The sequence below is a fragment of the Haemophilus sp. HN_Hi10 genome (genome assembly GCF_049821985.1).
GTDB classification, from domain to species: domain Bacteria; phylum Pseudomonadota; class Gammaproteobacteria; order Enterobacterales; family Pasteurellaceae; genus Haemophilus; species Haemophilus influenzae_D.
The window spans coordinates 286624-401966 of the sequence record NZ_CP187495.1; the positions used below are offsets into that span (position 1 = coordinate 286624).

General features: G+C 38.6%; 102 protein-coding genes, 8 tRNA genes, 3 rRNA genes and 6 pseudogenes (2 of these 119 only partly in view). 54 read left to right on the forward strand and 65 right to left on the reverse strand.

Going from position 1 to position 115343, the window contains the following annotated elements:
• The 3 genes from ACPT8Q_RS01405 to ACPT8Q_RS01415 form a co-directional block, all read right to left on the reverse strand.
• On the reverse strand, nt 1-1091 hold the 5' portion of the coding sequence (locus tag ACPT8Q_RS01405; RefSeq protein ID WP_061671422.1) for a NupC/NupG family nucleoside CNT transporter. It extends 163 nt beyond the left edge of the window; the window shows 1091 of its 1254 coding nt (coding positions 1-1091); its start codon is at nt 1089-1091; its stop codon lies off the left edge, out of view.
• Nucleotides 1092-1191: 100 nt separating this feature from the next.
• On the reverse strand, nt 1192-1980 hold the full coding sequence (locus ACPT8Q_RS01410) for a 4Fe-4S cluster-binding domain-containing protein (RefSeq protein WP_005651970.1): 789 nt from the start codon (nt 1978-1980) through the stop codon (nt 1192-1194).
• Between the two features lie 8 nt (nt 1981-1988).
• Complete coding sequence (locus ACPT8Q_RS01415) at nt 1989-3533, reverse strand: YjjI family glycine radical enzyme (protein ID WP_061671423.1); 1545 nt, start codon at nt 3531-3533, stop codon at nt 1989-1991.
• Nucleotides 3534-3748: 215 nt separating this feature from the next.
• On the opposite strand from ACPT8Q_RS01415, the gene ACPT8Q_RS01420 reads away from it, so the two are divergent.
• The gene (locus tag ACPT8Q_RS01420) at nt 3749-4405 is read left to right on the forward strand and encodes a YczE/YyaS/YitT family protein (protein WP_050948935.1); all 657 of its coding nucleotides are present in this window, start codon (nt 3749-3751) and stop codon (nt 4403-4405) included.
• On the opposite strand, the gene ACPT8Q_RS01425 is transcribed toward ACPT8Q_RS01420, so the two are convergent.
• The 4 genes from ACPT8Q_RS01425 to ACPT8Q_RS01440 all read right to left on the reverse strand — a co-directional run bounded on the left by ACPT8Q_RS01425 (nt 4361) and on the right by ACPT8Q_RS01440 (nt 8696).
• A complete protein-coding gene (locus tag ACPT8Q_RS01425; RefSeq protein WP_050948936.1) occupies nt 4361-5401 on the reverse strand; it encodes a glycosyltransferase family 9 protein in 1041 nt (346 codons plus the stop codon). The two genes, ACPT8Q_RS01420 and ACPT8Q_RS01425, sit on opposite strands and share 45 nt — an antisense overlap.
• A gap of 65 nt (nt 5402-5466) precedes the next feature.
• Nucleotides 5467-6546, reverse strand: a complete 1080-nt coding sequence (gene fbaA / locus ACPT8Q_RS01430; protein WP_038439435.1) for a class II fructose-bisphosphate aldolase — start codon at nt 6544-6546, stop codon at nt 5467-5469.
• 111 nt (nt 6547-6657) lie between these two features.
• Entirely contained in the window at nt 6658-7818 is a 1161-nt protein-coding gene (gene pgk / locus ACPT8Q_RS01435; RefSeq protein ID WP_021034605.1) for a phosphoglycerate kinase, read from the reverse strand.
• Nucleotides 7819-7913: 95 nt separating this feature from the next.
• Nucleotides 7914-8696 (reverse strand): ribonuclease T2 family protein, encoded by a 783-nt coding sequence (locus ACPT8Q_RS01440; RefSeq protein WP_042593298.1) that lies wholly within the window; start codon nt 8694-8696, stop codon nt 7914-7916.
• 77 nt (nt 8697-8773) lie between these two features.
• Between ACPT8Q_RS01440 and ACPT8Q_RS01445 the strand changes: the two genes are divergently transcribed.
• Entirely contained in the window at nt 8774-9034 is a 261-nt protein-coding gene (locus ACPT8Q_RS01445) for a YfhL family 4Fe-4S dicluster ferredoxin (RefSeq protein WP_005627640.1), read from the forward strand.
• Nucleotides 9035-9177: 143 nt separating this feature from the next.
• On the opposite strand, the gene ACPT8Q_RS01450 is transcribed toward ACPT8Q_RS01445, so the two are convergent.
• The 3 genes from ACPT8Q_RS01450 to tsaD form a co-directional block, all read right to left on the reverse strand.
• Nucleotides 9178-10398 carry an aromatic amino acid transport family protein gene (locus ACPT8Q_RS01450; protein WP_050948937.1) on the reverse strand — a complete coding sequence of 407 codons (1221 nt, stop codon included), beginning with the start codon at nt 10396-10398 and terminating at the stop codon, nt 9178-9180.
• A gap of 36 nt (nt 10399-10434) precedes the next feature.
• The gene (locus tag ACPT8Q_RS01455) at nt 10435-11016 is read right to left on the reverse strand and encodes a thymidine kinase (protein ID WP_041175263.1); all 582 of its coding nucleotides are present in this window, start codon (nt 11014-11016) and stop codon (nt 10435-10437) included.
• A gap of 141 nt (nt 11017-11157) precedes the next feature.
• A complete protein-coding gene (gene tsaD / locus ACPT8Q_RS01460; protein WP_050948938.1) occupies nt 11158-12186 on the reverse strand; it encodes a tRNA (adenosine(37)-N6)-threonylcarbamoyltransferase complex transferase subunit TsaD in 1029 nt (342 codons plus the stop codon).
• A 231-nt stretch (nt 12187-12417) separates the two neighbouring features.
• Between tsaD and rpsU the strand changes: the two genes are divergently transcribed.
• The 3 genes from rpsU (at nt 12418) to rpoD (ending at nt 16495) form a co-directional block, all read left to right on the forward strand.
• Complete coding sequence (gene rpsU / locus ACPT8Q_RS01465; RefSeq protein WP_005627632.1) at nt 12418-12633, forward strand: 30S ribosomal protein S21; 216 nt, start codon at nt 12418-12420, stop codon at nt 12631-12633.
• A 133-nt stretch (nt 12634-12766) separates the two neighbouring features.
• Nucleotides 12767-14548, forward strand: a complete 1782-nt coding sequence (gene dnaG, locus ACPT8Q_RS01470; RefSeq protein WP_050948939.1) for a DNA primase — start codon at nt 12767-12769, stop codon at nt 14546-14548.
• Between the two features lie 69 nt (nt 14549-14617).
• On the forward strand, nt 14618-16495 hold the full coding sequence (gene rpoD, locus ACPT8Q_RS01475) for an RNA polymerase sigma factor RpoD (RefSeq protein ID WP_061832731.1): 1878 nt from the start codon (nt 14618-14620) through the stop codon (nt 16493-16495).
• Between the two features lie 213 nt (nt 16496-16708).
• Here rpoD and aspA read toward each other — a convergent pair whose 3' ends face one another.
• The 9 genes from aspA to ureA all read right to left on the reverse strand — a co-directional run bounded on the left by aspA (nt 16709) and on the right by ureA (nt 24360).
• Nucleotides 16709-18127: an aspartate ammonia-lyase gene (aspA, locus tag ACPT8Q_RS01480; protein WP_425622291.1), complete on the reverse strand. Its 1419-nt coding sequence runs from the start codon at nt 18125-18127 to the stop codon at nt 16709-16711.
• Nucleotides 18128-18282: 155 nt separating this feature from the next.
• Entirely contained in the window at nt 18283-19098 is an 816-nt protein-coding gene (locus ACPT8Q_RS01485) for an urease accessory protein UreD (protein WP_050948942.1), read from the reverse strand.
• A 74-nt stretch (nt 19099-19172) separates the two neighbouring features.
• Complete coding sequence (ureG, locus tag ACPT8Q_RS01490) at nt 19173-19808, reverse strand: urease accessory protein UreG (protein ID WP_005657985.1); 636 nt, start codon at nt 19806-19808, stop codon at nt 19173-19175.
• Between the two features lie 223 nt (nt 19809-20031).
• Nucleotides 20032-20739 carry an urease accessory protein UreF gene (locus tag ACPT8Q_RS01495; protein WP_050948943.1) on the reverse strand — a complete coding sequence of 236 codons (708 nt, stop codon included), beginning with the start codon at nt 20737-20739 and terminating at the stop codon, nt 20032-20034.
• Nucleotides 20724-21281, reverse strand: coding sequence for an urease accessory protein UreE (gene ureE / locus ACPT8Q_RS01500; RefSeq protein ID WP_050948944.1), 558 nt, complete (start codon nt 21279-21281; stop codon nt 20724-20726). Before ureE ends, ACPT8Q_RS01495 begins: the two co-directional genes overlap by 16 nt.
• An 8-nt stretch (nt 21282-21289) precedes the next feature.
• Nucleotides 21290-21910: a glutathione S-transferase gene (locus ACPT8Q_RS01505; RefSeq protein WP_050948945.1), complete on the reverse strand. Its 621-nt coding sequence runs from the start codon at nt 21908-21910 to the stop codon at nt 21290-21292.
• Nucleotides 21911-21946: 36 nt separating this feature from the next.
• A complete protein-coding gene (ureC, locus tag ACPT8Q_RS01510) occupies nt 21947-23665 on the reverse strand; it encodes an urease subunit alpha (RefSeq protein WP_050948946.1) in 1719 nt (572 codons plus the stop codon).
• Nucleotides 23666-23676: 11 nt separating this feature from the next.
• Nucleotides 23677-23982 carry an urease subunit beta gene (gene ureB, locus ACPT8Q_RS01515; RefSeq protein ID WP_050948947.1) on the reverse strand — a complete coding sequence of 102 codons (306 nt, stop codon included), beginning with the start codon at nt 23980-23982 and terminating at the stop codon, nt 23677-23679.
• A 75-nt stretch (nt 23983-24057) separates the two neighbouring features.
• Nucleotides 24058-24360, reverse strand: coding sequence for an urease subunit gamma (gene ureA / locus ACPT8Q_RS01520; protein WP_021034590.1), 303 nt, complete (start codon nt 24358-24360; stop codon nt 24058-24060).
• A gap of 168 nt (nt 24361-24528) precedes the next feature.
• Here ureA and ACPT8Q_RS01525 point away from each other — a divergent pair, with 168 nt between their 5' ends.
• Nucleotides 24529-24819, forward strand: coding sequence for a co-chaperone GroES (locus tag ACPT8Q_RS01525; RefSeq protein ID WP_005629492.1), 291 nt, complete (start codon nt 24529-24531; stop codon nt 24817-24819).
• A gap of 19 nt (nt 24820-24838) precedes the next feature.
• On the forward strand, nt 24839-26485 hold the full coding sequence (gene groL / locus ACPT8Q_RS01530; protein ID WP_050948948.1) for a chaperonin GroEL: 1647 nt from the start codon (nt 24839-24841) through the stop codon (nt 26483-26485).
• A 254-nt stretch (nt 26486-26739) separates the two neighbouring features.
• On the opposite strand, the gene ACPT8Q_RS01535 is transcribed toward groL, so the two are convergent.
• Nucleotides 26740-28194 (reverse strand): aminoacyl-histidine dipeptidase, encoded by a 1455-nt coding sequence (locus ACPT8Q_RS01535; protein ID WP_425622292.1) that lies wholly within the window; start codon nt 28192-28194, stop codon nt 26740-26742.
• A 109-nt stretch (nt 28195-28303) separates the two neighbouring features.
• Here ACPT8Q_RS01535 and gpt point away from each other — a divergent pair, with 109 nt between their 5' ends.
• From gpt to ispF, 4 genes are all read left to right on the forward strand, one after another.
• Complete coding sequence (gpt, locus tag ACPT8Q_RS01540; protein ID WP_005632242.1) at nt 28304-28771, forward strand: xanthine phosphoribosyltransferase; 468 nt, start codon at nt 28304-28306, stop codon at nt 28769-28771.
• 122 nt (nt 28772-28893) lie between these two features.
• Nucleotides 28894-29172, forward strand: coding sequence for a cell division protein FtsB (gene ftsB / locus ACPT8Q_RS01545; protein ID WP_050948950.1), 279 nt, complete (start codon nt 28894-28896; stop codon nt 29170-29172).
• Nucleotides 29172-29849, forward strand: a complete 678-nt coding sequence (gene ispD, locus ACPT8Q_RS01550; RefSeq protein WP_050948951.1) for a 2-C-methyl-D-erythritol 4-phosphate cytidylyltransferase — start codon at nt 29172-29174, stop codon at nt 29847-29849. Before ftsB ends, ispD begins: the two co-directional genes overlap by 1 nt.
• Complete coding sequence (ispF, locus tag ACPT8Q_RS01555; protein ID WP_005658971.1) at nt 29846-30322, forward strand: 2-C-methyl-D-erythritol 2,4-cyclodiphosphate synthase; 477 nt, start codon at nt 29846-29848, stop codon at nt 30320-30322. The genes ispD and ispF overlap by 4 nt, the downstream gene beginning before the upstream one ends.
• A gap of 43 nt (nt 30323-30365) precedes the next feature.
• Here the strand turns inward: ispF and ACPT8Q_RS01560 are convergent, their stop codons facing one another.
• The 4 genes from ACPT8Q_RS01560 to ACPT8Q_RS01575 all read right to left on the reverse strand — a co-directional run bounded on the left by ACPT8Q_RS01560 (nt 30366) and on the right by ACPT8Q_RS01575 (nt 31986).
• Complete coding sequence (locus ACPT8Q_RS01560; protein ID WP_171970165.1) at nt 30366-30533, reverse strand: hypothetical protein; 168 nt, start codon at nt 30531-30533, stop codon at nt 30366-30368.
• A gap of 265 nt (nt 30534-30798) precedes the next feature.
• Nucleotides 30799-31233 (reverse strand): D-aminoacyl-tRNA deacylase, encoded by a 435-nt coding sequence (gene dtd, locus ACPT8Q_RS01565; protein ID WP_005658975.1) that lies wholly within the window; start codon nt 31231-31233, stop codon nt 30799-30801.
• Nucleotides 31230-31670: an FMN-binding protein MioC gene (gene mioC / locus ACPT8Q_RS01570; protein ID WP_050948953.1), complete on the reverse strand. Its 441-nt coding sequence runs from the start codon at nt 31668-31670 to the stop codon at nt 31230-31232. Before mioC ends, dtd begins: the two co-directional genes overlap by 4 nt.
• Before the next feature lie 97 nt (nt 31671-31767).
• Complete coding sequence (locus tag ACPT8Q_RS01575; protein ID WP_005650820.1) at nt 31768-31986, reverse strand: cell division protein ZapB; 219 nt, start codon at nt 31984-31986, stop codon at nt 31768-31770.
• 161 nt (nt 31987-32147) lie between these two features.
• Between ACPT8Q_RS01575 and glpX the strand changes: the two genes are divergently transcribed.
• Nucleotides 32148-33149, forward strand: a complete 1002-nt coding sequence (gene glpX, locus ACPT8Q_RS01580) for a class II fructose-bisphosphatase (RefSeq protein ID WP_050948954.1) — start codon at nt 32148-32150, stop codon at nt 33147-33149.
• Nucleotides 33150-33201: 52 nt separating this feature from the next.
• On the opposite strand, the gene cydC is transcribed toward glpX, so the two are convergent.
• Together cydC and ACPT8Q_RS01590 are read right to left on the reverse strand one after the other, a co-directional pair.
• Nucleotides 33202-34860 (reverse strand): thiol reductant ABC exporter subunit CydC, encoded by a 1659-nt coding sequence (gene cydC / locus ACPT8Q_RS01585; protein ID WP_425622293.1) that lies wholly within the window; start codon nt 34858-34860, stop codon nt 33202-33204.
• A complete protein-coding gene (locus ACPT8Q_RS01590) occupies nt 34853-36598 on the reverse strand; it encodes an ABC transporter ATP-binding protein/permease (protein WP_425622294.1) in 1746 nt (581 codons plus the stop codon). The genes cydC and ACPT8Q_RS01590 overlap by 8 nt, the downstream gene beginning before the upstream one ends.
• 368 nt (nt 36599-36966) lie before the next feature.
• Between ACPT8Q_RS01590 and ACPT8Q_RS01595 the strand changes: the two genes are divergently transcribed.
• The 6 genes from ACPT8Q_RS01595 (at nt 36967) to ACPT8Q_RS01620 (ending at nt 44545) form a co-directional block, all read left to right on the forward strand.
• Nucleotides 36967-39963, forward strand: a complete 2997-nt coding sequence (locus ACPT8Q_RS01595; protein WP_425627537.1) for a TonB-dependent hemoglobin/transferrin/lactoferrin family receptor — start codon at nt 36967-36969, stop codon at nt 39961-39963.
• A gap of 176 nt (nt 39964-40139) precedes the next feature.
• Entirely contained in the window at nt 40140-42056 is a 1917-nt protein-coding gene (locus tag ACPT8Q_RS01600) for an ABC transporter ATP-binding protein (RefSeq protein ID WP_050949050.1), read from the forward strand.
• Between the two features lie 9 nt (nt 42057-42065).
• Nucleotides 42066-42602 carry a DNA topoisomerase family protein gene (locus tag ACPT8Q_RS01605; protein WP_050949051.1) on the forward strand — a complete coding sequence of 179 codons (537 nt, stop codon included), beginning with the start codon at nt 42066-42068 and terminating at the stop codon, nt 42600-42602.
• Nucleotides 42603-42617: 15 nt separating this feature from the next.
• Nucleotides 42618-43169, forward strand: a complete 552-nt coding sequence (locus ACPT8Q_RS01610; protein ID WP_050949052.1) for a Sua5/YciO/YrdC/YwlC family protein — start codon at nt 42618-42620, stop codon at nt 43167-43169.
• Between the two features lie 3 nt (nt 43170-43172).
• Complete coding sequence (gene aroE, locus ACPT8Q_RS01615) at nt 43173-43991, forward strand: shikimate dehydrogenase (protein WP_050949053.1); 819 nt, start codon at nt 43173-43175, stop codon at nt 43989-43991.
• On the forward strand, nt 43988-44545 hold the full coding sequence (locus tag ACPT8Q_RS01620) for a DNA-3-methyladenine glycosylase I (RefSeq protein ID WP_050949054.1): 558 nt from the start codon (nt 43988-43990) through the stop codon (nt 44543-44545). The genes aroE and ACPT8Q_RS01620 overlap by 4 nt, the downstream gene beginning before the upstream one ends.
• Here ACPT8Q_RS01620 and ACPT8Q_RS01625 read toward each other — a convergent pair.
• Nucleotides 44542-45306 carry a glycosyltransferase family 2 protein gene (locus ACPT8Q_RS01625; protein ID WP_050949055.1) on the reverse strand — a complete coding sequence of 255 codons (765 nt, stop codon included), beginning with the start codon at nt 45304-45306 and terminating at the stop codon, nt 44542-44544. The two genes, ACPT8Q_RS01620 and ACPT8Q_RS01625, sit on opposite strands and share 4 nt — an antisense overlap.
• A gap of 62 nt (nt 45307-45368) precedes the next feature.
• On the opposite strand from ACPT8Q_RS01625, the gene waaA reads away from it, so the two are divergent.
• From waaA to rep, 4 genes are read left to right on the forward strand one after another with little or no spacing between them, the layout of a single operon-like run.
• Entirely contained in the window at nt 45369-46652 is a 1284-nt protein-coding gene (gene waaA, locus ACPT8Q_RS01630; protein WP_050949056.1) for a lipid IV(A) 3-deoxy-D-manno-octulosonic acid transferase, read from the forward strand.
• Nucleotides 46649-47119 carry a pantetheine-phosphate adenylyltransferase gene (gene coaD, locus ACPT8Q_RS01635; RefSeq protein WP_050949057.1) on the forward strand — a complete coding sequence of 157 codons (471 nt, stop codon included), beginning with the start codon at nt 46649-46651 and terminating at the stop codon, nt 47117-47119. Before waaA ends, coaD begins: the two co-directional genes overlap by 4 nt.
• Complete coding sequence (locus tag ACPT8Q_RS01640) at nt 47116-47328, forward strand: YceK/YidQ family lipoprotein (RefSeq protein WP_005629976.1); 213 nt, start codon at nt 47116-47118, stop codon at nt 47326-47328. Before coaD ends, ACPT8Q_RS01640 begins: the two co-directional genes overlap by 4 nt.
• A 5-nt stretch (nt 47329-47333) precedes the next feature.
• Nucleotides 47334-49349 carry a DNA helicase Rep gene (rep, locus tag ACPT8Q_RS01645; RefSeq protein WP_050949058.1) on the forward strand — a complete coding sequence of 672 codons (2016 nt, stop codon included), beginning with the start codon at nt 47334-47336 and terminating at the stop codon, nt 49347-49349.
• Nucleotides 49350-49448: 99 nt separating this feature from the next.
• Here rep and yafC read toward each other — a convergent pair whose 3' ends face one another.
• The gene (yafC, locus tag ACPT8Q_RS01650; protein WP_038439516.1) at nt 49449-50336 is read right to left on the reverse strand and encodes a DNA-binding transcriptional regulator YafC; all 888 of its coding nucleotides are present in this window, start codon (nt 50334-50336) and stop codon (nt 49449-49451) included.
• Nucleotides 50337-50446: 110 nt separating this feature from the next.
• Between yafC and ACPT8Q_RS01655 the strand changes: the two genes are divergently transcribed.
• A complete protein-coding gene (locus ACPT8Q_RS01655; protein ID WP_050949059.1) occupies nt 50447-51025 on the forward strand; it encodes an NAD(P)H-dependent oxidoreductase in 579 nt (192 codons plus the stop codon).
• Nucleotides 51026-51087: 62 nt separating this feature from the next.
• Here ACPT8Q_RS01655 and rimO read toward each other — a convergent pair whose 3' ends face one another.
• Nucleotides 51088-52425: a 30S ribosomal protein S12 methylthiotransferase RimO gene (gene rimO, locus ACPT8Q_RS01660; protein ID WP_050949060.1), complete on the reverse strand. Its 1338-nt coding sequence runs from the start codon at nt 52423-52425 to the stop codon at nt 51088-51090.
• A gap of 152 nt (nt 52426-52577) precedes the next feature.
• On the opposite strand from rimO, the gene ACPT8Q_RS01665 reads away from it, so the two are divergent.
• From ACPT8Q_RS01665 to ACPT8Q_RS01705, 9 genes are all read left to right on the forward strand, one after another.
• Complete coding sequence (locus tag ACPT8Q_RS01665) at nt 52578-53294, forward strand: MgtC/SapB family protein (RefSeq protein WP_005650876.1); 717 nt, start codon at nt 52578-52580, stop codon at nt 53292-53294.
• 165 nt (nt 53295-53459) lie between these two features.
• Complete coding sequence (gene asd / locus ACPT8Q_RS01670; protein ID WP_012055145.1) at nt 53460-54575, forward strand: aspartate-semialdehyde dehydrogenase; 1116 nt, start codon at nt 53460-53462, stop codon at nt 54573-54575.
• A gap of 53 nt (nt 54576-54628) precedes the next feature.
• Nucleotides 54629-55564 (forward strand): alpha/beta fold hydrolase, encoded by a 936-nt coding sequence (locus tag ACPT8Q_RS01675; protein WP_050949061.1) that lies wholly within the window; start codon nt 54629-54631, stop codon nt 55562-55564.
• Nucleotides 55565-55748: 184 nt separating this feature from the next.
• On the forward strand, nt 55749-56849 hold the full coding sequence (locus tag ACPT8Q_RS01680; RefSeq protein WP_050949062.1) for a NapC/NirT family cytochrome c: 1101 nt from the start codon (nt 55749-55751) through the stop codon (nt 56847-56849).
• A gap of 25 nt (nt 56850-56874) precedes the next feature.
• Nucleotides 56875-59352 carry a trimethylamine-N-oxide reductase TorA gene (torA, locus tag ACPT8Q_RS01685; RefSeq protein ID WP_050949063.1) on the forward strand — a complete coding sequence of 826 codons (2478 nt, stop codon included), beginning with the start codon at nt 56875-56877 and terminating at the stop codon, nt 59350-59352.
• Nucleotides 59353-59632: 280 nt separating this feature from the next.
• Nucleotides 59633-59727: transfer RNA gene (locus tag ACPT8Q_RS01690), tRNA-Ser, on the forward strand.
• Between the two features lie 20 nt (nt 59728-59747).
• Nucleotides 59748-59824, forward strand: a tRNA-Arg gene (locus ACPT8Q_RS01695).
• 57 nt (nt 59825-59881) lie between these two features.
• Nucleotides 59882-59958: transfer RNA gene (locus ACPT8Q_RS01700), tRNA-Arg, on the forward strand.
• 95 nt (nt 59959-60053) lie between these two features.
• On the forward strand, nt 60054-60365 hold the full coding sequence (locus ACPT8Q_RS01705) for a DUF5389 family protein (RefSeq protein WP_044345235.1): 312 nt from the start codon (nt 60054-60056) through the stop codon (nt 60363-60365).
• A gap of 34 nt (nt 60366-60399) precedes the next feature.
• On the opposite strand, the gene glmU is transcribed toward ACPT8Q_RS01705, so the two are convergent.
• From glmU to hflD, 5 genes are all read right to left on the reverse strand, one after another.
• The gene (gene glmU / locus ACPT8Q_RS01710; RefSeq protein WP_050949064.1) at nt 60400-61770 is read right to left on the reverse strand and encodes a bifunctional UDP-N-acetylglucosamine diphosphorylase/glucosamine-1-phosphate N-acetyltransferase GlmU; all 1371 of its coding nucleotides are present in this window, start codon (nt 61768-61770) and stop codon (nt 60400-60402) included.
• 157 nt (nt 61771-61927) lie between these two features.
• A complete protein-coding gene (rplL, locus tag ACPT8Q_RS01715; protein ID WP_005650892.1) occupies nt 61928-62299 on the reverse strand; it encodes a 50S ribosomal protein L7/L12 in 372 nt (123 codons plus the stop codon).
• Nucleotides 62300-62353: 54 nt separating this feature from the next.
• Nucleotides 62354-62845, reverse strand: coding sequence for a 50S ribosomal protein L10 (rplJ, locus tag ACPT8Q_RS01720; protein ID WP_005626605.1), 492 nt, complete (start codon nt 62843-62845; stop codon nt 62354-62356).
• Nucleotides 62846-63116: 271 nt separating this feature from the next.
• Nucleotides 63117-64487, reverse strand: a complete 1371-nt coding sequence (gene purB, locus ACPT8Q_RS01725; RefSeq protein WP_050949065.1) for an adenylosuccinate lyase — start codon at nt 64485-64487, stop codon at nt 63117-63119.
• Between the two features lie 22 nt (nt 64488-64509).
• Nucleotides 64510-65127, reverse strand: a complete 618-nt coding sequence (gene hflD, locus ACPT8Q_RS01730) for a high frequency lysogenization protein HflD (RefSeq protein ID WP_021034556.1) — start codon at nt 65125-65127, stop codon at nt 64510-64512.
• A gap of 128 nt (nt 65128-65255) precedes the next feature.
• Here hflD and trpS point away from each other — a divergent pair, with 128 nt between their 5' ends.
• The 4 genes and pseudogenes from trpS to ACPT8Q_RS01750 form a co-directional block, all read left to right on the forward strand.
• Nucleotides 65256-66260 carry a tryptophan--tRNA ligase gene (gene trpS, locus ACPT8Q_RS01735; protein ID WP_050949066.1) on the forward strand — a complete coding sequence of 335 codons (1005 nt, stop codon included), beginning with the start codon at nt 65256-65258 and terminating at the stop codon, nt 66258-66260.
• Nucleotides 66261-66282: 22 nt separating this feature from the next.
• On the forward strand, nt 66283-66573 hold the full coding sequence (locus ACPT8Q_RS01740) for a YfcZ/YiiS family protein (protein ID WP_050949067.1): 291 nt from the start codon (nt 66283-66285) through the stop codon (nt 66571-66573).
• 381 nt (nt 66574-66954) lie between these two features.
• Nucleotides 66955-70137: a TonB-dependent hemoglobin/transferrin/lactoferrin family receptor gene (locus tag ACPT8Q_RS01745; RefSeq protein WP_425627538.1), complete on the forward strand. Its 3183-nt coding sequence runs from the start codon at nt 66955-66957 to the stop codon at nt 70135-70137.
• 52 nt (nt 70138-70189) lie between these two features.
• Nucleotides 70190-70294 (forward strand): annotated as a pseudogene (locus ACPT8Q_RS01750) (DUF406 family protein); the annotation flags it as partial.
• 53 nt (nt 70295-70347) lie between these two features.
• Here ACPT8Q_RS01750 and dusA read toward each other — a convergent pair.
• From dusA to ACPT8Q_RS01785, 7 genes and pseudogenes are all read right to left on the reverse strand, one after another.
• Nucleotides 70348-71331, reverse strand: coding sequence for a tRNA dihydrouridine(20/20a) synthase DusA (gene dusA, locus ACPT8Q_RS01755; RefSeq protein ID WP_050949453.1), 984 nt, complete (start codon nt 71329-71331; stop codon nt 70348-70350).
• Between the two features lie 2 nt (nt 71332-71333).
• A pseudogene (locus tag ACPT8Q_RS01760) lies at nt 71334-71690 on the reverse strand (chloride channel protein); the annotation flags it as partial.
• Between the two features lie 188 nt (nt 71691-71878).
• Nucleotides 71879-73063, reverse strand: coding sequence for an elongation factor Tu (gene tuf, locus ACPT8Q_RS01765; protein WP_005667564.1), 1185 nt, complete (start codon nt 73061-73063; stop codon nt 71879-71881).
• Between the two features lie 104 nt (nt 73064-73167).
• Nucleotides 73168-73243: transfer RNA gene (locus ACPT8Q_RS01770), tRNA-Thr, on the reverse strand.
• A gap of 3 nt (nt 73244-73246) precedes the next feature.
• A tRNA-Gly gene (locus tag ACPT8Q_RS01775) sits at nt 73247-73321 on the reverse strand.
• 42 nt (nt 73322-73363) lie between these two features.
• Nucleotides 73364-73448: transfer RNA gene (locus ACPT8Q_RS01780), tRNA-Tyr, on the reverse strand.
• 29 nt (nt 73449-73477) lie between these two features.
• Nucleotides 73478-73553: transfer RNA gene (locus ACPT8Q_RS01785), tRNA-Thr, on the reverse strand.
• 214 nt (nt 73554-73767) lie between these two features.
• On the opposite strand from ACPT8Q_RS01785, the gene coaA reads away from it, so the two are divergent.
• Nucleotides 73768-74703, forward strand: a complete 936-nt coding sequence (coaA, locus tag ACPT8Q_RS01790; RefSeq protein WP_005667563.1) for a type I pantothenate kinase — start codon at nt 73768-73770, stop codon at nt 74701-74703.
• Nucleotides 74704-74796: 93 nt separating this feature from the next.
• On the opposite strand, the gene rseB is transcribed toward coaA, so the two are convergent.
• The 15 genes from rseB to tfoX all read right to left on the reverse strand — a co-directional run bounded on the left by rseB (nt 74797) and on the right by tfoX (nt 89421).
• Nucleotides 74797-75741, reverse strand: coding sequence for a sigma-E factor regulatory protein RseB (gene rseB / locus ACPT8Q_RS01795; protein WP_050949283.1), 945 nt, complete (start codon nt 75739-75741; stop codon nt 74797-74799).
• 79 nt (nt 75742-75820) lie between these two features.
• Complete coding sequence (locus tag ACPT8Q_RS01800) at nt 75821-76408, reverse strand: RseA family anti-sigma factor (protein WP_005651258.1); 588 nt, start codon at nt 76406-76408, stop codon at nt 75821-75823.
• Nucleotides 76409-76432: 24 nt separating this feature from the next.
• The gene (gene rpoE, locus ACPT8Q_RS01805) at nt 76433-77002 is read right to left on the reverse strand and encodes an RNA polymerase sigma factor RpoE (protein ID WP_005658683.1); all 570 of its coding nucleotides are present in this window, start codon (nt 77000-77002) and stop codon (nt 76433-76435) included.
• Nucleotides 77003-77109: 107 nt separating this feature from the next.
• Nucleotides 77110-77367 (reverse strand): succinate dehydrogenase assembly factor 2, encoded by a 258-nt coding sequence (locus tag ACPT8Q_RS01810; RefSeq protein ID WP_005658682.1) that lies wholly within the window; start codon nt 77365-77367, stop codon nt 77110-77112.
• A gap of 89 nt (nt 77368-77456) precedes the next feature.
• Nucleotides 77457-77843 (reverse strand): large-conductance mechanosensitive channel protein MscL, encoded by a 387-nt coding sequence (mscL, locus tag ACPT8Q_RS01815; protein ID WP_005658680.1) that lies wholly within the window; start codon nt 77841-77843, stop codon nt 77457-77459.
• A gap of 72 nt (nt 77844-77915) precedes the next feature.
• On the reverse strand, nt 77916-79292 hold the full coding sequence (gene trkA / locus ACPT8Q_RS01820) for a Trk system potassium transporter TrkA (RefSeq protein WP_042600616.1): 1377 nt from the start codon (nt 79290-79292) through the stop codon (nt 77916-77918).
• Between the two features lie 12 nt (nt 79293-79304).
• The gene (gene rsmB, locus ACPT8Q_RS01825; protein WP_050949282.1) at nt 79305-80657 is read right to left on the reverse strand and encodes a 16S rRNA (cytosine(967)-C(5))-methyltransferase RsmB; all 1353 of its coding nucleotides are present in this window, start codon (nt 80655-80657) and stop codon (nt 79305-79307) included.
• Nucleotides 80657-81613, reverse strand: coding sequence for a methionyl-tRNA formyltransferase (fmt, locus tag ACPT8Q_RS01830; protein ID WP_050949281.1), 957 nt, complete (start codon nt 81611-81613; stop codon nt 80657-80659). The genes rsmB and fmt overlap by 1 nt, the downstream gene beginning before the upstream one ends.
• Nucleotides 81614-81706: 93 nt before the next feature.
• Nucleotides 81707-82216: a peptide deformylase gene (gene def / locus ACPT8Q_RS01835; RefSeq protein WP_050949280.1), complete on the reverse strand. Its 510-nt coding sequence runs from the start codon at nt 82214-82216 to the stop codon at nt 81707-81709.
• A 189-nt stretch (nt 82217-82405) separates the two neighbouring features.
• Nucleotides 82406-82828, reverse strand: a complete 423-nt coding sequence (locus tag ACPT8Q_RS01840; protein WP_041175255.1) for a YbjN domain-containing protein — start codon at nt 82826-82828, stop codon at nt 82406-82408.
• A 464-nt stretch (nt 82829-83292) separates the two neighbouring features.
• Nucleotides 83293-83408: ribosomal RNA gene (gene rrf / locus ACPT8Q_RS01845) — 5S ribosomal RNA — on the reverse strand.
• A 152-nt stretch (nt 83409-83560) separates the two neighbouring features.
• A 23S ribosomal RNA gene (locus tag ACPT8Q_RS01850) occupies nt 83561-86458 on the reverse strand.
• A 269-nt stretch (nt 86459-86727) separates the two neighbouring features.
• Nucleotides 86728-86802, reverse strand: a tRNA-Glu gene (locus ACPT8Q_RS01855).
• Between the two features lie 131 nt (nt 86803-86933).
• Nucleotides 86934-88472, reverse strand: a 16S ribosomal RNA gene (locus ACPT8Q_RS01860).
• Together the 16S, 23S and 5S rRNA genes with 1 tRNA gene alongside form the textbook arrangement of a ribosomal RNA operon.
• A gap of 295 nt (nt 88473-88767) precedes the next feature.
• On the reverse strand, nt 88768-89421 hold the full coding sequence (gene tfoX / locus ACPT8Q_RS01865) for a DNA transformation protein TfoX (RefSeq protein WP_076773806.1): 654 nt from the start codon (nt 89419-89421) through the stop codon (nt 88768-88770).
• Nucleotides 89422-89792: 371 nt separating this feature from the next.
• On the opposite strand from tfoX, the gene recA reads away from it, so the two are divergent.
• Together recA and recX are read left to right on the forward strand one after the other, a co-directional pair.
• Nucleotides 89793-90857, forward strand: a complete 1065-nt coding sequence (recA, locus tag ACPT8Q_RS01870) for a recombinase RecA (protein ID WP_050848032.1) — start codon at nt 89793-89795, stop codon at nt 90855-90857.
• Nucleotides 90858-90935: 78 nt separating this feature from the next.
• Complete coding sequence (gene recX / locus ACPT8Q_RS01875; protein ID WP_050949418.1) at nt 90936-91394, forward strand: recombination regulator RecX; 459 nt, start codon at nt 90936-90938, stop codon at nt 91392-91394.
• On the opposite strand, the gene crcB is transcribed toward recX, so the two are convergent.
• Entirely contained in the window at nt 91391-91777 is a 387-nt protein-coding gene (gene crcB / locus ACPT8Q_RS01880) for a fluoride efflux transporter CrcB (protein ID WP_021034533.1), read from the reverse strand. The genes recX and crcB overlap by 4 nt on opposite strands.
• Entirely contained in the window at nt 91777-92595 is an 819-nt protein-coding gene (locus tag ACPT8Q_RS01885) for a Cof-type HAD-IIB family hydrolase (RefSeq protein ID WP_021034534.1), read from the reverse strand. Before ACPT8Q_RS01885 ends, crcB begins: the two co-directional genes overlap by 1 nt.
• Before the next feature lie 414 nt (nt 92596-93009).
• Between ACPT8Q_RS01885 and ACPT8Q_RS01890 the strand changes: the two genes are divergently transcribed.
• From ACPT8Q_RS01890 to ACPT8Q_RS01905, 4 genes and pseudogenes are all read left to right on the forward strand, one after another.
• Nucleotides 93010-94014 (forward strand): ornithine carbamoyltransferase, encoded by a 1005-nt coding sequence (locus tag ACPT8Q_RS01890; protein WP_050949419.1) that lies wholly within the window; start codon nt 93010-93012, stop codon nt 94012-94014.
• Nucleotides 94015-94023: 9 nt separating this feature from the next.
• Nucleotides 94024-94956 carry a carbamate kinase gene (arcC, locus tag ACPT8Q_RS01895; protein WP_050848028.1) on the forward strand — a complete coding sequence of 311 codons (933 nt, stop codon included), beginning with the start codon at nt 94024-94026 and terminating at the stop codon, nt 94954-94956.
• A gap of 105 nt (nt 94957-95061) precedes the next feature.
• The gene (locus ACPT8Q_RS01900) at nt 95062-96591 is read left to right on the forward strand and encodes a YfcC family protein (protein ID WP_050949420.1); all 1530 of its coding nucleotides are present in this window, start codon (nt 95062-95064) and stop codon (nt 96589-96591) included.
• A gap of 89 nt (nt 96592-96680) precedes the next feature.
• A pseudogene (locus tag ACPT8Q_RS01905) lies at nt 96681-97148 on the forward strand (Lrp/AsnC family transcriptional regulator).
• 36 nt (nt 97149-97184) lie between these two features.
• Here ACPT8Q_RS01905 and ACPT8Q_RS01910 read toward each other — a convergent pair.
• Nucleotides 97185-98420, reverse strand: a complete 1236-nt coding sequence (locus ACPT8Q_RS01910) for a Zn-dependent hydrolase (protein ID WP_005692794.1) — start codon at nt 98418-98420, stop codon at nt 97185-97187.
• A gap of 122 nt (nt 98421-98542) precedes the next feature.
• Here ACPT8Q_RS01910 and pepE point away from each other — a divergent pair, with 122 nt between their 5' ends.
• From pepE to ACPT8Q_RS01935, 5 genes and pseudogenes are all read left to right on the forward strand, one after another.
• Nucleotides 98543-99247 (forward strand): dipeptidase PepE, encoded by a 705-nt coding sequence (gene pepE / locus ACPT8Q_RS01915; RefSeq protein ID WP_012055130.1) that lies wholly within the window; start codon nt 98543-98545, stop codon nt 99245-99247.
• 17 nt (nt 99248-99264) lie between these two features.
• Complete coding sequence (gene dcuC, locus ACPT8Q_RS01920; protein WP_042603616.1) at nt 99265-100560, forward strand: C4-dicarboxylate transporter DcuC; 1296 nt, start codon at nt 99265-99267, stop codon at nt 100558-100560.
• Nucleotides 100561-100714: 154 nt separating this feature from the next.
• Nucleotides 100715-100771 (forward strand): annotated as a pseudogene (locus tag ACPT8Q_RS01925) (hypothetical protein); the annotation flags it as partial.
• A gap of 15 nt (nt 100772-100786) precedes the next feature.
• A pseudogene (locus ACPT8Q_RS01930) lies at nt 100787-100948 on the forward strand (IS3 family transposase); the annotation flags it as partial.
• Between the two features lie 85 nt (nt 100949-101033).
• Nucleotides 101034-101288 (forward strand): annotated as a pseudogene (locus ACPT8Q_RS01935) (transposase); the annotation flags it as partial.
• Nucleotides 101289-101391: 103 nt separating this feature from the next.
• Here ACPT8Q_RS01935 and potE read toward each other — a convergent pair.
• The 4 genes from potE to ACPT8Q_RS01955 all read right to left on the reverse strand — a co-directional run bounded on the left by potE (nt 101392) and on the right by ACPT8Q_RS01955 (nt 105733).
• Nucleotides 101392-102708 (reverse strand): putrescine-ornithine antiporter, encoded by a 1317-nt coding sequence (gene potE, locus ACPT8Q_RS01940; protein ID WP_050949423.1) that lies wholly within the window; start codon nt 102706-102708, stop codon nt 101392-101394.
• Nucleotides 102709-102814: 106 nt separating this feature from the next.
• Entirely contained in the window at nt 102815-104977 is a 2163-nt protein-coding gene (gene speF, locus ACPT8Q_RS01945) for an ornithine decarboxylase SpeF (protein ID WP_050949424.1), read from the reverse strand.
• Between the two features lie 252 nt (nt 104978-105229).
• Entirely contained in the window at nt 105230-105424 is a 195-nt protein-coding gene (gene speFL / locus ACPT8Q_RS01950; protein WP_197532058.1) for a leader peptide SpeFL, read from the reverse strand.
• Nucleotides 105425-105583: 159 nt separating this feature from the next.
• A complete protein-coding gene (locus ACPT8Q_RS01955) occupies nt 105584-105733 on the reverse strand; it encodes a peptide transporter (RefSeq protein ID WP_076773263.1) in 150 nt (49 codons plus the stop codon).
• 228 nt (nt 105734-105961) lie between these two features.
• On the opposite strand from ACPT8Q_RS01955, the gene cpdB reads away from it, so the two are divergent.
• A complete protein-coding gene (gene cpdB / locus ACPT8Q_RS01960; protein WP_425622297.1) occupies nt 105962-107935 on the forward strand; it encodes a 2',3'-cyclic-nucleotide 2'-phosphodiesterase in 1974 nt (657 codons plus the stop codon).
• Nucleotides 107936-108043: 108 nt separating this feature from the next.
• On the opposite strand, the gene ACPT8Q_RS01965 is transcribed toward cpdB, so the two are convergent.
• Entirely contained in the window at nt 108044-108436 is a 393-nt protein-coding gene (locus tag ACPT8Q_RS01965; RefSeq protein ID WP_005644187.1) for a MerR family transcriptional regulator, read from the reverse strand.
• A 24-nt stretch (nt 108437-108460) separates the two neighbouring features.
• The gene (locus tag ACPT8Q_RS01970; RefSeq protein WP_005657907.1) at nt 108461-109138 is read right to left on the reverse strand and encodes a cation diffusion facilitator family transporter; all 678 of its coding nucleotides are present in this window, start codon (nt 109136-109138) and stop codon (nt 108461-108463) included.
• A gap of 507 nt (nt 109139-109645) precedes the next feature.
• Between ACPT8Q_RS01970 and mnmG the strand changes: the two genes are divergently transcribed.
• The 5 genes from mnmG to tuf (ACPT8Q_RS01995) form a co-directional block, all read left to right on the forward strand.
• Complete coding sequence (mnmG, locus tag ACPT8Q_RS01975) at nt 109646-111535, forward strand: tRNA uridine-5-carboxymethylaminomethyl(34) synthesis enzyme MnmG (RefSeq protein WP_114890687.1); 1890 nt, start codon at nt 109646-109648, stop codon at nt 111533-111535.
• Between the two features lie 181 nt (nt 111536-111716).
• The gene (gene rpsL, locus ACPT8Q_RS01980; RefSeq protein WP_005543325.1) at nt 111717-112091 is read left to right on the forward strand and encodes a 30S ribosomal protein S12; all 375 of its coding nucleotides are present in this window, start codon (nt 111717-111719) and stop codon (nt 112089-112091) included.
• 157 nt (nt 112092-112248) lie between these two features.
• A complete protein-coding gene (gene rpsG, locus ACPT8Q_RS01985; RefSeq protein ID WP_005626581.1) occupies nt 112249-112719 on the forward strand; it encodes a 30S ribosomal protein S7 in 471 nt (156 codons plus the stop codon).
• An 83-nt stretch (nt 112720-112802) separates the two neighbouring features.
• Nucleotides 112803-114905, forward strand: a complete 2103-nt coding sequence (fusA, locus tag ACPT8Q_RS01990) for an elongation factor G (protein WP_061671449.1) — start codon at nt 112803-112805, stop codon at nt 114903-114905.
• 64 nt (nt 114906-114969) lie between these two features.
• Nucleotides 114970-115343: the 5' portion of an elongation factor Tu gene (tuf, locus tag ACPT8Q_RS01995; RefSeq protein ID WP_005667564.1), read on the forward strand. The gene runs 811 nt beyond the window's last position; the window shows 374 of its 1185 coding nt (coding positions 1-374); its start codon is at nt 114970-114972; the stop codon falls past the right edge of the window.

The window sequence follows — 115343 nt, forward strand, 5'->3', positions numbered from 1 at the left end:
CTGAAGTTAGCAAAACCACAAAGTGCGAAAGTAATAATAGCTTTGGTTTTTTCAGTTAATACAATTGCAGAATCTGGTTGTAAGTATTTTGCAAATTCAAGATAACCCACAAATTCATTAACCGCTAATTTCATCCCGATCATTTGTCCTGCAATACCTGCTTCAGCACCATCTGTTACACCGATTAAGTATGCTAATGGTTTGAAAATTAAACCAAAGATAGATTGTAACGTTAAGTCGCCATAGCCAAACCAGCCACCAACGCCACTTAAAATACCATTAATTAATGCAATTAAACCAACAAATGCGATTAACATTGCACCTACGTTTAATGCAAGTTGCATACCTGCACTCGCACCGCCCGCCATTGCTTCAAGTACGTTAGTTGGTTTTTCTGAATCATTGTCTTCTGGTTGTTTATCTGTGAATTGTTCAGTTTGTGGGAACATTAATTTCGCAAATAATAAACCTGCTGGCGCTGCCATAAATGATGCTGCGATTAAGTATGTCAATGGCACGCCCATTCCTGCGTAACCCGCCATTACTGAACCCGCGATAGAGGCTGTTCCACCTACCATAATGGCAAATAATTCAGATTGGGTCATATTTTTAATGTAAGGACGAACAACTAGTGGTGCTTCAGTTTGACCGACGAAAATATTCGCCGCCGCAGACATTGATTCTGCTTTTGACGTACCCAATGCTTTTTGCAATGCACCACCTAATACTTTAATCACGACTTGCATAATGCCGAGATAGTAAAGCACAGAAATTAAGCCAGAGAAGAACACGATAATCGGTAATACTTTCACTGCAAAAATAAAACCTGATGGTTTACTTGGATCTGCTAATCCGCCGAAAACGAAATTAATCCCGTCGTTACCATAGGCAATAACGTTAGATACCATATCCGCAGCGGCACCCAACGCCTGTTTACCTGCTGGCACATATAAAATAAGGGCGGCAAATCCTACTTGGATTGCTAACGCCCCCATTACGGTTCGAATACTAATCGCTTTACGATTATTGGACAGTAACACGGCAATAGCGATTAATACGACCATTCCCAAAATGCTGCTTAACACACTCATTTTTGATTCCCCTAGATTAGTTAAGTTAATAAAATTCGGCTTATTCTACTTGTTTTCTTATGAAAAGTCGGCGAATTTTCACCGCACTTTTTGTAAACGTCTATAAAATAGTCAAAACCTTGTTAATTCCACATTGACGTGCATAAGCAGCTAGGGCATTAGTTTCTTCCACACTTGGAATATATGCTGATAACCCTGATTCATCACGCGCACCTTTACTATGCACACGGATAATTTTTAATGCCACGTCTGGATAATTTCGTAGTAGTTGAGCAGCTTTGCTCACTAAATGTTCCGCATCAAAAAAATGCTTTAAAAAAACCAACCGCACTTCTTCCACTTTATTTAATGGCAATAAGGTAGCTAAATTTTGCAAATTCCGCTCCAGTTTGTCGTTTTTTATATGTAAACGTTCTGGCATCACTTGCTGTGGTACGATTCCTGCTTGATTTTTCCGATCGAAACAAAGTGTTTGCAAGCCAACCCCCTCTCCTTTCAGATCGAATAAAAATTTGTCAGTAACATCAATTAACGAACGAATGCGATCAAATTCAAAAAAGCCACTACTATCCAAATAACAAGTCAATCCTTTTGAACGTAAAGCCTTAAAGAGTGGCACAAGTTTTTTGTGATGAATAGTGGGTTCTCCACCAGAAACCGTTACACCTCGAATAAAGGGAGTAGCTTCCATCACTTGATCATATAAGTACTGTAAACTGACTAATTTTGCACTTTCCGTATAACGTGGAATGGTTTCTGGATTATGGCAATACAAGCAATTTAGTTTACAGCCTTGTAAAAAAATACTGGTACGATTGCCTTGCCCTTCTACATTTGAAAACGGAATAATCCGATGCAACGGCACAAAAATCTCAGAAAGTGCGGTCATTTTTTCAATTATTTTTCAGCAGTGACATCTTTTTCATCGCGTAATTGGCGATCAAACACGTTGGCACATTCATCCGTACCCGAGCCATACCAGGTTGTATCACGTAATGCAACTTCGCCTTTGCGATATTTTTCAACTTCGCTTTTTTTCACTAAATAACCTGTAACACGAATTAAATCTGTATTTTTCAAATAGGTGGTAATGTAGCGATAACCTAAGGAAAATGCACCATCAATAATATCTACCACCGCATCGCAGTGATCTACATAGGTTTGATCAAAGGCGAATAAATCCCCTGTACCAGATGGGAAATATTTATGGAACGGTGCAGACTGTTTCAAATGCGCAAGTAAAGTCGGTTCTTCGCCTACACGAATACGATGAGCCGGTGCGTTGCGTTTGTCTTCTTCGTGGTTGCTTGCGCCCACTTGTGCGTGTAATAAATAACGATTGCCAGTGCGTTCGGCATAAACTCCTTCGTGCGCATCAGTAATTTCTTTCAATTTATCCATAATCGCTGTGGCAATTTCATCGCCACGAACGCTCTTACCAAAGGTTTCATTTAAGCCTTCACATTGCAATAAGTGATTTGTGGCATCAGCCAAGCCTACAATTGCGAACATTCCCGTAAAATTAGTGCGTTTGATAAAGCCTTCTTTTTCGAGGAATGAACTGTTAAAGAAATTACTTTCTTCCACTACAAACTTATGGCGTTTATCCATCGTCGAAAGAGCACATTTTGCCACACGTGGTAATAATTCGTTTACCATTTCATCCGCACTTTTACAGGTGCGAGCAATTGTCCCTAGACGTAAACGCGTTAATGTATAAGCACCGCCACATTCAGGCAGTGCGTTATAGCAACTTGCTACGCCATATTCTTCGCCTAGATCGGAAATATAATAAGCATCGTTTGCAAAAGATGGTTTAGAAACCAACAAACAGGCTTTTGCTGCAAGTTCAGCAAACTCACGGCTCGTTTTAGATTTGTCATAACGAATAGTCATATTCGGTGTTGGTGCTTCAAGCTCAATCACCGCGCGTAAAATCAAGCGACCCGCTTTCGTATCATAAGGCCCAATATTGGCATGACAAAATGAATCAGGCACAGTTTTGTCGATATGATTTAAGAAACGTTTAATTTTGATGTAGTCTTTTTCTTCATCAGTAATGAAAGGTTCGAGCAATACATCAAGACGACCAACATAAACAGGATAAGTCGTAATGGATGGCACGTGGCAGTAAAGAATCAATAATCCATCAAGTGCTTCATCTAGATCTTTTGGTGGCGGCAACTCTAAAAATTCGCAGCCTTTTTGGATATATACATTGTAATCAGGCAGGATATAGCGAGGGCGATAAATCGCGTAACCTTCACATAAATCACAGATCATCTGATTCTGTAAAAAGCCCCATTCTTCATCGGTATAGCCAAGCAAATCGCGAGGATCAAATAAACGCTCAGCAATATTGCCTAATGTCATTAATTTTTGATGATAAGTCAGATTATTGGCTTTAACCGTATCGAGAATATCTTGAAGTGAAGCTAACATAACGTCCCCTTTAAAAATGGTTTTGTATTGTACGCAATGGTAACAAAATAGACAATTTTGAAAACGTGAGGAAGATCACAGTTTTAGAAAATAAACATTATGCAAACGGTTACTCAAAATAAATAATATGTTTTTGATATAAATGAACTGACAAAATTATTTCTGTTTTTGCGTCTTTCCTTTTATGATAAAACGGAATATAAAAGGTAATAAATATGAAGAAAAAAGCACGCGTTATCCCCCACACATCTTGGGCTGCCACATCATTATGGACAGTGCAATATAAAACCATTTCAATCTTACTTTTTGCTCTTTCTATTTTAGGTATTGGAGATGGGCTTATTGTATTATCAGGTTTAGGATCGACACCTTGGACTGTACTTTCACAAGGTATAGCAATACAGACAAATTTTGACATTGGCTGGTCATCTTTTTTAATTAGTTGTGCAGTAATGTTGGTATGGAAACCACTCAAATTACGCCTTGGGCTTGGGACATTATTAAATATTATCATTATTGCTCTATTTCTAGGGATCACAACAAAAATACTGATGCCGCCAACCGCACTTTTTTCACGAATGATCTTCTGTCTGATCGGTATATTACTCTATGGTTTTGGAACTGCCTTATATCTCACTTGTCACTTAGGCGCAGGCCCTCGAGACGGATTAATGGTTGGTATTTGCCAACGTTTTCATCTAAGAATCAACGTGGTACGCACAAGCCTTGAAATATCAGTTTGTTTACTTGGTTTTTTACTTGGTGGTGTCGTTGGCTTGGGTACTGTCCTTTTCGCCACCAGCATAGGTGGCGTTGTTCAATTCTTCTTAAATATTATTGCTCGTTTGCCACATATTCCGTATGAAAAGTGATATTTCAGCTAACGCATTGTCTATTGAAATTAACTCTAAATTCATTTGAGTCTCTTTTCCCGCAGGTGGGCAAAAAGCAAGATGCTTATCTATATCATTAATGGGTTTCCAGCGTCTCGGCTGAGAAGAACGGCTATTTGGATAAAACCCAATGGTCGGAATATTAAAAGCACTACTTAAATGCAATGGGCCTGTAGAACCTGCAATAAATAAATCAGCACAAGCCAAAGAATAGGCAAAATCCACTAAACCTTTATTCTTATCGTAAACAACTACGCGTAAATCATTGACAAGAGCTGCCAATTTATGGGCGTTTTCACTTTCGCCAGGCCCTGCTGTCAGCACAACATCGCAATCAAATTCAGCCAATAAGCCTTTAATTAAATCTGCATATTGCGCTAAAGAAAGATTCGTTGCTGAACCACCAGAACCACTATGCACAAAGATCCATTTTTTATTTGCGAAAAGCCCTAAACTCTCTTGCAAGAAAACACGTTGATTTTCCACCGCACTTTTCTCAAAAGTTAAATAAGGTGGTTTAGGTTCAACAATTGGCATATTATGCTTTTGCAAAAAAGCGCGGACTAAATCTTGATTGTATTCAGCTTCTGATTTTTCAGAACGAGAGCGGCGTTGTGTTAGACGATGATTATAAAGAATTTGAACCCATTTAGTCGCAGGTGCAAGGCGATATTTAATCCCACTTTTCCAAGCGAGTTTTCCATTATGGGTATTGGAAAAGAAACTAATCATTCCATCAAACTGCTGCACTTTGATTTCCTGCACAAGACGTTTGAAATCCGTTTTATCATTTTTTTTGCTATCAATAATAACATCATCAATAAATGGACAAACTTCCGCTAGAGGTGCAGTGTAACCCGGCACAAGTGCGGTTAATTTTAGCTCTGGATTTGAGGCTTTCAACATTGCAAAAGCAGGCCATGCTTGCATAAAATCGCCTAATTTATCGTTACGAATAACTAAGATCTTTTCCATAATTTCTCCGCTAAAATAAAAAACCGCACTCAAAGTGCGGTCGTATTTTATGTTATTTTTGTGGATTATAAAACATCAACACAATTTAAGTCTTCGAAAGATTGCTCTAAACGTTTAGACATAGATTCTTCCATTTTACGTAACCAAACACGTGGGTCGTAATATTTTTTGTTTGGTGCATCTGGACCTTCAGGGTTACCTAATTGACCTTGAAGATAAGCTTCATTTGCTTTGTAGAAGTTCAAAATACCATTCCAAGATGCCCATTGAGTATCAGTATCAATGTTCATTTTGATTGCACCGTAGCCAATTGCTTCGCGGATTTCTTCGCGGCTAGAACCAGAACCACCGTGGAAGACGAAGTTAATTGGTTTCGCAGGAAGATTACGTTCTTTCGCAACGAACTCTTGTGATGCACCTAAAATAGATGGTTTTAATTTCACGTTACCTGGTTTGTAAACACCGTGTACGTTACCGAATGCTGCAGCAACGGTAAAGTTAGGGCTTACTGGGTGTAATTGGTCATAAACATAAAGTACGTCAGAGGGTTGTGTATATAAACGTGATTCATCAACATCAGAATTATCTACGCCGTCTTCTTCGCCACCAGTAATGCCAATTTCGATTTCAAGGGTCATACCCATTTTATCCATACGAGCAAGATATTCACGGCAAATCGCCATATTTTCTTCCATTGGTTCTTCTGATAAATCAATCATATGTGAAGAGAAAAGTGGGCGACCCGTTTCAGCAAAATGTTTTTCGCCTGCATCTAATAAACCGTCGATCCAAGGTAATAATTTTTTCGCTGCGTGGTCAGTGTGAAGAATAACAGGCACACCGTATTCTTTCGCTAAAGTATGAACTTGTTTCGCACCAGCGATTGCACCAAGTACATCAGGACGAGTACCACTCGTTGGTTTGATACCTTTACCTGCATAGAAAGCTGCGCCACCATTTGAGAATTGAATAATCACTGGCGCTTTTACGCGAGCAGCAGTTTCTAACACAGCATTAACAGAGTCAGAACCCACACAGTTTACCGCAGGAATAGCAAAGTTATGCTCTTTTGCATAAGCAAAAACTTTTTGCACATCTTCGCCTGTTACAACACCAGGTTTCACGATATCTAATAATTTAGCCATACTTGTGTTTCCTTTTTTATGTTTAGCGAGACAAGCCCGCAATTTGAAGAATTTATATTGATGATGGCATTTTTGATGCCACCATCAATATGTTATAGAGGAAAAGTGCGGTTAGTTTTTCGCACGTTTTTCAAGAATTTCTACTGCAGGTAATACTTTGCCTTCTACAAATTCTAAGAACGCACCACCACCTGTTGAAATGTAAGAGATCTTGTCAGCAATACCGAATAAATCAATAGCTGCTAAGGTATCTCCGCCACCAGCGATAGAGAATGCATCGCTGTTTGCAATGGCGTGAGAAATAATTTCAGTCCCTTTACGGAAGTTAGGGAACTCAAACACGCCAACTGGGCCATTCCATAAAACAGTTTTTGCATTTTTGATAATTTCAGCCAATTGTTCTGCTGATTTATCGCCAATATCAAAAATAGATTCATCATCTTTCACTTCATTTACCGCTTTTTCTGTTGCTGCTGCCGTTTCAGAGAACTCTAAACCTACACGAACATCAACTGGCACAGGAATATCAGTGCTTTCTGCTAATTCTTTCGCAACTGGGATTAAATCAGCTTCATACAAAGATTTGCCTACATTGTGACCCGCTGCCGCGATGAAAGTATTCGCAATGCCACCGCCCACAATAATTTGGTCAGCGATTTTTGAAAGAGAATTTAATACTTCTAATTTAGTTGAAACTTTAGAACCACCAACAATAGCCACCATTGGACGAGCAGGTTCTTTTAATGCTTTACCTAATGCATCTAATTCAGCAGCTAATAATGGGCCTGCACAAGCGATTGGTGCAAATTCTGCAACGCCGTAAGTTGATGCCTGCGCACGGTGAGCCGTACCAAAGGCATCCATTACAAATACATCGCAAAGTGCAGCATATTTTTTACCTAATTCAGGATCGTTTTTCTTTTCGCCTTTGTTTACGCGTACGTTTTCTAAAACAACGATTTCGCCTTCTTTAACCTCTACGCCGTTTAAATAATCTTGTTCTAAACGCACATTGAAGCCTGCGTTTTTTAAGTAATCAACAACTGGCTGTAAAGAATCTTCTGGTTTGAATTCTCCTTCAGTTGGACGACCTAAGTGAGAAGTTACCATCACTTTTGCGCCTTTTTCTAAGGCTAATTTTAAAGTAGGAATGGTCGCACGAATACGCGCATCTGAGGTCACTTTGCCATCTTTTACTGGCACATTAAGATCTGCACGGATAAATACACGTTTACCCGCTAAATCTAAATCGGTCATTTTGATTACTGACATAATCTATCCTCTTGTTAAGTTAAAATTAAAATTGAAAACTTTTCGTATTATACCTACTTCGTGCTAGGTTGTAACGATTTAGATCAAAGAAATTCTTATTTGCTTTGGCAATTCATTACCTGCCATTTTTTATCATAACAAATAAATAATTCATTTCGACTTGCCCTCAAATACGCATTTTTTAATTGTGGATTATGTTGCTTCATCCAACGAAAAAGTTCATTTTGACTTAATTTTTGATTCGGTAATTTTAATGCGTTAAATAATTCCTGCTCCTTAGCAAAATATTGCTGGGCAGAATCAAAGGCGCAACTACCGTGTTTTTCCCATTCGCCTTGCAATAATTGCTCGCTCGGAGAAATTGCCAAATATTGTGCTAATAAACCTTTTGGCAAAGCAGGTAAATCGCCTTTGCAAAAACGAGGATGATCTGAAACAACGCGAGCATTTGCATTTTGGGGCCATAATCCATGTACAACCCAACCAAAAGTGCGGTTATTTCCACATTGATATTGGGAAGATGCAGGCAACTGATCGCCATATTTTTCACGCTGAATATCACAAAATCCGGGCGACCAAGATAATGCCAACATATAATAATCAACTGGTGCCTGCGCATTTTGCCCGATACGATCATTGTGCATAATCACATCATAGTTTGCAAAAACATCTGGCTTTTTCACCGCACTTTTTTCAATATCTGTCCGCTTTGTCTCAAATTGAGGCTCTAATTTAGGTTCAGGTGCTTTTGTTTGCTTAGCCTGTTCGATTACGGGAGAAGACGATTGATGTTTAGCTTTGGTTGGATCAGTAAAATATTGCCAAATTGCTAATACAACAAGGATAATAAGAGAAAGAATGGAAGTAAGTTTTTTCATAAATTTTGTTTAGTTTTTGTCAATCAAGTTTTTGTCAGCTATAATTCGCCGCTTTCAATTTTCTATTAAGGATCACAATGGCATTACTCATCACTAGCAAATGTACCAACTGCGATATGTGCTTACCAGAATGCCCGAACGAAGCCATTTCCATTGGCGATGAGATTTATGTAATCGATCCTGTACTTTGCACGGAATGTGTCGGTCATTACGACACGCCAACCTGCCAAAAAGTTTGCCCAATCACTAACTGCATTAAGCCCGATCCTGAACATCAAGAAACCGAAGAACAGCTTTGGGAACGCTTTGTGATGATTCATCATTCAGATAAATTGTAATTTTTAAAGCAACTGAAATATGACTTATCATCTTCGAAAAGAGTGCGGTTAATTTTGAGCTTATTTTTATTATCAAAAAAACTGAAATTTTTCACCGCACTTTTATCTATAAAAAGAACTACATTGAGTTACTTTTCTTCACATTACCCCGCTACGGCTGGTAAATATCCCCATTGAATTAAAAATGGAATGACCATAATCACCACGCCAATCAATAACGCAAACACCAAAGCAAAATTGCCGCCAGCAACACGATATGGCAATGTTGGATTTTCAATACGTGTACGCCACGCCAAACCAATTGGTAAAATTAAGCAATAGAACGCACACAATAAACCTGCGTAACTTAATGCTGTAATAAATCCTTCAGGATAAAACAATGCAAACACAAGTGGCGGTAAAAATGCGGCAATGGTTAATACAAAGCGATTATTTGGCAAATGATAACGCTTGAATAAATCCCCCAATCCCTCAAATACACCAAGCATTACGCCTAAGAAAGAAGTGATCAGTGCAAGTGATGAAAACGCACGCACAACCTCTCCCATAAAATGCGAACCTGTGATTTCACGTGTTGCATTTATCAAACCATTTAACGTTGGATCAGCTTGTAAAATACGCACAAACTCGCTTTGACTTAATACACCGTGGGTTGCTAACTGCCATACAAGGTAAGCAGCTAATGGAATCGCAGTACCAATCAAAATGGCACGACGAAATTTATCAACACTTCCACCTAAGTAGCTATTTACACTCGCCATAATGACGTGGAAACCGAAAGAAGTAAAAAATATTGGTGCCGCAGAAACTACAAAAGCATAATCCAAAGGCAATGCCATTAAATTATCTGTTGCTACTTTTGGAAGCATCATAAACAGCACAAAAGCAAAAGCGATTAACTTACTAATAAATAACACGCGAGTTAAGCCATCCACGCCTTTCGTTCCTACAACCACAAAAGAACCTAATACCACAGTAAAGATAACAATCGCAGTTTTAAGCGACATAGCTTCCATACCAAAAGCCGTTGGCAAGCCTGAAAGTAAAGATCCACCACCCGTAATATAAGCGGCTGAAAGTGCATAAAGTAAAACTAACAAACTCAACGTTGCTAAAATCCGTCCTGAAACCCCAAAATATTTTTCAGCGAGCGTGGCGACACCATCATCCAACTGATCCGCTGTTTGATACACTTCTACAAACAACAATCCACTGTAAACCAACAAAGCCCACAAGCCAACGAGCAATAACACGGTATAACCAAAGCCCATACCCGCTGATGTAAGCGGCATAGCAAGCATACCTGCACCAATGGTTGTGCCTGCAATAATCAGCGCACTCCCAAAAGTTTTGTTTTTTAGCATAAAATTGTCCTTATAATGTTGTGTTTAAAAACTAATTTAAATCTGTCCGCACTTTTCTTTATAGTGTAAACGGCAAACAGAAAGGTAAGAATCATTGCCCCCAATTTGAATTTGCGCGCCTTCTTTAATGACTTCGCCCTGATCATTTAAACGCAAAACAAAGTTAGCCTTGCGGCCACAATAACAAATTGTTTTTAATTCTTCGAGTTGATCCGCCCAAGCCAGTAAATATTTACTTCCTTCAAAAAGTTCCGCTTGGAAATCTGTTCGCAAGCCATAACAAAGCACAGGGATTTTGAATTTATCAACAACATCACTCAACTGGTAAACTTGTTGTTTGCTAAGAAATTGCGCTTCATCCACCAGCACGCAATGTACTTTTTCTTTTTTTATGTGTTCATTGATTTCATCAAACAAATTGGTTTCCGAGCGAAATAAAAAGGCATCTTGCGAAATACCAATACGCGATGTGACTTTCCCCACGCCAAAACGATCATCAATCGCAGCCGTATAAACTAATGTATTCATATCACGCTCACGATAATTATAGGAAGATTGTAGCAACGTCGTTGATTTTCCAGCGTTCATTGTGGAGTAATAAAAGTAGAGTTTTGCCATTTTTTTCCTTCATACCTAGGGTAGGTATACCCTAGGTTCATTTCAGTATTATCCCTTTGGGATAAAGTGATTGTTCTCCAAAAGATAAGTTTATTACTATAATTAGCTGTGGGTATACCTACCCACGATAAAACATAAACATTAAATCGCTTCTAATTCCGTCATTGCCCAACGAGGCTTAACATCAATAGCCAGATCGCTATGCTGACCTTGTTTTAAACGTAAAAAACCTGTGTAAGCAATCATCGCGCCATTATCTGTACAAAATTGAGGTTGAGGATAAAACACTTCACCACCTAAATTCTGCATTAAGTGCGCAAGCGTTTCACGAAGTTTTTTATTTGCACTCACTCCCCCCGCAATCACTAAACGTTTATAGCCGGTTTCTTTCAATGCACGTTTACATTTAATGGCAAGGGTATCCACCACTGCATCTTGGAAAGCATAAGCAATATCTGCTTTTATTTGTTCTGTCAGTTTGCCCTCGTTTTTAATCGCTTGATTAATCGTATTCGCAGCAAAGGTTTTTAAACCAGAAAAACTAAAATCAAGACCTGCTCGATCTGTCATTGGACGTGGAAATGTGAAACGATTTGGCGCACCTTTTTCTGCTAAACGAGAAAGTGCTGCGCCACCTGGATAATCTAGTCCAAGTAATTTTGCTGTTTTATCAAAGGCTTCGCCTGCAGCATCATCAATGGATTCGCCAATCACTTCATATTTTCCTACGCCATCTACACGTACCAATTGAGTATGACCACCCGATACCAATAAAGCAACAAAAGGAAAGTGCGGCGAATTTTTATCAAGCATTGGCGCAAGTAAATGCCCTTCCATATGATGAACACCAATCGCAGGGACATTCCACGCATAAGCTAAAGAACGTGCGATAGTTGCGCCTACAAGCAATGCGCCGACAAGCCCTGGGCCACTCGTATAAGCAATACCATCAATATCGCTCTCCGTTATCTTAGCTTCTTCTAACGCTGCTTTAATAAGAGGAGCTGTTTTACGAATATGATCGCGCGATGCTAATTCAGGAACCACACCACCATAATCTGCATGCAGGGCAATTTGAGTATAAAGTTGATTAGCAATTAACCCTTTTTCTTCATCATAAATTGCCACGCCCGTTTCATCGCAGGAGGTTTCAATGCCTAATATTTTCATTGATTTTCTTCATTTATTACCTAAAATGTTGCGCGATTTTACCCTGTTTAAGCGGTTTTAACCAGTTGAAACCACAAATATTAAGGTTAATTGGCATTCTTTCCTTTACTTTTTCCCTAAAAGTAGATTAGAATTGCGTCCTTTATTAAATTTGTCATTTGCACACAGGTGCTTTGGCAAAAATAAAATTTTAAATTGCAATTAAATTAAACTCATTGAGGTGATTGGCTTATGCCTGTAATTAAAGTACGTGAAAACGAATCATTTGACGTAGCTTTACGTCGTTTCAAACGCTCTTGCGAAAAAGCGGGAATCTTAGCTGAAGTACGCGCTCGCGAATTTTACGAAAAACCAACTACAATTCGTAAACGTGAAAATGCAACACTTGCAAAACGTCACGCAAAACGCAACGCTCGCGAAAACGCGCGCAATACCCGTTTATACTAATTTATAGTATTTTCTGACTCGAGTTAAGACAAACCGTGAATCCTTTGGACTCACGGTTTTGTTACTTTAAGTACAACAAAAATCTACGCCAAAAACGACCGCACTTTCACACCACGATCACGGAGGCTCGACAATGAAAGGTTCTATTCCACGCCCCTTTATTGATGATTTACTAACAAAATCCGATATTGTCGATGTGATTAATGCTCGCGTAAAACTAAAAAAAGCTGGTCGCGATTATCAAGCCTGCTGCCCTTTTCATCACGAAAAAACACCCTCCTTCACGGTTAGTCAAAAAAAACAGTTTTATCATTGCTTTGGTTGTGGCGCACATGGTAATGCGATTTCCTTTTTAATGGATTATGACAAACTTGAATTTGTAGAGGCTATTGAAGAACTTGCAGCAATGGCAGGACTTGAAGTACCTTACGAAAAACGCGCTAATCACAGCGGAAAACCTCAAGCTAATTATCAAACCAAACGAAATCTCTATGAATTAATGCAAGAGATCGCCACGTTTTATCAAAACCAATTACCATTAAATACGCAAGCGCAAGAATATTTACAACAACGTGGGCTTTCGGCTGAAATTATTGAGCGTTTTCAAATTGGGTTTGTGCCGAATGCAATGGATACTGTACTGCGTAAATTTGGCGTTAATCGTGAAGAACAACAAAAACTCATTGAGTTAGGTATGCTTTCTCGCAATGATCGTGGCAATATTTACGATAAATTCCGCAATCGCATAATGTTCCCGATTCGCGATAAACGTGGTCGTACAGTGGCTTTTGGTGGACGAGTATTAACGGATGAAAAACCGAAATATCTGAATTCGCCAGAAACCATTACTTATCATAAAGGTAACGAGCTTTATGGTTTGTATGAAGCCTTACAAGCCAACGATAAACCAAAACAATTACTGGTTGTTGAAGGTTATATGGATGTGGTGGCATTAGCACAATTTGGCGTGGATTATGCGGTCGCTTCTTTAGGTACGTCCACGACATCAGAACAAATTCAACTTATTTTTCGTTCGACCGAACAAGTTGTTTGTTGTTACGATGGCGACCGTGCAGGGCGTGATGCAGCGTGGCGAGCGTTAGAAAATGCGTTGCCTTATTTAGAAGATGGCAGACAACTCAAATTTATTTTCTTGCCAGAAGGAGAAGATCCTGATACTTACATTCGTCAATACGGCAAAGAAAAATTTGAAGAATACATCGAAAGTGCGCAATCTTTAAGCGAGTTTATGTTTGCACATTTAAGTCCTCAGGTTGATTTTTCCACTAAAGAAGGGCGCGGAAAATTAGTTGCGCTAGCTGCGCCGTTAATTCGCCAAATTCCTGGAGAAATGCTTCGCTTATCGCTACGCAATATGCTTGCTCAAAAACTTGGGATTTTTGATCAAACTCAGCTGGAAAATCTTATTCCAAAACAATTAGAACAAGCCAATACACAACAAAAAGTCGCTAATAATAAGATCAAGAAGACACCAATGCGAATGGTCATTTCATTGCTTCTGCAAAATCCTGAATTAGTAAAACGTATGTCTGAAAGTGGCGTGCAAGCATTACGTGCGGAAGCAGGGTTTGAAATTCTGGAAAAATTGACCGCACTTTGTCGCCAACGAGAGGGCATTACTACGGGGCAAATTTTGGAATACTTCCGCAATACGTCTTACAGTAACCCCCTTGAAATACTGGCAACTTGGGATCATTTATTAGACGGATCCGATATAATCAACGCATTTTCACAAAATTACCGTCGCTTAAATATTCAAGCTATTGAGCGCGATATTGAAATGCTTATTGCCAAAGAACGAACTGAGGGTCTCACTAATGAAGAAAAAACGGTACTTGTACATCTTTTAGCTGGTAAAGAACAGCAGAAAAAACAGTTAGTGAATCCGCTGTAACAATGGTAGAATCTCAAGTTCATAAAAAATCTTATCTTCTCAATCACATCAAGCAAAACGAGTATAAAAATGGAAAAAAATCAACAATCTACGGCTGAACAATATTCAGAACAAATTGAGCAATTGATGGAGCTAGGTCGTACACAAGGGTATTTAACTTTTGCTGAAATCAATGACTTATTGCCCGAAGATGCTATTGATCCTGAATATTACGACAAGTTGCTACAAACGTTGCAAAATGATGCAGGCATCCCTGTGTTAGATGAAGCACCAGAAAGCGATGATATGATGTTGACTGATACCATCCCTGATGAAGATGCAGTGGAAGAAGCAACTCAAATTCTTTCTAATGTAGAATCTGAAATCGGTCGAACAACGGATCCTGTCCGTATGTATATGCGTGAAATGGGAACAGTTGATCTTCTTACTCGTGAAGATGAAATCAGCATTGCAAAACGTATTGAAGAAGGGATTGATGAAGTTCAAACCTCTATCGCAGCCTATCCTGAAGCATTAAATGGATTACTAAAAAACTATGATGATGTAGAAAAAGGTAATTTCCGTTTGACCGATTTAATTACAGGTTTTGTTGATCCAAATGCCGAAATAGAAGAACACAACGGACTTGATGAAGACTTTTCTGATGAAGATGAAGATGATGAAGAAGGATCGAGTAATGCAGATGTGGAAGACAATGAATCAGAATCCACATCAGATTCAAGCGACTCTGATAACAGTATTGATCCTGAAGTTGCTCGCGAAAAATTTCAGCAATTAAGAGAACAGCACTCTCAAACCCTTGCTGTTATTGAAAAACACGGTCGCTCTGGAAAACGTGCCCAAGATCAAATTACACTACTTGGCGAAATTTTTAAACAATTCCGTTTAGTGCCAAAACAATTTGATTTACTCGTTCTATCAATGAAAGAAATGATGAAACGTGTACGTTATGAAGAACGTCAGCTACAAAAAATATTAGTGGATATAGCAGGAATGCCAAAGGATGATTTTGAAAAAATTATTACCACTAATGGCAGTAACAGAGAATGGGTAACAAAAGCATTAAAATCTAGCAAACCTTGGGCTAAACGTTTAATTAAATATGAAGATCGTATTTATGAAGCCTTAAACAATCTAGCGATAACAGAAGAAAATACTAAACTTACCATTACGCAAATGCGTGACATTTGTGATGCAGTCGCACGAGGCGAACAAAAAGCACGCCGAGCTAAAAAAGAAATGGTTGAAGCTAACTTACGTTTAGTAATTTCTATCGCAAAAAAATACACAAATCGAGGTTTACAATTCTTAGATTTAATTCAAGAAGGGAATATCGGTTTAATGAAAGCGGTAGATAAATTTGAATATCGACGTGGTTACAAATTCTCTACCTATGCAACTTGGTGGATTCGTCAAGCAATCACTCGCTCTATTGCGGATCAAGCACGTACAATCCGTATTCCTGTGCATATGATTGAAACGATCAATAAACTTAATCGTATTTCTCGCCAGTTATTACAAGAAATGGGACGTGAAGCAACACCAGAAGAATTGGCAGAACGTATGGGAATGCCAGAAGATAAAATCCGTAAAGTACTGAAAATTGCAAAAGAGCCAATTTCGATGGAAACACCTATTGGCGATGACGATGATTCGCATTTAGGGGATTTTATTGAAGATTCAACCTTAGAACTTCCTCTTGATTCTGCCACAGCACAAAGTTTAAAAGTTGCAACTCACGAAGTGCTTGAAGGTCTGACACCACGTGAAGCAAAAGTATTACGTATGCGTTTTGGTATCGATATGAATACCGACCATACGCTTGAAGAAGTGGGTAAACAATTCGATGTAACACGCGAACGCATTCGTCAAATTGAAGCAAAAGCATTACGTAAATTACGTCATCCTAGCCGTTCTGAAACACTGAGAAGTTTTTTAGATGAATAGAGAAAAACATAAAAAAGAAACATCAATCTAAACTTAAAAATCAGATACATTTATTTAAGGACTAAGTTCTATAATCCGCAGAATTTAGTCCTTTTATGTTTTACTTAAAACATTTTAACCATAAAAAATCTGCGCCCGAATTAGCTGGTTTATTTATTCAGCTTTAAGGCACAGATTAAAGTGCGGTAAATTTTTTTGATATTTTTACGTAAATTATTTATTTAATTTCGCTTTGTAAGTTGGGTTCATTAAGTTTTCTACAGAAAGAATGTCATCTAATTGTTCTTCTGTTAATAAACCTTTTTCTAACACAACTTCACGTACGCCTTTGCCTGTTTGAGCACAGATTTTACCCACTAAGTCGCCGTTGTGGTGACCAATAAATGGATTTAAGTAAGTCACGATACCGATTGAATTAAACACGTAGTTTTCACAAATTTCTTTGTTTACAGTGATGCCATCTACGCATTTATCGCGTAAGTTCACACAAGCATTGGTTAAGATATCGATAGATTCAAACATTGCTTGACCAATCACTGGTTCCATTACGTTTAATTGTAATTGACCAGCTTCAGATGCGAAAGTCACAGTGGTATCGTTACCAATTACTTTAAAGCATACTTGATTTACTACTTCTGGAACAACTGGGTTTACTTTTGCCGGCATGATAGAAGAGCCGGCTTGTAATTCAGGTAAGTTAATTTCTTTAATACCAGCACGTGGACCAGAAGAAAGTAAACGTAAGTCATTACATACTTTAGAAAGTTTCACAGCAGTACGTTTTAATGCACCGTGAACCATGACATAAGCACCACAGTCAGATGTTGCTTCAATTAAATTTGAAGCAGGCACGCAAGGCAAGCCTGTTACTTCAGCAAGATGTTTTACAACTAATTCCGTATAGCCTTGAGGCGTATTTAAACCAGTACCAATAGCAGTCGCACCAAGGTTTACTTCAAGTAATAAACCTGCAGTACGTTTTAAGTTACGCACTTCTTCTTCAAGTAATACAGCAAACGCTTTGAATTCTTGACCAACCGTCATTGGCACAGCATCTTGCAATTGAGTACGTCCCATTTTTAAGATATTCGCAAATTCTTTTGCTTTATTGTCAAAACCATCTTGTAAATATTGAATTTTATCAATCAATTTTAAGATGCTATTGTATACCGCAATACGAAAACCTGTAGGATACGCATCATTGGTTGATTGACTTGCATTAACGTGATCCATCGGATTAATCACGTTATATTCGCCTTTCTTATGACCAATTTTTTCAAGGGCAAGATTAGCAACCACTTCATTAGTATTCATATTGACAGACGTACCTGCACCACCTTGATATACATCTGATGGGAATTGATCTAAGCATTTTCCAGTGGTAAGGATTTCATCACAAGCTGCTACAATCGCTTTTGCAATATCACTTGGAATTGCACCTAATTCGCCATTGGCTAAAGCCGTTGCTTTTTTTACCATTACCATACCACGTACAAACTCAGGCACGTCAGAAATGGTTACGTTAGAAATATTGAAATTTTCTACCGCTCTTAATGTATGAATTCCCCAATATGCTTCTGTAGGCACATCACGTTCGCCGAGTAAATCTACTTCTTTTCTAAATTGAGTCATTTTAATTACCTTTTTGGGTTAGTTAATTTATCGTCATTATAGAAATTTCAAGAAGAAAAAACTTGATGAAGATCACATTTTCAAAAAATGCTCTCAAGACATATTTTCATTTTTCGGATTAGTTTTTTTAGGGAAAAATAAGCTATCCATCAATCTTATGTAGATTTCAAGAGCTTACCAATTTTCTCAAACAATTTCTGAATTTGCTCTGCACGGCACCCGAGTACCCGCACCATTAAGCCATATCCATTGAGTTGTGATATGCCTATCAACAAACCTTGTTCTTCCATAAACTGCTGTTGCAAGGCTTGCACTTGTTGCTTAATTTCAAGTGAACTTTTCCCTAAATGCAAATAAATTAGCGAACCTTGATGGGAGTAATTTTCCATCTGGCTCAAGGCGGTGAGGTTCATTTTCGATGGCAACCATTGAATACAATCGCTGACAAGCGGTCGTTTTTTGTCATCGTTTTGCAAAGCATAAATCTTCAAATGGGAGGAAAACTGACGAAAGGCAAAACGTTCATCATTCAACACCCGACCAATCGCCACGATTTCACCATAAATCAGCTCGCTTTGTTCTCCCATTTCAATCTGTGTTTGCTGCTTAAAAACGGAATCTTTATGTAACACCAACGGATGCGGCAAATAGAACAAACGGCTGTTTTCGGCAAGGGCAATACGAGTAATTTGCTCTGCACTGTCGCCCTCATTCATCGCCTGCACCCGAGTAAATGCCTGCGTATTTAAAGAAAGTGCGGTAGATTTTTCGAGCGTTATTTGAATATCAACTCGATCCCCAGCTAATAAACCTGGCGAAGAAGACATTTGCATTGCACTAAGTCCATTTTCCCATTTATCCGCATAGGCAGATAACGTCATTACTTTCAAAGGTGGCGTCGCAAAGTATTCGGCAAGCTGGGTTTTGCCACTTTGGGAAAGTTTGGTGGAAAGGGATAATTTGCTGTTCATAGATTTTGTAGGGGCTAATTACATTAGCCCCGATATTTCACCAATAATTGGGCAAATGTAATTTGCCCCTACGATTAACGAACCAAAGATGCGGGTTCTTCCACATTCTTCAACAACGCATATTTTTCGATCCAACCGATCACGCCGTCAAGATTTTCTTTTTTCATCAAATTAGTGAAAATAAACGGCTGACCGTTACGCATACGGCGGGCATCGCGTTCCATCACGCTTAAATCTGCCCCTACAAACGGAGCAAGATCAGTTTTATTAATGACTAACAAATCTGAACGAGTGATACCAGGCCCGCCTTTACGAGGGATTTTTTCCCCTTGTGCCACGTCGATCACAAAAATCGTCACGTCTGCCAAATCAGGGCTAAAAGTCGCCGAGAGGTTATCGCCGCCCGATTCAATAAATACAATTTCCACATCAGGGAAACGAGCCACCATTTCGTCCACTGCCTCCAAATTCATTGAGGCATCTTCACGAATTGCCGTATGTGGACAACCGCCCGTTTCCACGCCCATAATTCGCTCAGGCGAAAGCAAACTATTTTTCGTTAAAAATTCCGCATCTTCTTGGGTGTAGATGTCGTTAGTAATGACTGCCACACTATATTTTGACGCTATTTCACGAGTGAGTTTTTCAATTAACGCCGTTTTGCCCGCACCAACAGGACCTGCCACGCCGATTTTGATGTAATTACGCATTTTTCTTTCCTTTAATTAACCTAGCAACTGTGATTATTTACTACAAGCGGTAAGGTGGACATAAGCCCACGCATTTAACTCTGAGTTTTTATTTTCCTTCTAAAATGCTCTTTAGAAAAAAGGGAAAAATGCGGTCAAAATTAACCGCACTTTTCATTGTTAAATAAACACGTGGGCTTACGCCCACCCTACCCCTGAAAAATAAAAATACAGCAATCACAGGTTATGACATATATAATCTGGTATAAAGCACTTCGTGTTGCATTGCTCGTATATCATTCGCCAGCGTTGCCGCACCAAGCCATTCTTCGTCGGGTTCAAGGCTTAATTCCACCGCTTGCACGAGTGATCCTCGCAAGTCAAACAGAATATCTTGCCCATCCATTTGGCTGAGGGGAATTAGCTTCACGCCGTTAGTGATCGCACCAACTGCTGCATTGTAGTAGAACGCATAGAGCGTATCGGCTTTGGTTAAGCCCATGGCTTGAGCAACCATTGCAAACACTATCGGAAAATAGCCCTGTACTCGTTTTTCGACAATCGCTTGTTGGTAAGTCGTAAGCAGCGTATGTGTTTCGTAGCGAATAAAAATTTTCAGCAATCGTACGCCGAGTTTGAAATTCCCTTCGCGGCTTTCACGTGCCACTTTAGTGGCGGAAAGTTGCCAATCCAGTTCGCACAAGCGGTCAAAATTACCCTCGTTCATTGCATCAAACGCAAGAGAAAGATACGCCCCGTCGTTGTAAATCCAGTTTTGTAAAAGCTGAGTTTGTACATATTCTTCTAGGGTCGCTTTGCTTTCTACCACACGTTGCTGGACGAATGTTTCCAAGCCATTAGAGTGGTTAAATCCGCCAATCGGTAAGGTGGGATCGACCAAGTGAAGCAACGCACCTAAATCCGTTAAAGACCGGTTTAATGTTGATGCCAATTGCCGTCTCCGTGATGATGATAACCGTGATGATCGTGCGAATGACTATGTGAATACCCGTGACCTTGTGCAGAGTTCGCCCTCAACGCTTGGCTTAAACGGCGTTCTGCTTTTTTCGGTTCAAATCCTGCCGCTTGTAACCACTCAAACATTGGCTTATCGTAAGGTAATGTCACTTCATCGCCATCTAAAAACAGCGGCGAATGTTTATTACCAATTTCATAACAAGCTCGAGCCATTTCAGGCAAGGTTTTCGGCGACAGCACAATCACGTCACTCGGTAAAATTTCAATCGCAATCACTAATTCATCACTGATAAACACCACATCATCGTGTTTTAAACGTTGCCCCTCTTTGAGCAAACGAAACGCCACTTCACGCCCCGTATTTGTAGTTTTACGCAAAATATTCCGTTCGCTTTCATACCACTGCAATGACACGCGTTCAATGGTTTGATGTGCAATTTGTCCTTCAGTTTGGAGGCTAGTTAAATCGCCCAAAATGGTATCCATAATGGGCAAAATGGGGTTGAGGATTTTCATATTTCGTCTTATGCCTGTGGTTTTGTGCTAAACAAAACCTCATATTTTTCATTCATTTCAGCCGCCCAAGCGGTTAAATTTGGAAATTCTTTTACAAGATCTAATCCAATTTTTTCCGCTCTGAATAAGAACCAATCAATGACTGCGACTGTCGTTAGCGTACCAATGTTTAATTCAGTGCCAAACGGTTTTAAATCTTGCTCAAGTCTTACAAAACTTTGACGATTTCGCTCGGTTAGTTGTTGATGGCGAGCTGTCCACCATTCACTTTCAGGGCGAAGCATTTTTTCAGCCATCATCGGCACAGTATTTTCCATAATGCCATCGGCTAAATTATGCAACGCTAACGTTGCCCAGCGTGGCTTGCCACTTTCTGGAATGAGTTTAGGCTCCACATTGCCTTTTTGGTCAAGATATTCGCAAATGAGCAAACTGCCATAAAGCCAATTACCACAATTACGTTCTAACGCTGGCACTCTACCCAGAGGATTTGCCTGATTATGTGCAGAGCTTGCATCAAATGATGAACCAATTTTAATCAGTTCTGTTTTGTCTAAGAGTTGTTGATATTTCAACGTTACCAGCACTTTACGTACATACGGGCTGGTAGTGGAGTACCAAAGTTTCATTGTAAATTCTCCTTAAATTTTGACCGCTCTTTTTACTTAGAACATAAAATACCGTTGCCCCAATGGCACCGTATCCACAGGTTCACAGGTAATTAGTTCACCATCTACACGCACTTCATAGCGTTCTGGATCCACTGTAATTTCAGGTGTTGCATCATTATGAACAAGATCTTTTTTACTCACACTACGGCAGCCTTTCACCGCAATAGTTTCTTTGTGTAAACCGAATTTAGCACGAATATCTGCTTTTTCAGCGGCTTGTGAAACAAAGAAAACTGCAGTTTGTGCCGTTGCTAAGCCTTGTGCACCGTACATTGGACGGTAGAACACTGGTTGTGGTGTTGGAATAGAGGCATTTGGATCGCCCATTTTTGCGTAGCTAATAAAACCTTTTTTAATTACCACTTCTGGTTTTACGCCAAAGAACATCGGTTTCCATAACACGATATCTGCAATTTTGCCCACTTCTAATGAACCAATATGATCCGAGATGCCGTGTGCAATCGCTGGATTGATGGTATATTTCGCAATGTAGCGTTTAATACGGAAGTTATCGTTTCCTTCATTGCCTAATTCGCCACGTTGCATTTTCATTTTATCTGCGGTTTGCCATGTACGAATAACGACTTCGCCAATACGCCCCATCGCTTGAGAGTCTGAACTCATAATCGAGAAAACACCCATATCATGCAAAATATCTTCTGCTGCAATAGTTTCAGGACGGATACGGCTATCGGCAAAAGCTACATCTTCTGGCACGCGTTTATCTAAATGATGGCAAACCATCAACATATCCAAATGTTCATCGATAGTGTTTTTCGTAAACGGACGAGTTGGGTTAGTTGAAGCCGGTAATACGTTTGGATACATCGCTGCTTTAATGATATCTGGCGCATGACCGCCACCAGCTCCTTCCGTGTGGAAGGTATGAATAACACGTCCATCAATCGCTTTCATGGTATCTTCTAAGAAGCCACTTTCGTTCAGAGTGTCGGTGTGGATTGCCACTTGAATATCCATTTCATCTGCCACTTTTAATGCCGAATCAATTACTGCAGGCGTTGCGCCCCAGTCTTCGTGGATTTTTAAACCTAATGCGCCAGCTTCAATTTGTTCGCGTAGCGGATCTAAAGTTGAACAGTTGCCTTTACCAAAAAATCCTACGTTTACAGGCAATGCTTCTGCCGCTTGGAACATACGCTCCATATACCACGCACCTGGTGTGCAAGTGGTCGCGTGTGTGCCGTCAGCCGGGCCTGTTCCGCCACCAATTAACGTAGTAACGCCACTTTCAATCGCATGCTGTGCTTGTTGAGGGCAAATAAAGTGAATGTGTGTATCAATACCGCCAGCGGTTGCAATTAAATGTGCACCGTTATGTACTTCTGTGCTAGCACCGATAATCATATTTGGCGTGACATTATCCATCGTATCTGGGTTACCTGCTTGACCAATGCCCACAATGCGACCATCTCGAATCCCAATATCCGCTTTGATAATGCCTAATTTTGCATCAATGATCATCACGTTAGTGATCACAAAATCCAATACATTTGGATTATCGCGAGTTGCCGTACCACTTTGAGCCATGCCATCGCGTACACTTTTACCGCCACCAAATTTACACTCGTCGCCTTTGGTCAATAGATCTTGCTCAATAGTTGCCCATAAATTGGTATCGCCTAAACGGACTTTATCGCCAACGGTTGGGCCATAAGTTGCTACATATTGCGCTCTTGAAATTGTTAATGCCATCTTGCCCTACTTTATAATTTGCCATCAATTTGATTATGGAAACCGTAAATAATTTGGTTACCACCAAAAGCCACTAACTCAACGGTTTTGGCTTCTCCCGGTTCGAAACGCACCGCATTACCAGAAGGCACATTTAAACGCATACCGCGTGCCAAAGTACGGTCAAATTTAAGAGCATTATTAGTTTCAAAAAAATGGTAGTGAGAACCCACCTGAATGGGTCTATCACCCGAGTTGGTTACTTCAATTATCACTGTTTTTCTGCCGACATTAGCGAGAATATCGCCTTCGGCTAATTGGTATTCGCCTGGGATCATATCTTTGTTCCTTGTAGGGTAGGCTTTAGCCCACCATTGATATTTTTATTTGGTGGGCTAAAGCCCACCCTACGGTTATCTGATTGGATTATGCACGGTAACAAGTTTTGTGCCATCTGGGAAAGTTGCTTCAATTTGCACTTCGTGTACCATCTCAGCGACGCCTTCCATCACATCATCAACGGTTAAAAGTGTTGAACCATATTGCATGACTTCAGCCACACTCATTCCATCTCTTGCCGCCTCTTGTAAATGACTCGCAATATAGGCAACAGTTTCTGGATAATTTAATTTAACGCCACGTGCTTTGCGTTTTGCCGCCAATTCGCCCGCGAGGAAAAGCATCAGCTTTTCTTGTTCTCTGGAAGTTAAGTGCATATTGTCATTCCTTAATTTATTTATTATGCGAAGATCAGCGAATTTTACGTAAAAAAATCTAAAATAGGAAAAATATTTTGTCAGAATTTTTTGTAACTCCCCTTGAAAGAAAAAAAATCTTCCTTATATAAAGACCGCACTTACAAACTCTTAAGAAGGAAATTAATTATGAATATTCGTCCTTTACACGATCGTGTAATTATTAAACGTGAAGAAGTCGAAACCCGTTCAGCTGGCGGTATCGTATTAACTGGATCAGCTGCGACCAAATCAACCCGTGCGAAAGTATTAGCAGTGGGTAAAGGTCGTATTTTAGAAAATGGCACTGTTCAACCTTTAGATGTTAAAGTTGGCGATACCGTAATTTTCAACGACGGTTACGGCGTGAAAAGCGAAAAAATCGATGGCGAAGAAGTATTAATTATTTCTGAAAACGACATCTTAGCAATTGTAGAATAATTAGATAAGGAAAAAGAAAATGGCAGCAAAAGACGTAAAATTTGGTAATGACGCACGCGTAAAAATGCTTAAAGGCGTGAATGTATTAGCAGATGCAGTAAAAGTAACCCTTGGCCCTAAAGGTCGTAATGTAATTTTAGACAAATCATTTGGCGCACCAACTATCACTAAAGACGGTGTATCTGTTGCTCGTGAAATCGAATTAGAAGATAAATTCGAAAATATGGGCGCACAAATGGTAAAAGAAGTAGCATCTAAAGCAAATGATGCAGCAGGCGATGGTACAACCACTGCAACTGTACTTGCTCAAGCTATCGTAAATGAGGGATTGAAAGCAGTAGCGGCAGGCATGAACCCAATGGATTTAAAACGTGGTATTGATAAAGCAGTAAGTGCGGTTGTTTCTGAGCTTAAAAATTTATCTAAACCTTGTGAAACAGCAAAAGAAATTGAACAAGTAGGGACTATTTCTGCAAACTCTGACAGCATTGTGGGTCAATTAATTGCTCAAGCTATGGAAAAAGTGGGCAAAGAAGGCGTGATTACCGTTGAAGATGGTACGGGTCTTGAAGATGAATTAGATGTGGTTGAAGGGATGCAATTCGATCGTGGCTACCTTTCTCCATATTTCATCAACAAACCAGAAACAGCAACGGTTGAATTAGATAATCCATATCTTCTTCTTGTAGATAAAAAAATCTCTAACATTCGTGAATTACTTCCAGTGTTAGAAGGTGTTGCAAAAGCAGGTAAACCATTATTAATCATCGCTGAAGATGTGGAAGGCGAAGCACTTGCAACCTTAGTAGTGAACACGATGCGCGGTATCGTAAAAGTTGCAGCCGTGAAAGCACCAGGCTTTGGAGATCGTCGTAAAGCGATGTTACAAGATATTGCGATCTTAACTTCAGGTACTGTAATTTCTGAAGAAATCGGTATGGAGCTTGAAAAAGCGACACTTGAAGATCTTGGTCAAGCAAAACGTGTTGTAATCAATAAAGATAACACAACCATTATTGATGGTATCGGAGATGAATCTCAAATCAAAGGTCGTGTGGCTCAAATTCGCCAACAAATTGAAGAATCAACTTCTGACTACGATAAAGAAAAACTTCAAGAACGCGTTGCTAAATTAGCTGGCGGCGTGGCAGTAATCAAAGTAGGCGCAGCAACTGAAGTTGAAATGAAAGAGAAAAAAGACCGTGTAGATGACGCATTACATGCAACTCGTGCTGCGGTTGAAGAAGGTATCGTTGCCGGTGGTGGCGTTGCATTAGTTCGCGCAGCAGCGAAAGTTGCAGCAAGCCTAAAAGGTGACAACGAAGAACAAAATGTGGGTATCAAACTTGCATTACGTGCGATGGAAGCACCTCTACGTCAAATCGTCACTAACTCAGGCGAAGAAGCATCTGTTGTGGCAAGTGCGGTTAAAAATGGCGAAGGAAACTTTGGTTATAACGCAGGTACAGAACAATACGGCGATATGATCGAAATGGGTATTTTAGATCCAACTAAAGTCACTCGTTCTGCATTGCAATTCGCGGCATCCGTAGCAGGCTTAATGATTACCACTGAATGTATGGTAACTGATCTTCCAAAAGATGATAAAGCCGATTTAGGTGCTGCTGGAATGGGCGGTATGGGTGGAATGGGCGGAATGATGTAATTCGCTTATACGAGTAAAAAATCTATCCCAACAGAAAATTTGAGCTCTATGACTTAGGGCTCAAATCTACTAAAATAAGGGATACTAATTTTAGGCTTAGAAGATATCTGTAATAGTCATAAAAACAACTATATACAAAATGATACCCTTATAAAAATAAGGGTATCTTATGCAACACTAGTTAAATTTCGATCTTTTATGCAGCTACTACATAATCACCAGAAATTTTAACCGCACTTTTAATTAATATTAGATTACTTCGCAGGAATATCGGCAAGTACCCTTGTCAATAAATCCCAATAGGTTTGTACTGTTGCAATTTCCACTTTCTCATCTGGTGAGTGAGCATTTCGGATTGTTGGCCCGATAGAAATCATTTCAATGTTTGGATAATGTTCTTTTAAAAGACCACATTCTAATCCTGCGTGAATGACTTTCACTACAGGCTCCTCGCCTAGCACTTCAGCATAATGTTTGCGAGTAACGTCTAAGATAGTTGAGTCGTTTACAGGTTGCCAGCCCGGATAAGGTGCAGAAAACTCAACTTTTGCATTTGCTAAGATTGCAAGTGAGCTAAGCATTTCAGTTACGTAATATTTACCGCTTTCAATTAATGAACGAATTAAAATGGTGCTTTTTACCGCGTTACCTTCTGTTTTCAATACGCCAACGCTTAATGAACTCTCTACAACATTTTTAACTACATCACTATTGCGGATTACGCCGTTTGGCAATACGTTGAGTGCATTAATTACCGTTTGAGTACTTTGTGCTGTGAATACTGTTGCAGATTTTTCTACAAATTCTACAAAAAGTGTGAGATTAGGTTCGGCAATGGCTAATTCTTCTTTAAGCACAACCGCAAGATTTTCTACCGCACTTTCTATGGCTTTTACATCGCCATTAAAGGCTAATACAGCCGCTGCTTCTCGAGGAATTGCATTACGAATTGAGCCACCACGAATTTCAGAGAGAGTAAAGTGCGGTTGATTTTGAGAGAGTTTTGCTAATATTCGCGCTAACACTTTAATTGCATTTGCACGTCCTGTATGAATATCAACACCAGAATGGCCACCACGTAAACCTTTAAGTGTAATTTGTACACTATGCTCAAAGGTATTGGTTTCATATTGAACTGGAATTTCAAAGTTTGCGTTAATGCCACCCGCACAACCAATGTAAATTTCGCCAATTTCTTCGGTATCTGTATTGATTAAAATTTCAGATTGTAACCAGTTATGACGCAGGTCTTTCGCACCATCCATCCCCGTTTCTTCTGTCATTGTTAAAAGCACTTCAAGAGGTGGATGCGCTAAATCATTGCTTTCTAACACCGCTAGAGTAGAGGCTAAACCGATACCATTGTCAGATCCTAATGTTGTACCTCGCGCTTTTACCCATTCTCCATCAATATAAGGTTGAATAGGATCTTTAGTAAAATCATGCGGGTTACCTTCATTAGCCTGTGGCACCATATCTAAGTGCGCTTGTAAAACAACAGGTGTGTGATTTTCCATTCCTTTCGTCGCAGGTTTACGAATGAGAACATTGCCTACTTCATCGCGTTCCACAAAAAAATGCTTTTCTTTCGCCCAATTTACAATAAAGTTAGCTAACGCATCTTCATAATGAGAAGGATGAGGGATTGCACAAATTTGATCAAACCATTTCCATAACAATGAGGGTTGAAGTGTTGTAATTTCAGACATAATTGCTCCTTTTACTGAAAATATTTACGAAATAATAGCATAAAACGCCATTTCGGGTTATCCTTACGCAATTTTTTATTTCTCGATAAATTTAAACTAAGGTGCAATTATGAGCGAAAAATATGTGGTAACTTGGGATATGTTTCAAATGCATGCCCGCAAATTATCAGAACGTTTACTTCCAGCTTCCCAATGGAAAGGTATTATTGCGGTGAGTCGCGGTGGTTTGTTTCCAGCGGCTGTGTTGGCTAGAGAATTAGGTCTTCGCCATATTGAAACCGTTTGTATCGCAAGCTATCACGATCATAACAATCAGGGAGAACTACAAGTTCTGCATGCAGCCCAAGTGCCAAATGGCGGCGAAGGGTTTATCGTAGTAGATGATTTAGTTGATACGGGTAATACAGCGCGTGCGATTCGTCAAATGTACCCTAATGCAAAATTTGTCACTGTATTTGCAAAACCTGCAGGTGCAGAATTAGTAGATGACTATGTGATTGATATTCCACAAAATACTTGGATTGAGCAACCTTGGGATTTAGGTTTAACCTTTGTGCCACCTCTCTCTAGAAAATAATTTTTATACAAAAAAGTGCGGTTAAAATAAAAGAATTTTTAACCGCACTTTCTTTCATTTTATCGTTTTTCCTAATTTTTCACGGTAAACTGGTTAAAATTTTACTCACAACAAATATCCGTATGCGACTTCTTATTTTAATCCTCCTTTCAGTATTAGTATTGTTTCAATATGATTTTTGGTTTGGCAGTAACGGCTTTTTAGATTATCGTCAAAATGCTGAGAAAATTAAGGAAAATCAAGCAAAAAATGAAAAGCTATCTCAACGTAATCAGCGTATTAATGCAGAAATTCAAGGATTAACAAAAGGTTTTGAAGCGATCGAAGAACGCGCACGAATGCAACATGGCTTAGTGAAAGAAAATGAAGTGTTCTATCATATTGTAAAAGAGAGTAAATAATGGCTCGTTCAATTATTGCGGTCTTGCCTGCGGCTGGTGTTGGTTCACGGATGCAAGCGGATAAACCTAAACAATATTTAACGCTGCTTGGCAAAACACTGCTTGAACATACACTCGATGTGATGCTTTCTTATCCTGCCGTATCTAAAATTATTTTGGCTGTAAGCAAAGATGATCCTTATATTTCTACACTATCGCTCGATCCTAAAATTCAGCTAGTAGAAGGTGGCACAACGCGAGCTGAATCTGTCTTAAATGGTTTAAATGCAATTGCGGAAAAAAATGCGTGGGTGCTTGTTCACGATGCTGCTCGCCCTTGTTTACAACATGCTGATATTGATAAATTGTTAGCTATTGAAGATGAACAAGGTGCGATTTTGGCAATCCCAGCAACAGATACGATTAAACGGGCGGATAATCAGCAATGTATTGTGAAAACAGAAGATCGTAGCCAGCTTTGGCAAGCAATGACACCGCAGTTTTTCCCAGTAGATATATTAAGACATGCGCTTTCCACAGGAATTCAACAAGGTGCGAATATAACAGATGAAGCATCAGCAATGGAACTGGCTGGATTTCGACCGCACTTAGTGGCTGGACGTAGCGATAATTTAAAAGTGACTCGTCCAGAAGATTTAGCATTAGCAGAATTTTATTTAACAAGGAATAAATTATGATCAGAATTGGACACGGCTTTGATGTTCACGCTTTTGGCGAAGATCGTCCATTAATTATTGGTGGTGTAGAAGTGCCTTATCACACTGGCTTTATTGCGCACTCTGATGGCGATGTAGCACTACACGCATTAACTGATGCAATCTTGGGGGCAGCGGCTTTAGGCGATATTGGAAAACTTTTCCCAGATACCGATATGCAATATAAAAATGCGGATAGTCGAGGCTTACTGCGTGAAGCGTTTCGTCAAGTGCAAAAAAAGGGATATAAAATTGGTAATGTCGATGTCACTATCATTGCACAAGCACCTAAAATGCGCCCACATATTGATGCAATGCGTGCCAAAATAGCTGAAGATCTCCAATGCGATATTGAGCAAGTTAATGTAAAAGCAACGACTACCGAAAAATTAGGCTTTACAGGAAGACAAGAAGGCATTGCTTGTGAAGCCGTTGCTCTTTTAATCCGACAATAATTGCCTATCCTTAAAAGTGCGGTGAAATTTTAAAAGAATTTCATCACAGTTTTAACCAAAGGAAAGGCATACCATATTCTTGTACTGTCAGTTTGTAGTTGATAATACAAACAATAAATGAAAAGGTTTCGGTGCAAGAAAGGAAGTTTGCGCCGTTTGGCATTGCACTGTGCAATTTGCCTATTGGGTTTGGTGGGCTGTTGTCTGACATTCCCGATTATCCCAAATCAGTGAAATAATAAGCGATTGCTCGTTATTATTAAGTGGTCATTGGTGAAAGGAAACGCCCATTTATAGGTGAGGGAGCAATGGAGGGCTTCAGTCCGCCTTTTTGCTTACCAACCTTGTTGTTAGGTAATATGTGGTTCATTATTAATTGATGGAATTTATACGTTTTAACAAGAATATTCCATTCACTAAACCATTTAATAAACAAATGTAAAACAGCGAGCTTATTACCAAATTCGATTTTCTTGTTATACATTTAACCAAAACGTCACAGGCCCATCATTTGTTAAGCTCACTTGCATATCCGCTGCAAATTGCCCTGTTGAAACAGGTAATTTCTCACCGCACTTTTGGATAAAATATTCATATAATTCATTAGCCAATGCTGGGGACGCACCTTTTGAAAAACTCGGGCGTAGACCTTTTTGTGTATCCGCCGCTAATGTAAATTGCGAAACGATAAGTAATTCCCCCAGTGCTTGTTGAACATTTAAATTCATTTTGTCATTGTCATCACTGAAAATTCGATAATTAAGCACTTTTTCAGCAAGTTTATCCGCTTTTTCTTGGTTATCTTCTTTTTCTACACCAAGCAAAACCAGTAAACCTTTGCCAATTTTCCCTATTGTTTCGCCATTTACATCCACTTTTGCTTGAGACACACGCTGAATTAGGGCAATCATTTCAATCCCTCAATAAAACTCGGTAACCATTCTTCAGCATAACTTTCTTGATCATCCACGTTTAACACGTCAATTTTTAAAGTCTCACAAATTTTGACCGCACTTTTTGCTTGAAGTGTTTGCTCCACTTGTTCCGCAGCATAGCAGAAAGTATCATAATCAGAATTACCTAATCCAACGACCGCAAAGCGAACATCTGAAAAATCCTTTTGGCTATCAACTAATTCATCAAATAGAGGTTTTAAATTATCTGGCAATTCGCCTGCACCATGCGTTGAAGTGACAATCAGCCAAATTTTCTCGTTTTCAATGTCAGATAAATTTGGTCCGTGAAAAAGTGCGGTGGAAAAACCTTGAGTTTCTAAAACATCGTTTAAATGCTCGGCAACATATTCCGCCCCACCTAAAGTGCTGCCTGAAAGAATACAAATGTGCATTTTATTATCCTATATTTATTTTCTTCTCAAAGAGAAAAGAAAATTATTGAGATGATTAAAATAAAAAGGCTTAGAAAATCTAAGCCTTTTACTACGATTAAACGTTATCAAACTTACCAAGTAATGAACGAATATGCTCTTGCCAATTACGATGTTCGTTTTTCAGCTGTTCATTTTCAGTTTGTAAGTTTTCGATATTTCTTTGAGATTCTGCGTTTTTCTCTTTTAATTCTTCAACTTCTAATTGAAGTAATTGGATAGTTTCTACCGCTTGTTTAATTTTTTCTTCAAGCTGGTCTAAAATTTCTAAAGACATAATGATTTCCTTTTAAATATGGGTAAGTTTAGGGGTATTTTACCCAGTAAATTTACCTTTTTAAAGCATTGAATAAAAATTTATTATGCAAACGATTACTCAGTGATAGAATGATGCTATTTTTGCCATAATCTTGAAAAATAAGCAGAAGGAGAATAATAATGAATCGAGCATTAGCCATTGAATTTTCACGAGTGACGGAAGCAGCCGCTCTAGCAGCTTACACGTGGCTTGGTCGAGGAGATAAAAATGCGGCAGACGATGCAGCGGTAAAAGCGATGCGTTATATGCTGAATTTGATCCATATGGACGCTGAAATCGTTATAGGTGAAGGCGAAATTGATGAAGCCCCAATGCTTTATATTGGCGAAAAAGTCGGCTCTGGCTTAGGGGAATTAGTTTCTATCGCAGTAGATCCTATTGATGGCACACGTATGACCGCAATGGGGCAATCTAATGCCATTTCTGTCTTGGCTGCAGGTGGCAAAAATACCTTTTTAAAAGCACCTGATATGTATATGGAAAAATTAGTGGTGGGTTCAAATGTAAAAGGCATAATTGATTTAAATTTACCACTAGAACAAAATCTTCGCCGCATCGCATCTAAACTAGGAAAATCCCTTTCTGACCTTACCGTAATGGTATTAGCAAAACCACGTCACGATGCCGTAATTAAACAAATACATAATTTGGGTGCGAAAGTATTGGCAATTCCTGATGGCGATGTAGCAGGTTCTGTACTTTGCTGCTTACCTGATGCTGAAGTCGATCTTCTTTATGGAATTGGTGGTGCGCCAGAAGGTGTGGCTGCAGCTGCAGCCATTCGAGCATTAGGTGGCGATATGCAAGCTCGTTTAATCCCACGCAATGAAGTAAAAGGCGACACCGAAGAAAATAAAAAAATTGCAGCTAATGAAATTCAGCGTTGTACAGCACTGGGCGTAAAAGTGAATGAAGTGTTAAAACTGGAAGATCTCGTGCGTGATGACAATCTTGTATTTACAGCAACAGGCATTACCAATGGCGATTTGCTTAAAGGTATCTCCCGCAAAGGCAATTTAGCCAATACTGAAACCATTTTAATTCAAGGAAAATCTCGTACAATTCGTAAAATTCAATCCATTCATTATTTGGATGACCTTTATAAAATTTTGAATATTTAGTATTAGAAACAAAAAAATCGCACCTTAACAGTGCGATTTTTGTTGTCTTAGTTTAGGACATTCTGCCGTTTTCTATGCCAATCACCTGATCACAAATTGCCATAGTGGATTGGCGATGGCTGACGAGAATAATCAATTTTTCAGCTTTAACATTGAGTAATGATTTCAAAATCATTGCTTCGTTTAAGCTATCCAAATTGCTGGTTGGCTCATCAAGCAAGATAATCGGGGCATTATGCAAGAATGCTCGTGCAATACCGATACGTTGTTTTTCTCCGTCAGAGAGATTGCCACCCAATTCGGTCATTTTTGTTTGATAGCCTTGTGGCAAACTCAAAATAAAATCATGAATTGAGGCTTTCTTCGCTGCTTCCATAATTTCTTCTAAGGTTGCATCACGGCGAGCAAGGCGAATATTTTCCTCAATAGTTTCGTTGAAAATATAGGTTTGCTGAGTAATGTATGCCATATTGTCACGCAAGCTACGAGTGTTAATATTCGGTAAAGTTTCGCCGTTAATTTTAATGCTACCTGATTTAGGATCGTAAAAACGCATAAGCAGTTTTAACAAAGTACTTTTACCGCTGCCGCTTCTGCCGTGAATACCTAAAATTTCGCCTTTTTTCACAGATAAGCTGACATCCGATAAAATTTGTTCTTCGCCGTAAGCGAAGTTTAGGTTCTCTACATCAATGCGAGAAACATCTTTTAAATCTACCGCACTTTCTACGTCTTTTAACTCTGGTTCTTCTGCTAACAAACTTAATACTCGTTCGCCAGAAGCCAAAGTTTGTAATAAGTTGCTTGAAAGGTTACTTAAGGCGATAACTGGCCCATAGCTCGACATTAATAAAATAACGCCGATTAAAAAGGCAGCGAAATCAATTTTATCTAAGCTAAACAAAATTAAGCCAGTAAACAGCATAATGATGTTGAAAACAGATACTGCCACTTCAGTATAAACACGTACTTTTGCTTCTTGGTCTTTAATACGTTCAAAAGCTGTATCGATTTTTTGGCTGCGTTGTTGAATTTCATCTAAGCGTTGTTTTGCATAACCAAAAAGCTGAATTTCTTTCATACCACGCACGCTGTCGAGGAAGAAATCATTCATTTCGCCCACTAATTCACGATAACGTCTGCCATCTTCACGTGCCAATTTGGTCGTGATAATCGGTAAAATCACGCCCACAGTTAAATAAGCGGCCAATGCCACAAGCACAAACCAACCTGAAAGATGCGCAAAGACCAACAATAAAATCGCAGAAGTAAAAAACGCAATCATAATTGGTGCAATAGTGTGTGCATAAAATACTTCGAGCAATTCAATATCATTGGTTACTAATGACACTAATTGCCCTGCTTGTTTATCTTGCAACTTCACAAAAGCCAAACGACGCAAAGAAGAAAACACTTTGTCACGCAATAATGCAAGTAATTTAAAAGCAATATAATGCCCAGACATTTGCTCTAAATAACGCAATACGCCACGAGCCACCGCCAATACGATAAGTGCGGTCAAAATGCCAGAGAAACTTAAATGAGTGTCAAAGTTTAAGAGATTTACTAACCCCATTGCACCAAACACCATAATAAAGATGGCAGCAAGGAAACCGAGCGTCCCCATAGTAATGGTAAACGCCATAATGTGTGCAAGTGGAGTCACTAATTTCAACAAATGCCCCATTACAACAAAACCATTTTTACGCATTTGCCACCTCTCTAATTTGTTCTAAATCTTTTTGTTGTTGGAACATTTCAGCATACGCACCTTGTTTTGCCATTAAGCTTTCGTGTGTGCCTTGCTCAATCAATTTGCCTTGGTCAAGTACGTTAATACAGTCGGCATTTACCGCATTTGCCAAGCGGTGGGAAATCATCACAATGGTTTTTTGTTGTTTAAATTGTTGAATGAACTGCAAAATAATTTCTTCGCTTTCCACATCAATATTACTGGTCGCTTCATCAAAAATATAAAGCTCGGCATTGTGCAATAAAGCACGGGCTAAGGCTAAACGTTGAATCTGACCACCCGATAAATTTGTGCCACGGCTTAACAGCTGCATATCTAATCCACCATTTTCGCGTACAAATTGGGCGAGATTCACTTGTTCTAAACACGCATAAATTTGCTCGTCTGTAGCATCAATTTTCGCCATTGTCATATTTTCACGCAGCGAGCCTTTAAACACATAACTGCTATGGCTTACTAATGATACTTTTTGATAGAAAGAAGTACGGTCAATATTGAGGGCGTTTTGTCCATTAAACAAAATCTCACCTTGTTGCGCTTGATTAAAGCCCATCAACAACGAAACTAAGGTCGATTTACCGCAACCACTTTTACCCACAAATACCGTAAGCTGATTTGGTAAAATACTCAAATCTAAACCTGTAATTGCTGGTTTTTCTTCACTATAAGAAAAATGCAGATCTTTAATTTCCACTTGAACGTTATTTTTGGCTTCAAAATCCACCGCACTTTGTTGGGTTTCCACTGGCGTATCAAGTAATGTGAAAATCTTATCTGAAGCCGCTTTGCCATTCATCGCCACATGGAAGAATGAACCAAGCAAACGAAGGGGAATAAAGAACTCGGAGGAAAGTAGAATAAATAAAATCACGCCTAACACGCTGAGTTGTGCATTTTGGAATTGCAATAGTGCGGTTAAAATCCCGATAGCTGCGCCACCATAAGCGAGTAAATCCATCAGTGATACCGAGTTAAGCTGCATAGTAAGTACTTTCATGGTAATTTTGCGGAAATGCTCAGCCTCTTTATCCATCGCTTTCGCTTTATAAGTATCGTCTTGATAGATTTTTAGCGTAATTAAACCCTGCAAGTTATCTAAAAAGCTGCTGCCTAATCCCACATAAATCGACCAATATTTTGCCAAAAGTTTTTTCGCAATTTTATTTACCGCAATAATCGACATAGGGATAAGCGGAACACAAATCAACAAAATCACGGCAGTTTTAAAACTGAAAAAAATCAAGAAAACAAAAAGAGTAAGCGGTGCAAGCAAGCTATAAAAAAGCTGCGGCAAATAACGCCCAAAGTAAATTTCAAGCTGTTCCACACCTTCTGATGCCACTTGAATAATGCTTGAAGTGGATTGCTGGTTCACTTGGTTAAGCGGCATAGAAGCCAATTTACGATAGATAAGGCTACGCAATTCATGCTTCACTTTTGTGCTGGCAAAATAAGACGCCTGCACCGATTTTTTCCCTGCAAAAGCACGCAATGCCAATGCTGCAATCAAAACGATGCCCAAAATGACCGCACTTAACAGGCTCAATTCGTGAAAATAAGCCGCCTGTAAAATATAAGAAAACACGACGGCACTAATAATCCCGCCAACTAACGCCACCCAATTCCACAACACCGTGACGCCAATCCATTTTTTGCTATCAGCCACCGTGTTAATTAGGCGTTTATCTATCATCATAATGATTACTCCTAAAATAAAAAGAAGTACGCATAGAAAGAATTATGCGTACTTAACGTAGGGTGGGCTTCAGCCCACCAAAATATCTTACGATTGTTTGATGGTGGGCTGAAGCCCACCCTACAACTACTGAAGCCCACCAAAATATCTCACGATTGTTTGTTGGTGGGCTGAAGCCCACCCTACAATTACTAATATCAACAATCAACGGCTCGCATTATAGGAAACAAGCACCTTTAAATACAGAAAATAATGAGAATAATTTTTACTTCTTGATTTTGATCAAAAATACACTTTTAGTATTGTGAGAAAATACTTTCTCCTATAATATATTTGAGAATTATTATTATTTTTTTATGGGATTAAATATGACCAATTTTAGATTAAACGTGCTTGCCTATTCCGTTATGCTTGGGCTAACGGCAGGTGTTGCTTATGCAGCTCAACCAACCAACCAACCAACCAACCAACCAACCAACCAACCAACCAACCAACCAACCAACCAACCAACCAACCAACCAACCAACCAACCAACCAACCAACCAACCAACCAAAATAGTAATGTTTCTGAACAACTAGAGCAAATTAATGTATCTGGTTCTACCGAAAATACTGATACGAAAACCCCGCCAAAAATTGCTGAAACGGTAAAAACGGCTAAAACGCTGGAAAGAGAACAAGCAAACAATATTAAAGACATCGTTAAATATGAGACGGGCGTTACTGTTGTTGAAGCTGGGCGTTTTGGGCAAAGCGGTTTTGCCATTCGTGGTGTAGATGAAAACCGTGTAGCGATTAATATTGATGGATTACGTCAAGCTGAAACCCTATCTTCTCAAGGCTTTAAAGAGCTTTTTGAGGGTTATGGTAACTTCAATAATACGCGTAATGGTGCAGAAATTGAAACTTTAAAAGAAGTAAATATTACAAAAGGGGCAAATTCAATCAAAAGTGGTAGTGGTTCCTTAGGTGGATCTGTAATTTATAAAACAAAAGATGCGAGAGATTATCTCCTTAACAAGGATTACTATGTAAGCTACAAAAAGGGATACGCTACAGAAAATAATCAATCATTCAATACGCTGACTCTTGCAGGACGTTATAAAAAGTTTGATGCCTTAGTGGTTACAACAAGCAGAAATGGACACGAACTTGAAAACTATGATTACAAAAATGCAGATAGCCTTACTCAAGGTAAAAAAAGAGAAAAAGCAGACCCATACAAAATTGAGCAAGACAGTACATTATTAAAATTATCTTTCAATCCTACTGAAAATCATCGTTTTACCCTTGCAGCAGATTTATATGAACATCGTTCTCGTGGGCAAGATTTATCCTATACATTAAAATATCAACGTAGTGGTCATGAAGAACCTGAAGTTGATTCTAGACACACCAATGATAAAACAAAGAGACGTAATATTTCATTTAGTTATGAAAATTTCTCTCAAACTCCATTTTGGGATACATTAAAACTCACTTATTCTGATCAACGTATTAAAACTCGTGCACGCACAGATGAGTATTGTGATGCAGGTGTAAGATATTGTGAGGGAACTGCAAATCCTGCGGGACTAAAATTAACAAATGGGAAAATAACACGTCGAGATGGTTCAGAACTTAAATTTAAAGAAAAAAGTGCGGGAGCTAACGGAGCTGAAAAAACCTATGACTTCGATACATTTATTGATACTAATAATCAAGAAATAGTAGGTAAACTAACCCGAAAGAGATCCTCTGAGACTTGGTATGATTGTTCAATATTTGATTGTAAAAATAAAATCAAAGTTTTTAAAGGTAAAAGACCTTATGGCCATGAAGGAACATGGGAAGAAGTTGAACTTGAAAAAAAAGAAATAAATGGCAAAACATTCGCTACAATAAAGGATAAGGGTAGTTATTATAATCCAATACAGTCTATTTTTCCTTATTCACCGGGTTATTTAGACCGCCTCTGGCAAGAGCGAGATTTAGACACCAACACCCAGCAATTAAATTTAGATTTAACCAAAGACTTCAAAACTTGGCGTGTTGAACATAATCTACAATATGGTAGCTCATATAATACAACGATGAAGCGAATGGTTAATCGTGCTGGTAATGATGCCACTGATGTTCAGTGGTGGGCAACGCCTACACTTGGAGAGACTGCAACTTGTGCATATTCTTATAATGCTAACCTTTGCCCTCGAGTTGATCCTGAATTTTCTTACTTATTACCCATTAAAACAACAGGAAAATCAGTCTATCTCTTTGATAATGTTGTTATAACTGATTATTTATCTTTTGATTTGGGTTATCGTTATGACAATATCCATTATCAACCAAAATATAAACACGGCGTTACACCGAAATTACCTGATGATATTGTGAAAGGATTATTTATTCCATTACCAGAGAATTCAAGTAGTGATAAAGTAAAAGAAAACGTACAACAAAATATTGACTATATCGCTAAACAAAACAAAAAATATAAAGCACATTCTTACAGTTTTGCTTCAACGATTGATCCAACGAGTTTTCTTCGTTTACAACTAAAATATTCAAAAGGTTTTAGAGCACCAACTTCAGATGAAATGTATTTTACCTTTAAACATCCTGATTTCACTATTTTGCCAAATACTAATCTAAAACCAGAGATAGCAAAAACAAAAGAAATTGCTTTTACATTACATAATGATGATTGGGGTTTTATCTCCACAAGTCTATTTAAAACCAACTATAAAAACTTTATCGACCTAATATTTAAAGGAGAAAAAGATTTTGCAGTAGGCGGTAGTGGTGGAGGTCGCTCATTATCATTTTCTCTTTATCAAAATATTAATAGAGATAGTGCGGTAGTAAAAGGAATAGAAATTAATTCAAAAGTATTCCTTGGTAAAATGGCAAAATTTATGGATGGATTTAACCTAAGCTATAAATATACCTATCAAAAAGGAAGAATGGATGGCAATATTCCTATGAATGCAATTCAGCCTAAAACGATGGTGTATGGCTTAGGCTATGACCACCCAAGCCAAAAATTTGGATTTAATTTCTACACTACCCACGTAGCCACTAAAAATCCAGAAGATACTTATGATATTTATGCGAAAGATAAAAACCAAACCGACACTAGCATAAAATGGCGCAGTAAATCTTATACTATTCTAGATTTAATTGGATATGTGCAACCAATTAAAAACTTAACCATAAGAGCTGGCGTATATAATCTTACAAACCGTAAATACATCACTTGGGATTCTGCGCGTTCAATTCGTTCATTTGGAACAAGTAATGTTATAGATCAATCAACAGGATTAGGCATTAACCGTTTCTACGCCCCAGGTAGAAATTATAAAATGTCAGTTCAGTTTGAATTTTAAACCTGTCTAAAATCAAAAGTGCGGTAAATTTTTACCGCACTTTTTCATTATGCACAATACGGATAACACGTATTCCAATACAATCCCCTCAATTAATTCAAGCATAAATAAAAACAAATTTTGTATATTGTAAATAATATTGCAAAATAGCCTCAAATTAAGACCTATGTAGAAAAATGATTATATTTAGTAACTTATCCTTAAAACGAGGGCAAACGGAACTTCTCGAAAATGCGTCTGCTACGATTAATCCCAAGCAAAAAGTCGGTTTGGTGGGGAAGAATGGTTGTGGAAAATCTTCGCTTTTTGCCTTATTAAAAAAAGAATTAACGCCAGAGGGGGGCGAGGTAAATTACCCATCAAATTGGCGAGTATCTTGGGTAAATCAAGAAACACCTGCATTGGATATTTCTGCGATTGATTATGTGATTCAAGGGGATCGTGAATATTGCCGTTTGCAACAAGAGCTTGAACAAGCAAATGAACGCAATGACGGTAACGCCATTGCGCGTATTCATGGGCAATTAGAAATGTTGGATGCGTGGACAATTCAATCTCGTGCCGCTTCGTTATTGAATGGTTTAGGATTTAGTCAAGAAGAAACAACTCAGCCAGTGAAAGCCTTTTCGGGCGGTTGGCGGATGCGTTTGAATTTGGCACAAGCTCTGCTTTGTCCATCAGATTTATTGTTACTTGATGAACCGACCAACCATTTGGATTTGGATGCGGTTATTTGGTTGGAGCGTTGGCTAGTGCAATATCAAGGCACTTTGGTATTAATTTCTCACGACCGTGATTTTCTCGATCCGATTGTGACAAAAATCCTCCATATCGAAAATCAGAAGCTCAACGAATACACGGGCGATTATTCTTCCTTTGAAGTGCAACGAGCGACTAAACTGGCACAACAAACAGCGATGTATCGTCAGCAACAACAAAAGATTTCCCATTTACAAAAATATATTGATCGCTTTAAAGCCAAAGCCACCAAAGCCAAACAGGCACAAAGCCGTATGAAAGCATTGGAAAGAATGGAGCTGATTGCGCCTGCTTATGTGGATAACCCTTTTACCTTTGAATTTCGTCCACCACAATCCTTGCCAAATCCCTTAGTAATGATTGAGCAAGCGAGTGCAGGTTACGGCATTGGAGAAAGTGCGGTAGAAATTTTAAGTAAAATTAAACTGAATTTGGTGCCAGGTTCGCGGATTGGTTTGCTCGGTAAAAATGGTGCGGGAAAATCAACCTTAATTAAATTATTAGCGGGAGAACTGACCGCACTTTCAGGCACCGTGCAGTTGTCAAAAGGCGTGCAGCTTGGCTATTTTGCTCAGCATCAATTAGATACTTTACGCGCAGACGAATCCGCCCTGTGGCATATGCAAAAACTCGCACCAGAGCAAACGGAGCAACAAGTTAGGGATTATTTGGGCAGTTTTGCGTTCCACGGCGATAAAGTAAATCAAGCAGTGAAATCCTTTTCTGGTGGAGAAAAAGCCCGCTTGGTGTTGGCTTTGATTGTTTGGCAACGACCGAATTTGCTATTACTTGATGAACCGACTAACCATTTGGATTTGGATATGCGTCAGGCATTAACGGAAGCGCTGGTGGATTACGAAGGTTCTTTGGTGGTGGTGTCGCACGATCGTCATTTATTACGCAATACCGTGGAAGAATTTTATTTAGTTCACGATAAAAAAGTGGAAGAATTTAAAGGCGATTTAGAAGACTATCAAAAATGGCTGAATGAACAAAACAGTACGTCTGAAAATAAAGTTTCAGAAAAAGTGGGCGATAATGAAAATTCGGTTCAAAATCGTAAGGAACAAAAACGCCGTGAAGCAGAGTTACGCCAACAAACTGCACCATTACGTAAAAAAATCACGCAATTAGAAGAAAAAATGAATAAATTTTCTTCTGAGCTTGCGAACATAGAAAATCAACTGGCAGATGCCGAATTATATAATGCCGAAAATAAAGAAAAATTGACCGCACTTTTGGCTCAACAAGTGGATGTGAAGAAAGCATTGGATGATGTAGAAATGGAATGGATGACCGCACAGGAAGAATTGGAAGAAATGCTTCAAGCATAAGGATAGATTATGAATCAAAGCCTTTTTCATCATAGCAAACAACAGGAATATTGCCCTCAATGTGGCGCACCTTTGCAAATTAAACAAGGCAAAAAAGGGCTATTTTTAGGTTGCTCTGCTTATCCTGAATGTGATTATTTGCGTCCTTTGCAACGATCGGAGCATAAAGTATTAAAAACACTTGATGAAATTTGCCCGAAGTGCGGTAATTTATTGCAGTTGAAACAAGGCAGTTTTGGGATGTTTATTGGTTGTAGCCATTATCCTGAATGCGATTTTGTGGTGCGAGAAGAATCTGAGACTGAGGAAAAAATTGCTTGTCCTGAATGTAAAACGGGGCATTTGATTTCTCGTCGGGGTCGCCAAGGAAAAATTTTTTACGGCTGTGATAATTTCCCTAAATGTAAATTTTCTTTGCCTGCCAAACCTTACATCGTGCCTTGCCCAACCTGCCATTTCCCACTTTCTTTGTTAAAAAGTGAAGATGGGGAAAAACAAATTTTCCAGTGTGCAAATAAAACTTGCCGTCATATTTTTGAGCAATAAAAGTAAAAGAGTGAAATGAATAGAGAACAAATCGCCGAGGCACTTCGACAAAATCAAGTGGTCGCTTATCCCACTGAAGCTGTGTTTGGCTTGGGCTGTAATCCGCAAAGTGAAAGTGCGGTAAAAAAATTACTTGATTTAAAGCAACGCCCAGTGGAAAAAGGGCTGATTTTAGTGGCACCTAGCTTGGATTTTTTCCGTCCTTTTGTTGATTTTGAGCTGATTAACGATGAGCAGCTTTCTCGCCTGCAAGGTAAATATGAACGTCCAACGACTTGGATTGTGCCAGCTAAATCGACAACCTCGCATTTTCTCACAGGCAAATTTGATAGCATCGCAGTACGTTTGTGCGATCACTCGTCTGTGAAAGCCTTGTGTGAACTCGTGGGGTTTGCATTAACTTCAACGAGCGCAAATCTGACAGGAGAGCCACCTTGTCGCATCGCCGATGAAGTGCGGTTACAATTCGGTGCAGATTTTCCAGTATTAGATGAAACTGTGGGAGATGCACGCAATCCATCTGAAATTCGAGACTTACGTACAAATCAACTTTTTAGACAGGGATAATTTATGGATCTTTATGCCGTGTGGGGCAACCCGATTGTGCAAAGTAAATCGCCGTTGATTCAAAATAAGTTAGCAGCGCAAACCCATCAAACTATGGAATACATCGCAAAATTAGGCAATCTTGATTCTTTTGAACAACAGCTTTTGGCATTTTTTGAGGAGGGTGCGAAAGGTTGCAATATTACTTCGCCTTTTAAAGAACGTGCCTATCAACTGGCAGACGAATATAGCCAACGAGCCAAATTGGCGGAATCCTGTAATACGCTCAAAAAACTCGATGATGGAAAACTTTATGCGGATAACACTGATGGGATTGGCTTAGCGACGGATTTACAACGTTTAAATTGGCTTCATCCAAATCAACGCATATTAATTCTAGGAGCAGGCGGAGCGACAAAAGGCGTATTATTGCCACTTTTGCAAGCTCAACAAAATATTGTGCTTGCCAACCGCACTTTTTCCAAAGCCAAAGAATTAGCTGAAAGATTTCAGCCTTACGGCAATATTCAAGCAGCCTCAATGGATTCTATTCCACTACAAACTTATGATGTAGTGATTAATGCAACTTCCGCCGGATTAAGTGGTGGAATTGCCCCAGTTGATGCTGAAATTTTAAAATTGGGTTCAGCTTTTTACGATATGCAATATGCCAAAGGTGCAGATACACCATTTATCGCATTATGCAAAAGTTTGGGTTTAACCAATGTTAGTGATGGCTTTGGAATGCTGGTCGCACAAGCTGCACATTCTTTCCATTTATGGCGAGGCGTAATGCCAAATTTTGTCGCGGTTTATGAACAGCTTAAAAAGGCGATGTTATGATTACTCGATGCCCTTGGGTTGGCGAACAACCTATTTATATTGATTATCATGATAAGGAATGGGGAAAGCCTGAATTCGACAGCCAAAAGCTATTTGAAAAAATTTGTTTGGAAGGGCAGCAAGCAGGGCTTTCGTGGATTACGGTTTTGAAAAAACGTGAATCTTACCGTGTAGCCTTTCATCAATTTGATCCGAAAAAAATCGCAACAATGACCGCACTTGATATTGATGATTGTATGAAAAATGCAGGATTAATTCGCCATCGAGCCAAGTTAGAAGCCATTGTCAAAAATGCGAAAGCTTATTTAGAGATGGAAAAGTGCGGTGAAAATTTCAGTGATTTTATTTGGTCATTTGTCAATCATAAACCGATTGTTAATGATGTGCCTGATTTACGAACTGTACCAGCTAAAACAGAAGCATCTAAAGCACTTTCTAAAGCCTTAAAAAAACGTGGTTTCGTCTTTGTTGGCGAAACCACGTGTTATGCGTTTATGCAGTCTATGGGATTAGTGGACGATCATTTAAATGATTGTCCTTGCAAAACTCGCTAGTGTTTATGCTGATCTCGCTCCCATAAATCGGCGTATTTTACAAAGGTTGAATGCGCTGATAACACCGCTAATAAAAATCCTTGTTTACCATCTAAAAAACCTGCTTTTAACAAATACATTTTCACAAAACAACCGAGCGCGTGGGTAATTCCTTGCCAAAGTGTGGCTTTTTTTCCTTTAGCTTGGCGTTGGTCTGCCCATGCTTTTGCATAACCTGCGGATTTCACTAGATAATGATGGATGCTTTTATAAGTGAAATGCTCTAAATCCCCTGTTAATTTTTCTACTTTTGTGCCAGCTGGAAATTCCACTTTTTCATGTACAAGTGAGTCGTTATATTGCGCATAGTTTGTGCGATAGAGGCGAACCACATAATCGGGATACCAGCCTGAATGGCGAATTTCACGTCCAAATACTTCACTGACTCGTGGAATTTCATAAACGGTATTTTCTCGATTATTTTTGACCGCACTTAAAATAGCCTGTTGTAGCTTGGGGGTAACGCGTTCGTCTGCATCTAACCAAAGTACATAATCACTGGTTACATATTGTTGGGCTAATTGGCGTTGTCTTCCAAACCCTTGCCAGTCTCTATTTTCATAGAATTTCGCCCCATAACTGAGTGCAATTTCTTTGGTGTTATCTGTACTGCCAGAATCTAGAATAATAATTTCATCCACCCAATCTTTTACAGTGTCTAAGCAATTGGCGAGGTCTTGTGCTTCATTTTTTACAATCATTGCAACGCTAATTGTAGGCATATTTTCAATCCTTTTTTTGCTATACTAGCCGAAATTTTTTCAAGTATAACCGAATTTCATTTATGTGGCGTTTTTTTTATACCAGCTTGCTTTTAATTTGCCAGCCGTTGATATTGTGTTTTATTGGCTTGCTCAGTGTTAAATCTCCACGTTATCGTCAGCGTTTGGCTGAACGTTATGGTTTTTATGGCAATGCGTCTTGCCCACCACCACAAGGGATCTTTATCCACGCAGCCTCCGTAGGAGAAGTGATTGCTGCGACACCGCTAGTTCGCCAATTACAACAAGATTATCCGCATTTATCCATTACTTTTACAACTTTTACTCCCACAGGTTCAGAACGCGTAAAAGCCACTTTTGGAAACAGCGTTTTTCATTATTATCTCCCCTTTGATTTGCCTTTTTCGATCCATCGTTTTATTAATTTTGTACAACCTAAATTATGTATCGTGATGGAAACAGAACTTTGGCCTAATCTTATTCATCAATTATTTTTACGCAATATCCCATTTGTCATCGCTAATGCTCGTTTATCCGCACGTTCTGCACATCGTTACGGAAAAATAAAAGCGCGCTTACAAACAATGTGGTCGCAAATTAGTTTGATTGCAGCACAGGATCATATTAGCGGAAAACGCTATGCCACTTTGGGCTATCCAAAGGAAAAATTGAATATCACGGGCAATATTAAATATGATCTCTCGATCACTGATGAATTACGTGAAAAGATTGATGATTTACGATCTCTTTGGGTAAAAAATCGTCCAATTTGGATTGCAGCCAGTACGCATAACGGAGAAGATGAAATCATTTTAAAATCTCACCGCGCTTTGTTAGCAAAATACCCAAATTTATTGTTATTGCTCGTTCCTCGCCATCCAGAGCGTTTTAATATGGTGGCTGATTTACTCAAAAAGGAAAAATTCCAATTTATTCGCCGTTCTACAAATGAGTTACCAAATGAAAATACCCAAGTAATTTTGGGCGATAGTATGGGCGAACTTATGTTGATGTATGGCGTTTCTGATATTGCTTTTGTGGGGGGAAGCCTTGTGAAACATGGGGGGCATAATCCTTTAGAACCTCTTGCATTTAAAATGCCAGTGATTACTGGCAAGCATACTTTCAATTTCCCCGAGATATTTCGAATGCTGGTGGAAGTGCAAGGTGTGTTGGAAGTTAATTCAACCGCAGATTCCTTAGAACGCGCGGTAGAAGCCTTATTAAATTCAAAAGAGGCTAGCGAACGTTTAGGCAATGCAGGCTATGAAGTGCTGATGGAAAACCGAGGGGCATTACAGCGTTTGTTAGATTTATTAAAACCTTATTTGGAGCGTAATGTATGACGAGCGTGATTTATCCTGGCACTTTTGACCCGATTACAAACGGTCATTTAGATATAATTGAAAGAAGTGCGGTGATTTTTCCTCGTGTTTTAGTGGCGGTGGCAAATAGTCCAAGCAAAAAAACACTATTTTCTTTGGAGGAACGTGTAGAGCTTGTGCGTCAATCTGTTGCGCATTTATCCAATGTTGAGGTGTTTGGCTTTTCTGATTTGTTAGCCAATGTGATTAAACAGCACAATATTTCTGCCATTATTCGCGGCGTACGCACGACAACCGATTTTGAATATGAACTTCAATTGGCGGCACTGAATCGTTTACTCACAAAAGGCACAGATAGTCTGTTTTTCCCACCAGTAGAAAAATGGGCGTTTGTTTCTTCCACCATTGTACGTGAAATTTATTTACATGGCGGCGATGTCGCTGAGCTAGTTCCTGTGCCAGTATTCAATGCGTTAAAAGCACGATGATAAAAACCTTTATTTTTTTAACCGCACTTATCGTTTTGTCTGGTTGTGGTTCCGTGGTTAAACTTATCGATCCAACAGAAAAATATACCGCCTATGCAGGGGCGGCTTATGATCTTGAAATGGCTCAACAATGGGGATTGCCAATCTTAGATTTGCCCCTCTCATTTTTATTAGACACCGTATTACTGCCCTATGCGTGGGCTCAATAATTCTTATGAAACTTAATCCTCAACAACAACAAGCCGTTGAATATGTGACAGGCCCTTGTCTTGTGCTTGCTGGCGCAGGCTCTGGCAAAACTCGCGTAATCATTAATAAAATTGCCCATTTAATTGAAAAGTGCGGTTATTCTCCGAAACAAATTGCCGCAGTGACTTTTACCAACAAAGCCGCACGCGAGATGAAAGAGCGTGTAGCACATTCCATTGGCAAAGAACAATCCAAAGGCTTGCTTGTATCCACTTTTCATACGCTCGGTTTTGACATTATTAAGCGTGAATATAAAGCGTTGGGCTTTAAATCAAATATGACTTTGTTTGACGAGCACGATCAATTTGCGTTGTTAAAAGAGCTAACCGCTGATGTGTTAAAAGAAGATAAGGATTTATTACGCGAGTTAATTTCAGTGATTTCTAACTGGAAGAATGATTTGATTTCGCCAAAACAGGCATTTGCGTTGGCGCGTGGTGCAAAATATCAAACTTTTGCAAAATGTTATGAGCGTTACGCCACACAAATTCGAGCTTACAATGCTCTTGATTTTGATGATTTAATTATGTTGCCGACATTGTTGTTCAAGCAAAATGAAGAAGTGCGGTCAAAATGGCAGGCAAAAATTCGTTATTTGTTGGTGGATGAATATCAAGATACCAACACCAGCCAATATGAACTGATTAAACTTTTAGTGGGGGATCGTGCTTGTTTTACTGTGGTGGGCGATGATGACCAATCTATTTATTCGTGGCGTGGCGCACGACCAGAAAATATGGTGCGTTTACGCGATGATTTCCCTCGTTTGAACGTGATTAAGCTAGAGCAAAATTATCGTTCAACCCAACGTATTTTGCATTGTGCCAATATTTTGATTGATAACAATGACCACGTGTTTGATAAGAAACTCTTTTCAACCATTGGCGAAGGGGAAAAATTGCTTATTATCGAAGCAAAAAATGAAGAACACGAAGCAGAGCGGATTGTTGCCGAGTTGATCGCCCATCGTTTTAGCCGTAAAACTAAATATAAAGATTATGCGATTTTATATCGAGGCAATCATCAATCCCGATTACTCGAAAAAGTACTGATGCAAAACCGTATTCCTTACAAAATTTCGGGTGGTACTTCTTTTTTCTCCCGTGCAGAAATCAAAGATATGATGGCATATTTACGCTTGGTGGTGAATCAAGATGATGACGCCGCATTCCTGCGTATTGTGAATACACCGAAACGTGAAATTGGCACCGCCACGTTACAAAAACTTGGTGAGTTGGCTCAAGAAAAACACATCAGTTTGTTTGAGGCTATTTTTGAGTTTGCGCTTATTCAACGCATCACGCCAAAAGCCTATGATTCATTGCAAAAATTTGGCCGTTGGATTGTAGAACTTAATGATGAAATTCAACGTTCTGAACCAGAGCGAGCGGTACGTTCTATGTTATCCACGATTCATTATGAAGAATATTTGTACGAATACGCAACAAGCCCTAAAGCGGCAGAAATGCAAAGTAAGAATGTTGCCACGCTATTTGATTGGGTTGCGGATATGTTAAAAGGCGATGAAACCAATGAACCAATGAACCTTAATCAAGTAGTAACCCGCCTAACATTACGAGATATGTTGGAGCGAGGCGAAGACGATGATGAGAGCGATCAAGTTCAACTGATGACATTGCACGCCTCTAAGGGATTGGAATTCCCTTATGTTTATTTGATCGGTATGGAAGAGGGCATTTTGCCCCACCAAACTAGCATTGATGAAGACAACGTGGAAGAAGAACGCCGCTTGGCTTATGTTGGCATCACAAGAGCACAAAAAGAACTCACTTTTTCTTTGTGTCGAGAACGCCGTCAATATGGAGAATTAATTCGTCCAGAACCCAGCAGATTTTTAGCTGAATTACCCAATGACGATGTGTTATGGGAACGCGATAAACCAAAACTAACCACCGAGCAAAAACAAGAAAAAACACAAAATCAACTTGATAGATTGAGGGCGATTTTGAAAGGAGACTAGAAAATGGCTTTAAATGAAAAAATAATGGGGAGAAAGTGCGGCTAAGTTTTAAAGTATTTTTACAAATGGACTTTAAAATTTGATGCTTATGAATTTTAATTATCCCCTCAGCTTTTCTGCTAAAAAGTCTAAAAACACACGTAGGCGAAGATTGACAGCTTTATCACTGTAATAAACAGCGTTGAAAGGGAGTGTTTCATCGGTGATGTGATTAGAAAATAGGGGAATTAATTTTCCTTCAGCGATGTCATTGTCTACCAAAAAATCTGATAAGCAAGCGATACCACAACCTGAAAGGCACAATGACCGTAAGATTTCACCGCTGCTGGCGGTAAAGTGCGGTGAGATTTTATAGGGATTTCCTTGAGCATCTAGAACCGCCCATGTATTTAGAGAACTAGGTTCAGTGAAGCCTAAACATTGATGGTTGGCAAGATCTTCAGTTGATTGTGGTGTACCGTGTTTTGCCAAGTATTCTGGACTGGCAACTAATCGGAATTGGCTATCAAACAGATGACGAGCACGCAACCCAGAATCATTCAATTCTCCAGCTCGTAAAGCAATATCGACTTTGCGTTCAATCAGATTGATATAGCCTTCGGAAGAAACTAGCGAAAGTTGGATATGCGGATAACGTTCGTTGAATTTCGCTGCTAATGGCACTAGCAGATGTAACACCATCGGCATGGCGGAATCTACGCGTAGTACGCCTTGTGGTACTTCGTGCACAGCCAACATTTCAGCTTCTGCTGCAGCCATTTCTTGCAGAATTTTCTGCACTCGGCGAAAATATTGTGAACCTTCTTCTGTTAGTCTTAGCTGTCGCGTGGTGCGGTTGATTAGGTTAACGCCTAATTTTTCTTCTAACCTTTTCACCACACGGCTTACAGCAGAATTTGCCATCGCTAGCTGTTTGGCCGCACGGCTGAAACTACCATTTTCGACTACTTGTACAAATACGGTTAATTCTTCAGAAGTTGTTTTCATTTTATTATTCTGTTTAACGCAAAAGAGTTTTTTTATTTTTGCACTTTTTAAGTATAAAGTAAAACAGCATAATAAAGCTCTCTTTGGATTATTGCTTTAGGAGCAAAAAGATGAATATTTTATTATTAGACGGTGGTAAAGCGTTTGGACATTCTCACGGCGAGTTGAACCACACGCTTCATAAAAAAGCGAAAGAAGTTTTGACCGCACTTGGACACAATGTAAAAGAAACTGTGATCGATGCTGGCTATGATGTTGAAGCAGAAATCGAAAAATTCTTGTGGATGGATGCCGTGATTTGGCAAATGCCGAGCTGGTGGATGCACGAACCTTGGACAGTGAAAAAATACATAGACGAAGTATTAACCAGCGGACACGGCAAGTTATATCACAGTGATGGCAGACACAGCGTTAATCCAACCGAGGGCTATGGCACAGGCGGCTTGTTGCAAGGCAAAAAACATATGCTTTCACTTACTTGGAATGCACCGATTGAAGCCTTTACTCGCGAAGGCGATTTCTTTGAAGGCAAAGGTGTGGATGTGTTGTATATGCATTTCCACAAACTCAATGAGTTCATCGGCTTGACCCGTCTGCCGACATTCTTATGTAACGATGTGGTTAAAAATCCACAAGTAGAACAATATTTATCAGACTACCAAGCACATTTGGAAAAAGTGTTTGGCTAATAAAAAATCCATCTTCAATACGAAGATGGATTTTTTGTTTATTTCCTTGAGATTGTTGTTATTTAACAACTTCCCCACAAATCATATTCATCAGAATTTGTGATGGTTACTTTAATCACGTCGCCCACTTTGACATTGATTCCGCTTAAATTATCTACATAAACTAAACCATCCACTTCAGGGGCATCTGCTTTGGAGCGGCCAATAATGCCTTCTTCGTCAATTTCATCCACTAATACATCAAGAGTTTTACTGATTTTTTGTTTTAAACGGTTTGCAGAAATTTCCTGTTGTAATTGCATGAAACGATGGAAACGTTCTTCTTTCACATCTTCTGGCACTTGGTCAGCCATATCTGTTGCAGGTGCGCCTTCAACGGGGCTGAATTTGAAACAGCCTACGCGATCAAGCTGGGCTTCTTTTAAGAAATCGAGCAATAATTGGAAATCTTCTTCTGTTTCTCCTGGGAAACCTACAATGAAAGTGGAGCGTAATGTTAAATCAGGGCAAATTTCACGCCATTGTTTAATGCGTTCTAAAGTGCGGTCAATACTGCCCGGTCTTTTCATTGCTTTTAAGATTTTCGGGCTGGCGTGTTGTAATGGAATGTCTAAATACGGCAAGAGCGTGCCGTCTGCCATTAATGGAATTAAATCATCCACATGCGGATAGGGATACACATAATGTAAGCGAACCCAAATGCCAAGTTTGCCAAGCTGTTTACAAAGGGTCATTAAATCATTTTTAATTGGCATGCCATTCCAGAAAGCCGTTTTTACACCGCCCTCTTGGCGTTTTAAATCCATGGAATAAGCGGAAGTGTCTTGTGATACCACAAGTAATTCTTTTACGCCTGCTTCGGCTAAACGTTTTGCTTCGTCCAAAACTTGCGTAATAGAGCGGCTTTCCAAATCGCCACGCATAGATGGAATAATGCAGAACGTACAACGGTGATCACAGCCTTCAGAGATTTTCAAATAGGCATAATGTTTTGGTGTCAGTTTTACGCCTTGTTTTGGTACTAAGCTGGTGTAAGGGTTATGTGTCGGCTTTGACACGTATTTGTGAACTTGAGCCATCACTGTTTCATAACTATGTGGGCCGCTAACTTCCAAAACTTTAGGATGCACTTCACGAATTTGGTCTTCTTTTGCCCCCAAACAGCCAGTTACAATGACGCGCCCATTTTCTTCTAATGCTTCGCCAATCGCTTCGAGGGATTCCTGCACCGCGCTGTCAATAAATCCACAAGTATTCACAATCACTAAATCAACATTTTCATAGCTTGGCACAATGTTGTAACCATCGGTGCGTAGTTCCGTTAAGATTCGTTCAGAATCTACTAAGTTTTTGGGGCAACCAAGGCTTACAAAGCCAATGCTTGGAGTTGAATTTTGCATAAAAATAACCGTTTTTTCGCTCTATAAAATTTCAAGCACAAGATTTTACTCAATTTTCGCAAGAAAGGCGATAAATTAAAGGCTTGGAAGAGTAAAGATTTTAAGCTAAGTGATGTAGAATAGATGGTTATGTCGGAATCATTTTTATCATTATGGAAAATTCATCCTTACTTTTAACCGCACTTTTCGATCCTGATCACTTAATTATTTTTAGCAAAATGCTATTGGCGATGGTGCTTGGTAGTATTATTGGCTTAGAGCGTGAACTTAAACGTAAACCTGTGGGTGTAAAAACCTGCGCTATTATTGCCGTCACCACTTGTGTGCTAACCATTGTTTCGATTCAAGCCGCAGAGCATTATGCACAAGTTTCAGACAATATTCGTACGGATCCGATGCGTCTTGCGGCTCAAGTGATTAGTGGAATCGGTTTTTTAGGTGCTGGTGTGATTTTGCATAAGAAAAATGATGCGATTTCAGGTTTAACCACTGCGGCGATTATTTGGGCTTCTGCGGGGATCGGTATTGCTGCTGGAGCAGGTTTCGTATTCGATGCGGTCATTGCAACTGTGATGATTTTGGTGTCTATTCGATTAAGTCCGTTGGTACAACGTTGGGTACATCGTAAATCGCAACGTCGTCGGACAAAATTCAATATTCTTGTCAATGGTGCGGAAAGTATTGGAAAAGTCACTCAATTGTTAGTAAACAATCAGTATCGTATTGAACATATACAAGTGAAAGATCAAAGTAGTGGTGAAGTGCGGTTACAAATCTGTTGTTTTTCCATTGATTCCACAATGTTGAAAGATGCGTATGCGTTGTTGAAAGCGGAAGAAGGTGTAATGAGTGTGGAAGTAGATAACTAGAAAAAGAGTGATTAAATTAAATTTTCTTTTAAATTAACCACACTTTTTTATTTTTTATTTAATTTCTTTCACAACAGATCAATTTTCATTAAAAATACTTGATTTTGCTAACGCTATCTTGTAATTAGTAATTCTATTCAAACACAACAAACTAAGGAAACAACAATGAAAAATGTAGGCTTTATCGGTTGGCGCGGAATGGTCGGTTCCGTATTAATGGATCGTATGTCGCAGGAAAATGATTTTGAAAATCTTAATCCTGTATTTTTTACAACTTCACAAGCAGGTCAAAAAGCCCCTGTATTTGCAGGTAAAGAAGCGGGTAAGCTTAAAAATGCATTCGACATTGATGAACTTAAAAAATTAGACATTATCGTGACTTGCCAAGGTGGCGACTATACCAATGAAGTCTATCCAAAATTAAAAGCAACAGGTTGGGACGGTTATTGGGTTGATGCTGCTTCCGCATTACGTATGAAAGATGATGCAATTATTGTTCTTGATCCAGTAAACCAACACGTGATTTCTGAAGGCTTGAAAAAAGGCATTAAAACTTTTGTAGGCGGTAACTGTACGGTAAGCTTAATGTTGATGGCTATCGGTGGTTTGTTTGAGAAAGATTTAGTGGAATGGGTATCTGTCGCAACTTATCAAGCGGCTTCGGGTGCAGGCGCAAAAAATATGCGTGAATTACTTTCACAAATGGGTTTATTAGAACAAGCGGTTTCTAGTGAATTAAAAGACCCAGCTTCTTCTATTTTAGATATTGAACGTAAAGTGACTGCAGAAATGCGTTCTGATAACTTCCCAACGGATAATTTTGGTGCAGCATTAGGCGGTAGCTTAATTCCTTGGATTGACAAACTTCTTCCTGAAACAGGGCAAACTAAAGAAGAATGGAAAGGCTATGCAGAAACCAATAAAATCTTAGGTTTAAGCGACAATCCAATTCCTGTTGATGGTTTATGTGTGCGTATCGGTGCATTACGTTGCCACAGCCAAGCGTTCACCATCAAACTGAAAAAAGACTTACCATTAGAAGAAATCGAACAAATTTTAGCGGCTCACAACGAATGGGTTAAAGTGATTCCAAACGACAAAGAAACCACATTGCGTGAATTAACGCCAGCGAAAGTAACTGGTACATTAAGCGTGCCAGTGGGGCGTTTACGTAAATTGGCTATGGGACCTGAATATTTAGCAGCCTTTACTGTAGGCGACCAATTATTATGGGGTGCGGCAGAGCCAGTTCGCCGTATTTTAAAACAATTAGTGGCATAGTTTTACTTTCACTACAAAGGGCGTATTTACTACGCCCTTTTCATTAGAAAATTATGATCAGAGAACCTTATTTTCATCAATTTGCTCTTAAAGAATTACTGCCTTTTTTTAAGCAATTTCCGACGCAATATCTTTCTGGTAAACAAAATATAAAATTAGCTTATCGTCATTTGATTCAACCTGAAAGTGCGGTCAGAAAATTGATGATTTTAGTAAATGGTCGAGCAGAAAATATGCTGAAATGGACTGAATTGGCTTATGATTTTTATCATCAAGGCTATGATGTGCTGCTATTTGATCACCGTGGTCAAGGCTATTCACAGCGTATTATTCCTCAAAAAGGGCATTTAGACGAATTTCGTTTCTATGTCGATGATATGGCGAAAATCATCGAAAAAGTAACCGCACTTTTCAGCTATTCAACACAGCATTTGCTTGCTCATTCAATGGGCGCATTGATTTCCACCTATTATTTGGCAAATTGTGATCATCGCATTAATAAAGCGGTACTTTCTTCGCCTTTTTACGGTATTCCTTTAAAACATCCAATTAGAGATGAACTGATTATTGCCCTAATGAATATTTTAGGACAAGGCGAGCGTTATGTTTTTGGCAAAGGCGATTATCAACAAACCCACTTGGAATACAATGAATTAACTTTCTGTAAAACCAGAATGAAATGGATGAATCGTGTAAATCGTAAAAATCCAGCAATTAATCTTGGCGGGCCAACATTCCGTTGGGTGCATTTGTGTTTGAATGCAATTAAACGTTTGCCGAAAGTTATTCCTAAGATTGAAATTCCAATCCTAATTTTACAAGCGGAAAAAGAAAAAATCGTAGATAACAAAAATCTTGAAAAATTAACCGCACTTTTTCCTCATGCAGAATCCATGCTTGTATCTCAAGCAAAACATGAAATCCTTTTTGAAAAGGATAACGTGAGAAAAGCAGTGCTTGAACGCATGAATCAATTTCTTCATTCTTAAATTTTCCTAATTAGATTAAATATAAAACATTATATATTTATTTATGTAATGTTTTTTTATTTTTATCTCATGAGTGTTTAAGCTTTTATTGAGCAAGATCATAGTTTCTTTCTCACTATATCCCTACAATCCATAATACTTATTTATAGTTATACTTTTTATTGTTTGTATAGTTGGAGTGTCTATGTCAAAAATGAAGAAAATTGTCACCGCACTTTGCTTGGTGGGTGTCGGTGCTGTAGCATTGTGGGGAACGCAGTGGGTTATGCATAAAACCAGTACAACTGAGTTTTGTGTAAGTTGTCATTCAATGAGCTATCCAAAAGCAGAATGGGAAGGTTCGAGCCACTTTGCGAATACAAAAGGCGTGCGAGCACAATGTTCAGACTGCCATATTCCAAAAGAAGGTTGGCATTATGTCAAAGCGAAATTTATTGCTTTAAAAGACTTGTGGTATGAAGCACAAGGCAAGATTGAGAATAAAGAAAAATATGAAGCTCATCGTGAGGAAATGGCACAACGAGTGTGGGACGATATGAAAGCCAACGATTCAGAAACCTGTCGCAGCTGCCACAGTTTTGATGCAATGGAGCTTTCAAAACAAACTAAATTAGCAAAACAAACTCATACAGATGCCCAAAAAAATGGCCAAACCTGTATTGATTGCCATAAAGGTATTGTTCACTTCCTTCCTGAAGCACATGGCGATCAAAATGCGCAAAAATCCTCTGCTGTACAAGGTGATACTCTCTCTGATGGTTCAGCCATTTTTGCCACTGAAATGATGAAAGCGACTAATGATAAAGGAAATGAGGTTCGCTTAATGCCTTATGCAGAATTAATGCAATGGAAAGTAAATGGCGATCAAGTTCAAGGCACCTTGCATGGTTGGCAACAAGTAGGAGCTGAAGCGCTTGTTTATCAAGAGTTAGGCAAACGTATCACGCTTGCTTTACTGGATGAAGATGCACGTAATCATGTTCAAGTATTAAAAACAGTTCATGATGCAGTAACAGATTCTGACTGGAAAGAAATCAATGTTGCGGTGAATGTTAAAAAAGAAAAAATGACATCAGATTTAGCCGCACTTAATCAATACGGTAGTCAGTTAAATCAAACTCAATGTAGTAGTTGTCACGCAGCAATTAGTGCGGACCATTACACGGCTAACCAATGGATTGGTGTGGTGAATTCTATGAAAGACCGTACATCAATGAACAAAGATGAAGTACGTGCATTAACTATTTATCTGCAACGCAATGCCAAAGATATGGCAAAAAAATAATTACTGAGTATCTAACGAGGCTGAAATGAAAAAAAATAACGTAAACGAACAACGTCGTGATTTTCTGAAAAAAACATCTTTAGGCGTGGCTGGTAGTGCCCTTTCCGGTGGTATGGTGGGCATTGTATCAAAAAGTGCTGTAGCAAAAGAAGCTGAAATGAAAACGGTAGTGACTGCCGCTCATTGGGGATCTCTTGGGGTTGTTGTACAAGATGGTAAGGTCGTGAAATCTGGTCCTGCTATTGAGCCTGCAGTGCCGAACGAATTGCAAACAGTTGTTGCCGATCAATTGTATAACGAAGCCCGCGTGAAATATCCAATGGTGCGTAAAGGCTTTTTAGCTAACCCAGGAAAAAGCGATACTACAATGCGTGGTCGTGATGAATGGGTGCGTGTTTCTTGGGATGAAGCGTTAGATTTAGTACACAATCAGCTTAAACGCATTCGTGACGAACATGGACCAACAGGTATTTTTGCCGGTTCTTATGGTTGGTTTAGTTGTGGTTCATTACATGCTTCTCGTACGTTATTACAGCGCTATATGAACGCTACTGGTGGTTTTGTGGGTCATAAAGGGGACTACTCTACGGGTGCCGCACAAGTCATCATGCCGCATGTGCTTGGTACTATTGAAGTCTATGAACAACAAACCAGCTGGGAATCCATATTAGAAAGTAGTGATATTATTGTGCTTTGGTCTGCAAATCCACTCACAACCATGCGTATTGCTTGGATGTCTACTGACCAAAAAGGGATTGAATATTTCAAAAAATTCCAAGCGAGTGGAAAACGCATTATTTGTATCGACCCACAAAAAAGCGAAACTTGCCAAATGCTGAATGCAGAATGGATTCCGGTGAATACAGCAACGGATGTACCATTAATGCTTGGTATTGCGCATACTTTAGTTGAACAAGGTAAGCACGATAAAGATTTCTTGAAAAAATACACGTCGGGTTATGCTAAATTCGAGGAATATTTATTAGGTAAAACCGATGGCCAACCAAAAACAGCAGAATGGGCGGCAAAAATTTGTGGTGTACCAGCAGAAACGATTAAACAGCTTGCAGCAGATTTCTCTAGCAAACGTACTATGTTAATGGGGGGCTGGGGTATGCAACGCCAACGCCATGGTGAACAAACCCACTGGATGTTAGTAACGCTAGCGTCTGTGTTGGGACAAATTGGCTTGCCAGGTGGTGGTTTCGGTTTAAGTTATCACTATTCAAATGGTGGGGTGCCAACAGCGACAGGGGGTATTATCGGCTCCATTACCGCAAGTCCATCAGGCAAAGCGGGTGCAAAAACATGGTTGGATGATACCTCTAAATCTGCCTTCCCATTAGCTCGTATTGCTGATGTGTTGCTCCATCCAGGTAAAAAAATTCAGTATAACGGTACTGAAATTACTTATCCTGACATCAAAGCGGTATATTGGGCAGGTGGTAACCCGTTCGTTCACCATCAAGATACCAATACCTTAGTGAAAGCTTTCCAGAAACCTGATGTGGTGATTGTCAATGAGGTGAACTGGACGCCAACTGCACGCATGGCAGATATTGTATTGCCGGCAACTACCAGTTATGAACGTAATGACTTAACCATGGCAGGCGACTACTCCATGATGAGCGTTTACCCGATGAAACAAGTAGTTCCACCACAATTTGAAGCGAAAAATGACTACGATATTTTCGTTGAACTCGCAAAACGAGCAGGTGTGGAAGAACAATACACTGAAGGTAAAACGGAAATGGAATGGCTGGAAGAATTCTACAATGCAGCCTTTACTGCCGCACGTGCAAACCGTGTAGCAATGCCACGTTTTGATAAATTCTGGGCAGAAAATAAACCATTAAGTTTTGAAGTGGGCGAAGCCGCGAAGAAATGGGTGCGTTATGGTGAATTCCGTGAAGATCCATTGCTCAATCCGCTCGGCACGCCATCAGGCAAAATTGAGATTTTCTCTGATGTTATTGAGAAAATGCATTATAACGACTGTAAAGGTCACCCAAGCTGGATGGAGCCAGAAGAATTTGCGGGTAATGTGACAGAAGAATATCCGTTAGCTTTAGTGACGCCACATCCTTACTATCGTTTACATAGCCAATTGGCACATACTTCATTACGTCAAAAATATGCGGTAAATGATCGTGAGCCAGTGATGATTCACCCTGAAGATGCCACTGCTCGCGGTATTAAAGACGGTGATATTGTTCGCATTCATAGCAAACGCGGTCAAGTGCTTGCAGGTGCGGTTGTCACAGAAAACATCATCAAAGGTACTGTCGCTCTCCATGAAGGCGCGTGGTATGACCCAATGGACTTAGGTGAAAGTGAAAAACCATTGTGTAAAAATGGTTGTGCAAATGTCTTAACTAGAGATGAAGGTACATCTAAATTGGCACAGGGTAATTCTCCAAATACTTGTATCGTTCAGATTGAGAAATTTACAGGTGTAGCACTAGAAGTTACGGTATTTAAACAACCTAAACAGGTGGCGTAAAACTATTAAAAATATAACCGCACTTCAAAAAGTGCGGTTCTTTTTTAATAATAGAACGAAGAAGCATTAACAGCACTAAATTCTAAACATGAGGTGTTATTTGAGCAAGATGAATTAAGACGGGAAACAATGTCTAAGATTTTAGTATTTTTGAATGATAAGTAGATTTTTATTCAATAATATATTTAATGTGTAGATAAAATATTCAAACAGGTGTGTTTTTCAAAAAATGGTTTGACATATTTTCTAAAAAACGTATTATACCGCTCACACTGATTGTGGTGAGATGGCCGAGCAGGCTGAAGGCGCTCCCCTGCTAAGGGAGTATGGGGTTAAAAAGCTCCATCGAGGGTTCGAATCCCTCTCTCACCGCCATTGTTTGTTTTATTTATTCTGCACCCGTAGCTCAGCTGGATAGAGTACTCGGCTACGAACCGAGCGGTCAGAGGTTCGAATCCTCTCGGGTGCGCCATTTTTAAAACGGCTCTATCTTATTAAAGTGGTTATGAATAATTAAAGCATCATCTACGCACCCGTAGCTCAGCTGGATAGAGTACTCGGCTACGAACCGAGCGGTCAAAGGTTCGAATCCTTTCGGGTGCGCCATTTCTACATTATTACTTTCATTAAAATATTCTTTACTATTCAATATATTTGTTATATTTATTTCTTGCATCTATTTATTTTTAATCATTTAAAATATGAAAAAACAATCTTTACCAACTAAATTTAGTCCATTTGCTTGGGGGCTTGCTGCTTTTTGTTCGCCTATATTATTGTGTCCAATGGCACTGTTAATTTCTACGGCATTCAGTAAAAACCCTTATCTAACAAACTGGCAAATCAATTTATTTTCAATACTTTTTTGGGTTTATCCCTTTATTCTAGCCATTACAGCTCGAATACTATACCTTATTCATCAACATAAACCTAAACTAGCAAATAAATTATTAATATTAAGTGCGGTCATTTTTTATGTGGTTTTAATTACGATTTGTAAAATTGGTTTATAAAAAAATCCTACGATAAAACGTAGGATTTTTTATTTTATTTTTTCTTTATTGGTCGCTGCCAACCTTGAATATGTCGTTGAGCAACTCTTGTAATCACTAATTCATTTTCGCCTACATCACGTGTAATTGTTGTGCCTGCACCAATAGTTGCACCACTTGCGACTTTCACTGGCGCGACTAATTGTGTATCAGATCCCACAAATACATCATTACCGATGATCGTTTTAAATTTATTTGCACCATCGTAGTTACAGGTGATAACACCCGCACCAATATTACAATTTGAACCGATTTCTGAATCGCCAACATAAGTTAAATGATTTACTTTAGAGCCTTTACCAACGGTAGATTTTTTAATTTCTACAAAGTTACCGACATGCGTTTCAGCTGCGAGTTCTGCACCTGGGCGTAAACGAGAAAATGGACCAATTGCGGCTTTTTCTCCCACTACAGAATCCTCTAGCACAGAATAGGGTTTTATTTCTACATCATTGCCAATAACAACATTTTTCAATACGCAACCTGCGCCAATTTTTATGCGATCGCCGAGTTTAACACGACCTTCGATAATAACATTAACGTCGATTTCCACATCTTTTCCATGCTCTAATGTTCCACGTAGGTCAAAGCGAGCGGGATCGTAGATCATTACGCCTTCAAGTAATAATTTGGAGGCTTGTTTATTTTGAAAATAACGTTCAAGTGCGGCTAATTGTAAGCGATTATTTGCACCTTCAACTTCCATGACATCTGTTGCTTGTACGGCAATCACTTGGCAATTATCCTGGTTTGCGAGAGCAATAAGATCCGTTAAGTAATATTCGCCTTGAGCATTATTATTGCCTACACGAGCTAGCCATTTTTTGAAACTTGCACCATCGGATACCATCACGCCAGTATTTACTTCTTTAATATTTAGTTGATCTGCATTTGCATCTTTTTGTTCTACAATTGCTACAACATTCCCATTTTCACGGATAATTCGTCCATAGCCTGTTGGGTTATCTAAATTTACGGTAAGCAATGCAATGCCATTTTCTGGTTTCGCTTCAATTAATTTTTCTAATGTTTCTTTCGTTATTAACGGTGCATCGCCGTAAAGCACAACAATATTTTCGTTATCTTTAAAGAAAGGTGCCGCTTGTTGAACTGCATGTGCTGTGCCAAGTTGTTCTGTTTGTAATACCCAGTTTACTTGTTCATTTGCAAGATGGGTACGCATTAAGTCCCCACCGTGACCATAGATTAAATGAATATTTTCTGAGCCTAATTGATGGGTGGTATCAATCACGTGTTTTACCATTGGTTTACCAGCGATTGTATGTAGCACTTTAGGTAAATCAGAATACATGCGAGTTCCTTTTCCAGCTGCTAAAATTACCGCACTTAATGCTTTTTTTGTCATAGATTTTCTCTTTATTCATCAATAATGGGTAATATTCTATCGTAGAAAGATAGCGAATGGTAAGTTTTTAAGTAAAAGCTATAACAGACTTTTAGATAAGAAAAAAACCGACGGTTTCCCATCGGTTTTTTGAATTTTAAAGTGGTTAAAATAGAAATTATTTAACTTCTACTTCTGCACCCGCTTCTTCTAATTCTTTCTTAAGTGCTTCAGCTTCTTCTTTAGAAACGCCTTCTTTTAAGTTAGCTGGAGCAGATTCAACTAAATCTTTAGCTTCTTTTAAGCCTAAACCAGTTGCACCACGTACTGCTTTAATTACTGCTACTTTGTTAGCACCTGCAGATTTAAGTACAACGTCGAATTCAGTTTTTTCTTCTGCTGCCGCTGCACCGCCTGCTGCTGGAGCTGCTGCTACTGCTGCCGCTGCTGAAACACCGAATTTTTCTTCCATCGCTGCGATTAATTCAACGATTTCAGTTACAGTTTTTGAAGCAATCGCTTCAATGATTTGTTCGTTAGTTAATGACATAACAATCAATTCCTAAAATAAATAAAGTTAGATGAAGTAAGAAACGCTTAATGATTAAGCTGCTTCTTGTAATTTGTCGCGTAATGCCGCGAAGGTGCGAGCAAGTTTGCCTGCTGCAGCTTCTTTCATTGTGCCCATTAAACGTGCAATCGCTTCTTCGTAAGTTGGTAATGTTGCCAAGAATTCAACATCTTGGATTTTACCTTCAAAGGCTGCACCTTTAATTTCAAACTTATCGTTTGCTTTAGCAAACTCTTTGAACAAACGAGCAGCTGCGCCCGGGTGTTCGTTAGAGAACGCGATAAGTGTTGGACCTACAAACGTATCTTTTAAGCATTCGTAATCTGTGCCTTCAACTGCGCGACGTAATAAAGTATTACGAACTACACGCATTGTAACGCCAGCTTCACGTGCTGATTTACGTAATTCAGTCATTTTCTCAACAGTTACACCGCGAGAATCCGCGATTACTGCTGAAAGTGCACCTTTGGCTGCTTCATTTACTTCAGCAACAATTGCTTGTTTGTCTTGAAGATTTAATGCCATTGGCTTTTAGCTCCTGAATACACTCCGATTACTCGGAATTAATTTACCTAATCCTAAGACTAGGATGACTTCGGCGCCCAGAAGCAAGAAAAATTCTTATTCTGTTCACCATCTACGTAGGATAATTAAGATTACTCCCCTACGGTCTTGGATGGGGCTTGAATAGGTCAAGCACCAACCAGAAATTTGTTAGATTGACTAACACAGGCACAGGATTATAGAGAAAAGCTATGTTCTTGTAAAGAATATTGTTGGAAAAAGAGCCAAATTCCTATGATAGCTTCTCTACTAATTCCACTGCAGCCCCAATATAAGTAGCGGGTGTTAATTTTTGTAAACGTAATTTTTCTTCTTGTGGAATAGCCAACTTATCAATGAATTCACGCATAGCTTGTTCTGTCACTCGTTTACCTCGCGTTAATTCTTTTAATTTTTCGTAAGGTTTTTCTATTCCATAGCGGCGCATTACGGTTTGAATTGGTTCAGCTAAAACTTCCCAGTTTTGATTGAGTTCTTCTAATAAGTGCGGTTGATTTACTTCAAGTTTACTAATTCCTTTGCGCGTTGAAGCATAAGCAATCAAACAATAACCTAATCCTACGCCTAAATTACGTAATACGGTTGAATCCGTTAAGTCACGCTGCCAGCGAGAAATTGGTAATTTTTGACCTAAATGGGTCATTACTGCATTGGCTAACCCTAGATTGCCCTCTGAGTTTTCAAAATCAATTGGATTGACTTTATGTGGCATGGTTGAAGAACCAATTTCGCCTGCAATAGTTCGTTGTTTAAAGTGATTTAATGCAATGTATCCCCATAAATCACGATCAAAATCAATGATAATGGTATTAAAGCGTACTACTGCATCAAAAAATTCAGCAATGTAATCGTGCGGCTCAATTTGCGTGGTATAAGGATTCCATTGAATACCTAATGAAGTGACAAATTCTTCGCTGAATTTATGCCAATCAATATTAGGATATGCTGATAAATGTGCATTGTAGTTACCTACCGCACCATTGATTTTACCTAAGATTTCCGCGTTCTGAAGTTGTTTAAATTGACGTTTTAGGCGGTAAACGACATTCGCCATTTCTTTGCCCACTGTGCTTGGTGAAGCTGGCTGACCATGTGTGCGAGAAAGTAATGGGATCGTTTTATATTCTTCTGCAAGACGAGTGATTTCATCAATCAATTTTTTCCATTCTGGTAAAATCACTTCGTCACGAGCGGTACTTAACATTAATGCGTGAGAGAGGTTGTTAATATCTTCTGAGGTGCAAGCGAAGTGAATAAATTCGGAAACGTTCATTAGTTCCACTTCATTTTGAATTTTCTCTTTCAGAAAATATTCAACGGCCTTTACATCGTGATTAGTTGTGCGTTCAATTTCTTTAATATGCGCAGCATCTGTTTCATTAAAATTAGCCACAATTCCATCTAAAAAAGCATTTGCTTGCATAGAAAATGTCGGTACTTCAGTAATGTCTGCCGTTGAAGCTAATTTTTGTAACCAACGAACTTCCACAGCTACACGGAATTTCATTAACCCGAATTCGCTAAAAATAGCACGTAATGGCGTTACTTTATCTTGATAACGACCATCAAGAGGAGAAAGTGCGGTCAGTGTAGAGAGTTGCATAAATGTTTGCTCCAGAATTGTATTAATAAATAGAAGAATAAATCTGTTTTGCGGTGGCAAGTAATTTTCTGCGGAAAAATAAAATTTGCCATTTTGTTCCGCCCATTTGTTTCCATAGCACAGCAGAGCGAATGCCTGCAAGTAGCACTGCACGAATTTTATTTTGCACGAGTTCTTGTCGCAAATAATCAGGTGAGCCTAGTATGTGAATTTTTTTGCCCAATGGGCTAATAACGTCGCTGTAAATATTTGCCATAATAGATAGCATTGTTTCACTATCGCGAGCGTAATGAATTTCCTGTTCTTTTAGGCGAGAAATTCGATTGCCTAATGTTTGTTTGGCATCGGGATTTTTCGATAATTTCCCTTCTAATGCCAAAAGGCTTAGCCAATAGCGAGTTAAATTTTGATCACCTTGCGCGTTGAGCTGATGAATTAAGGTTTCTAGACCTAATTTTAAATGACGAACTTCCCCACCAAAAACATCTTCGATTTGTTGTGGTTGGGTAATGAAAAGGCTATTAAGTGCGGTTAAAAATGTATCTGAATCTGCTCGGCTTTCTGTTGCAAGTTGATGAACCAATTTTGCTGATTGGCACACGCCAGCAAGGGCAAGAACAATATCGTGGTAGTTTTTCATTAGAAAATAGTAGGAAAACGTTTCCGTTAAATATAGCATTTTTAACCTAGCTTTTGAACTCGAACATTAAAAAAGCCTAGAGTTTCTGATATGATGAGCGAACAGTTTTAAGGTATTAAGGATTGATTATGGCAAAACCAATTGTTTTTAGTGGCGTGCAGCCTTCTGGTGAATTAACTATCGGAAATTATTTGGGCGCGTTGCGCAACTGGGTGAAAATGCAAGAGGATTATGAATGTATTTTCTGCGTAGTTGATTTACATGCGATCACTGTGCGTCAAGATCCTGTTGCCCTTCGCAAAGCAACGCTTGATGTGCTTGCTCTTTATTTGGCGTGCGGAATTGATCCAAATAAAAGTACTATTTTTGTTCAATCTCACGTTCCAGAACACACGCAATTAAACTGGGTGTTAAACTGCTACACTTATTTTGGTGAAATGAGCCGAATGACGCAATTCAAAGATAAATCAGCGCGTTATGAAGAAAATATTAACGTGGGTTTGTTTGATTATCCTGTGTTAATGGCGGCGGATATTTTACTTTATCAAGCAAAAAGCGTGCCTGTTGGCGATGACCAAAAACAACACTTAGAAATTACGCGTGATATTGCAAATCGCTTTAATGCGCTCTATGGCAATATTTTTACCATTCCTGAAATTTTCATTGGAAAAGCAGGTGCGCGTATTATGTCATTGCAAGATCCTGAAAAGAAAATGTCAAAATCAGATGATAACCGCAACAATGTAGTGACACTTTTAGAAGATCCAAAATCTGTGGCGAAGAAAATTAAACGTGCCGTAACAGATTCAGATGAGCCGCCAGTTGTTCGTTATGATGTGCAAAATAAAGCGGGGGTATCCAATCTTTTAGATATTCTTTCTGCGGTTACGGATAAGCCAATTGCTGATCTTGAAAAAGAATTTGAAGGTAAAATGTACGGACATTTAAAAACTGCAGTAGCGGATGAAGTCTCAACTTTACTTGCTGGTTTACAAGAACGTTTCCATCAATATCGTGATGATGAAGCTTTATTAGATAATATCTTACGACAAGGTGCGGAAAAAGCGCGTGCAAAAGCCCAAGAAACCTTGGCGAAAGTGTATGAAGCAGTAGGTTTTGTTGCTGCAAAATAATCTGAATAAAAGGGATAATATTATGGCAATTCAAACTGAAAAACCGATTGAATGTGTAGGTTGTAACACATTTGATATGAAATCACTTTTCGATAATCGTGATTGTAGTCAGGTTATTGAATATATTTATGACGGTGAAGAACAAGCGCAAGAAGCGCTCGCATTTTTTACCCAGAAAGCGCGTGATGTAGAAAGTGAACCTTGTGAAATTCAATCTGAAATTACAAAAGTGGATGATGGCTATTTATTAAAGGCAGATTTCACTTTCTGTTGTCAAGCTGAATTGGTGATTTTTCAAATGCGTATTGCGTAAGAAAAACAGCTGAAAAATAAGCCGCACTTTTGCGGCTTATTTTGAACCTATCCCAAACGTAGGGTGGGCTTCAGCCCACCAAAATATCTTACGATTGTTTGTTGGTGGGCTAAAGCCCACCCTACAATTACTAAAGAAATCTACGCAGTCGATAAAAGAGTGATTAAAATTTGCATTTTGATGATTTTAAAATACGGCTTACAAACAAAAGTGCGGTCAAAATAATTTTCTTTTATGCTCATACAAAGCAATTAGGATTTTGTACTTATTATACTTTTTCATTTTGATATTGATTAGATAAATTGAATTATTTAATATATGACAATTATTATCATTAAAAATAAGGAAACCTATGACCAACTTTAAATTCAGCCTGCTTGCTTGCTCTATTGCATTTGCATTAAATGCAAGCACAGCCTATGCTGCCCAACCAACCAACCAACCAACCAACCAACCAACCAACCAACCAACCAACCAACCAACCAACCAACCAACCAACCAACCAACCAACCAACCAACCAACCAACCAACCAACCAACCAACCAACCAACCAACCAAAATAGTAATCTTTCTGAACAACTAGAACAAATAAATGTATCTGGTTCTACCGAAAATAGTGATTCGAAAACACCACCAAAAATTGCTGAAACAGTAAAATCAGCAAAAAAATTAGAAAAAGAACAGGCACAAGATGTTAAAGATCTCGTACGTTATGAAACAGGGATTACTGTCGTAGAGGCGGGACGTTTTGGGAATAGTGGCTTTGCCGTTCGAGGAGTAGATGAAAATCGTGTAGCCGTTCAAATAGATGGATTGCATCAAGCAGAAACAATTTCCTCACAAGGTTTTAAAGAGCTTTTTGAAGGCTATGGAAACTTCAATAACACGAGAAACACTGCAGAGATTGAAACCCTCAAACAAGTAACTATTCGTAAAGGCGCAGACTCGCTAAAATCAGGGAGTGGTGCATTAGGTGGTTCAGTAAGTTTTGATACAAAAGATGCAAGAGATTATTTACTTAACAAAAATTACTATGCTTCCTATAAAAGAGGCTATAACACAGCAGATAACCAAAATCTTCAAACACTCTCTCTTGCTGGGCGTTATAAATATTTTGATGCAATTGCAGTAATTACATCACGTAAAGGCCATGAATTAGAAAACTATGGTTATAAAAATTATAACGATAGAATACAAGGTAGAGAAAGAGAAAAAGCCGATCCTTATCGAAGAACGCAAGAAAGTAAACTGTTAAAATTTGCTTTTCAACCCACTGAAAATCACCGCTTGTCTGTAGTGGTAGATTTATATAAACAAACGTCTAAAGGTCATGACTTTTCTTATACTCTAAAACCAAACACGGAGTATATGACCTATGACGAGGTAGAATTACGCCATACCAATGATAAAGTGGATCGTAAAAATCTTGCGTTTACTTATGAAAACTTCACAACAACACCGCTTTGGGATACATTGAAAATCACCTATTCCCAACAAAAAATTACAACCCGAGCAAGAACAGACGATTACTGTGATGGGAATGACAAATGTGCCTTGGCTGGAAATCCGCTTGGAATGAAATATAACAATGAAAATAAACTTATTGGGAAAGATGGTAATCCTGTTAAATATAAAGATATTGATCAAAAGAATACAGCAAAAGAAAAAACAACGGAATTAACCCAAACAGGGAAATATCCTTGGAAAAGAGTTGATTGGGATAAAATTAGATCCAAACATCCAAATGCCACCATTCAGAAATATTGTGAAGAAGATAATGGCGATGCTTGTACTTATATAATAGAAACTCGTCAAAAAGAAAACACCTTTGAAATCAATGGCAAAAAATACGATCTATTATCTGAAGCACATAAAAACGTTATCTCTGATGAACAAAGATTGCCGACTAACGTCAATTATCTTTTTAGTTGTGATGGCTTAAATTGCGACTATGGAAAAATTCAAGGCTTTAACAAAGATGGAACTACTGAAGATATTCCTTTTGAGGTAATTTACAAAAACGGCAAAAAATATGCCAAAACAGCAGTTAAAGCTAATAATCAGCTATCTGGGCCATACCTATTTATGCCAAATAAAAAAGGTTATCAGACTAATCTTTGGTCGCAACGTGACTTAACAAGTGAAACTAAACAAATTAACCTTGACTTAACAAAACATCTTGAATTAGGTAAAACACAGCACGATTTGTCTTATGGTGGCTTGTGGTCTGAAATGGAAAAATCAATGACCAATATTTCTGGTGATTCCCCAATGAATGTAAAATGGTGGGCACAATATCCACATAGTTGTGAGACCTTTTTGCCACCTTCAACAACGGTTCTTAATGCGAAACCAACGTTAAATCCAGAACGGACGAGTACATTATGTAATAATGTCAATGTGTTCTCTTTCCTCATTCCAGTGAAAACGAAAACAGGTGCGTTATATTTTATTAATGATTTCCGTGTGAATAACTATGTAGCTTTTAATTTAGGTTATCGTTATGATCGAGTGAAATATGAACCAGAATATATTCCTGGAAAAACACCAAAAATCCCTGATGATATAGTCGCTAATCTTTATGTAAAAAAGCCTGAATTTAAAGAGGAAGAAACCCCCGAAGAATTAAAGAAAAAAGAAGCCAATGCTGCCGCAAATATTAAAGAATTTGCTCAACCCAAAAAATTCTCTGCAAGCTCTTACTCTGTGGGGACAACGCTTGATCCATTAAGTTGGTTACGCTTACAAGCAAAATATGGTAAAGCATTCCGTGCACCAACAAGTGATGAAATTTACTTCACTTTCTTGCATCCAGATTTTTCTATTCGACCAAATAGAGATCTTCAAGCAGAAACGGCAAAAACAAAAGAGCTAGCTTTAACCTTACATAACGAAATAGGTTACGTGACGACTTCTGTTTTTGACACACGCTATCGTAATTTTATTGATTTAGCCTATAAAGGTCTTTATAACGTTCAGAGACATTCAAAACTGACGCCATATCACACATATCAAAATGTAAATAGACCAAATGCTAAAGTAACTGGTTTGGAAATTGCGTCGCAAATCTCTTTAGGAAAGATGACTCAATTCCTTGATGGTTTGAGCCTAAGTTATAAGTTTACTTATCAAAAAGGTAAAATAGATGGCAATGTACCAATGAATGCTATTCAACCAAAAACCTCTGTTTATGGCGTGAGTTATGCTCATCCTGCTGATAAATTTGGCTTAGACCTGTACTTTACTCACGTCTCTGCCAAAAATGCAGAAGATACTTATAATATGTTCTATAAAGAAGAAAGAAAAAAAGACAGCACAATTAAATGGAGAAGTGAATCTTATACAACCATTGATTTGTTAGGATATATCAAACCAATTAAAAATCTTACTTTAAGAGCAGGGGTATATAATTTAACCAATAGAAAATATATTACTTGGGACTCTGCGAGATCAATTAGACCATTTGGTACAAGTAATATGATTAATCAAGATACGGGATTAGGTATCAATCGTTTCTACGCTCCAGGCAGAAACTATAGAATGTCAGTTCAGTTTGAGTTTTAGTTATCTCTAAAACCCAAAGTGATATTATTTATAGGGTCGGCTTATGCCCCCTATAACAACTGAAATTACAAAAGTGGATGATGGTTATTTATTAAAGGCAAATTTCACTTTTTGTTGTCAAGCTGAATTGGTGATTTTTCAAATGCGTATTGCGTAAGAAAAACAGCTGAAAAATAAGCCGCACTTTTGCGGCTTATTTTGTTTTTAGGATTAGCTTTCTACAAAGCTTAAGGCTGTTTCAACCACTTCAATTCCTGCGCCTTGTTTAAACGCATTTTCGCTTAAATAGCGTCGCCATTGACGAGCACCTTTGCAATTTTGGAATGCGCCTAATATATGACGGACGATATGATTCAGGTGTATGCCTTGGCTAAGTTGTTGTTCAATATAAGGAAGCATTGACCGTACCGCTTCATGAGCGGTAATAATTGGTGCGTTAGGATCAAATAAGGCTTGGTCAATTTGCCCAAGTAAACTTGGATTTTGATAGGCCTCTCGCCCAACCATCACGCCGTCCACATATTGCAAATGTTGCTTCATTTCTTCAATGGTTTTTATACCACCATTAATTGCAATAGTTAGATGTGGAAAATCACGTTTTAGTTGATACACCCGAGTATAATCTAATGGCGGAATTTCTCGATTTTCTTTGGGACTTAACCCCGAAAGCCAAGCTTTTCGTGCGTGGATAATAAACTCTTGGCAACCTTTTCCTTGAACTTTTTCAATAAAATCACATAAAAATTCATAGCTGTCTAATTCATCAATGCCAATACGCGTTTTCACAGTGACTGGAATTTTGACCGCACTTTGCATTTGTTCTACACAGTCTGCCACCAAATCTGCTTTCGCCATTAAGCAAGCACCAAACATTCCATTTTGTACGCGATCAGAAGGGCATCCTACATTAAGATTAATTTCGTGATAGCCTCGTTCCTCAGCAAGTTTTGCGCAATATTTGAGTTGTTCAGGATCGCTTCCTCCCAGCTGTAACGCAACGGGATTTTCTTGTAAATCAAAATCCAAGTGGTCATATTTTGCGTGGATAATCGCTGGTGCTGTGACCATTTCAGTGTAAAGTAATGCGTGCTTTGAAAATTGGCGATGAAAATAACGACAATGGCGTGTTGTCCAATCTAACATTGGTGCAACAGAAAAACGGCCGCGGTAAAAGTGCGGTAGATTTTGAGGCATTTTTATTTCTCTTGTTCGGTTTTGCTACGTAATTCTTCGGCTTGGCGAGCTTGCATTTGCTGGAGAAAACAGCCTGCAGCAAAGTGGTAAAATGGTTTTGGGCTAAATTGGTGCGAGATTATGGATGCAATAATGCTGGAAATCAAGAGCCAAATGAGAACGGGTTGTGCACCTGTCATTTCCATTACAATAACACTGGCTGTAACTGGCGATTGTGTGCAGCCAGCTAAAAATGCCACCATACATAAAATCACCAAAAAACGTTGATCAACCATACCACCACTTAGATCCCAAAGCATTGTGCCAATGCCTGCGCCTGTTGTCAGTGATGGGGTAAAGATACCACCGGCAATACCATTCCTAGGGGTAACATAAACCAAACTGCAACAGGATATTTAGATGACCAGTGAGCATTTAGTTCTAATCCAAAATCAGATAATTTAGTAAATATTTACATATATAAAATAAAAAAGTGCGGAGAATTTTCTCCGCACTTTTCTTTTGTTTCTTCTGTCTTTTATCTTTAAGACATTCAGGAATCCATCAATTATTTGATGATTTTCGCAACAACGCCCGCACCTACTGTACGGCCACCTTCACGGATTGCGAAACGTAAACCTTGGTCCATCGCAATTGGGTGGATTAAGCTTACTGTCATCTTGATGTTATCGCCTGGCATTACCATTTCCACGCCTTCTGGTAATTCAATAGTACCAGTTACGTCTGTTGTACGGAAATAGAATTGTGGACGGTAACCTTTGAAGAATGGAGTATGACGACCACCTTCATCTTTTGATAATACGTATACTTCTGATTCAAAATCAGTGTGTGGTGTGATTGAACCTGGTTTCGCTAATACTTGACCACGTTCGATTTCTTCACGTTTGGTACCACGTAATAATGCACCGATATTTTCACCTGCACGACCTTCGTCAAGTAATTTACGGAACATTTCAACACCTGTTACAGTAGTTTTCGCTGTATCTTTGATACCGACGATTTCTACTTCATCGCCTGTACGGATGATACCACGTTCTACACGACCAGTTACTACTGTACCACGACCTGAGATTGAGAACACATCTTCGATTGGAAGAAGGAACGGTTGGTCAATCGCACGCTCTGGCTCTGGGATGTAAGTATCTAAGTGGTTTGCTAACTCAAGGATTTTTTCTTCCCATTCTGCTACGCCGTTTAATGCTTGTAATGCTGAACCACGTACGATTGGCGTGTCGTCACCTGGGAAGTCATATTGAGAAAGAAGTTCACGTACTTCCATTTCTACTAATTCTAATAACTCTTCGTCATCTACCATATCGCATTTGTTTAAGAATACGATGATATATGGTACACCTACTTGGCGACCTAATAAGATGTGTTCACGAGTTTGCGGCATAGGACCATCTGTTGCTGCTACTACTAAAATAGCACCATCCATTTGCGCCGCACCGGTAATCATGTTTTTAACATAGTCGGCGTGTCCTGGACAGTCTACGTGTGCATAGTGGCGAGTTGGTGTATCGTATTCAACATGTGAAGTGTTGATGGTAATACCACGCGCTTTTTCTTCTGGCGCGTTATCGATTTGGTCAAATGCACGCGCTGCACCACCGTAATGTTTTGCTAATACGGTTGTGATTGCTGCTGTTAAAGTTGTTTTACCGTGGTCAACGTGGCCGATTGTACCCACGTTTACGTGCGGTTTTGTACGTTCAAATTTTTCTTTAGACATTGAAATAGTCCCTCTAAATAGACACGGTTATCGATGGGTAAATTAAACCACATTAACCAATAAATTTATTTGCTGATTGATATAAGGATGAGGAATTATAAGACTGGTGCTGATAGGCGGATTTGAACCGCCGACCTCACCCTTACCAAGGGTGCGCTCTACCAACTGAGCTATATCAGCGTCTGGAGCGGGCAGCGGGAATCGAACCCGCATCATTAGCTTGGAAGGCTAAGGTAATAGCCATTATACGATGCCCGCAAGTCCTAAATTCGTCTGTCCCATCAGGATCCATCTAAAAGATGGTGGAGGGAGAAGGATTCGAACCTTCGAAGGCTGAGCCAACAGATTTACAGTCTGCCCCCTTTGGCCGCTCGGGAACCCCTCCACACTAAATGAATACTTGATACGAAAGAATGGTGCCGACTATCGGAATCGAACTGATGACCTACTGATTACAAGTCAGTTGCTCTACCTACTGAGCTAAGTCGGCGTGTCGTAAGCAAGTGAGGCGTATTATATGGAAAAAACTTTAACTGACAAGTATTTTTTATAAAAAAGTTTATTTTTTTGATTATTCGTTTAAATCACAATCAAAAAAGTGATTTTTTAATCAAATTAGCGTACATTTAATGAAAAATGAATGCTAAATTTTTATTTATAGCGTATATTTTTCTCTGTTTATTTAGCCATCAAATAAAATTATTGTGGAATTTTCAACTCAGCAAACACCTTTTTTAAGCTTTAATCGTGAACAATGGGCGGAATTACGTAAATCCGTTCCATTAAAATTGACAGAACAGGATCTCAAACCACTCTTAGGCTTTAATGAAGACCTTTCATTAGATGAAGTAAGTACAATTTACCTACCATTAACTCGTCTTATTAACTATTACATTGATGAAAATTTACATCGCCAAACGGTACTACATCGTTTTTTAGGCAGAAATAATGCCAAAACACCTTACATAATTAGTATTGCTGGCAGTGTCGCTGTTGGGAAAAGCACTTCTGCACGTATTCTACAATCTCTACTTTCTCATTGGCCAACTGAAAGAAAAGTTGATCTCATCACAACAGATGGGTTTCTTTATCCATTAAACAAGCTTAAACAAGATAATCTTTTACAAAAGAAAGGTTTTCCCGTTTCTTATGACACACCTAAACTCATTCGCTTTTTAGCGGATGTAAAATCAGGTAAAAGCAATGTTACAGCACCAATTTACTCTCATTTAACATACGATATTATTCCCGATAAATTTGATGTGGTAGATAAACCTGACATTCTTATTTTAGAAGGCTTGAATGTACTTCAAACGGGTAATAATAAAACCGATCAAACATTCGTATCAGATTTTGTGGATTTCTCTATTTATGTTGATGCTGAAGAAAAATTATTGAAAGAATGGTATATCAAACGATTTCTGAAATTCCGCGAAAGTGCATTCAACGATCCTAATTCTTACTTTAAACATTACGCAAGCTTATCAAAAGAAGAGGCTATCGCGACGGCAAGTAAAATCTGGGATGAAATTAACGGATTAAATCTCAATCAAAACATTCTTCCAACCCGTGAGCGAGCAAATTTAATTCTAAAAAAAGGTCATAATCATCAAGTAGAATTAATAAAATTAAGAAAATAAAAATTCGCACGTAAAAACGAGCGAATCTTAGTCAATGCCTAACTCAAAATCAGTTATTGATAAAAATATCGTAAAAAATCACCGCACTTTTTATCAAAATTTGACTTCTTGCACAATGCGCTTTGCCGTCGAGATTGGTAATTGCCCAATAAAAGTAATTTCTTTTCCACCGATCACTTCACTATAAATCGTATAGGCCCCTTGTTTCCAAGTATTTTCTGGTAAGTCATTAGAGCCTACATTAGAAACAAACAACGTAAAAGTAAATAAACCATCGCTATATAATGCGCTATCTATGATTTCATTTTCTAATACTTCTTGTGTATACCGCCTCAAAGAAAAACCTCTTGGTAACCATCCCGCTGACCAAGTTATATTTGAAGTTTGTTTATTTTTACTTTCTTTCAATAAAGGTGGCATTGACACTTTATTAATATAATCGGTTAATCCTCTTAATCTGTCATCAATATAAAGTGTTACGACTCTGAATTGATCGAGTAGCTTGCCTTCACGATCAAGCATATCACTGCGCAATAACAAGCCATTTTCTTCATCGACAAACACCAAATATTGATACCGAAAATCATCTTTAGGCACAATTCTAATCGTATCAACGAAACGCCCAGCAACACGATCTTTACCTAATTTTACGAAATCATAATCAGAAGAAAGCTTATCAAAATTTGCACGCACAACTGCTGGCATCGCATCAACTATATTGCCACTATTAAGCGTAAATGCTTGTGCATTTGGCTGAAAATAACTGACTAAATTATCACGCTGAATAATTTCTTGCTGATGGCCATCTAAAGTAACTAATTGTGCGTAAGTTTTGTTATCTTGTTTGATATGTCGATAACGAAACGAATCCATATTTGCGGGAGTAGTTTGCACAAAGGCAATTTCATAATTGAGATTATCCAATGCTTGTGTCATTTTATCTAAAGACTGCTTCGCAGAAAGCTCTTCAGCAGAAGCAATGCTACTTAATAGCAAAGAAAGAGAAAGTGCGGTAAATTTTAATGGGATTTTTTTCATAGAAATCTAAAGGATAAAAATTCACCACACTAAATAACAATTAGGTGGTGAATCAATAATCTGAACAAAGGAAACCAATTTATCTTACTTGACTGCTACTTACATCTAAAGCATCAGAGTGCATTCGACGTTGCAATTCATAATTTTGCAACATTGCACCAATGCGACGACTTTTTTTCTCAAGCTGATCTGAAGTTAATGTATCTTTACTTGGCGCATTATAGCTAACCTCTTGAACCGCATTATTAAATGGCAAGGTTTGCAATACTGGAGTCTCAGGTAAATTAGACGCATCGTTTTTATTATTGAAAGATTGAACACCAAGTACTGCCACTAAACATACACCAGCAGCAACAGCAACTTGCGTCATTGGTGCAAAGAACGCTTTTAATTTTTGCATAAATACAGAATTATGTGCGTCTTCTGGTTCAGGTTGAGACACAGCAATGACATCAACTTTCTTCACGTCTTCTAACTCAATCAAATCTGCCATTTTAGCGGTAAAATCAGCCCCTAAAAAGACCGCACTTTCTTTACGCATTACTGAACGAACGGTATGAAATGAATGCCAAGACGCTTGTAATTCTTCGTCTCTTAATAAAGCATCTATCAAGTCAGTTTCGACTTGTTCTCCATCCATATAGGCTGAAAGCTGCTCTTTTTGCATAGTAAACTCCGATTGTTATTCGCTCTACATTAGAGGTTGAATTTTATTTTCGATCATTTCCCTTGCTCGGAAGATTCGGGAACGAACCGTACCAACAGGACAATCCATAATTTCTGCAATATCTTCGTAACTTAAACCTTCTAGTTCTCGTAACGTAATCGCAGTTTTTAAATCTTCTGGTAAGTTATGAATAGTATCAAAAACAATTCTTTCTAACTCACTAGACAACATCTCATTTTCGGGTGTATCCACATCCCTAAGGTGTGTTCCCACATCATAATTTTCAGCATCTTCTGCCAAAATATCTTCATTTGGTGGACGGCGACCTTGAGCCGTTAAATAATTTTTTGCCGTATTAACGGCAATTCGATAAAGCCATGTATAGAAAGCACTTTCGCCACGAAAAGATTCAATTGAGCGATAAGCCTTTATAAAGGATTCTTGCACCACATCAGGAATATCGTTACGCGATACATATCGGGTCAAAAGCCCTGCTACTTTATTTTGATAACGCGAAACCAACAAATTGAAGGCTTTTTTATCCCCTTGCTGTACTCTTTCTACCAAAGCCTGATCTGTTAGCTGTTCAGCCATATTTCTCCCATGCCAATATCTAACACGCCTTAATATCAAGACAGCAAGCTCTTGTTGCTTGTTCAGACAAAAGCGTGTTAAAAAAGTTCATTCGCTAATCAATAATTTTAATTTATGATGATTTTCTGCACTTTTTGAATATATTCAACCATCATTTGAAGCTCTACATCTTGTGATTTCGCAAGATTAAAAAACCACGAAAATAACTGCAAATCCGTACTTGCTAATAAACGAATAAAGATATCTTTTTTGTCATCCGTTAATTCATGAAAATGCGTCAAATAAAAAGGCATTATGATTTTATCTAACTCCAGCATTCCTCGACGACAATCCCATTCAATGCGAAGTTTATTATATTTTTCCATTTTATTTCCCTAAAATTGAGGGCTGATTATAGCTTAAAAAATAGTAATAAAAAAAGTCAGCATTTCTGCTAACTTTCATTCTTTAAATATTATTTATTCTTTAATAAATCACGGATTTCAGTAAGCAATGTTTCTGCCTTTGGTGCAGTTTTTTTCTCCTCTGGTTTTCTTACCTTATTGATTACTTTGATCATCATAAAGATTGCAAAAGCAATAATAATAAAATCAATCACATTTTGAATAAACAAACCATAATTTAACGTAACTGCAGGAACATCGCCTTGTGCTTGTGCTAATACAAATTTCATATCTTTGAAATCAATACCACCAGTTAAAATCCCCAACACGGGCGTAAAAATATCACTAACAAGTGAACTTACGATCTTGCCAAATGCGCTACCAATAATCACACCGACAGCCATATCTACGACATTGCCACGCATTGCAAATTCGCGAAATTCTTTAATAAAATTCATAATAATGTTCCCCTTCAAAAATTACATAAAAAGAGCGACTATTATAATAAATCACTCTGAAAAGTAAAAAAACTAAATAAAGAATGCGCTTGGTTGGAATAATTTCTCAATTTCTGGCACATTTTTCTTATCACTTAAATAAATCACTATATGATCGCCTTCTTCAATAATCACTTGACGACGAGCAATAATTACATCATTCCCTCGTAATAAAGCACCAATAATGATTCCCATCGGCAAACGCAACTCACCAATTTTTCGCCCTACTATATTTGAAGTATTGACATTACCGTGTGCAACAATTTCAATGGCTTCGGCAATGCCATGTCGTAATGTTGCCACATTTTTTACATCGCCTTTACGCACGTGACCTAACAAAGCAGAAATCGTTACTTGTTGTGGAGAAACCGCAATATCAATCGTGCCTCCCTGAATAAGATTAATATAAGCAATCCGTTGAATCAGTACCATTGCTTTTTTCGCACCTAAACGCTTGGCTAACAAAGCTGACATAATATTCGCTTCATCGTCGCTACTTAATGAAAGAAATACATCCACACTTTCAATATGTTCTTCAAAAAGCAAGTTTTGGTCTGAGGCATCTCCATTAAATACTAACGTTTTTGGCAACTTTTCTGCTAAGGCTTGCGCTCTGTTTGAATCTCGTTCAATAAGCTTTACAGTACAAGAATTTTCCAAACGTTTTGCTACGCCAAAAGCAACATTTCCTCCACCAACAATCATTACTCGCTTATAAGGTTTCTCCAAACGTTGTAACTCTCCCATTATCGCCTTAATATGTTCAGTAGCGCAAATAAACGTGATTTCATCGCCAGCTTCTACAATGGTTGAGCCTTGTGGACGAATCGGTTTGCCATTACGTAAAATAGACATAATGCGACAATCAATATGTGGCATATGTTCGCGAAATGCGGAAAGTGCATATCCAACCAAAGCCCCCCCATAATAAGCTTTCACTACAACAATACTAATACGATTATTGGCAAAATGGGCAACTTGTAATGCACCTGGATAAGCAATTAAACGCGTAATTTCATCAGTGACAAGATTTTCAGGCGAAATTAAATGATCAATAGGTATATTTTCATTGTTGAACAACTTGTCTTTTTCACGTAAATATTCTGAATTACGGATACGTGCAATTCGCATTGGCGTATTAAATAATGTATAGCCCATTTGGCAAGCGACCATATTGATTTCATCGGAGGCTGTCACGGCAACCATTAAATCGGCATCTGCCGCGCCTGCGTCACGAAGCACTTTTGGAGATGATGGAGAGCCTTGTACCACACGCAAATCGTGCTTTTCTTGCAATGTTTGTAACTGAGGAGATTCATTATCCACTAAGGTAATATCGTTATCTTCACTGACTAAGTTTTCTGCAAGCGTCGTTCCTACCTGACCTGCACCCAAAATGATAATTTTCATTATCGCTCTCCTTTATGCTCGTTTAAGCAATTTAGCATAATAGAACCCATCGCCACTATTTGGTTGTGGAATGAATTGAAAACCCACCGCACTTTTATCATCACTAACAGGTAATGGCAATAACTCCGCATCTGCGTGAGCATTTAAAAATGCTTGGATTTGTTCGCCATTTTCTTCTGGCAATACAGAACAAGTCGCATAAAGCAAAACACCGTTTGGCTTCAGTTTTTCCCAAAGTGCACTCAGGATTTTCTTCTGTAATTCAACGAGCTGAGCGATATCGGTTTCTTTGCGTAACCATTTTATATCGGGGTGACGGCGAATCACTCCAGTTGCAGAACAAGGTGCATCAAGTAAAATTCGGTCAAATTTTACCGCACTTTTACCAATTTCAGCTAACCATTCGTCAGGTTTACTCGCATCGCCGCAAACCACTATCGCTTGCTGATTTAAACGTTCAAGATTTTCTTCTACTCGTTTTAAGCGATGAGATTCTACATCTAATGCAATCACATTAGCTTGAGGTGCCAGTTCTAAAATATGGGTCGTCTTACCACCGGGTGCAGCACAAGCATCGAGGATCCATTCCTCATTTTTAGGCTCAAGCAACATTGCCGCCCATTGCGCACTCAAATCTTGTACCGTTACAGCACCTTCTTCAAAGTGCGGTAATTTTTGCACCGCAATCGGTATATCTAAACATAGCGCATTAGGATGGTGGCTTGTTTTCAAAGAAACACCTTGTTCTTCAAGTAAAGTGCGGTAAGTTTCAAGGGCGTTTTTTTGTGAATTCACACGTAGCCACATTGGTGGTTTCTGATTGTTCGCCTCAATAATCTCACGCCAATTCGGATAGGCTTTTTTTAATTTATTCACAAACCATTCAGGGTGAAGCGTTTGCCAATTTTTATCGATAATCGCCAAAATTTCATCTTGCTCACGTAAAAATCTACGCAAAACCGCATTCACTAATCCTCTAAAACTATCAGATTTTAATGATTTTGTTGCGTTCACAACTTCATCAACTGCCGCATGAGCAGGCACTCGCATATAAAGCAATTGATATAACCCAACAAGTAACAGGCAATGAACAATACGAGTTTTACCTTTAAGCGGTTTATCTACAAGACGTTTGATAATTTGCTCTAAGCGAGGCAATACGCGACACACGCCAAAACAAATTTCTTGTAACAAAGGCAAATCTTGGGCTTTTACAGAAAGTTGCACTTCTGGGATTAACGCTGACAAGGATTTGCCCTCATCCAATACTTGCAAAATTAAGTTTGCTGCGATAGCCCTGGTCGAAAGTGCGGTCATTTTTACTGAATTTTTTACTTTGATAGTTTTAGAAGAGAATTTTTTCATTATGCAAGCACCTTACCAATAGTAAACCACTCTGCACGGCCATTTAATAAATCTTGTGCAGACATAGGCTTTTTACCTGCTGGCTGTAATTGCAATAAGTTTAAGATGCCATCGACAGTCGCAATTTGAATGCCATTTTTATCTGCACTTAAAATAGTTCCCACTGGTTTATCTTGATGAGGCAATACTTCTGCTTGATATACTTTTAACGTTTGAGCATTGCCATCCTTATCTTCTGTTGAAAAATAAGCAATAGGCCAAGGATTAAAGGCACGGATATTACGCTCAAGTTGCATTGCAGAAAGAGACCAATCTAATTGAGCCTCTTCTTTAGAAAGTTTTTCTGCATAATTGCTTTGGCTGTCATCTTGTTTTTCGGCTATAAATTTACCATTTTCAAGATTATCTAAAACATCGATTAACGCCGATGGAGCAAGCTCCGCCAGTTTGTTATAAAGACTCGTTGAAGTTTCAGTCGGTAAAATATCACAATAGACTTTGTGTAACATATCGCCAGTATCTAAACCTTCATCCATTTGCATAATGGTTACACCAGTTTGTGCATCACCAGCCCAAATTGAACGCTGAATGGGTGCTGCACCTCGCCAACGTGGAAGAATAGAACCATGCACATTCAAACAACCTAAACGAGGGGCATCTAATACAGCTTTCGGTAAAATTAATCCATAAGCCACAACAACCATTACATCTACATTTAACGCTTTTAATTCAGTCTGTGCCTCTTCTTTACGTAAGGATTTAGGTTGATAAACGGAAATGTTATTTTGCTCAGCAAGTTGCTTGACTGGGCTTGCTTGCAGTTTTTTACCGCGACCAGCTGGTTTATCTGGTTGAGTATAAACAGCGATCACATTATGTTGAGAATTTAGAATAGCTTGTAAATGCTGTGCAGCAAAATCTGGCGTGCCAGCAAAAATAATATTAAGTGATTTCATAATGTTCTACGTTATGGTAATTGATAGGAAGTAGGATGGGCTTCAGCCCACCATTTTTTGAAATGATTGGTGGGCTAAAGCCCACCCTACGTTTTAGCTTTTCGCAATCTGCTTCTTATATTTAATCAACTTTTCTTTAATACGTTGGCGTTTAAGTGGAGAAAGATAATCAACAAATAAAATTCCATTAAGATGATCGATCTCGTGTTGAATACAGATCGCAAGCAAACCATCAGCCTCTAAAGTAAATTCTTTACCATCACGATCTAACGCTCTCACTTTCACTTTTTCTTTACGAGGAACCAATGCACGGAACCCCGGAATGGATAAACAGCCCTCTTCAATTCCCGTTTCGCCTTCAGAAGCCAAAATTTCAGGGTTAATCAAAACAAACTGATTCTGTTTATCGCCTTCAACATCAATAGTAATAATACGTTGCAAAATATCTACTTGAGGTGCAGCTAAACCAATACCTTTCTCTTGATACATCGTATCAAACATATCATCAACAATTTTACGAATTGCATCATTAACTTCAGTAACAGGCTCACAGACAACCTTCAAATGATCATCAGGATAAATTAATACATTAAGTGCGGTCATAATTTCTCTTGTTTTTAAGGGTAGAATTTTAGTGGGATTGTAGCACAGGTAGAAAAAGATGTGTAGAAAAACCCCGAATGGGGCTTAGATTAATATTCGAATTTGGAGAGATTTTTTTAATTCTTCTAAGACAGATGTAAAATAACCTGCAGCATATTTGATTTGATCTTAGGATATGGAACTAATAACTTACCAAAATTCTTTCTTAGCTAATCCATTTAATAAAGAAATATCTGATAGTCCTTGAATAATTTGAGACTTAGTTACACCATTACCATCATTGCGCAAAAGAAGCTCGATTCCTAATTTATCATCATCTGTTAAATAAAATTTTCCGAGTCTATAATCAATATTTATTTTATTCACTTTTCTTAATGAAAATCGGTTCTCATCATCGTCATACATGATACAAAATTGAATATCACCTCCATCATGGGGAACAACTACAACATTCGTACCTTGTAATCTAAACACCAAAAAATTATCTTGTATTACATTAATAGAATAACCTTCTTCCTTAAGAATATCTACGATTTCAGATACAGAATATTGATTATCAATACCTTTAATTTCTCCTTTATCAGAAAATAAAGAATTAAAGAAATTACTCATAAATTCCCCCTCCATTTGGATTTCGTGTTGTCGTAATAGATGATTTATCACGCATTTGTGCACTGAGATCTGTAGAATAAGAAAATTGATCCATTGAATTGGTTAAATCATACTGGTACTTATTACCAGAGCTATCTTAGTGTATTTTCTTACCATTTTCAAAAATTGGGATAAGCATACACTTTTCTCCTGATTTAAGTTCATTATTTACAAGATGTTTGTTTATTCCTGTAAAGGAATAAACACTCTCATTATAATGAGAGCAAATTGATTATTTTTTATTCTATCTTAGTAAATAAGGTACTGATGTAAGGACAAGAGGTATCCCTGCCCAGTATTGCTATTGAGATATCGCCAGACACAAAGAGTGTTCTACTAATTTTTTAAAATTTAAAGATAGAAAAAACCCCAGCCTTTCGACTGGGGTTCTTCTTTTTTTATGTGATTTAGATTTGTATTTGATAACCCGGCGGTGCCCTACTCTCACATGGGGAAACCCCACACTACCATCGGCATTACAGCGTTTCACTTCTGAGTTCGGTATGGTCTCAGGTGGTTCCACCGCACTATCGCCGCCGGGATAATTCTTTGATAACTTCTCTCTTTGTTTCTTCTCTTTTACGACTTCACTTTTTTCGTCTCTCTTCTTATCGGCAACAAGCTGAATAGTTAGTTTAGTTTAGTTAATTTCTCTTCTCTTTCGCTCTTTTCCCAAAAACACTTGAGCGTTGTATAGTTAAGCCTCTCGGGCAATTAGTATCTGTTAGCTCAATGACTCACATCACTTACACACCAGACCTATCTACGTCTTCGTCTTAAACAACCCTTACTGTCTTAAAGACAGGGAGAACTCATCTCTTGGCAAGTTTCGTGCTTAGATGCTTTCAGCACTTATCTCTTCCGCACTTAGCTACCCGGCAATGCGTCTGGCGACACAACCGGAACACCAGTGGTGCGTCCACTCCGGTCCTCTCGTACTAGGAGCAGCCCCAACCAATTCTCCTACGCCCACGGCAGATAGGGACCGAACTGTCTCACGACGTTCTAAACCCAGCTCGCGTACCACTTTAAATGGCGAACAGCCATACCCTTGGGACCTACTTCAGCCCCAGGATGTGATGAGCCGACATCGAGGTGCCAAACACCGCCGTCGATATGAACTCTTGGGCGGTATCAGCCTGTTATCCCCGGAGTACCTTTTATCCGTTGAGCGATGGCCCTTCCATTCAGAACCACCGGATCACTATGACCTACTTTCGTACCTGCTCGACTTGTCTGTCTCGCAGTTAAGCTTGCTTATACCATTGCACTAACCTCACGATGTCCGACCGTGATTAGCAAACCTTCGTGCTCCTCCGTTACGCTTTGGGAGGAGACCGCCCCAGTCAAACTACCCACCAGACACTGTCCGAGACCACGTTCCGCAATCTTCGTTAGAACATCAAACGTTAAAGGGTGGTATTTCAAGGATGACTCCATAATCACTGGCGTGACTACTTCTAAGTCTCCCACCTATCCTACACATCAAAATTCAATGTTCAGTGTCAAGCTATAGTAAAGGTTCACGGGGTCTTTCCGTCTAGCCGCGGGTACACCGCATCTTCACGGCGATTTCAATTTCACTGAGCCTCGGGTGGAGACAGCCTGGCCATCATTATGCCATTCGTGCAGGTCGGAACTTACCCGACAAGGAATTTCGCTACCTTAGGACCGTTATAGTTACGGCCGCCGTTTACTGGGGCTTCGATCAGGTGCTTCTCTTTCGATTACACCATCAATTAACCTTCCAGCACCGGGCAGGCATCACACCCTATACCTCCACTTTCGTGTTTGCAGAGTGCTGTGTTTTTAATAAACAGTTGCAGCCAGCTGGTATCTTCGACCGGTTCAACCTTCGAGAGTAAATCTCTACAATCTACGCCGGCGCACCTTCTCCCGAAGTTACGGTGCTATTTTGCCTAGTTCCTTCACCCGAGTTCTCTCAAGCGCCTGAGTATTCTCTACCTGACCACCTGTGTCGGTTTTCAGTACGGTTTAGTAAAGCCTGTCGCTTAGTGGCTTTTCCTGGAAGTGTGGTATCAGTTACTTCAGCTCCTTAGAGCCTCGTCATCATCTCTCAGTGTTTAATAGAAGTCCGGATTTGCCTAAACTTCCCACCTACCAACTTAAACGCACATATCCAACAGTGCGATAACCTAACCTACTCCGTCCCCACATCGCAGCTTTACCAAGTACAGGAATATTAACCTGTTTCCCATCGACTACGCTTTTCAGCCTCGCCTTAGGGGCCGACTCACCCTGCCCCGATTAACGTTGGACAGGAACCCTTGGTCTTCCGGCGAACGGGTTTTTCACCCGTTTTATCGTTACTTATGTCAGCATTCGCACTTCTGATACGTCCAGCTAACCTCTCGATTAACCTTCATCCGCTTACAGAACGCTCCCCTACCCAACAGACTTTCGTCTGATGCCGCAGCTTCGGTGCTATATTTCAGCCCCGTTACATCTTCCGCGCAGGCCGACTCGACTAGTGAGCTATTACGCTTTCTTTAAATGATGGCTGCTTCTAAGCCAACATCCTAGCTGTCTAAGCCTTCCCACTTCGTTTCCCACTTAATATAGACTTGGGGACCTTAGCTGGCGGTCTGGGTTGTTTCCCTCTCCACGACGGACGTTAGCACCCGCCGTGTGTCTCCTGAGTATCACTCTTTGGTATTCGTAGTTTGCATCGGGTTGGTAATCCGGGATGGACCCCTAGCCGAAACAGTGCTCTACCCCCAAAGGTGTCACCTCAAGGCTCTACCTAAATAGATTTCGGGGAGAACCAGCTATCTCCCGGTTTGATTGGCCTTTCACCCCCAGCCACAAGTCATCCGCTAATTTTTCAACATTAGTCGGTTCGGTCCTCCAGTTAGTGTTACCCAACCTTCAACCTGCCCATGGCTAGATCACCGGGTTTCGGGTCTATACCTTGCAACTCTTCGCCCAGTTAAGACTCGGTTTCCCTTCGGCTCCCCTATTCGGTTAACCTCGCTACAAAATATAAGTCGCTGACCCATTATACAAAAGGTACGCAGTCACCCTTTCAGGCTCCCACTGCTTGTACGTACAAGGTTTCAGGTTCTATTTCACTCCCCTCACCGGGGTTCTTTTCGCCTTTCCTTCACAGTACTGGTTCACTATCGGTCAATCAGGAGTATTTAGCCTTGGAGGATGGTCCCCCTTCTTCAAACAGGATATCACGTGTCCCGCCCTACTTCTCGTTAGCTTAGTACCACAATATGGTTTTTAGATACGGGATTATCACCCTCTTTGATTGTGTTTCCCAACACATTCTCCTAACTATACTGCTATCACTTACTGGCTCTTTCGCTTTCGCTCGCCGCTACTGACGAAATCTCGGTTGATTTCTTTTCCTCGGGGTACTTAGATGTTTCAGTTCTCCCGGTTTGCCTCAACAAGCTATGAATTCACTTGTTAATAGTAGATTCTTCATCTACTGGGTTTCCCCATTCGGATATCTTGGATTAAACGCCTCTTATCGACTCATCCAAGCTTTTCGCAGATTAGCACGTCCTTCTTCGCCTCTGATTGCCAAGGCATCCACCTTGTACGCTTAGTCACTTAACTATACAACCTCAAATGTTTTCAATCACTTTAAGTTTTCACTTCAAAGTGCGGTCAATTTGATGCGTATCTTCATTCAACTAAACACTTGATTGCTTTTGTTCAATCAAGATTTTATGCAAAACAGGTTTTGTTTTTAGAGTTTCCTTTTCAGTTCTCTCTTTCACTTTCCTATCTTGCCCACTCAGACTTTCTCTCGAAAATCTCTTGTTTTCAGCTTGTTTCCAATTTTTTAAAGAACAACAAGATAATCTAACAAAGTTATCTTTAATTGGCGTCCCCACGGGGATCGAACCCCGGTTACCGCCGTGAAAGGGCGATGTCCTAGGCCTCTAGACGATGGGGACATCAATTAAAGATACTCTATCTTCTTTTTATCTTTTAACGTTTATTTTTCAACGTTGCTTTCGCTTCGTTTTTAATCTTGTCTACAACTATCAGCCAATCTGTGTGAGCACTCGCTGTCTCTCGTCTTTGGTAAGGAGGTGATCCAACCGCAGGTTCCCCTACGGTTACCTTGTTACGACTTCACCCCAGTCATGAATCATACCGTGGTAAACGCCCTCCTAAAGGTTAAGCTATCTACTTCTGGTACAACCCACTCCCATGGTGTGACGGGCGGTGTGTACAAGGCCCGGGAACGTATTCACCGCGACATTCTGATTCGCGATTACTAGCGATTCCGACTTCATGGAGTCGAGTTGCAGACTCCAATCCGGACTTAGACGTACTTTATGAGATTCGCTCCACCTCGCAGCTTCGCTTCCCTCTGTATACGCCATTGTAGCACGTGTGTAGCCCTACTCGTAAGGGCCATGATGACTTGACGTCATCCCCACCTTCCTCCAGTTTATCACTGGCAGTCTCCTTTGAGTTCCCGACCGTATCGCTGGCAACAAAGGATAAGGGTTGCGCTCGTTGCGGGACTTAACCCAACATTTCACAACACGAGCTGACGACAGCCATGCAGCACCTGTCTCAACGTTCCCGAAGGCACTCCAATATCTCTATCGGATTCGTTGGATGTCAAGAGTAGGTAAGGTTCTTCGCGTTGCATCGAATTAAACCACATGCTCCACCGCTTGTGCGGGCCCCCGTCAATTCATTTGAGTTTTAACCTTGCGGCCGTACTCCCCAGGCGGTCGATTTATCACGTTAGCTACGGGCGCCAGAGTTAAACCCCAACCCCCAAATCGACAGCGTTTACAGCGTGGACTACCAGGGTATCTAATCCTGTTTGCTCCCCACGCTTTCGCACATGAGCGTCAGTACATTCCCAAGGGGCTGCCTTCGCCTTCGGTATTCCTCCACATCTCTACGCATTTCACCGCTACACGTGGAATTCTACCCCTCCCTAAAGTACTCTAGTTACCCAGTCTGAAATGCTATTCCCAGGTTAAGCCCGGGGCTTTCACACCTCACTTAAATAACCGCCTGCGTGCCCTTTACGCCCAGTTATTCCGATTAACGCTCGCACCCTCCGTATTACCGCGGCTGCTGGCACGGAGTTAGCCGGTGCTTCTTCTGTATTTAACGTCAATTTGATGTACTATTAACACATCAACCTTCCTCAATACCGAAAGAACTTTACAACCCGAAGGCCTTCTTCATTCACGCGGCATGGCTGCGTCAGGGTTCCCCCATTGCGCAATATTCCCCACTGCTGCCTCCCGTAGGAGTCTGGACCGTGTCTCAGTTCCAGTGTGGCTGGTCATCCTCTCAGACCAGCTAGAGATCGCAGGCTTGGTAGGCCTTTACCCCACCAACTACCTAATCCCACTTGGGCTCATCCTATGGCATGCGGCCTTACAGTCCCGCACTTTCATCTTCCGATTCTACGCGGTATTAGCGACAGTTTCCCGTCGTTATCCCCCTCCATAAGCCAGATTCCCAAGCATTACTCACCCGTCCGCCACTCGTCAGCAAGAAAGCAAGCTTTCTCCTGCTACCGTTCGACTTGCATGTGTTAAGCCTGCCGCCAGCGTTCAATCTGAGCCATGATCAAACTCTTCAATTCAAGTTCAATCGCTCAATATACTGCTTAGCTATAAATAAACACTACTTAAAAAAGTAATTATGAATTTTCAGTTAAGCACCTATTAAGACTTCAAAATTAAAAAATATTTTTAAAACAAGTCAATCAACAAGTGCCCACACAGATTGTCTGATATATTGTTAAAGAGCAAAAAAGAACGACGCACTTGGAAACTTAAAAAACTTCACAACAGTGCGTCGTTGTGTGCGGTGCATTATAGGGATTTTCAAATCCCTTGCAAGTACTTTTTACAAAAATTTATTTGAATGAGCAAATTTTATTCATCATCTAATTTTCTATAGCCTTTCAAGCCATTTTTTCTCAAAACTTCGTTTAATTTCTTCAATAAACGCTCTTTTTCAGCTTGACTTAACATCTGACTATTTTTATTTTGCAAAGCACATACTAACTTCCAATAAAAATCAAGCGTAGCACCACTGCCATTTTTCTTTAATTCTACCAATGCATTTTCTGCACCAATTTCTCTTAGCATCACAACATCTGTAATACCAACTTTTATTAAAGCTCTTTCGTGTTTAATCGTTAAATTGGGTAAATCCTTTAATCGATTTAACTTTCTTAACGTATATTCTAGCTTCTGCTCAAGAATCTGCTTAATAGAAAGAATAATCAATTTTCTACATAACATATTATTACGTAAAACCTGTTCAGTAAGTGCATAATATTGTGAAAGCACAAACCGTTTATTCAATTCATTCGTTGTAAAAGGTTCACAACCTAATTTTATTAATTGAGTTGCAAGCTCATCTTCACCTCGTAAATAAAGCTTTTTATTTTGCCAGATGGCAAACATTGTCTCTTCCTTGTGAAACAAACCGTAACCAGTAAAAAGATTTTTAAAGGTAACATTTCCTACTAACAGGTCTAGCAAAGAGCAAACTTTATCTATATGCCCATCCTTTATATTCATATATAACCTCCAATGAATAATTATTTTAAAAGAATCAGTAGAAGTACTTCTGATTTCATTTATATCATGACATTTTTACTACACCTAAATATAAATCTCAGATTTGTGAAGCAGATCGTAAATTTGAAATTTATTTTTATGTAAACGATTGGTTTATATATAAATATACTATATTTAAAACTTTTTTTGCGATTAAAAATCGTACATAATTTGATCTAATTATTCTATCAAAACTTTTATTTTTAGACTAACTCACCTTTTTTACTAGAATGTATACCCCATATTTTTTATTAATATAAATATTTTTCTTGATCTGTACATCAATACAGATATAATCATAAAAAATTGGACATTCAAACAGGAATTTAATTATGGCAACTCAAGAAGAAAAACAAAAAGCACTAGCGGCTGCATTAGGGCAAATAGAAAAACAATTTGGTAAAGGCTCAATTATGAAATTAGGCGATACTAAAACGTTGGATGTAGAATCTATTTCTACCGGATCACTTGGCTTAGATGTTGCACTGGGAATTGGTGGTTTACCTATGGGTCGAATTGTAGAAATCTTCGGACCCGAATCATCTGGTAAAACAACATTAACTCTTTCCGTCATTGCTCAAGCGCAAAAAGCAGGAAAAACCTGTGCATTTATTGATGCAGAACACGCACTTGACCCTATTTATGCAGCAAAACTAGGTGTAGATGTAAAAGAACTTTTTGTTTCTCAACCAGATAATGGAGAACAAGCACTTGAAATATGTGATGCATTAGTTCGTTCTGGCGCAATTGATGTAATTATTGTGGACTCCGTTGCCGCACTGACACCAAAAGCTGAAATTGAAGGCGATATGGGGGATTCTCATATGGGTCTGCAAGCGCGTTTAATGTCTCAAGCTTTGCGTAAACTCACAGGTCAAATTAAAAATGCAAACTGTCTAGTTGTGTTTATTAACCAAATCCGTATGAAAATAGGTGTAATGTTTGGTAATCCTGAAACCACTACAGGCGGTAATGCATTAAAATTCTATTCATCCGTTCGCTTAGATATTCGCCGTACAGGTTCTGTAAAAGACGGGGAAAATATTATAGGAAATGAAACTCGCGTAAAAGTAGTAAAAAACAAACTAGCAGCACCATTCCGCCAAGTGGATTTCCAAATTCTCTATGGAGAAGGCATTTCAAAAGCAGGTGAATTATTAGAACTTGGGGTAAAACACAAACTTGTAGAAAAATCAGGTGCGTGGTATTCCTATAATGGCGAAAAAATTGGTCAAGGAAAGGCTAATTCAATGAAATGGCTTAACGAAAATATAGAAAAATCAGATGAATTAGAAGCTCGTTTACGTGCTGAATTAGTAGCTAATCCAGAACAAGCCTTAATGGCTGACATTGAACAATCTGAAAATAGTTCAGAATCAGAAAGTGATTTTGAATAAAGAAAATTACAAATGCTAAAAGTGCGGTTAAAAATGACCGCACTCTATATCAATTCAATAAAATGAAGGAATCATTCCTTGTCATCTCTTGCTTTTAATTACATAGTCAATCTTCTTACACGCAGAGAATATAGTGAATTCGAGCTCCGCAATAAAATGCAGGAAAAGAACTTTTCGGAAGAAGAAATTGATGAAGCTTTATCTCAATGCCAAGCAAAAAATTGGCAAAGTGATCGTCGTTTTTCAGAAAATTATCTAAATTCACGCGCGCAAAAAGGTTATGGTGTAGTAAGAATTCGACAAGAATTACTCCAATTAAAAGGTGTGTCTTCTGATATTATTGATGAAGTTTTAATGGAATCAGAAATTGATTGGTATGAAATGGCTGAGAACTTGTTACGTAAAAAATTCCCAAATTATAACGAACAGCAAACGCCTAAAATGAAACAAAAAATTTGGCAATATATGCTATCACATGGATTTCGTAGCGATGAATTTGCTGATTTAATTGGGCAAAACCAAAGTGAATGGGATTAATGTAAAAGTTGAGAACAAATTTTATATATCCAAATACCCAACCCAGTCATAGCTAAACATCCAAATAAATGCATAATCAATACACAAAATCCATTTAACCACTTGTCATTAAAAAATAATTCCACAACTTCGGAAGAAAAAGACGAAAATGTAGTTAGCGATCCTAAAAAACCAGTAATTAAAAATAACCGCCATTCAGAACTAATTTGTGGGAATTGCCAAAAAATCCCAAGTAATACACCAATAATTAAACAACCAAGCAAATTAGCGATTAAAGTCCCAAAAGCAAAGGAAGAAAATAAAGGATTAAATAACAATCCTATAGTCCAACGCAATGACGCGCCTAATATTGCACCACAACTTATGAATAATAATGCCTGCATTAATAATCTAATCCAAATTGAGTTCGCAAATAACAAGCGACTGATTCTTCTTTATTTGAGCCAATAACTTCTAAATCTGGACAAGCCGTTTTTAAACGAATATCAGCATCTTTCATAATGCAACCTTTTCCAGCCCAAGAAAGCATTTCTACATCATTCATTCCATCACCAAAAGCAATACAGTCTTTTAACTCATATTCTCGTGATTCGAGTAAATGTTTTAATGCATCCCCTTTTGAAACATTCTTATTCATTACTTCCAAACAAGCTAATGCAGAATAAACAATTGTCGTCACGTCACCAAACTTATCTCGTAAATAGGTTTCTACTTCAACTAAATCCTCTGGAGTTTTACCAATAAAAAAGACTTTTTCTGTCCCACGTCCATGATGTTTGGAAAAATCAACTACGTTATAATCAAATCCTGATTCTTTGTGGAACTGACGCATTGCAGGAATATCTTTATTAGTAAACCAACCTTCATCTTGATAGCTATTCATGCATACTTTGGACGTATCAAATGGCGTTTTGTAAAGCTCGAGAACTAATTCTTCAGGCAAGCTATTGCTATAAAGCAAATTACCCTGTAAATCCCGTACACGAGCACCATTTGATGTAATCATAACCGCACGTTCCGCACCAATTTTTCCAAGAATGGATGACACATCGGTATGATTACGTCCTGTTGCCAAAATAATATCTACGCCTTTTTGCTCTAATGCTCTCAGCGTATCAATGGTAAGATCACCCACTAAATGTTCAGGTGTTAAAAGCGTGCCATCTAAATCAGACACCATTGCTCGAAAAGGTAAATTCATAAAAACCTCAAAAAATAAACTATGCTTATCATATCACTAAATATACAAATGGTACTTGCTGAAGATCAATGTATTAAAAACTGTAATAAAAATAACCGCACTTTTATTAAGCATCAATAGACACATTCCTCTTTATCCAATAATAAGCTAAAACATATTTTCGTTTAAATTGATCTACTATTAGAAATTAAACAAATACCAATAAAGAGTTAGTTTATTTTTATTAGAATGAATATAAATTCTAATAAAGCTAAAAATCTCGCAATAAAATTCTACATACTGGAATTACCAGTTGAAAAACGATAACAAATTTCATTTTACCTCTCTTATAATACAAGTGTTCGAACAACAAGCAGTACCTCGAATGATGTATGTTTATTCCCCAATGGATAGTCAAAAAACAAGGAGATTATTATGGCTTTCAATATGAAAAACAGACATTTACTTAGTCTTGTTCATCACACAGAACGTGAAATTAAATATCTCTTAGATCTCTCCCGAGATTTGAAACGAGCCAAATATACAGGCACAGAACAACAAAAATTAAAAGGCAAAAATATCGCACTCATCTTTGAAAAAACCTCCACTCGCACACGCTGTGCATTTGAAGTCGCCGCTTATGACCAAGGCGCACAAGTCACCTATATCGACTCTAACTCCTCCCAAATTGGCCACAAAGAAAGTATGAAAGATACCGCCCGCGTATTAGGCAGAATGTATGATGGCATTGAATATCGTGGCTTTAAACAAAGTATCGTTCAAGAACTTGCTGATTATGCTGGTGTGCCAGTATTCAATGGTTTAACCGATGAATTCCACCCAACACAAATGCTTGCTGATGTGCTTACCATGATTGAACATTGCGACAAACCATTAAGCGAAATTAGCTATGTCTATATTGGGGATGCTCGTAATAATATGGGTAATTCACTTTTATTAATTGGTGCAAAATTGGGTATGGATGTGCGGATTTGTGGACCTAAAACATTATTACCAGAAGCAAGTCTTGTGGAAATGTGCGAAAAATTTGCGAAAGAAAGCGGCGCTCGTATTACCGTAACTGAAGATATTGACAAAGCGGTGAAAGGTGTTGATTTTGTTCATACTGATGTGTGGGTTTCAATGGGTGAACCATTAGAAACTTGGGGCGAACGCATTAAATTATTACTTCCTTATCAAGTAACCCCTGAATTAATGAAACGCACTGATAATCCAAAAGTGAAATTTATGCACTGCTTGCCAGCCTTCCATAACAGCGAAACCAAAGTTGGTCGTCAAATTGCTGAAAAATATCCTGAATTAGCTAATGGTATTGAAGTGACTGAAGATGTATTTGAATCGCCAATGAACATTGCATTTGAACAAGCAGAAAACCGTATGCACACAATTAAAGCTGTAATGGTAGCAAGTTTGGCATAAGGAAAACGTATGAGAATAGTGATTGCATTAGGCGGTAATGCGTTATTACGACGCGGAGAACCAATGACAGCCGAAAATCAACGACAAAATGTTCGCATTGCTTGTGAGCAAATTGCTAAGATTTGGCCAAATAATGAATTAGTGATAGCACACGGTAATGGTCCACAAGTGGGTTTGCTCGCCTTACAAGGTGCTGCTTATACTGATGTGCCAACCTATCCTTTAGATGTATTGGGAGCAGAAACAGCTGGAATGATTGGTTATATGATTCAACAAGAACTCGGTAATTTAGTTCCATTTGAAGTGCCATTTGCAACGTTATTATCTCAAGTAGAAGTTGATATCAACGACCCAGCTTTCAAAAATCCAACTAAACCAATTGGTCCTGTTTATACGAAAGAAGAGGCTGAACGTTTGGCAAAAGAAAAAAATTGGTCTATCGCACAAGATGGAGATAAATATCGTCGCGTTGTGCCAAGCCCATTGCCAAAACGTATTTTTGAAATTCGCCCAGTAAAATGGTTGCTTGAAAAAGGCAGTATCGTCATTTGTGCGGGTGGCGGTGGTATTCCAACTTATTATGATGAACAGCATAATTTACAAGGTGTTGAAGCTGTTATAGACAAAGATTTATGTTCAGCTTTACTTGCAGAAAATCTTGATGCTGATTTATTCATCATTGCAACTGACGTTTCCGCAACCTTCGTAGATTGGGGAAAACCAACCCAAAAAGCAATTTCAGTTGCCTCACCTAAAGCGATTTCAGAACTTGGTTTTGCAGCAGGTTCTATGGGACCAAAAGTACAAGCAGCCATCAACTTTGCGAAACAAACAGGAAAAGATGCAGTAATAGGTTCTTTATCTGATATTGTGGATATTGTGAAAGGCAAAGCTGGTACACGTATTACGAAAAAAGCTGAAGGCATATCCTATTACGCTTAAATAATAAAGGTGCTTTGTGAAATCATTCTCAAAGTAAAAAGTGCGGTCGGTTTAACCGATGTTTTTACCAACCGCACTTTAAACGTTACACATAAGGAGCTCGCTATGGATGCGTCCAAAAAGAAGAAAACGTTTAATTTCCCATCAGCGTTTACAATTTTATTTGCAATATTAATTCTCGCTGTTGGATTAACCTGGATAATTCCATCTGGTTCATATTCAAAATTAACATATAATTCCACTGATAATGTCTTTGTGGTCAAAGCTTATGGCGTTGATGATAAAACTTATCCCGCCACAACAGACACTCTTGATAATCTCAATATAAAAATTAAACTCTCCAATTTCACCGAAGGCGTGATCAAAAAACCAATCGCTATTCCTGGTACTTATCAACGTGTAGAACAACACCATAAAGGCATTGAAGATATCACCAAAAGTATGGTTGAAGGCACCATCGAAGCCGTTGATGTTATGGTCTTTATCTTTGTATTAGGTGGTATGATTGGTGTCATTAACCGTACCGGTTCTTTTAATGCCGGTTTGATGGCTCTCGTGAAAAAAACCAAAGGCAATGAGTTTTTTATTGTATTCAGCGTATCTGTTTTAATGGTGTTAGGCGGTACAACCTGTGGTATCGAAGAAGAAGCAGTGGCATTCTATCCGATTCTGGTGCCAGTATTCTTAGCTCTGGGATATGATGCAATAGTCTGTGTAGGAGCTATATTCCTTGCTTCATCTATGGGATCTGCATTCTCTACAATTAACCCATTCTCCGTTGTTATCGCATCAAATGCAGCTGGTATTCAATTTACTGAAGGTATTGGTTTCCGTGCTCTAGGTTTAGCTTTAGGCGCAACTTGCGTAATCGTATATCTTTATTGGTACTGTAAAAAAATCAAAGCTGACCCAAGTTTTTCTTTCACTTATGACGATCGCGAAGAATTTCGCCAACGTTATATGAAGAACTTTGATCCAAATGCAACTATCGCATTCTCAGCTCGTCACAAATTAATCTTAACGCTTTTCTGCATTGCATTCCCTATTATGATTTGGGGTGTAATGGTTGGCGGATGGTGGTTCCCTCAAATGGCTGCATCTTTCCTTTCCATTACTATCATCATTATGTTTATCAGTGGCTTGTCTGAAAAAGATATTGTGGAATCTTTCACTGAAGGTGCATCAGAATTAGTAGGCGTATCCTTAATCATTGGTCTTGCTCGTGGCGTAAACTTAGTACTCGAACAAGGTATGATTTCTGACACCATCCTTGATTATATGTCTAATGTAGTTAGTGGTATGCCAGGTAGCGTATTCATCTTAGGTCAATTAGTCGTATTTATTTTCCTAGGCTTAATCGTGCCGTCTTCTTCAGGCTTAGCCGTGCTTTCAATGCCAATTATGGCTCCACTTGCTGACTCAGTGGGTATTCCACGCGATATCGTGGTTTCTGCTTACAACTGGGGACAATATGCAATGCTATTCTTAGCACCAACAGGATTAGTATTGGTGACACTCCAAATGTTGCATATTCCATTTGATAGATGGGTTAAATTCGTGATGCCTATGATTGGATGTTTATTACTAATCGGATCTATTTTACTGGTAGTACAAGTATCCTTATATAGCGTTTAATTAGTCAAATTGCCGCCTAGATCACAGTTTTTCTAGGCGGTTTCTTTTATACTAGGTTATCTTTTTTGTTAGCATAAAAAAGATTTACTATGCTTAAAAAACGCTTCGATAATATCGATACCCGTATTCTTAAAGCATTGCAACGCAATGGTCGATTACAAAATAATGAACTTGCCAACGAAATAGGGCTTTCAAATTCAGCTTGTTTACGCCGAGTAAATCAACTGGAAGAAAGCAGCGTAATTGATAGTTATGTTGCCTTATTGAATCCCAAGAAAATAAATTGTCATCTTATCGTTTATGCATTAGGTTCTTTCTTTGAAGAAGATCCAGAATTAAAAGAGCGGTTTATTTTTGAAGTGAAACTAATCCCTTAAATTACCGAATGCCATTTTATGGCAGGAACCTTCGATTTTCTTCTGACACTTTGTGTATCAGATTTAGAAGAGTTTAACCACATTAAAACCACCTATCTTAATTCCAGGCTTGGCATTAAAACCTTAAAATCAGAAGTTACTCTAAAAAAGGTTAAGTCAACAACTGAGTTGCCTTTATAAAAAAACTCGTATTATTTATACGAGTTTTTATAATAATTAACAAACTTCAGCCTGTTCTAATATAACTTTTTGTAAAACTTTAATTCCTGCCTCTATATCTTTCCAATCTGTAAATTCAAGAGGGTTATGACTAATTCCAAAATGAGATGGAACAAAAATCATACCTGTCGGACAAAGTGTTGCCATATGCATTGCATCATGTCCAGCACCACTTGGCATTATTTCGTAAGAATAACCAAGGGAATGTGCAGTTTCAGCTATTTGGTTTACCATATTTTCAGGTAATACTATTGGATTATCTTTTGAAATAAGTTGCAACTCAATTAATAATCCTCTTTTTTCTGAAACTTTACTAACTTCCTCTTGTAATAATTCAAATACAGAATCTCTAGCTTGTACATGTGTACCTCGAATATCTACTAATAATTCACAATATCCTGGCACAACATTCATTACTCCTGGTTTAGCTGTAATATTACCTACAGTAGCTACTGTAGAATGTCCAGCTTGAATAGCCGCTTGCTCAATAGCAAGTGATAATTCAGCTCCTCCTAACAATGCATCATGACGATAATGCATTGCTGTTGCTCCTGAATGATCCGCTTGTCCTTTAATTTTAACAATTGCACGAATTGGAGCAGCAATACCTGTCACAACACCTATTGTTTTTCCTTCATTCTCTAAACGAGGGCCTTGTTCTATATGAAGTTCAAAAAAACATTTAAATTCCTTTGCATCACGTTTTGCTTGATTAATCAAATTAAAATTCATTCCTACTTCAGCCATAGCTTCTGATAAACCCTTTCCTTGTTTATCACGTAACAAACTTAATTTTTCTTGATTTACTATGCCACACATAACTTTACTACCCAATGTAGCAAAATTAAATCTACTCGATTCTTCACAAGTAAAAATTATCAATTCTAAAGGATAACGAGTCTGAATATTCTGTTCACACAATTGCAAAAGAATTTCCAACCCAGCAACAGATCCCAAAGGACCATCAAATTTACCCGCATTCACAACAGTATCAATATGCGATCCGAATGCAACTGCAGGTAAAAAATCTTCTTTACCTGCCTTACGAATAAAAAGATTTCCAATTGAATCTCGACGAATAGATAAATCATATTCTTTACATAATTCAATAATCATATTATGGGCCTTTTCATCCTCCTCTGTAAAAGCTAAGCGAGTCAGCTCGTTTGGTACTGATGAAATAAAAGCCAGTTTTTCAATTAAATTTTGAACACGATTAAGATTAATTGACATAGTTTTCTCCTGATATGATTTATTTTTTGATATTCGTCAAACAATAATAATTTTTCGTTGAAAATTAACCTTTTCTAAGCGTAATATCGGTATTTCTAAATACCTATAAAAAGGAGTAGAAAATGAAAAACATGTTACTGCTCAGTAGCTCAAAATACAAGAACACAGGTTATCTTGAACACACTCTACCTTGGTTACAAAATTTCTTGGCGGATTATCGTGGTAAAACAATTGCTTTTGTGCCTTATGCTGGGGTACGCCGCACTTTTGATGAATACGAAAAAACTGTGCAAAATGCACTTTCTTATTTAGAGATGAATATTGTTTCCGTTCATCATGGTAAACAGCATCGAGATATTATTGAACAAGCAGATGTCATCGCTATTGGCGGCGGGAATACATTTTGTTTGTTAAAACAGCTTTATGAACACAATTTAATTGATATCATTCGTGAAAAAGTGAATAACAGTACGCCTTATTTTGGTTGGAGTGCTGGGGCAAATGTAGTGGGTGCATCCATTATGACAACGAATGATATGCCGATTACTTATCCTCCTTCATTTCAAGCATTACAGCTTTTTCCTCATCAAATTAATCCGCACTTTATTTCAGGTAAAATGCAAGGTCATAATGGCGAAAGCCGAGAAGAACGTTTGGCTGAATTTTTACTCGTTAATCCAACCGCACTTGTATATGCATTGCCTGAAGGTTCTGCACTTCATATACAAAATGAAATGGCAACTGTGTTGGGTGAAAATCCTATTTTGTGCTTCAGTGAAAATATGGAATGTGGCACATTTGATATCAATACAACTTTTTCTTATTAACTTAAAAGGAACATATAATGGAATTATTCAAATCCATCGTTGCAGTGATTGGCATTATTGCCACAATTTATTTTCTGATTAAAAAAGCCGAAACCCGAACAGTTTTGATTGGTGTCGGTTTAATAATGTCCATTCTGACGCTGAATCCAATGGGTGCATTAGATGCTTTTGCCAAAAGCATGACATCTGGCGGATTAATTATGGCCATCTGTTCTAGTATGGGTTTTGCTTATGTAATGAAATACACTCAATGTGACACTCATCTAGTGCATTTACTTACCAAACCATTAAGCGGATTAAAATTCTTCTTAATTCCGATTGCAACAGTCATCACCTTTTTCATCAATATTGCTATTCCTTCTGCTGCTGGTTGTGCAGCTGCGGTTGGTGCAACATTAATTCCTGTTTTAAAAAGTGCGGGTGTTCGACCAGCTACTGCTGGTGCAGCTATTTTAGCAGGAACTTTTGGATCAATGATGAGCCCAGGTTCTTCTCACTCAGCAATGATTAGTGAAATGTCAGGCTTAACTATCACTCAAGTAAACCTTTCACATGCGCCATATAACATGATTGCGGGAGCAATAGGTGCTGTTGTTTTAACAATTCTTGCGCTTGTTTTTAAAGATTATGGTGAACAACATCGCCAAGCTTATCTTGCAGAACAAAAAGAAAATGAAATTAAAGTTGTTGAAGGTGTCAATGTACTTTATGCCCTTGCACCATTAATACCATTAGTTATTTTAGTGATTGGTGGAACATCATTACAACAAGTACCGGGTCTTGAATGGACTAAAATGGGCGTTCCTCAAGCGATGCTGATTGGTGCAATTTACGGCATTATCGTCACTCGTATTTCTCCAGTAAAAATTACTGAAGAATTTTTCAATGGTATGGGAAATTCTTATGCAAACGTACTTGGTATTATCATTGCAGCCAGTGTATTTGTGGCAGGATTAAAATCTACGGGCGCAGTGGATGCGGCAATTTCTTTCTTAAAAGAATCCAACGAATTTGTACGTTGGGGTGCAACAATTGGACCATTCTTAATGGGATTAATTACAGGTTCTGGCGATGCAGCAGCTATCGCTTTTAATACAGCCGTCACGCCACATGCTGTAGAACTCGGCTACACTCACGTAAATCTTGGTATGGCAGCAGCAATTGCTGGTGCAATCGGTCGTACAGCTTCACCAATTGCAGGTGTAACCATTGTTTGTGCAGGCCTTGCTATGGTAAGCCCAGTAGAAATGGTAAAACGTACCGCACCAGGCATGATACTTGCTGTTTTATTCTTAGCATTATTTATGTTGTAAAAATAGTAAAAAATTGACCGCACTTTATTGATCTGCACCCCAAAAGTTGGGCTAACCAAACCAACAATTGAGGTGCAGATTTTTTATGGGTAAACACTACACAATCGAATTTAAATTACAGGTTATTCAACCTATTTTGAATAGGAATAGGAAAATGAGTATTAGAGAAGCTGCACGTTTTTATAATATTCCTTCCAACGCCTTAGTCGGGACGTGGTTGAAACGGTTTGAAAAAAGTAGCATAAAAGGACTTATTCCCAGTAAACCATCAGGACGACTGCCGATGAAACCTAAATATGCAAAAATGCCACCACCCAAAACTGAAGAAGACCGTTTACGTTTGAGAATTTTACAGCTTGAAGAGGAGGTAGCTTACCTAAAGGAGTTGAGAAGACTCAGACTTCAGGACGAAGCCGAGCAAAGGATTAAATAAAGCTTGTGGTGTCATTTTACATTCAGACCTGGGATGACAAGCTTATCGTCGAATCTTGGCTGAACATGGTATCATTCAAAGTATGTCTAGAAAAGGGAATTGCTTGGATAACGCTGCGATGGAAAGTTTCTTTGGGAGATTAAAAACGGAATGTTTTTATGGTCGGGAATTTAACAATAGAGAGTAGATAGTTGATGCCGTCAGGGATTATTTGGATTACTATAATCACCGACGGATTCAACTAAAATTAAAAGGACTGAGTCCGGTACAATATCGAAAACAATCCTTTAAATGACAGTCTAACTTTTTGGGGTCAGATCATTTCAACCGCTCTTTTGTACTTAGCTTATTACTACTCGAAAGAGCCTACATTAAGATGTAGGCTTTTCTTTTTTTAATTAAGCTTGAGATTTTTTAAGGTCAAATTTGTAAGAAACAAAACCATACAATGTCCAACCGATAAAGGTCACAATTGAACCATATAACATCGCTTGTTCACCGGCTGCATAAAGTGCATAGATACTATAGAGTGAACCAATAAAGGCAACAAAAACGGTTGTTTTATATTTTTGTGGCGCAACATTTTCCTCTTTCAATAATACTGCGAGAGCAGCCATTGAGAGCAAGTATGGGATGACGTTTGTAACCACTGCTAAGTCCACCAACACATTGAATTGTTTATTTAATGATGGGCTGATTGTCATTAAAGAAAGTAAAGTTTGTAACGCAGTAATAGTAATCATACCAACAACAGGCGCATCTTTACTGGTAACTTTTTTGAAAAATGCTGGGAAATAACCTTCTTCTGCTGAAGATTTGAATACTTGAGCAATAGTGAACTGCCAGCCTAATAATGAACCAAAGCAAGACATCACCATTAAGACCATGATAACTTTACCGACAATTTCATCAAACATATGAGCAAAGGCTAAACCGAATGGTGCTGTTGAATTAGCGAGTTCAAGGTTAGGTACAATACCTGCAATCACGTTAGTTGAAACAATATAAATTACCGCTGCCCCTAAAGTACCACCAAGTACTGCGATTGGTACGTTTTTCTCTGGATTTTCAACTGCATCTGCGTTAGCGCAAGCTGATTCTAACCCTAAGAACGCCCATAATGTCATTGAAATAGATACACCGATCGCTTCAAAAGTTGGTACATTATGTGGGTTCCAAGAGTTTACATACATTGAACCATCAAACCATTTCCAACCAATGATAGAAATACCAACTACAGGGATAATTACGCCCCAGATAGTAAATGAACTTATATTACCGGTGATTCTTGCACCACCAAAGTTAAGAACGGTTGCAAGCCAAAGGGTGAAGATGGTCCATAATGCGATAGAAAGTGGAGAAAGGGTTGCGCCGAGAAGCTCTGAACCATAACCCACCGCAGAAATCGCGATTGCTGTATTCGCAATAACTAATGATACACCGTAAGTGTAGTTAGCCATGAAGTTACCGGCTTTACCGAAAGAGTATTCCGCATAACCGCCCATACCACCAGATTTTTTACTGAACATACCGCATTGTGCGAATGCATAAGCTAAGGCTGTTGAACCAACGGCTGTTACAAGCCAAGAAACGATGGAAATAGTCCCAATTTCGGCTAATTTGGTCGGTAACATAATGATACCGGAACCCATCATATTAACCATGGTAAGAATGGTGAGTTGTACTACACCAATTTTATTACTTTTAGCGCTCATAATTTATACTCCTACAAGTGCGGTCAAAAAATCAGATGTTTTTAACCGCACTTTCTTTTGTTTGTGCTGAGAGGGTTATGAGGAAGATCCTCACAACCTCACTTTATTAATAGTCAGTTAAAACATAGCCATATGCACGAGTACGTCCATCAGGGTCTTTTTGTAAGTAAACCCCTTGGATTTCAGGTGCGAAACCAGGTAATGTGTTGATACCTTCTTCTAATGCAAGGAAGTATTTTTGTGCAGTTGGACTCCATCTTTCTCCAGGCACCACACATAACACACCTGGAGGATAAGGTAATGCACCTTCCGCAGCCACACGACCAACAATATCAGTCAATGGAACGAGTTCAACTTTGTTACGAACGAATTCAATATTCGCATCGTGTGGATTTAACGCATATTCCGGTAATGTTGCTTTACGGAATAGGTCTTTTTGAAGTTGTTTTACATTGCGGCTTACATAAAGGTCATGCATTTCTTGGCATAATTGACGGATAGTATAGTCTTTGTAACGGTCTTCATTGTTTTTATACACAGTTGGCAATACATCTTTTAATAAAGAGTCTTGTTTAATGTGTTTTTCAAACAAGGCGATTTGAGCGACCAAAGTTTGCATTTTGGTGAGGGTTTCTGCCGGAGTGAGCAAGAATAAGATTGAGTTCAAGTCACATTTTTCCGGAATAATACCGTTTTCACGTAAGTAGTTAGCAAGAATAGTTGCTGGTACACCAAATTTTTCATATTCGCCTGTTTCTAAGCTAATACCTGGTGTGGTAAGCAAGAATTTACAAGGGTCAACGAAGTATTGTTCATCAGCATAGCCTTCAAATTTATGCCATGTATCTGTTGGGTGAAATTTGAAGAATTCGAGATTAGTTGCGATTTCTTCTGTGTCATAATCTTGCCATTTTTTACCTTTAATTGTGGTTGGAATAAATGGACGAATTAATTCACAGTGATTTAACACTAATTTACGCGCTTCGATACCTACTTTCACACATTCATGCCATAAGCGACGACCCGCTTCGCTACCTTGAATTTTTGCATTCACATCTAACGCCGCAAATAATGGATAGAACGGACTGGTTGACGCATGTAACATAAAGGCATTATTGAAACGTTTGTGGTTTACATAACGATCTTGACCTTTAATGTGTTTATCTTTTTTGTGAATTTGTGAAGTTTGTGAGAAACCTGCTTGTTGTTTATGAACAGATTGAGTCACTAAAATACCAGGGTCATTTTCATTTAATTCAAGCAATAATGGAGAGCAGTCTTTCATCATTGGAATAAATTGTTCATAACCTACCCATGCAGAGTCGAATAAGATGTAGTCACAAAGATGACCAATTTTATCTACCACTTGACGTGCGTTATAAATTGTACCGTCATAAGTACCTAATTGAATAACGGCTAAACGGAATGGACGTTTTTGGTTTAATTTTTCAGGCGCCACTTCTTTAATTAATGATTTCAAATAATCTTCTTCGAAGCAGTGACTATCGATACCACCAATGAAACCAAATGGATTACGTGCAGTTTCTAAGTAAATTGGGGTTGCACCCGCTTGAATTAATGCACCATGGTGGTTTGATTTATGGTTATTACGGTCAAATAATACTAAATCGCCCAGAGCAAGTACTGCGTTTAATGCAACTTTGTTTGAAGAAGATGTACCATTTAATACGAAGTAAGTTTTATCTGCATTGAATACTTGAGCAGCATATTTTTGTGCATCACAAGCTGCACCTTCGTGAATTAACAAGTCACCTAATTTCACGTCTGCATTACAAATATCTGAACGGAAAATGTTTTCACCGTAGAAGTCATAAAGGAAACGACCTGCTGGGTGTTTACGGTAGTATTGACCACCTTGATGTCCCGGACAGTCAAAAGCAATATTACCCATTTCTACATATTCACTTAACATTTTGAAGAATGGAGGTAACATTTTTTCTTCATAAAGTCTTGCAGCAGTTTCGATTTGACGGCTATAAAGCTTAATGTCATAACCATTTAAATCTTGAATATGATAAATAGCATCATAGAATTTCGGATCAACTTGTTCTTCTTCAGTTTGAACAACAAATACTGGGATACCAAAATTTGTTGCTTGAATACGTTCAAGGTATTCACCTACATCCCCTGATGTCAACATGATAGCTGCAACATCAGTAAAGTCTGTTTTGGTAATTTCAACTAATTCTCTATTTGTAGAGAAATATTGTTCAACTTTTGGATTATATGCAATTTTTAAGTTTGGCATAATAAACTCCTTTTATTTATTTTTTCGACGTAAAGTTACCCTGCGCTATTAATTTTAATAACGCAATAGATTTATTTAGAATAAAACAACTCGCTCTAGTTTTTTAATATAAAAAACTAAAGTAAGAATTTTTATTTTAAATTAAATAAGATTAAGTTAATTTCACAAAATATTTCTTGCCTGTTCTAGACAATACAAAAATATTCAGAAATTAATCTATGGAGACTCTCTAAACAGAGAGAACAACTCTGTTTAGAGAGCCGTGTTGGATGGTTTATTTTGAGAAGCGAATACTGAGTATGAGAAGCAAGAGCGATGCGATGGCATCATAATATGGCGTGTACGACGGATATGCGCCATCAAAGAACGACCTTTTATCGGATTAAACCATAAAAGTCTCAATACTTTCGTATAGACGTATCTGTGTATATATGTACGAAGTAGCATAGAAAAATTCCCTCTTTCTATCTAAACTAACCTTAGTTAGGTATATTCTCTGCTTGTGTAAATATCATGTCAATAATATTTTTCAAAAAATGTGATCATTATCAAAAAATAAATTTAATTTTTATATAAAAATAAAACCACAAAAAGTATGGAGATAAATTATTCTTGATTGCCTTTTAATTTTTGTTGTTCTGTGCCTGCATATTTAGCACGTTTCAAATCACGTGATAAATCTAACAAATAATTAATTTCGCGTTCTGAATGATGAACAAGACTCAATAAGTGTCTATTTTTAAGATTAAAAGCCATAGAGATCTCCTTATCGGATGCCATCAATAATGGCTACCTTACTGTGAATGAAGTTATTTTTACTGGATTGGATACCCTATTTTTGTCCCAAACGTGAAGTTTTGCAACCAAATTCAATCCCTTATTTTGTGATGCATATCACACTTCATTTCATAACTTTATATTTCACTTTCTTTATATATAAAAGAGCTTTAAAATCTTGCCGATTCTTACACAACAGGAGCTCATATGATCAACAGAAGATATTTCATCCAGCTTGGCGCAAGCAGCATTTTAGCGTTAAGTGCGAGCCGTTTTGCTTTTGCGAAAAGCGACACACAAGTCGATTTACGCATTGTGGCAACAACAGATGTTCATAGTTTCTTGACCGATTTTGACTATTATAAAGATGCACCAACCGATAAATTCGGTTTTACTCGTGCGGCAAGCCTTATTCGTCAAGCACGTGCTGAAGTGAAAAATAATGTATTAGTAGATAACGGTGACCTAATTCAAGGTAATCCAATTGCAGACTATCAAGCTGCACAAGGCTATAAAGAGGGTAAATCTAACCCTGCGGTCGATTGTTTAAATGCGATGAATTATGAAGTGGGTACATTAGGTAACCACGAATTTAACTATGGTCTCAATTATCTTGCAGATGCCATCAAACAAGCTAAATTCCCAATTGTGAATGCGAACGTAGTAAAAGCGGGGACAGAAGAACCTTATTTCACACCTTATGTCATTCAAGAAAAATCTGTGGTGGATAATAATGGCAAAACACATAAATTAAAAATTGGTTACATCGGCTTTGTGCCACCGCAAATTATGGTTTGGGATAAAGCGAACCTTCAAGGTAAAGTGGAAACCCATGATATTGTAAAAACAGCGCAAAAATATGTACCTGAAATGAAGAAAAAAGGGGCTGATATTATCGTTGCATTAGCTCACACAGGCCCATCTGATGAACCTTATCAAGAAGGTGCTGAAAACTCAGCATTCTATCTAGCTGATGTACCACATATTGACGCCGTTATTTTTGGTCACTCACACCGTTTATTCCCAAATAAAGAATTTGCGAAATCACCAAATGCAGACATCGTAAATGGTACCGTAAAAGGCGTACCAGAAAGTATGGCTGGTTACTGGGCAAATAATATCAGCGTGGTGGATTTAGGCTTAACAGAACACAAAGGCAAATGGATTGTTACCTCTGGAAAAGCGGTACTTCGTCCAATCTATGATGCTAAAAATAAAAAAGTGCTTGCAGAAAATGACCCAGAAATTACCGCACTTTTAAAACCAGTTCACGAAGCTACACGTAAGTTTGTTTCTCAACCTATTGGTAAAGCCACAGACAATATGTACAGCTATCTTGCATTAGTGCAAGATGATCCAACCATCCAAATAGTGAACCAAGCACAAAAAGCGTATGTAGAAAAAGTTGCACCGAGTGTTGCAGCAATGGCTGGCTTACCTATTTTAAGTGCAGGAGCGCCATTTAAAGCTGGTGGTCGTAAAAATGACCCTACAGGTTATACCGAAGTAAATAAAGGTGAATTAACTTTCCGTAATGCGGCAGACTTATATCTCTATCCAAATACATTAGTCGTTGTTAAAGCAACAGGCGAACAATTAAAAGAATGGTTAGAATGTAGTGCTGGTATGTTTAAACAAATTGACCCTACAAGTGATAAACCACAATCATTAATCGACTGGGAAGGTTTCCGCACTTATAACTTTGATGTGATTGATGGTGTCAATTATGAATATGATCTAACTAAACCTGCACGTTATGATGGTGAATGTAAATTGATTAACCCAGAATCGCATCGTGTAGTGAATCTCACTTATCAAGGCAAACCGGTTGATCCAAAAGCAGAATTCTTGATTGCAACGAATAACTATCGTGCTTACGGTAATAAATTCCCAGGCACTGGCGATCAACATATTGTTTACGCATCACCAGATGAAAACCGTCAAATTTTAGCTGATTATATTAAAGCAACCAGTGAAAAAGAAGGTTCTGTAAACCCTAGCGCGGATAAAAACTGGCGTTTTGTGCCTATCTCAGGTAACGATAAATTAGATGTCCGTTTTGAAACCTCACCAAGCGAACAAGCAGCTCAATTCATCAAAGAAAAAGCACAGTATCCAATGAAACAAGTGGGTACAGATGAAGTTGGATTTGCTGTATACCAAATTGATTTATCTAAGTAATAATTAGAAAAATAAAATGCCGCCTAAATATCTAAAATTTAGATGGCATTTTTTCTTCTAAAGTGCGGTCAAATTTTTAAGTATTTTCATGAATCTATCTTCTTTCTTTTACAAATTGCATTCGCTTTTCAACCCTTCTATTGCTTTACATTCTTCTTCATTATGTTCATTTTCGGTAACAATAGACTGCAAAAAAGCTTTAATTTCTAATAATTGAGATATTTTATTTTCTACTTGAATAAGCTGATTAAGTACTAATTGATCTGCTTGATAATGATCTTTCGTACTAAATCTAATACGATTGAGTTCCCGAATATTCTCTAAAGAGAAGCCCAACATTCGACATTTTTTAATAAAGTTTAATTGCTCTATACTCTCTTCATCATAAAATCGATAACCATTAGCCAATCGCTTAGGTGGAGGTAATACTCCTTGTTTCTCATAGTAGCGAATAGTTTCAATATTAGTATGTGTAGATTTACTTAATTCATTAATTTTCATTATTTCCTCAAGCAATTTTTTACTTTAATGAGAATGATCATTCGGCAATGAATTGTCATCGCTACTATATAAGGATTTAATAGCTTGAAAAACTGTAGAAATACCGCTTTGTAATACAAAAATGCTTAAGATACCACTAGCAACTACATCAACCCACTGCCAATTTAACCACCAAGCACTTATTCCTGCAATAATAGCAACAACCGAACCAAATAAATCTACTAAAACATGCAAATATGCTGCACGAATATTCAAATTATGGCGATTACTTTTTAGCATTATAAAAGCTACCAACAAATTAATCCCAAACCCTAGTAAAGCTACACCTAACATTGGCAAAGCGGCTATTTCTATCGGAGCCTGCCAACGTGTTACAGCCTCAATAAAAATCCAAATAGCGACCCAAACTAATGAAATTCCATTGATTAAAGCTAACCATTTTTGCCATTTTAGACTTAAAAATAACCCAATCCATGCTAAAAAAATAGATAAACTATCATTTGCCATATGCCCAGCATCAGCCATCAAAGTAAGGCTGTTAAACCAATATCCCCCTAGAAATTCAACAACCATATAAAAGGTAATAATTGCAAAACTGATGCCTAATACCATTTTATTTTTAGAAATTTGACTATGAGGGCAAGATGCATGCTGCTGATATTCTTTAGGAGTATAATTTTTTACTAGAGAAACTTCTTTCATTTTATTTCCTTAACTATTTGATTTGAAAGAAGCATAAAACCTGTAGTAACTACAAAGTCAAATCATAAAACTTACATTTAATAAAATTAATTATTTAAAAAAAGCTAAATTATAGAGATTTCAATAAAAATTCATTTTTATCTGTGGATAACTCATAAATAATCTGTCATAAAACTGTTTTTACTCACTTGATAACTTTGAGAAAAAATAAAGTTGTTAATAACTTTCCATTTTACACACAAGATTTTTAAAGAAAATAATCGCATTTTCACAAGATCTTTAGATCCTATAACACCAGTTTCCGTAAGGATCTAATAAGTTTACTCACAATTACAAAGGATCTTAATAGTAACAATAATAAGATCTTTATATATAAAAAAAGAGATCTTATTTACTAATACAAACCTGATCTTTCAAAGGATCAATAGATCCATTCTTTTTTTGTCAGGTGTTTTAAATTTCTGTAGAATAACGCCAATTTTTTGATCCGAATAAATAGAGATAGATATGTTTTACACTGAAACTTATGATGTGATTGTGATCGGTGGTGGCCATGCGGGTACAGAAGCTGCGCTTGCACCAGCTCGAATGGGATTAAAAACCCTTTTATTAACACATAATGTAGATACTTTAGGGCAAATGTCTTGTAATCCTGCAATTGGTGGGATCGGTAAAGGTCATTTAGTAAAAGAAGTAGATGCTATGGGTGGTTTGATGGCGCATGCTGCAGATAAAGCAGGAATTCAATTTCGTACTTTAAATAGTAGTAAAGGTCCAGCAGTACGTGCTACTCGAGCTCAAGCTGACAGAGTTTTATATCGTCAAGCTGTTCGTACAGCATTAGAAAATCAACCTAATTTAGATATTTTCCAACAAGAAGCGACAGATATTCTAATTGAGCAAGATCGAGTTACAGGCGTTAGCACAAAAATGGGATTAATTTTTCGTGCTAAATCAGTGGTATTAACTGCAGGTACTTTCTTAGCCGGTAAAATTCATATTGGTTTGGAAAATTATGAAGGTGGTCGTGCTGGAGATCCTGCTTCTGTAAATCTTTCATATCGATTAAGAGATCTCGGATTACGTGTAGATCGCCTTAAAACAGGTACACCACCACGTATTGATGCACGCACGATCAATTTTGATATTTTAGCTAAACAGCATGGTGATGCGGTGTTACCTGTATTTTCTTTTATGGGATCGGTATCTGATCACCCGCAACAAATTCCTTGTTATATCACCCACACTAATGAACAAACCCATGAAGTGATCCGTAATAACTTGGATCGCAGTCCAATGTATACTGGTGTGATAGAAGGGGTCGGCCCACGTTATTGTCCATCCATTGAAGATAAAGTGATGCGTTTTGCGGATCGTAATTCACATCAAATCTATTTGGAACCAGAAGGATTAACCAGTAACGAAGTGTATCCAAATGGGATTTCTACCAGTTTGCCATTTGATGTGCAAATGGGTATTGTTAATTCTATGAAAGGTTTAGAAAAAGCTCGCATTATCAAACCAGGTTATGCCATTGAATATGACTATTTTGATCCACGTGACTTAAAACCAACGTTAGAAACAAAAGCTATTTCAGGTTTATTCTTCGCAGGTCAAATTAACGGTACAACGGGTTATGAAGAAGCAGCGGCACAAGGCTTATTGGCGGGGATTAACGCAGGTCTTTATGTACAAGAGAAAGAGGCATGGTATCCACGTCGTGATCAATCTTATACTGGAGTATTGGTTGATGACCTTTGTACGCTCGGTACCAAAGAACCGTATCGTGTATTCACTTCTCGTGCTGAATACCGTTTGTTATTACGTGAAGACAATGCAGATATTCGTTTAACGCCAATTGCCCATGAATTAGGTTTGATTGATGAGGCTCGCTGGGCACGCTTTAATCAAAAAATGGAAAAGATTGAGCAAGAACGCCAGCGCTTACGCAGCATTTGGTTGCATCCGCGTTCTGAATATTTAGAAGAAGCGAATAAAGTACTTGGCAGTCCACTTGTGCGAGAAGCCAGCGGTGAAGATTTATTGCGCCGTCCAGAAATGACCTACGATATTTTGACTTCCTTAACTCCATATAAACCAGCAATGGAAGATAGAGAAGCCGTAGAACAAGTGGAAATTGCTATTAAGTATCAAGGCTATATTGAGCATCAACAAGAAGAAATTGAAAAACAAAAACGCCACGAAAATACGGCTATTCCAGCTAACTTTGATTATAGTAAAGTGTCTGGTTTATCTAATGAAGTACGTGCGAAGTTAGAACAACATCGTCCGGTTTCCATTGGACAAGCGAGCCGAATTTCAGGTATAACGCCTGCTGCTATTTCAATTATTCTGGTTAATTTGAAAAAACAAGGCATGCTAAAACGTGGGGAATAAAGTTTTTTATTAAAAAACAAAAGTGCGGTAAATTTTAATCTAGTTTTAAGCCTAGAGTATATTGTTTAATTATTGACAATAAAGCGTAAAACTATTAAAATTCGCCGTCTATTTCTATATGGAAGTAGATTTTTTGAACAACATTCTATTATTGAATAACATTTAAACTGGAGCTTTTTTAATGGCAACTATCAACCAGCTAGTACGCAAACCGCGTGTGAAAAAGGTTGTAAAAAGCAACGTTCCTGCATTAGAGGCTTGCCCGCAGAAACGTGGTGTATGTACTCGTGTATATACTACAACTCCTAAAAAACCAAACTCAGCGTTACGTAAAGTATGTCGTATCCGCTTAACTAACGGTTTTGAAGTAACTTCTTATATTGGTGGTGAAGGTCACAACCTTCAAGAGCATAGTGTTGTATTAATCCGTGGTGGTCGTGTTAAAGACTTACCAGGTGTGCGTTACCACACAGTACGCGGTGCATTAGACTGCGCAGGCGTTAAAGATCGTAAACAAGGTCGTTCTAAATACGGCGTTAAACGTCCTAAAGCTTAATGGTTCTCCGTTAAGTAAGGCCAAACGTCTAAATTAGCAAAAAAATTTAAACCATAAACTCCAGTCAAAAAGCTCTTTGTGCTGCAAATTTTCTCAAAGAGAAATATTGCTGATGGGTTTTGGATATCCTGAAGATTAAAATACGGAGAAATTCGCAATGCCACGTCGTCGTAGTGTTGAAGCACGCAAGATTCTTCCAGATCCGAAGTTCGGTTCAGAATTACTTGCAAAATTTATTAATGTAATCATGGTAGACGGTAAAAAATCCGTTGCTGAATCAATCGTTTATGGTGCTTTAGAAACTTTAGCACAACGCACAGGTAAAGAACCTTTAGAAGCGTTTGAAGTTGCACTTGAAAACGTACGTCCAACTGTTGAGGTTAAATCTCGTCGTGTTGGTGGTTCTACTTACCAAGTACCAGTTGAAGTGCGCCCTGTACGTCGTAACGCATTAGGTATGCGTTGGATCGTTGAAGCAGCACGTAAACGTGGTGATAAATCAATGGCTTTACGCCTTGCAAACGAATTATCTGATGCTTCAGATAATAAAGGTGCAGCAGTTAAAAAACGTGAAGACGTTCACCGCATGGCTGAAGCTAACAAAGCATTTGCTCACTACCGTTGGTAATAAGTTTTTGAATTTAAAGGGCTTCATCATTGATGAAGCCTTACCCTTATATAAACTGATATTAAATAAACAAGGTTATAATAATGGCTCGTACAACCCCTATTGAAAGATATCGTAATATCGGTATCAGTGCGCACATTGATGCGGGTAAAACCACTACTACTGAGCGTATCTTATTCTATACTGGTGTTAGCCACAAAATCGGTGAAGTGCACGATGGTGCAGCAACGATGGACTGGATGGAACAAGAACAAGAGCGTGGTATCACCATTACCTCTGCGGCAACAACTGCATTCTGGTCTGGTATGTCACAACAATTCCCACAACATCGTATCAATGTTATCGATACTCCGGGACACGTGGACTTTACTGTTGAAGTAGAACGTTCTATGCGTGTTCTTGATGGCGCAGTAATGGTTTACTGTGCGGTTGGTGGTGTTCAACCACAATCTGAAACCGTATGGCGTCAAGCTAACAAGTATGAAGTTCCACGTATTGCGTTCGTAAATAAAATGGACCGTACTGGTGCGAACTTCTTACGTGTTGTTGAACAATTAAAAACCCGCTTAGGTGCTAATGCGGTTCCACTTCAACTTCCAATTGGAGCAGAAGAAAACTTCACTGGTGTAGTTGATTTGATCAAAATGAAAGCGATCAACTGGAATGAAGCAGACCAAGGTATGACTTTCACTTATGAAGAAATGCCTGCAAATATGCAAGCAGACTGTGAAGAATGGCGTCAAAATCTTGTTGAAGCGGCAGCTGAAGCATCAGAAGAATTAATGGAAAAATACTTAGGTGGTGAAGACTTAACTGAAGAAGAAATTAAGTCAGCATTACGTCAGCGCGTATTAGCAAATGAAATTATTTTGGTAACCTGTGGTTCTGCATTCAAAAACAAAGGTGTTCAAGCAATGCTTGACGCAGTTGTTGAATACTTACCAGCACCAACTGATATCCCTGCAATTAAAGGTATCAACCCAGATGAAACTGAGGGTGAGCGTCATGCAAGTGATGAAGAACCATTCTCTTCATTAGCATTTAAAATTGCAACTGACCCATTTGTAGGTAACTTAACATTCTTCCGTGTATATTCTGGTGTGATTAATTCTGGAGATACAGTATTGAATTCTGTACGTCAAAAACGTGAACGTTTTGGTCGTATCGTACAGATGCACGCTAATAAACGTGAAGAAATTAAAGAAGTTCGTGCAGGTGATATCGCAGCAGCTATCGGATTAAAAGATGTAACTACTGGTGATACATTATGTGCAATTGATTCGCCAATTATCCTTGAGCGTATGGAATTCCCAGAGCCAGTAATTTCTGTTGCGGTAGAACCAAAAACTAAAGCTGACCAAGAAAAAATGGGCTTAGCATTAGGTCGTTTAGCACAAGAAGACCCTTCATTCCGTGTTCACACTGATGAAGAATCTGGCGAAACCATTATTTCTGGTATGGGTGAATTACACTTAGATATCATCGTTGACCGTATGAAACGTGAGTTTAAAGTGGAAGCTAACATCGGTAAACCACAAGTATCTTACCGTGAAACTATCCGCACTCGTGTTAATGATGTGGAAGGTAAACACGCAAAACAATCTGGTGGTCGCGGTCAATATGGTCACGTTGTTATCGACTTATACCCATTAGATCCAGAAGGCCCTGGTTATGAATTTGTAAACGAAATCAAAGGTGGTGTAATTCCTGGTGAATACATTCCTGCGGTTGATAAAGGTATTCAAGAACAGCTTAAATCTGGTCCATTAGCGGGTTACCCAGTAGTTGATCTTGGTGTACGTTTACACTTCGGTTCATACCATGATGTGGACTCATCTGAGTTAGCGTTTAAACTTGCTGCATCTTTAGCATTTAAAGCGGCATTCTCAAAAGCAAACCCAGTATTACTTGAGCCAATTATGAAAGTTGAAGTTGAAACTCCGCCTGAATATGTTGGTGATGTAATTGGTGACTTAAGCCGTCGTCGTGCTATGGTAAACGGTCAAGAAGCGAACGAGTTCGTTGTTAAGATCGACGCTGAAGTTCCACTTTCAGAAATGTTCGGTTATGCAACAGACTTACGTTCACAAACTCAAGGTCGTGCATCTTACTCAATGGAACCGTTAAAATATGCTGAAGCTCCAACAAGTGTTGCGGCTGCAGTAATTGAAGCGCGTAAAAAATAATTTTTGTAAACCAGCGGTGTAAAATATGATTTTTTTATACCGCACTTCTTAGGAAACATTAGAAATGTCTAAAGAAAAATTTGAACGTACAAAACCGCACGTAAACGTGGGTACAATCGGCCACGTTGACCACGGTAAAACAACTTTAACAGCAGCAATCACAACCGTATTAGCAAAACATTACGGTGGTGCAGCGCGTGCATTTGACCAAATCGATAACGCGCCAGAAGAAAAAGCGCGTGGTATTACCATCAACACTTCACATGTTGAATACGATACACCAACTCGCCACTATGCACACGTAGACTGTCCAGGACACGCCGACTATGTTAAAAACATGATTACCGGTGCGGCGCAAATGGATGGTGCTATTTTAGTAGTAGCAGCAACAGATGGTCCTATGCCGCAAACTCGTGAACACATCTTATTAGGTCGCCA

Coding starts and splice junctions, on each gene's coding strand:
- ACPT8Q_RS01560 (WP_171970165.1), bottom strand. CDS start 30,533: ATGTCAGACAACAGCCCACCAAACCCAATAGGCAAATTGCACAGTGCA.
- ACPT8Q_RS01885 (WP_021034534.1), bottom strand. CDS start 92,595: ATGAATTTACCTTTTCGAGCAATGGTGTCTGATTTAGATGGCACGCTT.
- cydC (WP_425622293.1), bottom strand. CDS start 34,860: ATGCGTAAAAATGGTTTTGTTGTAATGGGGCATTTGTTGAAATTAGTG.
- ACPT8Q_RS01840 (WP_041175255.1), bottom strand. CDS start 82,828: ATGAGTAATTTCTTTAATTCTTTATTTTCTGATAAAGGAGAAATTAAA.
- ACPT8Q_RS01595 (WP_425627537.1), top strand. CDS start 36,967: ATGACCAATTTTAGATTAAACGTGCTTGCCTATTCCGTTATGCTTGGG.
- ACPT8Q_RS01810 (WP_005658682.1), bottom strand. CDS start 77,367: ATGGAAAAATATAATAAACTTCGCATTGAATGGGATTGTCGTCGAGGA.
- ACPT8Q_RS01655 (WP_050949059.1), top strand. CDS start 50,447: ATGAATATTTTATTATTAGACGGTGGTAAAGCGTTTGGACATTCTCAC.
- ACPT8Q_RS01450 (WP_050948937.1), bottom strand. CDS start 10,398: ATGCTAAAAAACAAAACTTTTGGGAGTGCGCTGATTATTGCAGGCACA.
- fbaA (WP_038439435.1), bottom strand. CDS start 6,546: ATGGCTAAATTATTAGATATCGTGAAACCTGGTGTTGTAACAGGCGAA.
- ispD (WP_050948951.1), top strand. CDS start 29,172: ATGGCTCGTTCAATTATTGCGGTCTTGCCTGCGGCTGGTGTTGGTTCA.
- ACPT8Q_RS01485 (WP_050948942.1), bottom strand. CDS start 19,098: ATGAACAGCAAATTATCCCTTTCCACCAAACTTTCCCAAAGTGGCAAA.
- mscL (WP_005658680.1), bottom strand. CDS start 77,843: ATGAATTTTATTAAAGAATTTCGCGAATTTGCAATGCGTGGCAATGTC.
- ACPT8Q_RS01410 (WP_005651970.1), bottom strand. CDS start 1,980: ATGACCGCACTTTCTGAGATTTTTGTGCCGTTGCATCGGATTATTCCG.
- asd (WP_012055145.1), top strand. CDS start 53,460: ATGAAAAATGTAGGCTTTATCGGTTGGCGCGGAATGGTCGGTTCCGTA.
- dtd (WP_005658975.1), bottom strand. CDS start 31,233: ATGATTGCCCTAATTCAGCGTGTGTCTCAAGCAAAAGTGGATGTAAAT.
- coaD (WP_050949057.1), top strand. CDS start 46,649: ATGACGAGCGTGATTTATCCTGGCACTTTTGACCCGATTACAAACGGT.
- def (WP_050949280.1), bottom strand. CDS start 82,216: ATGACCGCACTTAATGTATTAATTTATCCTGATGATCATTTGAAGGTT.
- rpoD (WP_061832731.1), top strand. CDS start 14,618: ATGGAAAAAAATCAACAATCTACGGCTGAACAATATTCAGAACAAATT.
- ACPT8Q_RS01900 (WP_050949420.1), top strand. CDS start 95,062: ATGGATGCGTCCAAAAAGAAGAAAACGTTTAATTTCCCATCAGCGTTT.
- ACPT8Q_RS01420 (WP_050948935.1), top strand. CDS start 3,749: ATGAAGAAAAAAGCACGCGTTATCCCCCACACATCTTGGGCTGCCACA.
- ACPT8Q_RS01625 (WP_050949055.1), bottom strand. CDS start 45,306: ATGCCTACAATTAGCGTTGCAATGATTGTAAAAAATGAAGCACAAGAC.
- ACPT8Q_RS01455 (WP_041175263.1), bottom strand. CDS start 11,016: ATGGCAAAACTCTACTTTTATTACTCCACAATGAACGCTGGAAAATCA.
- rpsG (WP_005626581.1), top strand. CDS start 112,249: ATGCCACGTCGTCGTAGTGTTGAAGCACGCAAGATTCTTCCAGATCCG.
- pgk (WP_021034605.1), bottom strand. CDS start 7,818: ATGTCAGTAATCAAAATGACCGATTTAGATTTAGCGGGTAAACGTGTA.
- ACPT8Q_RS01620 (WP_050949054.1), top strand. CDS start 43,988: ATGATTACTCGATGCCCTTGGGTTGGCGAACAACCTATTTATATTGAT.
- rpoE (WP_005658683.1), bottom strand. CDS start 77,002: ATGGCTGAACAGCTAACAGATCAGGCTTTGGTAGAAAGAGTACAGCAA.
- arcC (WP_050848028.1), top strand. CDS start 94,024: ATGAGAATAGTGATTGCATTAGGCGGTAATGCGTTATTACGACGCGGA.
- ACPT8Q_RS01910 (WP_005692794.1), bottom strand. CDS start 98,420: ATGTCAATTAATCTTAATCGTGTTCAAAATTTAATTGAAAAACTGGCT.
- gpt (WP_005632242.1), top strand. CDS start 28,304: ATGAGCGAAAAATATGTGGTAACTTGGGATATGTTTCAAATGCATGCC.
- glpX (WP_050948954.1), top strand. CDS start 32,148: ATGAATCGAGCATTAGCCATTGAATTTTCACGAGTGACGGAAGCAGCC.
- ACPT8Q_RS01505 (WP_050948945.1), bottom strand. CDS start 21,910: ATGAAACTTTGGTACTCCACTACCAGCCCGTATGTACGTAAAGTGCTG.
- ACPT8Q_RS01575 (WP_005650820.1), bottom strand. CDS start 31,986: ATGTCTTTAGAAATTTTAGACCAGCTTGAAGAAAAAATTAAACAAGCG.
- ACPT8Q_RS01415 (WP_061671423.1), bottom strand. CDS start 3,533: ATGTTAGCTTCACTTCAAGATATTCTCGATACGGTTAAAGCCAATAAT.
- torA (WP_050949063.1), top strand. CDS start 56,875: ATGAAAAAAAATAACGTAAACGAACAACGTCGTGATTTTCTGAAAAAA.
- waaA (WP_050949056.1), top strand. CDS start 45,369: ATGTGGCGTTTTTTTTATACCAGCTTGCTTTTAATTTGCCAGCCGTTG.
- ACPT8Q_RS01665 (WP_005650876.1), top strand. CDS start 52,578: ATGGAAAATTCATCCTTACTTTTAACCGCACTTTTCGATCCTGATCAC.
- ACPT8Q_RS01425 (WP_050948936.1), bottom strand. CDS start 5,401: ATGGAAAAGATCTTAGTTATTCGTAACGATAAATTAGGCGATTTTATG.
- speF (WP_050949424.1), bottom strand. CDS start 104,977: ATGCCAAACTTAAAAATTGCATATAATCCAAAAGTTGAACAATATTTC.
- ureC (WP_050948946.1), bottom strand. CDS start 23,665: ATGGCATTAACAATTTCAAGAGCGCAATATGTAGCAACTTATGGCCCA.
- rseB (WP_050949283.1), bottom strand. CDS start 75,741: ATGAAAAAAATCCCATTAAAATTTACCGCACTTTCTCTTTCTTTGCTA.
- tfoX (WP_076773806.1), bottom strand. CDS start 89,421: ATGAATATAAAGGATGGGCATATAGATAAAGTTTGCTCTTTGCTAGAC.
- crcB (WP_021034533.1), bottom strand. CDS start 91,777: ATGCAGGCATTATTATTCATAAGTTGTGGTGCAATATTAGGCGCGTCA.
- hflD (WP_021034556.1), bottom strand. CDS start 65,127: ATGAAAAACTACCACGATATTGTTCTTGCCCTTGCTGGCGTGTGCCAA.
- potE (WP_050949423.1), bottom strand. CDS start 102,708: ATGAGCGCTAAAAGTAATAAAATTGGTGTAGTACAACTCACCATTCTT.
- dusA (WP_050949453.1), bottom strand. CDS start 71,331: ATGCCTCAAAATCTACCGCACTTTTACCGCGGCCGTTTTTCTGTTGCA.
- ureB (WP_050948947.1), bottom strand. CDS start 23,982: ATGATCCCAGGCGAATACCAATTAGCCGAAGGCGATATTCTCGCTAAT.
- aroE (WP_050949053.1), top strand. CDS start 43,173: ATGGATCTTTATGCCGTGTGGGGCAACCCGATTGTGCAAAGTAAATCG.
- ACPT8Q_RS01640 (WP_005629976.1), top strand. CDS start 47,116: ATGATAAAAACCTTTATTTTTTTAACCGCACTTATCGTTTTGTCTGGT.
- dcuC (WP_042603616.1), top strand. CDS start 99,265: ATGGAATTATTCAAATCCATCGTTGCAGTGATTGGCATTATTGCCACA.
- ureG (WP_005657985.1), bottom strand. CDS start 19,808: ATGCGTAATTACATCAAAATCGGCGTGGCAGGTCCTGTTGGTGCGGGC.
- ACPT8Q_RS01440 (WP_042593298.1), bottom strand. CDS start 8,696: ATGAAAAAACTTACTTCCATTCTTTCTCTTATTATCCTTGTTGTATTA.
- ACPT8Q_RS01600 (WP_050949050.1), top strand. CDS start 40,140: ATGATTATATTTAGTAACTTATCCTTAAAACGAGGGCAAACGGAACTT.
- ACPT8Q_RS01675 (WP_050949061.1), top strand. CDS start 54,629: ATGATCAGAGAACCTTATTTTCATCAATTTGCTCTTAAAGAATTACTG.
- fmt (WP_050949281.1), bottom strand. CDS start 81,613: ATGAAATCACTTAATATTATTTTTGCTGGCACGCCAGATTTTGCTGCA.
- rpsL (WP_005543325.1), top strand. CDS start 111,717: ATGGCAACTATCAACCAGCTAGTACGCAAACCGCGTGTGAAAAAGGTT.
- ureE (WP_050948944.1), bottom strand. CDS start 21,281: ATGAAAATCCTCAACCCCATTTTGCCCATTATGGATACCATTTTGGGC.
- dnaG (WP_050948939.1), top strand. CDS start 12,767: ATGAAAGGTTCTATTCCACGCCCCTTTATTGATGATTTACTAACAAAA.
- ACPT8Q_RS01800 (WP_005651258.1), bottom strand. CDS start 76,408: ATGCAAAAAGAGCAGCTTTCAGCCTATATGGATGGAGAACAAGTCGAA.
- ACPT8Q_RS01965 (WP_005644187.1), bottom strand. CDS start 108,436: ATGAAAATTAATGAATTAAGTAAATCTACACATACTAATATTGAAACT.
- ACPT8Q_RS01970 (WP_005657907.1), bottom strand. CDS start 109,138: ATGAAAGAAGTTTCTCTAGTAAAAAATTATACTCCTAAAGAATATCAG.
- ACPT8Q_RS01590 (WP_425622294.1), bottom strand. CDS start 36,598: ATGATGATAGATAAACGCCTAATTAACACGGTGGCTGATAGCAAAAAA.
- ACPT8Q_RS01955 (WP_076773263.1), bottom strand. CDS start 105,733: ATGGCTTTTAATCTTAAAAATAGACACTTATTGAGTCTTGTTCATCAT.
- ACPT8Q_RS01740 (WP_050949067.1), top strand. CDS start 66,283: ATGGCAATTCAAACTGAAAAACCGATTGAATGTGTAGGTTGTAACACA.
- tsaD (WP_050948938.1), bottom strand. CDS start 12,186: ATGAAAATATTAGGCATTGAAACCTCCTGCGATGAAACGGGCGTGGCA.
- ACPT8Q_RS01680 (WP_050949062.1), top strand. CDS start 55,749: ATGTCAAAAATGAAGAAAATTGTCACCGCACTTTGCTTGGTGGGTGTC.
- rplJ (WP_005626605.1), bottom strand. CDS start 62,845: ATGGCATTAAATCTTCAAGACAAACAAGCAATTGTTGCTGAAGTAAAT.
- ftsB (WP_050948950.1), top strand. CDS start 28,894: ATGCGACTTCTTATTTTAATCCTCCTTTCAGTATTAGTATTGTTTCAA.
- mnmG (WP_114890687.1), top strand. CDS start 109,646: ATGTTTTACACTGAAACTTATGATGTGATTGTGATCGGTGGTGGCCAT.
- trkA (WP_042600616.1), bottom strand. CDS start 79,292: ATGAAAATTATCATTTTGGGTGCAGGTCAGGTAGGAACGACGCTTGCA.
- fusA (WP_061671449.1), top strand. CDS start 112,803: ATGGCTCGTACAACCCCTATTGAAAGATATCGTAATATCGGTATCAGT.
- purB (WP_050949065.1), bottom strand. CDS start 64,487: ATGCAACTCTCTACACTGACCGCACTTTCTCCTCTTGATGGTCGTTAT.
- ACPT8Q_RS01890 (WP_050949419.1), top strand. CDS start 93,010: ATGGCTTTCAATATGAAAAACAGACATTTACTTAGTCTTGTTCATCAC.
- tuf (WP_005667564.1), bottom strand. CDS start 73,063: ATGTCTAAAGAAAAATTTGAACGTACAAAACCGCACGTAAACGTGGGT.
- ureA (WP_021034590.1), bottom strand. CDS start 24,360: ATGCACTTAACTTCCAGAGAACAAGAAAAGCTGATGCTTTTCCTCGCG.
- pepE (WP_012055130.1), top strand. CDS start 98,543: ATGAAAAACATGTTACTGCTCAGTAGCTCAAAATACAAGAACACAGGT.
- ACPT8Q_RS01525 (WP_005629492.1), top strand. CDS start 24,529: ATGAATATTCGTCCTTTACACGATCGTGTAATTATTAAACGTGAAGAA.
- trpS (WP_050949066.1), top strand. CDS start 65,256: ATGGCAAAACCAATTGTTTTTAGTGGCGTGCAGCCTTCTGGTGAATTA.
- rplL (WP_005650892.1), bottom strand. CDS start 62,299: ATGTCATTAACTAACGAACAAATCATTGAAGCGATTGCTTCAAAAACT.
- rimO (WP_050949060.1), bottom strand. CDS start 52,425: ATGCAAAATTCAACTCCAAGCATTGGCTTTGTAAGCCTTGGTTGCCCC.
- ispF (WP_005658971.1), top strand. CDS start 29,846: ATGATCAGAATTGGACACGGCTTTGATGTTCACGCTTTTGGCGAAGAT.
- cpdB (WP_425622297.1), top strand. CDS start 105,962: ATGATCAACAGAAGATATTTCATCCAGCTTGGCGCAAGCAGCATTTTA.
- ACPT8Q_RS01610 (WP_050949052.1), top strand. CDS start 42,618: ATGAATAGAGAACAAATCGCCGAGGCACTTCGACAAAATCAAGTGGTC.
- recA (WP_050848032.1), top strand. CDS start 89,793: ATGGCAACTCAAGAAGAAAAACAAAAAGCACTAGCGGCTGCATTAGGG.
- rep (WP_050949058.1), top strand. CDS start 47,334: ATGAAACTTAATCCTCAACAACAACAAGCCGTTGAATATGTGACAGGC.
- speFL (WP_197532058.1), bottom strand. CDS start 105,424: ATGCTACTTCGTACATATATACACAGATACGTCTATACGAAAGTATTG.
- ACPT8Q_RS01445 (WP_005627640.1), top strand. CDS start 8,774: ATGGCATTACTCATCACTAGCAAATGTACCAACTGCGATATGTGCTTA.
- glmU (WP_050949064.1), bottom strand. CDS start 61,770: ATGACAAAAAAAGCATTAAGTGCGGTAATTTTAGCAGCTGGAAAAGGA.
- rsmB (WP_050949282.1), bottom strand. CDS start 80,657: ATGAAAAAATTCTCTTCTAAAACTATCAAAGTAAAAAATTCAGTAAAA.
- aspA (WP_425622291.1), bottom strand. CDS start 18,127: ATGACTCAATTTAGAAAAGAAGTAGATTTACTCGGCGAACGTGATGTG.
- ACPT8Q_RS01535 (WP_425622292.1), bottom strand. CDS start 28,194: ATGTCTGAAATTACAACACTTCAACCCTCATTGTTATGGAAATGGTTT.
- ACPT8Q_RS01705 (WP_044345235.1), top strand. CDS start 60,054: ATGAAAAAACAATCTTTACCAACTAAATTTAGTCCATTTGCTTGGGGG.
- ACPT8Q_RS01605 (WP_050949051.1), top strand. CDS start 42,066: ATGAATCAAAGCCTTTTTCATCATAGCAAACAACAGGAATATTGCCCT.
- groL (WP_050948948.1), top strand. CDS start 24,839: ATGGCAGCAAAAGACGTAAAATTTGGTAATGACGCACGCGTAAAAATG.
- mioC (WP_050948953.1), bottom strand. CDS start 31,670: ATGCACATTTGTATTCTTTCAGGCAGCACTTTAGGTGGGGCGGAATAT.
- rpsU (WP_005627632.1), top strand. CDS start 12,418: ATGCCTGTAATTAAAGTACGTGAAAACGAATCATTTGACGTAGCTTTA.
- yafC (WP_038439516.1), bottom strand. CDS start 50,336: ATGAAAACAACTTCTGAAGAATTAACCGTATTTGTACAAGTAGTCGAA.